Raw genomic sequence first — 110050 nt, forward strand, 5'->3', positions numbered from 1 at the left:
CATGTCACACCGACCTGACCGCCCCTTGCACGAACCGCCTGAGGCCCTGCCGGCGCAAGCGGGCCCGAGCGTGTACCTGTGCCACATCCTGTTTGCCCAGGCCCCCGGGCAGGATGCCCATGCCCTGCGCCTGCAGGCCGAACGGGTCTTGCTGGCCCTCACCAGCGCCCAGGCCGAGCCAGACCAGTTCGCCCGCCTGGCACGCCAATGGTCCGCCTGCCCATCGGCGCACAGAGGCGGTGAATTGGGCTGGGTGCGCCCGCAGGACTGCGCCCCCGAGATGCTCAATGAGTTGTTCGAAATGCGCGAACCTGCCTGGGGCATGGGCGTGCATCCCCGCCTGGTTCATACGGATCAAGGCGTCCACATCGTCCAGGTGCTGGGCCGCCGTCGCACAGACCGCCGCCCTTCACGGACCGAGCTTCCGCTTTCGTTGTAAAGGAGTGCCCATGGCACCGTCAGTCTCTTCCACCCCGACCTTCGAGTCCGGGATTTCTTCGCTGCCCGAGGGCGACTGCCCCAGTCAGTCAATGCAGGCCTTGTGCCATCAAAACAATTTGCGGCCCTGGTCACTCAAGGGGCGCAGCCTGCTGCCCGTGGTACAGGGGGGCATGGGCGTGGGGGTGTCGGCCGGGGGCCTCGCGGGGGCCGTGGCCCGCTTGGGCGCAATGGGCACGATTTCATCGGTCGATCTGCGGCGCAAACATGCCGATCTGTTTGAGCAGACCCGGCATCTTGAACACGAACCCGATGCCAAGCAACGCATCGATGCCGCCAACCTGGAGGCGCTGGCGCGCGAAATCCGCCGGGCCCGCGAAGTGGCCGGGGGTCAGGGCGTGATTGCCGTCAATGTCATGAAGGCCCTCAGCGAATACGAGGCCTACGTCCGCCAGGCGCTGGCCTGCGGGGTGGATGCCCTGGTGGTGGGCGCCGGGCTGCCGCTCGACCTGCCCGACCTGGCGCGCGAGCACCCGCAGACCGCCCTGATCCCCATCCTGTCGGACGCCCGGGGCGTGCAGTTGCTGGTGCGCAAATGGGACAAAAAGGGCCGCCTGCCTGACGCCATCATCATCGAGCACCCCCGGCTGGCCGGCGGGCACCTGGGCGCGGCCCGAGTGGCCGACCTGCAAGACGCCCGCTTTGACTTCGACGTGGTGCTGCCCCAGGTGCAGGCCTTTTTCCAGAGTGCCGGCCTGGAGCGCGACATTCCCCTGATCGTGGCCGGGGGCATCGGCAGTCAGGAGGAACTGCGTCGCTGGCAATCCATGGGCGCCGCCGCAGTGCAAATGGGCACCGCCTTTGCCGTGACCGAAGAGTGCGATGCGGATCTCGCGTTCAAGCACATCCTGGCTCAGGCCCGGCCCGAAGACCTGGTGGAGTTCACCAGCGTGGCCGGCCTGCCCGCCCGCGCCGTGCGCACGCCCTGGCTCGACAAGTACCTGCGCCTCGAACCCCGCCTGAAGGCGGCGGCCCATCCCAAGCCACGCTGCACCCTGGCCTTTGACTGCCTGGCCCACTGTGGCCTGCGCGACGGCGACGCCAACGTGGGCCAGTTCTGCATCGACCGGGCCCTGGGTCATGCCTTGCGCGGGGACCCGGGCAAGGGCTTGTTTTTCAGAGGTGCCGGACGCCTGCCGTTTGGCTCGCACATCCGCCCGGTGCAGGATCTGATGCGTTGGATGTTGGGCGCCCTTCGCCCCGCCAACCTGGTGGCGTGATACCCCAGGCCCCGGGGCGCAGTGGTCCAGACCATCCTCCTTCCGGGTAATGGCGCGCAGCCCCCGTCATGCCTACAGTCAAGCACCATGTCTGATCCCCTCCTGCCGGCCCTGGTCGATACCTTCGGGCGGCGCATCGATTATTTGCGCGTCTCCATCACCGACCGGTGCGATCTGCGCTGCACCTATTGCCTGCCCAAAGGCTTCAATGGCTACGAAGAGCCGGCCCACTGGCTGCGCCCGCCCGAGCTGCTGCGCCTGCTGGGCCTGTTTGTGCGCAGCGGCGTGTCCAAGGTGCGACTCACCGGCGGTGAGCCGCTGCTGCGGGGCGGCCTGACCGGGCTGGTGCGCGGCATCGCGGCCTTGCCGGGCCTGCGCGATCTGTCCTTGTCCAGCAACGGCACCCAACTGGCCCGGCTGGCCCGCGAATTGCGCGAAGCCGGCCTGCAGCGCCTCAACATCAGCCTGGACACCCTGGACCGGGGCTGTTTTGCCCGCATCACCGGACGTGACGCGCTGGGCAGCGTGCTGGAGGGCCTGCAGGCGGCCCAGGCCGCAGGCTTCAGCCCCATCAAACTCAACATGGTGGTGCAACCGGGCGTGAACCTCGACGAGGTGGAGAGCGTGCTGGCCTTCGCCATGGCCCATGGCCATGTGTTGCGGCTGATCGAGCCCATGCCCATGGGCACCACCGGCCAGGCTGTGGCGCCGCCCGACCTCAGTGCCCTGGGCCAAAGCCTGGCGCAACAGCACGGCCTGCTGCCTTGCGTGATGGGCCAGGGCGGGGGCCCCGCACGCTACTGGGCCAGCCCGGACGGTCGCGCCAGCCTGGGCGTGATCACGCCCCTGTCGCAGCACTTCTGCGCCACCTGCAACCGCGTGCGCCTGGGGGTGGACGGCACCCTTTACCTTTGCCTGGGGCAGAACGACCGGGTGCCGCTGGGCCCGATGCTGCGGGCCGGTGCCAGCGACGCCGAGTTGTTGAAGGCGCTTCATGCGGGCATCGCGGCAAAGCCCGAGCGCCATGTGTTTCAAGAGCAACCCCAGCATGTGATGCGATTCATGGCGCAAACCGGCGGATGAAGGACATCACCAAATCACCCAAGCGCACAATTCATGCTGCAAACGATTGGAGAATGGATTGAGCCTGCCGCCGGAGCCCTTGGAGCCAGAACCGATGCCAGCCTCAGACCCGGCACGGGTCCGGCTGCGCGCCCGCCTCTCGGGCCTGGGCCTGGCTTCCAAGCTGATGGGCATCGGCGGGCTGTGCCTGGTGCTGGCGCTGGCCTCGGTCGGGCTCACGCTGTGGGTGACCTGGCAATTGGAGGGCGGTGCCGCCGCCGTCAACGAAGCCGGGCGCATGCGCATGCAAAGCTACCGGCTGGCCCTGCGCCTGCAGACCCCGGTGCCCGACACGGGCCGGGCCGAGCTGAATCAGCAGGTGCAAGGCCAACTGCAGGACTTTGACGCCAGCCTGAGCCTGCTGCGCGACGGTGACCCCGCCCGCCCCCTGGCCGTGCCCTGGGACCAGGACACAAGGGCCCATTTCGAGCTGGTGCAGCGGCGCTGGCAACCCCTGCGCGAGCTGGCCGGTGAACTGGCCGTCCAGCGACCTGGCCCCGGGCTGAGCCTGCAGGTGGACGACTTTGTGCATGAGGTGGACAGCTTTGTCTCGGCCATCGAGCTGCACCTGGCGCAATGGACCACCCTGCTGCGCACGCTGCAGCTGGTGATGATGTCGCTGGCCCTGCTCAGTGCCCTGGTGCTGTTGTACGTGGGCCATGTGCTGGTGCTGGACCCGGTGCGCCGACTGCAGCGCAGCCTGGGCCGCATCGAGCAGGGCGACTTCGGCACCCGCGTCCAGGTGGCCAGCCACGACGAACTGGGCGCCCTGGCCGAAGGCTTCAACCGCATGGCTGAGCGCCTGCAAGACCTTTACAGCGGGCTGGAAGGCAAGGTACGAGAGAAGACGGCCCGCCTGCAACTGGAGCAGCAACGCCTGCGCACCCTGTACGAGACCGCCACCTTTGTGGCCCAGGCGGACACCTTGCAAGCCCTGGCCCAGGGGTTTTCACGCCAGTTGCGCAGCATTGCGGAGGCCGACGCGGTGGCCATTCGCTGGTCAGACGAGGCCAACCAGCGCTATGTGCTGCTGGCCAGCGATTGCCTGCCCAAGGTGATGGTGGAAGAAGAGCACTGCGTGCTCACCGGGGACTGCCTGTGTGGCGCATCGTCCGAACGCGCAATGGCCCAGCCACTGAAGGTGATCCCCATCCTGGATGCGGCGCGGCTGACCCCACCCGACGGTGCCAGCCAGCGGGTGCAGCAGCATTGCGAGCGCGCCGGCTTCAGAACCCTGGTGACGGTCAGCCTGACCTGGCACCAGCGGGTGCTGGGCGAGATTGAACTCTTCTACCGCCACGACACGGTGCTGGGCCCTGAGGAGCGCAGCCTGTTCGAAGCCCTTGCCAGCCACCTGGCAGGGGCCATGGAAAACCTGCGCAGCGCCGCACTGGCGCGCGAATCAGCCGTGGCCGACGAGCGCCAGATGCTGGCACGCGAGCTTCACGACTCCATCGCCCAGTCACTGGCCTTTCTGAAGATCCAGATGCAGTTGCTGCGCAGCGCCATGAACGACTCGCGCCCGGCGGCCGTCGAGGCCACCCTCGATGAGCTGGACGCCGGCATCCGCGAAAGCTACAGCGATGTGCGCGAACTGCTGCTGCACTTTCGCACCAACACCCATGCCGAGGACATGGAGCCCGCACTGCGCGAGACCCTCTCCAAGTTCGAGCTGCAGGCCGGCATCCGGCCCAGCCTGTCCATCCACGGCGAAGGCCTGCCGATTGCGCCCGATGTACAGGTGCAGGTGCTGCACATCGTGCAGGAGGCGTTGTCCAACATCCGCAAGCATGCCCACGCCCGCCAGGTCGAGGTGTGTGTCGACACCCACCCGCAATGGCGAGTCGCCATCCGCGACGATGGCCTGGGCTTTGACGCCCGGGGCGGCCCGCCCGATGGCACCCATGTGGGACTGCGCATCATGCGCGAGCGTGCCGAACGCATCGGCGCGCAACTGACCCTCGAATCGGGCCACCAGGGCACCTGCGTGACCTTGCGCCTGCCTCAGAATCCGCAGCCTGCTGCGGCCCAGACCCACGAAGCCCCTGTGACATGACCCTGCCTCCTCCGATCCGACTGCTGGTGGTCGACGACCACAAACTGTTCCGTCGCGGCCTGGTGGCCTTGCTGTCTCAGCAGCCCAGCCTGCAGGTGGTGGCCGAAGCCACCGATGCGGGCGAAGCCCTGAAGCTGGCCGCCCAGCACGCGCCCGAGGTGGTGCTGCTGGACAACCACCTGCCCGGCGTGCACGGGGTCGATGTGCTGCCCCAGTTGATGGCGCTGTCGCCCACGCCCCAGGTCATCATGCTCACGGTGAGCGAGGATGCCGAAGACCTGTCGCAGGCCCTGGCGCGTGGCGCCAGCGGCTACCTGCTCAAGACGGTGGATGGCGACGAGTTGGTGGCCTCGATCCGCCGGGTGCGCGAGGGCCAGTCGGTGGTCTCGCCCGAGATGACGGGCAAATTGTTTGCCGCCTACCGGCAGGCCGTGGCGGCAGCCCCGGCGCCAGACTTCAACGCTGAACCTGCTGAGGCCCCCCCCCCTGAGCCGCAGGTGCGCCCGTCCGAATCGGCGCTGGCAGCGTCCAAGCTGTCGCCCCGCGAGCGCGAGATTCTGCGCGAGATCGCGCGTGGCGCCAGCAACAAAGAGATTGCTCGCACCCTCAAGATCGCCGAGACCACGGTCAAGATCCACGTGCAACACATCTTCCGCAAGCTCAACCTGAGCTCACGGGTGCAGGCCGCGGTGTACGCCGTGACTGATCCAGATCAAAGCTGACGCTCGGGCTACTCCTTTCGGAGGATGGTGCCTGCCCGGATGCAGGATGTTCACGGCGCACTGATTTTTTGACACTGGGGACCACTCAAAAGGAGGTTCCCCCATGTCTTCACGCGGCAAAGCGCTTTCGGTACTGACCGTCAGCACGCTCGCCTTCACGGTGTGCTTCATGGTCTGGATGATGTTCGGCGTCATCGGCATCCCGATCCGCAAGACCCTGGGCCTCAACGCCACCGAATTCGGCCTGTTGACGGCCATGCCGGTGCTCACGGGTTCGCTGGTTCGTGTGCCCCTGGGGGTGTGGACCGACCGCTTTGGCGGGCGCATCGTGATGATGGGCACCCTCCTGGCCTGCGTGCTGCCGATCTGGCTCATGAGCTACGCCACCCAGTACTGGCAGTTCCTGGTGCTGGGCCTGTTCGTGGGCCTGGCCGGTGGCGTGTTCTCGGTGGGCACCCCTTACGTGGCGCGCTGGTTCCCCAAGCACCAGCAGGGCTTTGCCATGGGCGTGTTCGGCGCCGGCAACTCGGGTGCCGCCGTCAACAAGTTTGTGGCCCCGGCCCTGATCGTGGCCTTTGGCTGGGCGGTGGTGCCGCAGGTGTATGCCGCCATCATGCTTGGCGTGGCCGTGCTGTTCTGGTTCGGCAGCGCCAGCGACCCCAGCCACCTGGTGGCCAGCAAGACCAGCTGGGGCGAACAGCTCAAGACGCTGAAGGACCCGCGCGTGCTCAAGTACTGCCAGTACTACAGCATCGTGTTCGGCGGCTATGTGGGCCTGAGCCTGTGGATGGTGCAGTACTACGTGGGCGAGTATGGCCTGGACATCCGCTGGGCCGCCCTGCTGGCCGCCTGCTTCTCGCTGCCCGGGGGCGTGCTGCGCGCCATCGGTGGCTACCTGTCTGACAAGCACGGCGCGCACCAGATCACCTGGTGGGTGCTGTGGGTGAGCTGGATCTGCCTGTTCCTGCTGAGCTACCCGCAGACCGACTTCAGCATCACCACCGTCAACGGGGTGCGCAGCTTCCACATCGGGCTCAACGTCTACAGCTTCACGGCCCTGATGTTCACCCTGGGCATTGCGTTTGCCTTCGGCAAGGCCAGCGTGTTCAAGTACATCAGCGATGACTACCCCGGCAACATCGGCGCCATCTCGGGCGTGGTGGGCCTCGCCGGTGGCCTGGGCGGCTTTGTGCTGCCGATCCTGTTCGGCGTGCTGCTCGACCTCACGGGCGTGCGCTCCAGCGCTTTCATGCTGCTCTACGGCGTGGTCTGGGTCTCGCTGATCTGGATGTACTTCACCGAAGTGCGCAGCCGCGACGTGCTGCGCGGCAACCCGGCCTGAGCAGCCCCCCCCCGACAACCCCTTCAAAAGGAATCCCCATGTCAAGCAAGACCGTGGCGCCCCAGCGCGCCCGCCCCGGCAAGACCCTGGCGGTCTGGACCCCGGAAGACAAGGCCTTCTGGGCCTCGCAGGGCCAGGCCATCGCCAAGCTCAATCTGTGGCTGTCGGTGCCGGCCCTGTTCCTGGCCTTTGCCATCTGGCAGCTGTGGAGCGTGGTGGCCGTGAACCTGCCCCTGATGGGCTTCAAGTACTCCACCAACCAGTTGTTCTGGCTGGCCTCGGCACCGGCCCTGTCGGGCGCCACGCTGCGCATCTTCTACTCGTTCATGGTGCCCCTGGTGGGCGGGCGGCGCTGGACAGCGATCTCCACCGCCTCGCTGCTGTTGCCCGCCATCGGCATCGGCATCGCGGTGCAAGACCCCAACACGCCCTACCCCACCATGCTGATGCTGGCCCTGCTGTGCGGCCTGGGCGGCGGCAATTTCTCGTCGTCGATGGCCAACATCAGTTTCTTTTTCCCGAAAGAGCGCAAGGGCTCGGCGCTGGGCGTGAACGCCGGCCTGGGCAACCTGGGGGTGTCGGTGGTGCAGTTTCTCAGTCCCATCATCATCTCGGTGGGCGTGTTCGGTGTGCTCGGCGGCGAGCCCCAACACATCAGCAAGGCGGGCCAGGTGGTCGACGTGTGGGCGCAGAATGCCGCCTTCGTGTGGGTGCCGTGGATTGCGCTGACCGCCGTGGCCGCCTGGTTCTTCATGAACGACATCGCCGACGCCAAGGCCTCTTTCGCGGCACAGGCGGCCATCTTCCGCAACCGGCACAACTGGGTGATGTGCCTGCTGTACCTGGGCACCTTCGGCTCGTTCATCGGCTATGCCGCCGGCTTTCCGCTGCTCATCAAGTCGCAGTTCAAGGACGTGAACCCGCTGGCCTACGCCTGGATGGGACCGCTGGTGGGGGCCCTGATCCGCCCCGTGGGCGGCTGGCTGGCCGACAAACTGGGCGGCGCCCGCGTCACGCTGTGGAACTTCGTGGTGATGGCCCTGGCCGTGGTCGGGGTGCTGTTCTTCCTGCCCAAGGGCACGGGCAGCAGCCTGGCCCTGCCCTGGGGCCCGGCCGAGGGCAGCTTCACGGGCTTTTTCCTGATGTTCCTGGTGCTGTTCTTCACCACTGGGGTCGGCAATGGCTCCACCTTCCGCATGATCCCGGTGATCTTCATCGACCTGAAGACCCGCCGCGCACCGCGCAACGACGAACTGGCCCAGGCCCAGGCCGTCAAGGAAGGCAACACCGAATCGGCCGCCGTGCTGGGCTTCAGCGCCGCCGTGGCGGCCTATGGCGGCTTTTTCATTCCCAAGAGCTATGGCTCGTCGATCGCCAGCACCGGCGGCCCTGAGCTGGCGCTGCTGACCTTCATCGTCTTTTACCTGCTGTGCATCGTGGCCACCTGGTGGTTCTACGCCCGCCGCGATGCCGATGTGCCCTGCTGAGCACGCCCCCCGAACCGACCCCAACGGAGCCATTCCATGAGTCATTTTCTGGACCGACTGAGCTTTTTTGCCCAGGCCCGCGAACCCTTTTCCAACGGCCACGGCGTCACCACCGGTGAAGACCGCACCTGGGAGGACGCCTACCGCAACCGCTGGCAACACGACAAGATCGTGCGCTCGACCCACGGCGTGAACTGCACGGGCTCATGCTCGTGGAAGATCTATGTCAAAGGCGGCATCGTGACCTGGGAGACCCAGCAGACCGACTACCCGCGCACCCGCCCCGACCTGCCCAACCACGAGCCGCGCGGCTGCGCCCGCGGCGCCAGCTATTCGTGGTACCTGTACAGCGCCAACCGCGTCAAGCACCCCATGGTGCGGGGCGAGTTGCTCAAGCATTGGCGTGCCGCCCGCACCGTGGCCAAGAGCCCGGTGGACGCCTGGGCCACCCTGATGGCCAATGACGAGGTGCGCCGCAGTTGGCAGACCCAGCGCGGCCTGGGTGGTTTTGTGCGCAGCAGCTGGGACGAGGTCAACGAGATCATTGCCTCAGCCAACGTGTACACCATCAAGGCCCACGGCCCTGACCGCATCATCGGCTTCTCGCCGATCCCGGCCATGTCGATGGTGTCGTATGCCGCCGGCAGCCGCTACCTGAGCCTGATCGGGGGCGTGTGCATGAGCTTCTACGACTGGTACTGCGACCTGCCGCCCGCCAGCCCGCAGGTCTGGGGCGAGCAGACCGACGTGCCCGAATCGGCCGACTGGTACAACTCGACCTTCATCATCGCCTGGGGCTCCAATGTGCCGCAGACGCGCACCCCCGACGCGCACTTCTTCACCGAGGTGCGCTACAAGGGCGCCAAGACCGTGGCCGTGACGCCCGACTACGCCGAGATCTCCAAGCTCGCCGATCTGTGGATGCACCCCAAGCAGGGCACCGATGCCGCTGTGGCCATGGCCATGGGCCATGTGATCCTGAAAGAGTTCTACTTCGACAAGCGCAGCGCCTACTTTGACGACTACGCGCGCCGCTACACCGATCTGCCCATGCTGGTGATGCTGCAGGAGCAGGACACCCCGGCCGGTCGCGCCCTGGTGCCGGGCCGTTACCTGCGCGCCAGCGACCTCAGCGCCAGTGCCGCCACGGCCAACGCCGACTGGAAGACCCTGGCCTGGGACGATGAAGGCCAGGTGGTGCAGCCGCAGGGTTCGATCGGCTTCCGCTGGGGCGCCGAAGGCCGACCCGACCAGGGCCGCTGGAACCTGGAGAGCCGCGAAGGCACCGAGGGCCGGCCGGTGCAGCTCAAGCTCTCGGTGCTGGAAGGGGCCGGTGGCAGCACCCCAGCCACGAGCAGCGTGAACAAGGTGGCCTTCCCCTACTTTGGCGGCATCGAGTCGCCCCAGTTCACCGCCAACAAACAAGGTGACGTGCTGCTGCGCAACGTGCCCATGCAACGCGTGCTGGTGCAGCAAGACGGTGTGCCACGCGAAGTCTGGGTGGCCACGGTGTTCGACCTGCAGGTGGCCAGCTACGGCGTGCACCGGGGCCTGCGCAATGCGGCCGGCGACCTGGTGGACGACGGCGCTGCCTCGTACGACGACAACCTGCCCTACACCCCGGCGTGGCAGGAGCAGATCACCGGCGTGCCGCGCCACCAGGTGCTGACCGTGGCGCGCCAGTTTGCCGACAACGCCGACAAGACCCGGGGCAAGTCCATGGTCATCATCGGCGCGGCCATGAACCACTGGTACCACAGCGACATGAACTACCGCGGCATCATCAACATGCTGATGATGTGCGGCTGCATCGGCCAATCCGGGGGAGGCTGGGCCCACTATGTGGGGCAGGAAAAGCTGCGCCCGCAGACCGGCTGGACGGCGCTGGCCTTCGCACTGGACTGGTCACGCCCGCCGCGGCAGCAAAACTCGACCAGCTTCTTCTACGCGCACACCGACCAGTGGCGCTACGAAAAGCTGGGGGTGGAAGAGGTGCTGTCGCCGCTGGCCGACAAGAGCCAGTTCGGCGGCAGCATGATCGACTACAACGTGCGCGCCGAACGCATGGGCTGGCTGCCCAGCGCACCCCAACTCAAGACCAACCCACTGCAGGTGTGCCGGGATGCCAGCGCCCAGGGGCTGGACGCCAAGGACCATGTGGTCGACGCGCTGAAGAACGGCGCGTTGCAGATGTCTTGCGAAGACCCGGACGACCCGGCCAACTGGCCGCGCAACATGTTTGTGTGGCGCTCCAACATCCTGGGTTCGAGCGGCAAAGGGCATGAGTATTTCCTCAAGCACCTGCTGGGCACCACCCACGGCGTGCAGGGCAAAGCTTTGGGCAGCGATGAAGCGCGGCCGCAAGAGGTGCGCTGGCACGCCGAGGCTCCCCAGGGCAAGCTCGACCTGCTGGTGACGCTGGACTTCCGCATGAGCACCACCTGCCTGTACTCGGACATCGTGCTGCCCACGGCCACCTGGTACGAGAAGAACGACCTCAACACCAGCGACATGCACCCCTTCATCCACCCGCTGTCCACCGCCGTGGACCCGGCCTGGGAGGCGCGTTCGGACTGGGACATCTACAAGGGCTTTGCCAAGAAGTTCTCCGAAGTGTGCGTGGGCCACCTGGGGGTGGAAAAAGAAGTGGTGCTGACACCCATCATGCACGACACCCCGGGCGAGATGGCCCAAGCCTTCGATGTGCGCGACTGGAAGCGCGGCGAGGTGGACCTGATCCCCGGCAAGACCGCCCCGCAGATCACGGTGGTCGAACGGGACTACCCCAACACCTACCGCCGCTTCACCGCCCTGGGCCCGCTGATGGACAAGCTGGGCAATGGCGGCAAGGGCATCGGCTGGAACACCCAGGACGAGGTGCGCCAGTTGGGCGAGCTCAACGGCACGGTGCGTGAAGCCGGCGTGAGTCAGGGCCGACCCTCGATCGACACCGACATCGACGCGGCCGAGGTAGTGATGATGCTGGCCCCCGAGACCAACGGCCATGTGGCCGTGAAGGCCTGGGAGGCCCTGTCAAAACAGACCGGGCGTGAACACGCCCACCTGGCCCTGCACCGCGAGGACGAGAAGATCCGCTTCCGCGACATCCAGGCCCAACCGCGCAAGATCATCTCCTCGCCCACCTGGTCGGGACTGGAGAGCGAGAAGGTCAGCTACAACGCCGGCTACACCAATGTGCATGAACTGATCCCATGGCGCACCCTGACCGGTCGCCAGCAGTTCTACCAGGATCACCCCTGGATGCGGGCCTTCGGGGAAGGTTTTGTCAGCTACCGGCCGCCGGTGGACCTGAAGACCCTGGCCGAAGTGCAGGGCCTGAAGCCCAACGGGCACCGCGAGATCGCGCTGAACTTCATCACGCCGCACCAGAAGTGGGGCATCCACTCGACCTACACGGACAACCTGCTGATGCTCACGCTGAACCGTGGCGGGCCAGTGGTCTGGCTCAGTGAGGACGACGCCAGGAGCGCCGGCATCGTGGACAACGACTGGGTCGAGCTGTTCAACGCCAACGGTGCCATCGCGGCCCGCGCGGTGGTCAGCCAGCGGGTGAAGAACGGCATGGTGATGATGTACCACGCCCAGGAAAAGATCATCAACACCCCGGGCTCGGAGATCACGGGCACGCGCGGCGGCATCCACAACTCGGTGACCCGCATCGTGCTCAAGCCCACCCACATGATCGGTGGCTACGCCCAGCTCAGCTACGGCTTCAACTACTACGGAACGATAGGCACCAACCGCGACGAGTTCGTGGTGGTGCGCAAGATGGCCCGGGTCGATTGGCTCGACGGCGAAACCACCCAAGGAGCACACGCATGAAGATCCGAGCCCAAATCGGCATGGTCCTGAACCTGGACAAATGCATCGGTTGCCACACCTGTTCGGTGACCTGCAAGAACGTCTGGACCAACCGCCCCGGCGTGGAATACGCCTGGTTCAACAACGTCGAGACCAAGCCTGGCATCGGCTACCCCAAGGAATGGGAAAACCAGGACAAATGGAACGGTGGCTGGGTGCGCAAGGCCGACGGCCGCATCGAGCCCCGCCAGGGCGGCAAGCTCAAGCTGTTGATGCGCCTGTTTGCCAACCCCAACCTGCCCGAGATCGACGACTACTACGAGCCTTTCACCTTCGACTACGAACACCTGCAAAGCGCGCCCAAGTCCAAGGCACCGCCCACGGCGCGCCCGCGCAGCCTGATCACCGGGCAGCGCATGGAGAAGATCGAATGGGGCCCGAACTGGGAGGAGATCCTGGGCGGCGAATTCAACAAGCGCAGCAAGGACAAGAACTTCGACGCGATCCAGAAGGACATCTACGGGCAGTTCGAGAACACCTTCATGATGTACCTGCCGCGCCTGTGCGAGCACTGCCTGAACCCGACCTGCGTGGCCAGCTGCCCCTCGGGCTCAATCTACAAGCGCGAGGAAGACGGCATCGTGCTGATCGACCAGGACAAGTGCCGCGGCTGGCGCATGTGCGTGTCGGGCTGCCCGTACAAAAAGATCTATTACAACTGGCAAAGCGGCAAGGCCGAAAAGTGCATTTTCTGCTACCCCCGCATCGAAGCCGGTCAACCCACCGTGTGCTCCGAGACCTGCGTGGGCCGCATCCGCTACCTGGGCGTGCTGCTGTATGACGCCGACCGCATCGAGCAGGCGGCCCAGACCGAACACGACCGCGACCTGTACCAGGCCCAGCTCGACGTGTTCCTCGACCCGCACGATCCGGCCGTGATCGAGCAGGCCCGCCGTGACGGCGTGCCCGAAGCCTGGCTGACCGCGGCGCGCAACAGCCCGGTCTACAAGATGGCCGTCGACTGGAAGGTGGCCCTGCCTCTGCACCCCGAATACCGCACCCTGCCCATGGTCTGGTATGTGCCCCCGCTGTCGCCCATCCAGGCCGCCGCCAACTCGGGCGATCTGGGTGTGAACGGCGAGATCCCGGATGTGAACCAGCTGCGCATCCCCGTTCAATACCTGGCCAACCTGCTGACCGCAGGCGACACCGGCCCCGTGATGCGGGCGCTGGAACGCATGCTGGCCATGCGGGCCTACATGCGCTCGCGCCATGTGGACCAGGTGGAGAACACCGCGGTGCTGAACCAGGTCGGCCTGGACGCCGCCACGGTGCAGGACATGTACGACATCATGGCCATCGCCAACTACGAAGACCGCTTTGTCATCCCCAGCACCCACCGCGAGTACGCCGAGAACACCTTCGATGTGCGCGGCGGCTGCGGCTTCTCGTTCGGCAACGGCTGCTCGGACGGCGCCAGCGACACCAGCCTGTTCGGTGGCAAAAAGAAGCGCACCATCCCGATCAAGGCAGAGGAATGAGCATGAACACGCCCCACCATCCAGCGCCCCCTGCGACCCCGGCGTCCAACCCCCGGGCCCGCAGCCTGCGCGCCCTGGCTCATCTGCTGACCTACCCCGACGCCACCTTGCGGCAGGTGTTGCCAGAGATCGAGGCCGCGCTGCAAACTGATGCGGCGCTGTCGACCGAGCGCCGAGCCGGGCTGCTGGCCCTGACCCAGGCCCTGCTGCAAAACCACCCGCTGGAGGTTGAAGGCGACTATGTCGACCTGTTCGACCGTGGGCGGGCCACCTCGCTGCACCTGTTTGAGCACGTGCACGGTGACTCGCGCGACCGGGGCCCGGCCATGATCGACCTGCTGCAGACCTACGAGCAAGGCGGCCTTTACCTGGACCCGGCCCGCAGTGACGGCGAGCTGCCTGACTACCTGCCGGTGGTCCTGGAGTTCGCCTCCACCCTGCCACCAGAGGCCTGCTGCGACTTCATTGGCGAGTTTGCCCACATCCTCAACAGCGTGCACGACGCCCTGGAGGGCCGCCAGAGCGCCTATGCCCAGGCTGTGGCCGCTGTGCTGGAGCTGGGAGGGCAAGCCCTGGTGGCGCGCCCCCTGGTGGCCGAACCCGCCATGGACGACAGCTGGGCCGAGCCCGAAGCCTTTGCCGGCTGCAGCAGCCCGGGCCAGCAAAAGCCTGGCGACAGCCAGCCCATCCATTTCATGCCCCGCACCGGGGCTGCCCCCACACGAGGAGCCTTGTCATGAGCCTCAGCCATCAATTCGTCTTCGGCATCTACCCCTACCTCTGTGGCGTGATCTTTCTGCTGGGCAGCCTGATCCGCTTCGACCGCGAGCAGTACAGCTGGCGCAGTGAATCCAGCCAGATGCTGGCCTCAGGCAGCCTGCGCTGGGGCTCCAACCTGTTCCACGTGGGGGTGATCGGCCTGTTCTTCGGTCACCTGTTCGGCATGCTGACGCCGCCCGAGATCGTGCACGCCCTGGGCGTGAGCCCGGCGCAGAAGCAGCTGTTGGCCGTGGTGGCCGGGGGCACCCTCGGTAGCCTGGGTCTGGTGGGCCTGCTGCTGCTGATCCGCCGCCGCCTGGGCAACACCCGGGTGCGCGCCACCTCGCGCAAGCGCGACTTCGTGGTGCTGTTCTGGCTGCTGGCCACCCTGTTGCTGGGCCTGTCCACCGTGCCGCTGTCGCTGCAGCACAGCGATGGCGCCACCATGCTGCTGCTGATGGCCTGGGCACGGCACATCGTCACCTTCCAGGGCGATGCAGCCAGCCTGATCGCGGGCGTATCGCCGGTGTTCAAGCTGCACATGTTCATGGGCATGAGCCTGTTCGCCCTCTTCCCGTTCACCCGCCTGGTGCATGTGTGGAGCGGCTTTGCCTCGGCCGGCTATGTGGCCCGCCCCTGGCAGATCGTGCGCAGCCGCAAGATCGGCCTTTGAGCCGGCGAGCTTTTGATCAAGGAACGCCCCATGACACCCACCACCCCACAGCCCCTCCCCCTGAGCGTGGCCGGCCAGCGCCTGGACCAGGACCGCAACGACCTCAGCGAGGCCGAACGGCACCAGCGTGCCCGCGTGGCCCTGCTGCGCCTCGCGGCCATGGCCGACGGCCTGTTGCCCGACAGCGACCCGGCCCCCCATGACGGCGTGCTCAGCGAGGCCGCGGCCGATGCCATCGACCAGTGGCTGGAGCAGAACCTTCAAGTACCCGACCCCGACGAAGCGGCCTGCCGCCGCTACCATGCCGCACACCGCGCCCGCTATGCCGTGGGCGAGCGGGTGCAGGCCCGCCACATCCTGTTTGCGGTCACCCCGGGCACCGATGTCAAGGCGCTGCGCGGTCGCGCCGAGCAGGCCTTGCTGAGCCTGCGCGCAGAGCCGCAACACTTTGCCGAGCAGGCCGCCGCCCTGTCGAATTGCCCCAGCGGACAGCATGGGGGCGAATTGGGTTGGCTGAGCGAAGCCGATTGCGCCCCCGAACTGGCCCGGGAACTGCTGGGCCAGGACGCCGACCGGGCCCACGTGGGGGTGCTGCCACGCCTGGTGCATTCGCGCTTCGGCCTGCATGTGGTGGAGGTCTTGGCCCGAGAGCCCGGCCAGCACCCCGAGTTCGAACAGGTGCGCGACGCCGTGGCCCAGGCCATGCGGCAAAGCGCCTGGATCACAGCGCTGCGCCAGCAATTGCTGGTGCTGGCCGCCCGCTGGCCGGTGCAGGGCGTGGCGCTGGAGCAGGCGGGGTCAGCGCTGATGCAGTGAGGGCGCGCTCACGCGCCACGCAACCGTGTCATCACGGCGTCGGCCTGGGCCTGTGCTTCGGCGTTGTCGCCAGCCCAGGCCACAAAGGCATCGGGACGCACCAGGATCAGGGGCGCCTCGTAGCGGATCAGCTCCTGCTCTCGCGGGGCTGCGATCAGCGTCAGGGGCAGGCCTGCACGGGTGGCCGCGTCTTGCAGTGCCTGCACGGCTTCGGTGGCGGCCCCCAAGGCCAGCAAGGTGTAGCCGCTGCCCAGGGCCTCGAACACATTGCGCCCATCGGGCAGCGCAGCGGGTGCCAGATGATGCCCTGCACGGGCCTTGAATTGATGCGAGCCCTTGGCGCTGCAGGCGGCCGCGCTCGGCCCGCCCGTGATGAGCGGGGAGCCTTCGTAATGAGGCTCAAAGGCATGGACCTCGCCCACCGCCCCTTGTGCGCGGGCCTGCCAAGCCTGCTCGAAGGCAGCCCGGTCCTGTTGAGGATCGAATGCGGCCAGAAAGTCGCGGTCGGTGGCAATGGAGCGGGCAATGAAGTCTTCGATCGTGGAGGCGAACACGGGGCGACGCTCCGCGTCGTAGGACGCCAGCAGGGCCTCGCCGCCCCAGCCTTGCCGATGCGCGGCCAGCTTCCAGCCCAGATTGCGGGCGTCTTCCAGACCTGAATTGATGCCATACCCCCCATACGGCGGATGGCTGTGCGCAGCATCACCGGCCACGAAAACGCGCCCCTGGCGGTACTGGTCGGCCAGCATGAATCGAAGATCCCAGAAGCCGATGTGATCGAAATCGACATCGAAGGACTCGCCCACGGCCTCCTGAAGATAGGCCTTGAAATCAAAGTTGTCCGCCGTGGTGCCGGCCGGCACAGGGGCATGGAAGAACCATTGACCTTGCAAGTCGACACGCCCGAAGAACTTCCAGTAGCCCTTCAACTGAGGATGCAGCACGTTGAAATAGGACTTGCCAGGGTAGCGCTCCAGCATGCGCTGATTGAGCTGGGCCGAGCGAAAGACGAGCAGCACCATGAGGCTGTCGTGGTCGGTGCGGGTCTGGTGGATACCCACCTGCTCCCGAACCCGGGATCGGGCACCATCGCAGGCCACGAGATAAGGGGTACGAAGTTGCTGACTGGCGCCCCCATCGCGGGGCCGCACGATGACACTGACGCCATCCGCATCTTGCAGCACGCTGTCGGCGTCCCAGCCATACAGGGTCCGGATGCCCGGGATCTCGGCCACCCTGCTGCGCATGACCGCCTCAGTGGCGTATTGCGGCAGCCGTTCGTTGGCCGTGAAGTAGAAAGGCTTGACCAGATCGCGTTGCAGCCAGTCATAGGCATAGGGCCCGAGCAGGGTGCCATAGGCCGTCAACCCTCCGATGCCATAGGTGGGCGGGATGGTTCGCGCAGCCCGCAGGGCCGGCTCGGCGCCCCAGGCATGGAAGTGCTCCAGGGTGCGCTGGGTCAGGTTCTGCCCTTTGGGGATGGGCTGAGGTTGCAGGTGGCGCTCCACCACGGTGCAGGCCACGCCGCGCTGTCCCAGCTCGATGGCCAGGCCCATGCCGACGGGCCCTCCCCCCACGATGATGATGTCGGTGTCCATGTTCTTGTCCTTGTTCTCGATTGGCGTTTTTCTGTGGGTCAGCGCTGGGTAGGCCAGGCTGTTGCGGGTCGATGCCAGCTCAGTCGGCGGTGATGCCCTGCTCACGGATCAGGTCGCCCCAGCGCCGGGCGTCGGCTTGCATGATCTGCTGCAGGGATTGGGGGCTGCTGGATTCAGGGGTCATGCCCTGGCTTTCGAAGGCCGTGCTGACATCGGGCTGCGCCAGGATGGCCTTGACCTCCTGGTTGACACGCTGGATGAAGGCCGGAGGGGTGGCGGCCGGCCCGAGCAACCCATACCACATGTCCACGTTCAAGTCGCCGAGGTTGAGGCTGCGCAGGGGCGGCACCTCGGGCAGCAACCGTGAGGATTGGTCAGAGCTGATGGCCAAAGCGCGCAACTTGCCGCTCTTGACATGCTGCAGGGCCACATGAATGGGCAGGAACATCAGGTCGATCTGCCCCCCCAGCAGTTCGGTGAGGGCAGGCGCTGTGCCGCGGTAGCTCACATGGGTCAGCGCGATCTTCGTCCGGGCCTTGAGCAGTTCCATGGCCAGGTGATGGGGCGTGCCGGCACCTGGTGAGCCGTAGTTGAGCTCGCCTGGATGGCTTTTGGCGTAGCTGATCAGGCCGGCCAAAGAGTCCACCTTCTTGCTGCTTCCCACCACCAACAGCAGTTGACCACGGCTGGTCAGGGTGATCGGCGCCAGATCCTGCAAGGGGTTGAAGCCGAGTTTCGGGTAAAGCGAGGGGTTGATCACCAGGGTGTTGACGGTCACCAGAAGGGTGCTGCCGTCGGGTGTGGCCCGGATCACCTCCTGGGTGCCAATGTTGCCCGAGGCACCAGGCTTGTTGTCGACGTAGACCTGGCACTTGAGCCGGGCCGACAAGGGCGCGGCCAGTTGGCGGGCGATCAGGTCGATGCCCGTGCCGGGGGTGAAAGGCACCACCAACCGAATCGTGGACGGGCCAGGGGCTTCGGCTGCAGCGGCCACCCGGGGCAGGAACAGGGCGGAGGCCCCGGCCAGCAGGGCCTGACGACGAGACAGTTCGCCAAATACAACGGGGCTTGAGGACATGGTGTGACAAAGGTTGACGACGGGATGGATTCCAAACGCTTTTTTGATATAAATCAAACGAAATATTCTGCTTAATTCTTCAAAAATTTTGATCAATGTCGACAGCCGCCAGCTCATGGCGTTTTTGGAAATCACCCGCCATCAGAACTTTGCCAAGGCAGCCCACAGCGTGCACTTGTCACCGTCTGGGGTGAGCATGCTCGTCAAGGAGCTGGAGCGCCAGGTTGGGGCCCAGCTCTTTGAGCGCACCACGCGTTCGGTGGCATTGACCGAGGCCGGTCTGCGCCTGGTGCCGGTGGCCGAACGCATTCTTGAGGAATTGCATGGCCTGGGTGAGGCCGTGCGCGGCACCGAGGAGGCCTTGCGTTCACGCCTGGACATCGCGGCCACCCCCATCGTCGCCGCGAGTCTGTTGCCCCAGGTCCTTGGTGAATTCAGCCGCGACCACCCTGGCGTGAGGATGCGTTTGGCCGATCTTCCCGTGGGGGCGGTCCATGACGCGGTCATCCAGGGGGAGGCCGACCTGGGTCTGGGCTTTTTCGTCAAGGCCGCCCCCAGCCTTCTGCGCGAGCCATTGTGCCGTTTCCGGCTGGTCTGCATCAGCCCACCGGGGGTGGGATCTGCCAGCCAACGAGGTCGCCGGACCTGGCGCAGCCTGGCCGACGTGAACTTGCTGAGCCTGCCTGCCGACAACCCGATCCAGGCGGTGATCGAAAGCCACCTGCCGCGCCGTCTGGCCCGCACGGGGGAGCGCATGACGATGAACTTTCTGGGTTCTTTGATCGCCATGGTCGAAGCCGGCATGGGGCACGCCGTCGTGCCCTCCATCGTGATGGCCGAGTGTCTGCGGCATGGCCTGACTGTCGAGTTGCTGGAAGAGCCAGCCGTGCACCTTGAGCTCTTCGTTGTGACTCGCCGTGGCGCAGCGGTCAAAGCACAGGCCCAGACCTTCGAGAGTGTTCTGAGAGCCGCTGCACAGCGGCTTGAGAAGGCGGGAACATGGGCGCCCGCATGAATCGCGTCGGGCCGATTCGGCCAACGACTTGACTCAGCGCAACGCCAGGGGACGCCCGCGATGAGAGGCACGCCCTACCACCCAGCGGATTGAGCCCCCAGCTCGTTCTGCACGGCTCACGCCTTCACGCCCCCGGCTTTTTCCGCACAAACGCCCGCGCCTCTTTGTCAGAACGCCGGATGTGCAGCGACAGCCAATCGCGCAGCACACTGGACAGCTGCGACGCCACGGTGATGCTGCCGGCCTCGTACTGCCGCTTCAATGCCTCGAGCTGGCCGATGAAATGGGCGTGACCGATCTGGTGCTGCTCCAGGTGCGGAAACCCCACGCTGCGCATCAGGGCCTCTTCACGGTTCAAGTGGTCTCGGGTGTAGGCCAGCAATGCATCAAGCACCCCTTGCACTACCTCACGCCCCCGCCCCTGGCTGGTGGCGGTGTGCAACTGATTGACCAGATCGACCAGATGCCGGTGGTCGCGGTCGATGGGGCCGTGGTCGATCACCAGATCGTCGGCCCATTCAAAGTAAGCCATTCAGGATCTCCTGGGTTGAAGCGGGCCGGACGGTGTCATGCCCTCAGGCGAGCTTGAAAAACCGCACCGTGCCATCAAGGGACTGGGCCTGCTGCTCCAGCGCCTGGGTTGCCGCGGCCGCTTCTTCGACCAGGGCGGCGTTCTGCTGGGTGACCTGGTCCATCTGGCCCACCGCCTGGCAGACCTGGTCGATACCGGTGCTCTGTTCGCGGCTGGCCAGCGAGATTTCACGCATCAAGTCCGCCACCCGGCGCACGCTGACCACGGTTTCGTCCAGCGTGCTGCCGGCGCGTTCAACCTGGGCACAGCCCGCGCCCACATGGACCACCGAGGTGTCGATCAGGTGCCGGATCTCGCGCGCCGCATCCGCTGCCCGGCCAGCCAGTTGCCGCACTTCGCTGGCCACCACGGCAAAGCCACGCCCTTGCTCACCGGCACGGGCTGCCTCGACCGCCGCATTGAGTGCCAGCAGATTGGTCTGGAAGGCGATGCCATCGACCACGCCGATGATGTCGGCAATGCGCTTGGATGAGCTGTCGATGGCCTCCATGGTCTGAATCACCTCGGCCACCACCTTGCCGCCCTGCACCGCCACCTTGGCAGCCGACTCGGCCAGGCGGTGGGCACGCAAACCGCTGTCGTCGTTCTGCCGCACGGCGGCAGCCAACTGTTCCATGGAGGCCGCGGTCTGCTCCAGGGCGCTGGCCTGCTCTTCGGTGCGCGACGACAGGTCCAGGTTGCCGGCGGCAATCTGGCGCGTGGCTGTGGCCATGGCCTCGGTGCCACCGCGGACCTGACTGACCACGTGATGCAGGCTGCGGCTCATCTCGTGCAGTGCCGCCTGCAACTGGCCGATCTCGTCACGGCGGGTCGTTTCGATGCGGCGGCTCAGGTCACCCTGAGCCACATGCCGGGCCAGCAGCAGGGCCTGTCCCATCGGAACGGTGATGTCACGCGTCAGCCAAGCCGACAGACCGACGCCGCAGAACAAGCCCAGACCGCCCAGCACAGCCATCAGCAGGCGAGACTCGTTGCTGGCTTCCAGTACCTCCTGCGCGCTGAGGTCAGCCAATGACTTCTGCAGCCGATTGAGGTGGTTGATGGGGGCTTGCAGGGCATCAAGGGCCGGCAGCGTCTCGTGTTGCAGCAAGGTGGCGGCCTGTTCGCGCTGGCCACTTTCGACCAATTGCATCACGCGCGAAAACGAAGCCACATAGCGCTCGCGGGCCTGCTGCAACGCCTGCATCAGGGCCCGACCTTCAGCCCGGTAGATCAGGCGATCCAGGGCTCCCAAGGCTTCGGTGATGTCGCGCTTGGTGTGCTCGATCCGCTCACGGAGGATGTCGCGCTGAGGCCCCTCGACCCCAAGCACCAGTTCCATGGTGCGTCGCGCGTTGGCCCGGGTGCCCACGTCCACCGCATGGATGGCCTCGACCTTGGCCCAGTCTTTGTCGACCAGGCGTTGATTGATGTCACGCACCTGCGTGAAACGCCATCCGCTGATCAGGGCCATGCCCATCATCATCACCATGAGCAGGCCAAAGCCCAGGCTCAGGCGAACCCCGATCTTCATGTCACTGAATTTGCGCATGCCGTCCCCCTGTCAGAGCCGATGCGGAACACCCCGCATACATGCAACGGATGGTAGGCAAGACCGGGCGATTTGCCCCTCCTCCATTGGAACTACGGCGAGCCCTGTCGGCCCTGAATTTGATGTAAATCAAATTTCAGGACATCCAGCCATCAAGCGCTCAGGCCTGTGCAAGACAGCAGGCATGAGGCCTCAGCCCACGCCAAGCTGGCTCTGCGCCAATTCTTGCGTGATGCGCAAGAACGCATCCACCTCCGCAGGGCTGTTGCAATGCAAAGGCGAGACCCGCACCGCGCCCTGCAGGCCGAGGGATTGCAGCATGCGGCGCGAATACAGGCTGGCCACACTGCGTTCGTAGACGGTCACGCCACGCAAGCCGTATTCGTGCACGGCACGAGTGCAGTCCAGGCCGTTCACACCCAACGCAATGATGAGGTCGCGGCGGGTCAGGTCGTCATGGTCCAGGTAAACCTGCACGCCCGCCATGGCCCGCAAACCGGGCTGCGCCTGGCTGCCCAGCAGCAGTCGGGCCAGCAGGGCCCGCTCGTGCAACGCAATGCGCTCCATGCCGGCCTCGAACAGCGCGCGACGCGACAGCGTCGCCTCTGCCGCAGGCCGCCACTCGGGCAGTTCCTGTGCGGCCTGTTCGCCCAGCCAGCACACGTAGTCGGCCACTTCCTTCAGCACGGCAAACTGCCAGGGCGAAGAGCTGCCCAGGTCCCAGAAGTTGGCGCTCTTGCCTGCCAGCTTGTGGTGGGGCAGCAAGGCGGCGCGATCAGACAACCAGGCCAGGCCCGAGCCGCGGCAGCCAAAAAACTTGTAAGGAGCCAGGTTGATGCCATCCACCGGGGTTTTGCGCAAATCGATGAGCCCATGGGGCGCATGCTGCACGGCATCGACCACGATGTAGAGCTCGGGCTTGATGGCCCGCGCCCGGGCCACGATCTGCTCAAGATCGAGCTTGGCCCCCGAAATGTTGGAGGCATAGATCACGTTGAGCAACACCGTGTCGGTGTCCACCAGGCCCACGATGGCGTCGACATCCACCCCGCCAGTCAGCGGGTTGCTGGGCGCCACCCGCAGTTCGCGCCCGGTGTCTCGGGCATAGCGTTCCATGGCGTCGTAGGAGGATGGATGCTCCAGCACCGTGGTCACCAGATTGCCGCCGGGCACGTTCTGCACAATGGCCCGAACCATGTCGAACATGGCAGCCGATGCCGTCAACGCGGCGAAGACGGTGCCGCCTTCGGCCTGTAGCATCATGCGGAAGTCATCCGTGCCCGCGGCCTGAATGGCCTGCAGCTCACGCGCCACCGGGTGGATGCGCTCGGTGTTGTCGGGCACGGCATCGATCAGCGCAAAGCGCTCGACGGCCGCCTTGAGCCGGAACGAGCCGCCGGCGTTGTCAAAGTACAGGCGCGGGCGGCCCAGGTGATCGTGCTCAATCTGCAGAAAGCGCTCGCGCACCGCCTGCATCAGCGCGGGCGGGAACAGCAGCCCCCGAGGGTACGCGGCGGCCGTGCTTGTCATGTTCAGACCCCCTTCTTGCTGGGGTTGCGATAGGCCTCGCGGATGGCCTCGGTCATCGGGAAGTTCAGATTGATGTTGCTGGGCGGGATCGGCTGGGTAAACCAGCGGGCGTACAGGCGCTCGATCTCGCCCGATTTCATCAACTGGGTGACGGTATCGTCGACCACCGCCTGGAATTGCGGGTCGTTCTTGCGGTACATGATGCCGTAGGGCTCCTGGCGCAACACCACGTCGTGCAGCATGCGGAAGTCGCCCGGCCGCGGTGCGGTGGCGATCAGGCCGGCCAGCTGCACGTCGTCCAGCACATATGCGACGGCACGTCCGCTGGCCAGCAGCAGGAAGGCGTCGGCCGTGTCCTTGCCAGTGATCTCTTGCACTTCGACGTTCTCGGCCCGTTTGTAGGCCCGCAACAGCTGGATCGAGGTGCTGCCAGCCACGGTGGCCACCGTCTTGCCCGCCAGATCGGCCAGGCTGTTGATGCCCGAGTCTTTTTTGACTGCCACGGTGATGCCCGCGACGAAGTGGCTGGGCGCAAAGGCCACCAGCTGCTGGCGCGCCACCGAGTTGGTGGTGGTGGCACAGTCCAGATCCACCGTGCCGTTCTGCATCAGGGGCATGCGGTTGAGCGAAGTCAGGGTGGTGTACTCAACCCGCAGCGCGGGCAACCCGAGCCTGGCTTTCACCGCATCGACGATTTTCAGACAGATGTCATTGGAAAAGCCGATCGGATCGCTGCCACCCTTGGCCACATAGGAAAACGGAATGGAGCTGTCGCGGCTGCCGATGCGGATGACCCCGCTGTCCTTGATCTTGCGCAGCGTGTCAATGTCCTGCGCCGAAGCGGCCTGAGACGCAAGCAGGGACACAAAGGCTGCGCCGAGCAGCAGGGCCCGTGGCAATTTGGCAAGGCGGTTCATGGTGCTGAGACTCCATTCGAGGGAACTGGCGGGGTGGTTGATTCGGTCTCCGCCAACGGTGACGACGGCGGTTGAGTGAATTCTGGTGCGCCCCTCAATTCAAAAAAAGCGATTTTTTGTTCTGCTTTAACATTCCATAAAGAGATTTGAATACGCGCCCGCACCATGATGACCTTCAAGCAACTCGAAGCCCTGTATTGGATCGTTCAGCTGGGGGGCTTTGCCCAGGCCGCCCAGAAGCTGCACACCACGCAGTCGGCCGTGTCCAAACGGGTGCATGAGCTGGAGCAGGTGTTCGACACCCCCCTGTTCGACCGCAGCCAGCGTGCGGCCCGCCTGACCGAGAAAGGTGAAGAAATGTTTTTGCTGGCGCGCAAGCTGCTGAGGGAGCGAGACCTGGCGGTGGAGCAGTTTGCCAAGCCCGAAGTGATTGAGCGGCGGCTGCGCATCGGCGTGACCGAGCTCACCGCCATGACCTGGCTACCCCGCCTGGTGGCCCTGGTGCAAGAGCACTACCCCAAAGTGAAGCTGGAGCCCGATGTCGACGGCAGCCTGCCGCTGCGCGACAAGCTGCTGGCCGATGAGCTTGACCTGATCCTGGTGCCCGATGCGTTTGCCGACACCCGCCTGCGCTCCAAGGTGGTGGGACACGTCGACAGCGCCTGGATGGCCAAGCCTGGCCTGGTCCCCGCTGACACAAGCCGCCTGCACCAACTGGCACAAGTGCCTTTGCTGGTGCAGGGCGACAGCTCGGGCACCGGCCGCCTTTATGACACCTGGCTGCGTGATCAGGGCATCGAAACCACCGACGCGATCGTGGTCAGCAACCTGATCGCGCTCACCAGCCTGACCCTGTCGGGTTTTGGCGCCAGCTACCTGCCGCGTCAATGCATGGCCCCGCTGGTAGAGCTGGGCATGCTGTCGGTCATCGAGGTGGAGCCCGCCCTGCCCCCTGTGCCCTACGTCGCCATGTACAAGGGCGAGGTGCGCAGCACGCTCACATCGGCCTTGATCATGCTGGCCCAGTCGTGCTGCGACTTTTCACGGGCTTTCCAGGCCGTGCCGGCCTGAAGGCCCGGCACCTGTCCACCGAGCAGACCGGACACACCAGACATGACACCCTGGATTCAGGAGCCTGGGTGCTGCGCCCCATCATCCAGGTGTGCCAGGCTGGCCTCGTATAGCGCGGCCACCAGGTCGCTCTGCGTGACCATGCCCACCAGGCGGTTCTCGGCGTTCACCACCGGGACCTGGTGCAGCCCCTGATCCGACATCAGCGGGACCAGCTCGACCATGGGCTGCGTGTCCAGCACGGTCCGAACCTGGGGGCTCATGATCTGCCCAACCACCTCAGCCTTGGTGCTGTGGCTGAAGGGCGAAGCCTGCAGCAGGCGTTGCAGGCGCCGGCTCAGACCCGGGTAGCGCCGGGCCTGGGCATGGGCCAGAAAGTCGGCTCGGGTGACGATGCCCTGCACCCGCCGCACCCGGTCGAGCACCGGCAATGCCGGCAAGGCGTGGCGCTCCATCAGGCGCCAGGCCTGGCTCAACTCGGTGGCAAACACCACCGACACCACGTCGCGCGACATGATCTGCCCGCAAGTCACCGAGCCGAAGCGACGGCGAAAGGCTTTCATCTCGGTCTGCAGGAACAGCGCCTCCAGGTCATCGCGGCTGATGTCGAGCACCTGGTTGTAGTCCTGCATCACACGGGCCAGGTCATCGGGCCGGAACCCCAGCCGGGCTGAGGGGCGCAGGTCCTCCGTGTGGTGCACGCTGCGGGCATCCGGCAAGGCGGTGTGGGGGTAACGACGGCCCACCGCCTTGTTGTAGAGCACGGCGATGAGCAGTAGCAAAGCCGTGTTCAAGCCCACGGGGGTGAGCACGAAGCCATAGCCAGCCTGATGCACCGGCGCACCGCCCAGCACCGCCGTGAGCGCCACCGCCCCCGATGGCGGATGGATGCAGCGCAGCGCAAACATGGCCGCAATGGCCAGGGCAATGGCCAGCGCCGCCGCCAGCACCGGGGCATCGACGAAGCGCGCACAACTCACCCCGACCAAGGCCCCCACCAGGTTACCGCCCACGATGGACCAGGGCTGTGCCAAGGGGCTGGAGGGCACCGCGAACAGCAGCACGGCCGAGGCCCCCATGGGCGCGGCCAACCACAAGGCGCCCATGTTGGTGCCCAGGGCCCAGGCGCTGATCAGGCCCGTGAGCAGGATTCCGATCAGGGCACCAGCACTGGCGCGCAGGCGTTCCATGGGGTCGACAGGGGATGCGGCAGGCCACTGGCGCTGCAGCCAGCTGAAGAGAGACGTGTTCATGGTGCGGAAAGTAGGCCGACCGTGGGTCGGCAAGTGATTCAAGCCCCGGGCGTGCTTCGACAAGCCCAGCGCCGGGCGACGGATTACATCACAGCGCGATATATAATTTCAAGCCGATTGAAAAGCCCTGAGAAGCCTTGAAAAGCCCCATGACTGCACCACCCGCCCCTGAGCCACTGCACAAGCGCGACTACGAAGCACTGTCCGAATTTCGCTATCAGCTCAGGCGCTTTCTGCGCTTCAGCGAAGACGCCGCCCAATCCGAAGGGCTCACGCCCCAGCAATACCTGCTGATGCTGCACGTGAAAGGCACACCCGGCCGCCACTGGGCCAGCGTGGGTGAACTGGCCGAACGCCTGCAGACCGTGCACCACGCGGTGGTCGCCCTGGTGTCGCGCTGCGAGACCGCTGGCCTGGTGGAGCGCCAACCCAGCGCCACCGACCGGCGCCAGGTGCAGGTGCACTTGAGCGAGGCGGGCGAGCAATGCCTGGAGCGCCTGGCGGGTCGCCATCGGGCCGAGTTGCAATCGCTGTCAGGGGTGTTCCAGGTGGCCCATATTTCAGCCTTCAATGACCACCAGGGCGGCTGAGGTCGACCCTTTTTTTGCCTTTTAAGTTGCATAAAAGATGCATTTGAATTTCACAACCGATCAGGTGCCCAGATGACAAGCCCCCGTGTGATCCCCATCCAGCCAGACACGGCCCAAGACCCAGAGCCGGAAATGGTCTCGCTCTATGCCAGCCAGGCGAAGGTCTACCCGCGCTCCGTCAGCGGACGCTTTGCTCGCTGGCGCTGGGTGATGGTGTGGCTGACCCAGTTGTTCTTCTATGGCCTGCCCTGGCTGAACTGGAATGGGCGCCAGGCCGTGCTGTTCGATCTGGGGGAGCGGCGCTTCTACATCCTGGGGCTGGTGATGCAGCCGCAAGACTTCATCTACCTGGCCGCCTTGCTGGTGATCGCGGCGCTTTCGCTGTTCTTCTTCACGGCGGTGGCTGGGCGGCTGTGGTGCGGCTACGCCTGCCCGCAAACGGTGTACACCGAGATCTTTCTGTGGATTGAGCGCCGGGTGGAGGGTGACCGCCAGGCCCGCATGCGCCTGGACGCCGCACCGTGGTCGGCCCACAAGCTCGGCCGCAAGGCGCTCAAGCAGGCCTTGTGGGTGGGCGTGGCGCTGTTCACGGGCTTCAGCTTTGTGGGCTACTTCACGCCGGTCCGTGTGTTGAGCAGCGAGCTCGCGCTGGGTGCGTTCTCGCCCTGGGAATGGTTCTGGGTGCTGTTCTATGGCCTGGCCACCTACGGCAACGCGGGCTATATGCGTGAGCAGATCTGCAAGTACATGTGCCCCTACGCCCGGTTCCAGAGCGCGCTGATCGACATGGATTCACTGGTGATCGCCTATGACACCCGGCGCGGCGAACCCCGTGGCTCACGCCCACGCAAGGCCGACCCGGCCAGCCTGGGGTTGGGCAGCTGCATCGACTGCACCCTGTGCGTGCAGGTCTGCCCCACGGGCATCGACATCCGCCAGGGCCTGCAAAACGAGTGCATCGCCTGTGCCGCCTGCATCGACGTGTGCGACGACGTGATGGGCAAGATGGGCTACCAGCCCGGGCTGATCCGCTACAGCTCGGGCCACGCCATGGAGCAGCAACTGCCCCGCTCGGCCCTGTTGCGGCGGGTGTTGCGCCCCCGCGTGCTGATCTACGCCGGACTGCTGTCGCTGACCTGCCTGGGCTTTGCGCTGAGCCTGGTGCAGCGGCACGACTTTGCGGTGAACGTGATCAAGGACCGCGGCACACTGGCCCGCCAGGTGGGGCGCGGTGGCATCGAGAACGTGTACCGGCTGCAGGTGATCAACAGCACCGAGCAAGCCCATGAATTCAAGGTGGAGGTGCTGGGCCAGCCCGGGCTGACGCTGGCCAGCGAGCCCGGGCTCAGCGTGCCGGCCACCGGCATCGGCACCCTGGCGCTGCGCCTCAACCTGGAGGCCGGTGAAGCCGAAAGCCATCGGGGACAGGTGCTGCCGCTGCAATTGCGCATCACCCGTGAAAGTGGCCAGAACGGGCCCGCCACGAGCATCACGGAGAAGACCACCTTCGTGGTGCCCCGCTGACCCGGACGGCCCCGGGGCCGCTTTCGCCCTTCAGGGGCGGCGCGGCGCCTTCATGGGGGCGCCGGGGCCTGGGCCCACACGAAAGCCGCCCCCAGGTTCATGCCCCAGCGGCCCCCCCATGCCGTGAGGACCGGGGCCATGCGGGCCGGGCTGCGTCAACAGATCGAAAATGGTTTTCTGCTTTGCGTCCAGCGTGTCATAGAAGGCCTGGGTGCGCACCTGGCCGGCTTCGAGTTGTTGCAAATGCTGATCCAGCAGGTATTTGTGGTCGCGCAGTTGCGAAATGGCCCGGGCCATGCGCTCCGGTGCGCTCAGCTCGACAGGGGGCTGGCCCTGCGGCACGTGGGCGGCCTGCCAGGCCTGGTGTTGCTCCATGCCTTGCTTCAAGGCCTGCAGCTCAGCCGCAGACCAGGTGTCCCATGCACTCTTCTGCTCGGGGGACAGGCTCAGCTTGCGCTGCAACTCGCTCAAGCGGAACTGCGCATGCTGCAGCTCATCATGGCGATGGGGCTGCAGGGCCGGTGTCGGGCCCAAGGTGGGCCCCACTGCGGGAGCAGGAGCCGTCTGGGCCTGGGCCAGCGTGAGGTTCATCAGCAGGGCGGTGCCCAGGGCCAGCAGCGAGGGGCTGGATTTTCGAATCGACAACATCTTCAAACTCCCTGAAAAGGTACTGGGTTCAAAGCTTAATGGCCGCGTGTTACCTGGGCGTTAACACTTGCACAAGCTCAGGTATCGATCTCGCAAGGCCGCAGAAACAGGGCCCGGAGGCACTCAACCGCGCAGCGCAAAGCGGATCGGAAACTCAACCCAGCTGGCGATCGCCTGATCGCCGCTTCGGGCCGGTACAAAGCGCCAATCCCTGACGGCCCGCATGGCCGCATCGTCGAGCAAGCGGTAGCCGCTGCCTCGGGCCAGGCGGACCTCACCGGGGCGGCCCTCGCCATCCACCCAGACACGCAACCAGACCACGCCAGCGATCCCCTGCTCGCGCATCGCCAGCGGGTAATCGGGCGGCGGGTTGTAGGCATAGTCGGGACGAGCGCCCACATGAGGCTCGGTGGTCTGAACGGCCGCGGGGGCGGTGGCGACGGTGGGGGCGATGCGGGGTGCCGGCGCCGACGCGGCCGGCGTGCCCTGCCCCGCCGAGACCAGGGGGCCGGAGGGCGGGCCTTCGGGCATGGCCTGGCTCTGCGGACCCGGGGCAGGCTCCACCTGCCAGGGCGCCTCACTGTTCGCCTGGCGCCAGAATGGCCGCTGCGGAGCACTGGAGGGCCGGGCGGGACGGGTCGCTGGCCTGGGTGGGCTGGACACGGGATTCAAGGCAGCGTGGTTGACCTGGGCCGGTGGGGGCGCCACCCAGACCAGCGCCAAGGGCGCCGATCCCCGTGCGCGATCGACCGGCGCCAATCGGCCCCCAAGCTGAAGCAGGCCCAGCAGCGCCAGCCCATGCATCAGCAGAGCCATGCCCGCCGCCACCCACTCGCGACGCCGTTGCCTCGGCGTCATGCCCGAACCTCTCTGGCCGGTCCTTGCGCTGGCCGCTTGCTCCGGGGTTGGCGCAAGGGCGCCACCACCAGTGCCCCATGGCGATCGGTGAAGCAACTCAGGCTGACGCCGTACAGCGCCTCCAGCGCCGGCAGCGCCGGTGCTGTGGCGGGCAGATCGGCCACCAGGCGGCCCTGGCGGATCAGCAGCAGACGGTCAAAGCCTGCCAGGGCCTGATTGATGTCGTGAAGAATGGCCACCAGGGCGTGCTGTCGTGCGCTGGCGTAGCGGTCCAGGCTGTCAAGCAGCTCACACTGCAGGCCCGGGTCCAGCGCCGCCAGGGGCTCATCCACCAGCACCAGGCCCTGCTGGCGGTCCCACAACTGGGCAAAGATGCGCGCCAGTTGAACCCGCGCCTGCTCGCCCCCTGACAAGGTATCGAAACGCCGCCCCAGCAGGTGGCCGGCGTGGGCCAGCCTGGCCGCATCCTCCACGATGCGGGCCCGCTGCGGGTCGTGCGTGCGAGCCACCCGCCCCAGGCCGATCACCAGTTCGGTCTGCAGGCCGAAGGCCACGTCGCCCGCCTGGGGCAGCACGGCCCGGTGCTGGCTCAGCTCGGCCAATGGCCAATCGGCCGTGGCTCGGCCCAGGAACAGCACCTGCCCACCGGCTGGCCGACGCTCGCCCGAAAGGAGCTTGAGAAAGGTGGATTTGCCCGCCCCGCTGGGCCCCAGCACGGCGATGCGTTCGCCCGCAGCCACTTGCAGCGAAAAAGGCCCGAAGCGCTGCTCGCCCACGACGAAGGTGGCGGCCTCCAGGGTCAACAGCCGGCTCATGCCATCCGCCCGCGCGCCCCGCGCAGCAAAAACAGAAAGAACGGGCTGCCCAGCAAGGCCGTGAAGATGCCCACCGGGACCTCTGCCGGGATGACCACGGTGCGCGCCAGCGTGTCGGCCACCAGCAGCAGCAGGCCCCCCATCAGCAAAGACAGCGGCAAGACCCGGTGCTGATCGCCCCCCACCCAGACCCGGACCAGGTGCGGGGCGATCAGGCCGATGAAACCGATCATGCCGCACCAGGCTACCGAGAACCCGGCCAGCACGGCCACCAGCACAATGACCCGGCTGCGCAGACGCTGCACATCCACCCCGACATGGGCCGCAGCGGCTTCGCCCAGGGCCAGGGCATTCAGGGCGCGAACGATCTGTCGCAAAGGCCAGGCGGCGGCCAACAACAAGGCCCCCATCAGCAGCACCAGCCCCCACTGGGCCCCGGCCAGTGAGCCCAGAGTCCAGAACGACAGGCTGCGAAGTTGCTCGTCCGTGGCCAGATAGGTGCACAGGCCGATGATGGCGGCAGCCAGGGCATTCAGGGCCACGCCGGTCAGCAGCAGGCCCGAGATGGACCCTGGCGTGATCCAGCGAGCCACACGGTCCAACGTGAAACACACCCCCAGCGCACCCGCAAAGGCTGCCGCCGGCAGGCACCAGACACGCCACGCCAGCGGCAATGCCAGCACCGGGCCCGAGACCAGCACGATGGTGAGGGCCGCTGCGCAGGCGGCCCCTGCACTCACGCCCAGCAAACCGGGATCGGCCAAGGGGTTGCGGAACAGGCCCTGGGTCAAAGCCCCAGCCAGCCCCATGCTGGCGCCCACCAACAGGGCAAACACCGCCCTGGGCAGGCGGATGTGCCACAGCACATAGGCCCCACCGCCCAAACGGGGCGGCGCGTAGGTGCCTGCGCCTGCGGGCGCCAGCAGAGCCCACCAGTCATGCCCACTCACAGGCACGGCGCCGGCTTGGGCGGCCAGTACCCCAGCCAGCAGCAAGGCGGCCCCCAGCACCCGTGCAGGCGACGCCCGCCAGCGCGCTCCGCCCCTTGCCGTCCAAGTGACTGGCGCACTCATGTCTTCATCGCCCGGCCGATGGCCTTGTCCAGCGCCGCCACGGCGGCAGGCAGACGGGGCCCAAAGCCCAGCAGAAACATGGCTTCCAGGGCCAGCACCCGCCGCTGCTGCCCTGCCGGGGTCTGTGCCAGACCGGGCAGCCGAAGAATGCCGTCCACCCCGCCTGCGGTGCTCAGGCCCTGGTCGGTCAGCAGCACGAGGTCTGGCTGGGCCGCAATGACGGCTTCGGGCGTCAGGGGCTTGTAGCCGCTGACGCCGGTGATGGCGTTGCGGGCCCCCACGTAGTCGAGCATGGCCTGGGCACTGGTGTCGGCACCAGCCACCAGGATCTGGTTGGGCGCATGGGCCAGCACAAACAAGACGCGGGGTGGCTTGCCAGCCCGCTCAGCGATCTGTGCCTGGACCCGGGTCCACTGCTGAACCAGCGCTTGCTGCAGCGCCCGGGCTTCGGCCACCCGGCCGGTCAGCTCGCCCAGACGCTGAACTCGCTCACACAGGCCCTCGAAGCGGTGCCTCGCCGGCAGCACCGAAACCTCGACACCGGCGCTCGTCAATTGCCGGATCACGCCCGGGGGACCTGCATCCTCGGTGGCGATGACCCGCGTCGGCGCCAGCGCCAGCACCCCTTCGGCCGACAACGTGCGGGCGTAGCCCACACTGGGCAGCTTCTGGGCCGCCTCCGGAAACAACGAGGTGGTATCCACCCCCACCAGCTCGGCCTGGGCCTGCAGGGCAAACACGATCTCGGTCAGCGCCCCGCCCACACTGACAATGCGCTGCCTGGCCGGCGCGGCACGGGCCGATGATGTGAACCATGCGGCAGCCAGCAAACCACCTTGCAGACAATGGCGGCGTCGGGGGAGTAACCCACCGAGGCCTGTGATCGGGGACATCACACCAGGCATGGGCGGCGCTCCTCGGTCAGGGTGTCGAGCAGGGCCCGCCACTCGCAACGCTCGGCCTGCCCGGGTTGGCGGGCGCCAAACAGCATGGCGATGCTGTCGCCCTGGCTGTCGAACAGCTCCAGCGAGCTGACCAAACCGTCCAACGTGGGCTTTCTGACCACCCAGGCGCTGGCAATGTGGTCCTCGCGCAGGTGCAGGTTGAAGCCCGGGTCCAGCACATTGAGCCAGGGGCCCATCAGCACCACCTGACGCACCGGGCCGGTGTGGATCTGGAGGGCGCCGGGATTGCCCACGAAGACCATGATAGGTAAGCCCTGCGCGGCAGCGGCCTGCAACAGACCTTGAGCATCTTCGGGCTGCACGGCCTGGGCAAACCGGGGGTCAGCCAGGCGCAGGGCCTGGGTGCGCGTGGTGCCAAAAGCCCTCAGCAGGCCCACGAAATCATGGGTGTCGCGCAAGCGGCCCCAGGCCTGACGCAGGCCGGCCACATCGATGTCTGCGTCAGACCGCTCAGGCTCGCATGGGGGCGGCGCCTGCATGCCCAGGCGGGCAGTCTGGTCGGGATCGGCCAGCCCCTGCACCAGGCGGGTGTAGGCTGGCAGATCGCTGGCGGAGCGCAGAAATACCTTGTGCAAGGCCATGCCCGCGGCATCGAAGAACTGCAGGCTGCGCTGCACGCCCTGAGGGGTCTGCTCCTGGACCGCGAAACCATGGGCCCAGGCCTGGTAGTACAAGCGCAGGTCGATGTCGGGGCCCAGCACCAGGCCGACCTGTTCGTGCAGGGAGGGGGGCTGGTAAGTGCCCGTTTTCTCGTGCACACAGGAGGCATTGCGGGTCAGGGCCATCACCTCGCCCAGGGTGGGCAAGGCCTCGACGATGGCCGGCCACTGGGGGCGCAGGCGGGTGGCGCTCAACCAGGCTTGCGGATCGGCGTGCGGCAGGCCAGTGTGCGCCGCGATCAACTCGCACTCGGACACACACAGTTGCTGGGCGATGTCTCGGTGGCGGGCCTTGCCGTCGTGCCGCAGCAGGCGAAAGGCGTCGCGGAGGGTCTGGGGGGAAGCGTTCATGAGTGCTCCTGATTGAGGGGGGCAAGGTGCCGAGTCGGTGGCTGGCGTCAGTGCGCCGAGGCGCCCAAGGCCGTGGCCGTGGCCTGATCGGGGCTGCGGTGGCCTTGTTCGCGCCGATGCCGGATCTCGCCCAAGCCAACGCCCGCCAGGGTGTAGGCCTGGGCAAAGCCCGCCACATAGGCGCCACTGAGGGGGCGCAGGCGATACAGGTGAAAGTCGGTCAGCTTGCGCAGCATCGCCATGAAGGCACCGAACTGCTCGACAAACTGATCCAGCGTCCGGTCAAACTCGGCGCTGCCGCGGGGGCACTCGGTGGCAGCACACTGCAGGGTCAGGCGACGCCGCGCAAACAGGTGCCGGGCCTGGTCCTCGCTCTCGATGAACATCACCGAGCAGCGGCCGCTGGCCGCCAGGTTGGCGGTGTGGGCAGACAACTCGCTGGTGTAGACGTAGTAGCTACCCTGGTGCTCGACGTAAGCCGCATAACTGGCCTCAGGCTCGGCGTCGGCATTGCAGGTGGCCAGATGCAGGCTCTGGAACAGTCCTGGGAACTGCCGGCATTCATCCAGTACGGCCACGAGGTCGGGGAGGTGGGACATGGCGGATCCTTTCTTCAGAAGTCGTAACGAACAGAGACCTGGGCGTTGCGCCCCGGTGCGGTATAGGCCTCGGCCACCGTGCTGCTGGCGGCCAGGCCGCTGACATCAGACCAACGCCAATACTTGGCGTTGAAGACGTTGTTCAGGTTGGCATTCAGGGTCACCTGGGGTCGCACTTTCCAGTGCCATCCCAGGTCCAGCACGTTGTAGGCGGGTGGGGCAAACTGGGCCGCACCGGTCGAGATGTCGCTGCGGGCCTTGCCGGCGCTGTGAGTCAAATGCGCGCGGGCACCCCAGGTGGCCTGCTCGTGGCGCAGGCCCAGGACCAGCTTGAAGGGCTGCACCGTGTCCAGCGGGGTTTTCACACCGTTGGCTTCGCTGTGACCCTTGGCATAGGCCAGGCCGGCGGTGCCCGTCCAGCTTCGGCTCAGCGTCCACTCCGAGCGCGCCTCCAGGCCATGGATGCGGGCGTTGGCGAGGTTGATGTACTGAAACACCGTGGGGTTGGCCGCTGTGCCGGCGCCACTCACAGCCTGTTGGCTGATGAAGTCGCGGTAACGGTTGTCATAGGCCGCCACCGAATAGCGCACCCGATCCAGCCGGCCGCGAAAGCCCAACTCGAGGCTGTCGGCGTGCTCGGCCTTCAGTTGGGCATTGCCGACGGTGGTGTAGCCCGAGGCCAGGTTGCTGAAGCCGTTGTTGACCTGGTCTGGCGTGGGGGCCCGAAAGCCCTTGGCCCACTGGCCATAGGGCGCAAAGGCAGGTGCCCATGGCCACACCACCCCCAAGCGCGGTGTGACAGCTTGGCCAGACAGGCTGACAGCCGTGCCGCTGTAGCCCGCGGTGGACGGTGAAAGCTTGTAGTGATCGAAGCGCAGGCCAGGGATGATGCTGAACGCCCCAGCCTGGATCTCGCTTTGCACAAAGGCGCCAGCCAGCACGTGGTCGGTGTCCGGGAAAGGCTTGGTCGGAAAGCTTTCACCGTAGGGTGGCACCGTGCCGTCGCGCACCCCGCTGATCTTGCTGCGGCTCCAATCCGCGCCGTAGGTCAGGCGCTGGTTAAGCCAGCCCGTCAGATTGCTTTCGGCCAGGGTCGAGAAACCGGCCACCTTGCTGCGGTAGGTGGTATCGCGGGTTCGATCCGCTGCGGTGTAGCGGTCTTCAGCGCCGTATTGGCTGACCTTGGCGTCCTGCCAGTAGACGCGGGTTTCGGCGCGCTGAATGGCCAAGGCATTGAGGTCGTTGAAGCGATGCTCCAGTGAGACTCGGTTGCGTTCGATGCGGTCGCGCGCATCCAGATCGATGACACTGGTCGAACTCAGTGGCGCCACGCCCCGGGCCGAGTAGACCTCGGTGTCCTGCTGGCGCTTCTGGGTTTCGAAGGTAAAGCCCAGTTGCTGGGTCGGGTCGATTTTCAAAAACGCCTTGCCCAGCAGGTAGCGGTTGTTGTAATCCACCGGGTTGGGGGTGGTGCGGTTGGCATTCAAGACATCGTTGCTGCCCTGGTTGCCCACCTCGTGGCCCTGGCGGTAACTGCCCAGCAGCATGCCTTGCCAACGCTCATTGGCGCCGGCCACCCCCAGGGTGTTGGACCAGGACCGGTCGATCGACGCATAGCTGGAGCGCGCAAAGCCCCCCACGGTCTGTCCCGGCTTGAGCAGGTCACCCGGGTCGAGGGTACGAAAGCTGACTGCGCCGGCCAGCCCATCGCTGCCGAACTGGGTGGACGCAGGGCCCCGCAGCACTTCGACGGTCTTGATGCCATCGACGTCGAGGTAGTCACCCCGACCGGAGGCAAACGAGCCGAACGAGAAACTGTTGGGCACGCGGATGCCATCGACCAGCATCAGCACCTGATTGCCTTCGAGGCCGCGGATGTTGATGCCCTCGTTGCCAGCCCGACCCGTGGAAGCCCCCGCAGCGGTGAAGCGGGTGGGCGCGGCCCGCACGGACACGTCGAGTTCGTCACGGAACACATCCTTGAGGTCGCGGGCGCCGCCTTGTTCTATTTGGGCGGCCGGGGTGACGGTCACGGTGGCGGGCACCTTGTCCACCCGCCGCTCCGAACGGGTGGCACTGACCGTGATCTCATCGAGGCGGGTGGCCTCGGCCGGTGTCGGTGGTGCGGTCTGGGCCAGCAGCAGGGTCGGGGCCGTGCCCCAGACCATGCCCAGCGCCAACGCGAGCTTCTTCTTGCGCAGCATGGTGGTTCCTAAAACGAAGTTCAGGCACTGGCTGGCAAGCGCTTGCTGGTGCAGAGAGTGAGACGATTCGCAGCTTCGCCGACGGGTCTGGCCCCGGAGGGCAAGGGAGACGAAGACTGGACGCCGGGCGATTCTTCCGGCGTTGCTTGCATTCTAGATGAGATTCATTCTTATTTGCGACACATTTGAAGTCGACAATCTTTCTCCACGGAATCTTCTCAAATGACAATGGTTATCATTCAGAATCTGATAACCCCCTTGACCACTCCACGCCGCACCGGCCTGCCCCTCCCGAATGCCATGAAAACGCCAGCCGCCAGCGCCCCCCTTTTGTCGACAGACGCCGCCCGGGCCAAACGCCGCCACCAGACCTATTCGCGTTTTGTCCACTGGGTGCGCAAGACCCATGGCTGGATCGGGCTGTGGGGCGCCTTGCTGGGCCTGGTCTTCGGCTTGAGCGGCATCTGGCTGAACCACCGGACCGTGCTCAAGCTGCCCTTGAACCAGCAGAAAAGCCATGCTCAGATGGCCTTGGCCGATCCGCCGCCCAGTACCCCCGAGGCCATGGGCCAGTGGCTGGCCCCCGCCCTGGGCCTGTCCGGGCCGCCGAACAGCGTGCGCATCGACCCAGCCAAAGCCTTGCCCTGGGCCGAAAAGAACAGCGATGCCCCGCGTCAACCGGAGCGTTGGGTGTTCAACTTCGGTGGCCCGAGCGAAACCGTGCAGGTGGAGTACTGGAAAGGCAATCGATCGGTCGGTATCAACACCACGCAGCACGGCTTCATCGCCGCTCTGACCAACCTGCACAAGGGCACAGGCATGACCGTGCCCTGGATCCTGCTGGTGGACACGATTGCGGGCAGCATGGTTTTTTTGTCCATCTCAGGCGTGATCCTGTGGGTGCAGATGAACCGCCGAAGAGCCCTGGGGGTGGGCATCTTCAGCGCCTCGGTGCTGACCGCACTGGGCATGGTCCTGACACGGCTGTAGGCCAGCCCGCAAGCAGACCCATCGGATCTGTTGGACCCGTTGGACCCATTTCAGGGGCCTGCCTCGCTCCATGCCCGAAGGCCTGTTCTTTCAGTTTCTTGAAGGCCGACAGACATGAACCCACCCCGGCGAGGCAGGCCTGTTTTTGCCAACTCGTGAGGCGCTCTTCACACTGAGTGCAAGCCTCGGCGTCGCATCATGTCCCGGCTCATGTCGGCGTTTGACGCCTCGTTGCCCAGTTGGCACGCCGCAGGGTAGGCCACTTCGTCTTCCGCCTGCAGGTGGGCCCGGTACAGGCTCACAAAGGCCTGCAACTCCAATGCCCTGCCCTGGCCAGCGGCCACCTGTTCCAACTGTTGCCGCAGCCCCGCCCAGGCCGGCACCATGTCACGGTGCTCCTGTTGCAAACGCCCTGCCAACGCCACCCAGGCCGGATCTTCGCTATGCAGCAGCAGCGGAAACACATGACGCTCCTCGTCCTCATGATGCAAAGGTGCGGCCAGGTCAAAGTAGCGCATCACGTCGCGAGCGGCCTGCGCCGCCTGGCCGTCGGGCCCGTGCTCACGCAGGTGGGCCTGCAAGCGCTCCAGCAGGTCGAGCATGCGCTGCACCTTGTCATGGCAGGCCCCCAGCATCTCGTAAGGGGCGGCAAAGCCGGCCTCGGGCGCGGGGCGGCCGGGCAGCAAAGAAGCGTTGGCAATACGGACGGTGGGGGTCATGGCAGGCATGGCAGGTGGCTGGAAAGTCGATCATGCGGCAAACCGTGGCCGCATGAGCCCTCTCATGCGCAGGAACAGGCCCCTTCGCATGCAGCGACCACCGGCGCGGCGGCCGGCTCAAACTGCGGAAACAGCACGTTGTTTTCGAGGTGAATGTGCTGGATCAGGTCGTCATGAAACTGCTGCAAGCCGGCATACAGTGCTTGCCAGGTGTTGCAGGCGCCAGCCGGCGGCACCATGTCATGGGCCAGCGCCAGCATGCGTGCCAGCTCGGCGCCATGGGACACATGCTCGTGGCGCATCATGGCGATCGGTTGCGGCACAAAGGGATTGCCACCGGCCTTGAGCATCGGAAACAGCACGTTCTCTTCCTTGGCCATGTGGTCCAGCAGCTCCTGTTCCATGTGCTCCAAGTGATCGGCCAGGCCGGCCGGGGCCTCGGGGTGATCGCGGTGCACGGCCTCGACCCGCCGCGCCATGCGGATCAGTTCGGGCAACTGTTGACGGTGCACCGCATGAAAGCGCTCCAGGATGTGGTCGACGAGGGCAGGTGCGGGTTGCGGGGCTGCCGGCTGGTCTTCGCGCTGCAGGCTCTCCAGTTCGCGCAAAAGGGCCGTCAGGTCCAGGCTCTTGTCCTGTGCCGCCTGGCGCAGGCTGATCTGGCCCCCGCAGCAGAAATCAAGCTTCAGACGCCGAAAGACAGCCGTTGCGCCGGGCAGTTGCACGGCGATACGGCCCAAGGCCTGTTCGGCCAGCCCATTGACGCTGGCCTGGTTGGCAGAGGGTTCGAGCGTGGCGGTGTTCATGCAAAGGTCCTTTTTAAAATGCATTATTTGCACATCTTAAAAAATATAAACATGCATGTCTAATGTATTTTTAAAACCCTGTCTGGATCGGGGCCTCGGGGCGCGCCGCGCCACGGGCCCGATCAGACCTCAGTCCCTGCTCACGCGGCGCCTGCGCGCCACGCGTGGGCTTGCCAGAGCCGCCATGCCCGTCATCAGCAGGAGCATGGCCCAGGTCGACAAGGTGGGCACCGACGCGGGCGATCCACCGTTCACCACGGCCTGCGGATCCAGCGGGATGTTGTTGTTGGTGACATCCGTGGTGGGCTTGGGGCCAGACAGGTAATAGGTTGTCGCCTGCCCGCCTGACGGCGCTCCACTCACCCCCGTGACCGCCCCGTCCCCCGCCGACCAACTGCCCGAGGACGGAATCGCCGTGCTGGGCGAGGTGTAGCCCGCCTTGCTGACCGTGAGTGTGTAATTGCAGCCTGAAGGTGCCGCAGGCAACAGGAAGAAGGCGTAGGCACCGTCTGCCCCGGTGGTCACGGTGCTGTTCCCCGCCAGCCAGCTGGCATCGACGGCGCCACAGGCATAGCCCAAGGTCACGGTGGCGCCACTGATGGGCTGCCGCGTATTGCTGTCGTACACCGTTCCGGAGGGATCGATCGGCAGGCTCTGCTCGGTGACCACGTCGCCACCGATCTTGAGCCTGAAATTGCGCGTGCCCACATTGGCAATGACGATGTTGTCCAGGATGGACTGACCAGGGATACCGCCACCGATGACAGCGTTGCCGCTCTCCCCGCTGACGGGCGTGGTACCGTTGCCCATCCAGGGCATGAATCGAACCGCGTACACCCCGTCGGCCAGACCAGTGAAGCTGTACTGCCCATTGGCATCGGTGCTGGTGCGGGCGATGGGGCTGCCACCTTGGAGCAGGTCCACACTCCAGTTGGCGCGCCCGACCTCACCATTGTCGTAACGCCGATTGCGGTTGGCGTCGTACCACACCCGGCCCGAGATCGTGCCCGTGGGCTGCAGGGTGGGCACCGACAAGCTGCCGGTGGCACTGTTGTTGCTGGCATTGGACTCGGCGGTGCTGGTGCTCACCGTGGAGGTCACTGTCACCGCAGCCGGGGCAGCCGGAGCCGTGAAGCTCAGCACCAAGTTCACCACCTGACCGACGGCCAAGGTGGTGGGCAGATTGCAGCCAGTGATGCTACCGCCGCTGTAGGTGCACAGCACACCGTTGTTGGTGATCTGAGCCGAGCCCGCCCCTGCGCTCAGGTTCAAGGTATAGCCCACACCCGCGGCTGCCGCGGGCCCCAGGTTCTGGAAGCTGACCGGAACCAGCACCGTGCTGCCCCCATTGGCCTGGCTGGGCACTGATACGGTGGTGGTCACATCGGCCTGCGGCGTGACTGGCTGGGTCACCACGGTGGTGGTGGCGGTCGCAACGTTGTTGCCATTGTTGGCATCTGCCGAGGTCGAACTGACCGTCGAGGTCAGCGTGACCGAGCCCGATGCAGGCGCGGTGTAGCTGGCCCGCAGGGCAATTGTCTGCCCCACCGGAAGGGTGTTGGGCAGGCCGCAGCCGGTCGCGGCACCGCTGGCCAGGTTCCAGCTGCAGGCGATGCCGTTGTAGCTGAGGGCCGGCGTGCCGGTGTTGGGGAAGCCGGTGACGGCATAACCCAACCCTGCGGCGTTGTCAGCCCCCAGGTTGGTAAAGCTCACATCCACCGCCACCGTGGTGGCCGGGTAGGCTGTGGCCGGTGCCCGGATCGCGGTGGTGGGGTCGGCCTGGGTCGAAGCACGCGAGACCGACACGGTGGTCTGCATGCCGGCCTGGTTGTTGGCCGTGGGGGTTTCTCCGGGGCTGCTGGTGCCGATCAGCAATAGCGCATCCACCGCCGTGCTGCCGGCCCGATAACTCACGTTGACGGACAACTGCTGCCCCGGCACCAACGTGGTCGGCAGGGCGGTGATGGTCAACACCCCGGTCGCAACATTGAACGAACAGGTGGCGCCACCGCAACTCACCCCGCTCACCGTAGTGGACAGGGTCAGCTGGTAGGTGACCCCTTGTGCCGCCACCGACCCCTGGTTGCCAAAGCCAAGCACCAGATTGGCAATTGCACCATTGGTGACAGAACCCGGCCCGCTGATGGTGGTGTAGACATCCGGCGCGTTCACCATGGTGCTGGCGCTGGCGCAGGCCGTGGTGGGCGTGCAGGTGGTGGTCGGGTCGGTGGGCGGGCTGCTGCCCCCAGTCGGGTCCACCCCGATGTAGTTGGTGATCGAGCCCGCCGTGTTCGGTGCCGTGGCGGTGTAGCTGAAGCTGGCCGTGCCATTGACCGCCAGGCCCGCACTCAACGTGACGGTGCAACTGAAGGGCGAGGTGTAGTTGGCACAGTTCACCGTGCTGACACCACTGCCGGCTGTCACGCCGGTCACGCTCACGCCGGTCGGCAGGGCATCCTTCACCGTGGCACTGGTGCCGCTGGTGCTGCCTCCGATGTTGGTCAGCGTGATCGTGTAGGTGATGGTCCCGCCGGTCAGCACGCTGGCCGTGGCCGCTTTGTCGATCTTGAAGGCCGACGGCTGCACGATGGTGGTCGAATCGGTGGCCGTGGCACTGCTGGCCACGCCGCCCCCCGACACCGTGGTCGAATTCACCAGCGGGGTGCTGGCGTTCGAGGCAATCGACACCGACACCGTGATCGCTTCGTAGCTTGCGTTCGCTGCCAGTGCATCACTGCGCGTGCAAGTGCTGCTCACGCAAGTCCAGTTGGTGCCACTCATGCCCGTGACGGTCATGCCCGTGGGCGGCGAGTCCGTCACCGTCACCGTGCTGGCCGCGGTGCTGCTGCCACCGCTGTTCGTCACCGTGATCGTGTAGCTGCCCGTGCCGCCCGCAGTCATGCTGCCGCTGTGCGCCTTGGTGATCGACCAGGCTGCCGGCAAGGCCGCTGCCGTCACATTGGTGCTGGCGCTGGCGCAGGCGGTGGTGGGTGTGCAGGTGGTCGTCGGGTCGGCGGGCGGATTGCTGCCCCCGGTCGGATCGACGCCAATGTAGTTGGTGATCGAGCCCGCCGTGTTCGGTGCCGTGGCCGTGTAGCTGAAGCTGGCCGTGCCATTGACCGCCAGGCCCGCACTCAACGTGACGGTGCAACTGAAGGGCGAGGTGTAGTTGGCACAGTTCACCGTGCTGACACCGTTGCCAGGTGTCACGCCGGTCACACTCACGCCGGTCGGCAGGGCATCCTTCACCGTGGCACTGGTGCCGCTGGTGCTGCCTCCGATGTTGGTCAACGTGACGGTGTAGGTGATGCTGCCGCCGGTCAACACGCTGGCTGTGGCCGATTTGTCGACCTTGAAGGCCGGCGGCTGCACGATGGTGGTCGAGTCGGTGGCCGTGGCGCTGCTGGCCACACCGCCACCCGACACCGCGGTGGAGTTCACCAGCGGGGTGCTGGCGTTCGAAGCAATCGACACCGACACCGTGATCGCTGGGTAGCTGGCTGCCGCGGCCAAAGTATCGCTGCGCGTGCAGGACCAGCCGCTGTTGTTGGCGCAGGTCCAGTTGCTGCCACTCATGCCCGTGACCGTCATGCCCGCAGGCGGCGTGTCCGTCACCGTCACCGTGCTGGCCGCCGTGCTGCTGCCACCGCTGTTCGTCACCGTGATCGTGTAGCTGCCCGTGCCGCCCGCGGTCATGCTGCCGCTGTGGGTCTTGGTGATCGACCAGGCCGAGGGATGCGTGATGGTAATGGTGCCAGTCGCTGCTGCCGAATCCACGCCGTTGCTGTCTTGAACGGTATAGGTCATGGTGGTGACGCCGACCGCGTTGGAAACTGGCATGAAAGTCAGTTGGGATGCGCCACAAACCAAAGGCACTGAGGTCACTGCCACGGCATTGCAATACAGGGTGCCGTAAGTTCCAAGGGGCACCGACCGAATGGTGTAGTTGCCAAGCGTGGCTGGCGAGCTGGCGCTACCACTCATGGGCCCAATCACCTGCGCGCTCGCCACGGTGTTGCTCATCGTCGCACTGAAATTGTTGGCCACCGGCGGCGTGGTGTTGGTGACGGTCAACATCACCGAAGAGGCCAATTGCGAATTGCCTGCCGATGTCTGAAGTGCTCCAGCAGGAATCGAGATGCTGTAGCTACCCAAAGGAGTCGCCGTGAGATTGACGCTGATCGTGCAGCCCCCAGCAGGAACGGACGCGCCGTTGGCATAGGTCAATGCACCAGATCCAGCGGTCGCAGTGACAGTTCCGGCGCAGGTTTTGGACAAGCCGGGTGTGGCCGCAATGACCAAATTGCCCGGCAGCGTGGGCAGGCTGATGGTCAGCGCTGAACTGAGGGTGACGGCCGAGGCATTGCTGTTGCCCAAACTGACGGTCCAGATAGTGGTGCCACCCGGGCTGATCGCAGACAAGGACAAGGTCTGAGAGACGGTAGGCAATTGAAGCACGGTCAGGGTTGCCGATGCTGCTGCCGTGTTCGTGAGCCCCAGCGTACTGGCAACAGCACCAATGGGTACGGTGTCGACATAGGTGGCGGGTGTGTTGCTTGTCACATTGGCCACAAACGTACAACTGGCGCCAGCAGCCAGGGAGGCACCCGAAATCGCAATACTGGCACCAGAGGCAACCGCAGTGATCGCAGCACCCGAGCAGGTTGTACTGGAGTTGGGCGTCAATCCGACCGTCAACCCTGTTGGCAAGCTGTTGGTCAAAGAAACCCCAGACAGCGCTTGTGCGCTGGTATTGGTCACAGTCGTGGTCAGGGTCGTGGTGCTGCCGGATTGAATCGCCGCCGTGCCGTAGGCCACGGATACGGTCGGCGCACTGGCCACGGTCAAGGTGGCCGAGGCCGCCGTCTGGTTGGCATAGCCTTCGTAAGAACTCACCCCGCTGACAGGGATCGTGTTCACGTAGGTGCCCACACTGGCGGCCGTCACATTCACAGAAAACGTGCAATTGGCCTGAGCAGCAAGCGCGACCCCACTGATGCTGACACTGGAGCCCCCTGGCGTGGCGGTGGGCGACGTGTTGCAAGTGGTGGCCAGGTTGGGGGTCGCAGCGATCACCACGCCCACTGGAAGGCTGTCGGTGACCGACACGTTGGACAACGACAAGGTATTCAAGGTACTGACCAGCTTGACCGTTAGACGCGAGGTCTGTCCAGGCGATACCGCGGTTGGCAAAAAGCCTTTCTGCACTCCGACCCCTTGCAGGGTAGACAGGCTGGCAGAGGTTGCCGCCGAATTGCTAAGACCTTGGCTGGAGCTCACAGCCCCCGCGGCGATCGTATTGGTCAAGTTCAATGGCTTGACAGAAGTCACATTGACCGCAACGTAGCAGCTTGAGCCTGCAGTCATGTCGATGCTGGAAATGCCGAGTTGGGTGGCATCAGTGGGTGCTGAAATCACCGCGTTGGTGCAGTTTGTGGTAACGCCAGGCACAGAGTGCACCAACATCCCTGTCGGGAACACATCCGTCAAGGCGACGCCGTTAACCGTGAAGGCATTGGAATTGGTCAGATCAATGCGCAGCACCGAAGGGTTGCCACCCACGATGCTGACAGGATTGAAGGACTTGTTGATGCTCAGCGCGGTGCCAGTCAACTTGCTCAGGCTGGCCGTGGTGGAGCCCGAGTTGGTGGCCAGTTCGGCTGTGGTGATCGCGCCACTTGCCAAGGTGTAGGTCCAGGGCCCACCGGCTGTGGTGATCACATCAAATGACAGCACGCAACTGGCCCCAGCCGCCAGCGTAGCGCCTGACATCGAAAGCGACGTGCTTGCACCTGTGGCCGTGATCGTGGGGTTGCCTGCACAGGTGCTGCTTGCGCGTGGCGCACTGGCCAGCACAAACGCATTGGCGCCGGTTTGCATGGCTGGGCTCAATGACAGGTTGGTGAAAGGCACGGAGCCTGCATTGGTCACGGTAATCGACAATCGTGACGTGCCCCCCAGCGACGTACTGCTGGGGCTGAAAGCCGCGGCCGCAGTGAGCGAGTTAGAAGCCGATGCGGTCACGGTAGTGGTGTTGTAAGCCCCTTCAGCGGAGGTGATGCCCCCACTGGTGTTGCTGCCCGCGATGGTGTTGGTCCAACTGGAGCCACTGGTCATGCGCACATCAAAAGACAACGTGCAACTGCCTGCGGCCGCCAGCACGCCACCGGACATGCTGACCGATGTCCCGCCCGCGGGTGCGGTCACGCTGGCGCCAGCGCCACAGGTGCTGCTCACGTTGGGTGAGTTGGAGACCACAAAGGCATTCGCCCCCGTCTGCATGGGATCCGTCAGCGACAGGTTGGTCAGCGCCATGGTGCTGCCATTGGTGATGGTGATAGTGACCCGGCTGATGCCGTTCACACCGACCGAGCTCGGACTGAACTGTTTGGACGCACTGATGGCACTGTTGACCCTGACACCCGTGGATGCAACCACTACGGCACTGTTGGACAGCCCCTGGTCGTTGGTCACGTTGTTGGCCGCAATGGTGGCGTTCAGCCGCGACACCATACTGATCACCGACGATGTCACAGTGATCTGAACATAACAGGTGTTGCTGCTGTTGGCGGGCACAGTGAGACCAGACACAGAAAAGCTGCTTGCCCCAGCCACGGCGGTCAGCACAGGTGTCGATCCTGTGCACCCGGTGCTGGTGATGGAGAGCGGCGAGGCGATACTGAGGTTGGCGTCCAACACATCGGTGAAGGCCGTGTTGGTGATGGCACTGGCGGTCGGATTGTTGAAGGCCACCTTGAGCGTGGTTGTGCCACCTTGCGTGATGTTGGTGGGCGAGAAAGACTGGGACACCGTCATCGATGCCTTGGCCGTGGCCACCGCCGAGGCCGAACTGGGGTTGGTCAGTGAATTGGAATTGCTGTCGGTGGCGGTGACTGCGGTACTGGCTGGCAAGGTGTTGGTAAAAACATCCCCACATTGGCCGCGGCGGGCATGGTGGCATTCAGGGTGATTGTGCAGGTACCCGCCGAAGTGCCACTGCCTGCGGCCACAGATCCCCCAGTCCACGTAGCCCCTGATGCACCTGATGCCGCTGAAAAAGTGCCCCCGGAACATCCCGCACCCAATGCACTGCCTGACGACAACACCATTTGGTTCGCCGTGACGGCTGGAAGGTTGTCGGTCAAATTGACATTGCTCAACGCCCCGCCTGACCAATTGGTGATGGTGATGGTGTACGAGATCGCCTGACCGGCATAAGGATTGCTCGAAGAAACCGACTTGGAGACCGTGAGGCCCGAGGCGGCGGTCAAACTTGTGGAGGATGAGGGAACCTTGAGGTTTGTCGGGCTGACGGCCGCATTGCTCATCAGGGTGCTGGGCGTGGCGGTGGCAGAGGTACTGGACAGAGTACCGGCTGCATTCATCGAAACCCCTGCAGTGATCGTGCAATGCCCGCTGGGCCCGGCAACCGCATTGGCCAAAGTCAGAACGCTGGCCCCTGCCGTCGCAGTCAATGTTCCGTTGCTGGCCCCGGCGCCTGTGCAACTCACGTTGGGCGCAATGCCGGCATTGAACACGAGCCCTGCGGCCAGGTTGTCAGTGAAGTTGGTGATATTGAGCGCATTGGCGCTCGAACCATTGGTGATGGTCAGCGTCAATGTCACTGCCTGCCCAGCCCGCACCGTGCCACCAGCATTGTTGGACTGCGAAACTGACACCGGATCGTTGAGATTCAACGTACTACTGAAAGCGTTGCTACCGAGGCCTCGTGCATTGCCAATGCCGTTGGATGCGACCGAACCGGTCACTGACCCGCCGCCCGACGTCACTGGCGCCTTCAGACCCACGCTGAAACTGCAGCTCCCACCTCCCGCGATGGTTCCGCCTGTCAATGTGATGCTGGTGTCACCCGCCACGACAGATGAGCCAGCGCCACCGGGCGAGCTCAAGGTGGCCCCAGAGCACGTGGTTGAAGCCGATGGCGTCGCTGCGATTGCCATACCTGCTGGCAATGTATGGGTCAGGCTTGTCAGTGGCAAGCTGACACTGGCATTGGGATTGTTCAACGTGATGGTGAGTGTGGTTCCTTCACCGACATAAACCGTTGAGGGCGAGTAGGCCAACGTGCCGGTCGGATTCGTCAATGTACTGACGGCGAGCGTCGCGCTTGCGGCGGTGGCATTGGTCACCGTGCTGCCGTTGTCCGAAGCCGAAAAGCCTGGCGTGTTTCCACCTGCAGTGAAGCCATTGCTCGGCCCGTTGGCGGGAATGGTGGAGGTGTGATTGCCGGTGCTCACCGAGTTCACCGCCACAGCGAACGTACACGATCCGTCAGGCCCCCCAGAGGTTGCCATGGGCACCGTGCCACCAGACAAGATCACAGCCGTCCCATTGGCTGGCGCACTGACCGCTGTAAAACCACACCCATTGTTCGCATTGGGGACGGAGGCGATGGTGACCCCAGAGGCCAGGTTGAGGGTGACCGCGGCGCTGTTCAACGAGTTCAAGGAACTGTTGAACAACGTGACCGCCATGGTCGAGGGGTCCCCGGGGTTGATCGTCGCCGGGCTGAAAGAAAGATTGATCGTCGCAGTTGCAAAGCTCAAAGACGGAAGGCAAGCCAACAGCGCGAACCAGATCCGCCATCCCCAACGATTACTCTTCATGAACTTCAACCTTGATGACATGCCATTTTTATCATCCACCTTTGACAAAGATGGAGAATCATAAATATCAATTAAGTGATAATAATCACTTCAGACATGTTGAATCAACAAATATTTACAATATTGACTCAGATCAATGATTTTCAGATCGAAAACACGATGGTGAATCCTTGTTTTTTGATATTTTTGATACCAATTCGATCTACTTGAATCAACTGACTTGCTTGGTCACAGCAACCTGCGATATCAATACCGTGAGCGAGAACTGGCCACAGGCCAATCAGCGGGCCCAACACGCTGTGAACCCAAAAGTGGCCCTGCACCAGCAATCGGCATGCAGGACTTCCAATGCTCCCCTCTCACCTGCAGCGGCACAAAGCAGAACATTGACGCGCAAACAGACGACGGCTCGGGGCTCACCCCATGACGCGCTGACCGGCGTGTTCAATGCCCGGGCGTACCAGGCCCAAAGCCAGGCCCTGATCCAGACCGGCGCCGACGCTGGACGAGGCTACTCCGTGCTGTTCGTGGACCTGGACCACTTCAAGCGCGTCAACGACCAACACGGCCACGCGGCAGGCGACAAAGTGCTTCAGGTCGCCGCCAGGGCATTGCAAAAAGGGGTTCGACACAATGATGTCGTGGGCCGCATCGGCGGCGAGGAGTTCGGGGTGCTGCTGCCGCAGACCGACCTGAGCCAGGCCCTGCGGGTGGCCGAGCACCTGCGGCTCAGCATCGAGCAGTTGGCGATCGACGTGGGCGGGCATTCGCTGCAGATCACAGCCAGCATTGGCGTGGCGCACAGCCCGGATGGCCGCCTCGACTTGCCAAGCCTGCAGCAGCGCGCCGACAGCGCCATGTACCAGGCCAAGGCCGCCGGTCGAAACCGGGTCACCTGCCTGCCCTGAGGCAAGCACCCGAGGCGCCACAACGTCATTCGGATTTCCGAACGCCTGCGGGCCAACAGGTTCGGGAAACCGACCATAGCCGCCATGCCGGCTTGAAATTCTCCTTTCAAATCAAGCCTCTCCGCTCAGGCAAAGACTGGCACGCTCCGTGCAAAACAGAAGGCGGCTGCGCCTGGCGTGGCCCTGGATTTCCTGGAGACAAGAACTGATCCGACTCGCGCCAAGCCCCTGCAGAGGGGCTGGCGTGGGCTGGGTGGGGCCCGGTCGCCAGGGATTTCTACCCCTCCGGACGACAGATCGCATCCATCGGAAAACAACATGAAACTCAATCGCTTGACCACCCTGGTCATCCTGGCCATGGTCCTGGGCGTGCTGGTCGGCTACGCCTGCCATGAATTCGCTCCCAGCCCCGAAGCCGCGAAAGACATCGCGGGCTACTTCAGCATCCTGACCGACATCTTTCTGCGCATGATCAAGATGATCATTGCGCCACTGGTCTTTGCCACGCTGGCTGCCGGGTTGGCCAACATGGGCGACTCCAAAGCCGTGGGCCGCATTGGCACCCGCGCTGTGGGTTGGTTCCTGGGGGCCTCGCTGATGTCCCTGCTGCTGGGTCTGGTGATCGCCAACCTGCTCCAGCCCGGGGCTGCCTTGAGCGTGCCGCTGCCCGACGTGGGCACCAGCACCCAGCTCAAGACCGGGTCGCTCAACCTGAAAGAGTTCATCACCCAGGTGTTCCCCAAGAGCATCGTCGAATCGATGGCCAGCAACTCGATCTTGCAGATCCTGGTGTTCTCGCTGTTCTTCGGCCTGGCACTGGGCCACCTGCACAACCAGGCCGCCCGCTCGCTGGTGGCCACCCTCGATGAGGTGGTGCATGTGATGCTCAAGGTCACGGACTATGTGATGCGTTTCGCCCCCGTGGGCGTGTTCGGTGCCGTGGCCGGGGCCATCACCACCCAGGGCATCGGCATGCTGAGCGTGTTCGGCCGTTTCATGCTGAGCTTCTACCTGGCTCTGGGTTGCCTGTGGCTGGTGCTGATCGGCGCCGGCTTCCTGGTGCTGGGCCGCGATGTGTTCCGCCTGGTCAAGCTGGTGCGCACACCGATGCTGATCGGCTTCTCGACCGCCAGCAGCGAATCGGTCTACCCCAAGTTGATGGAGCAGCTCGAGAAGTTTGGCGTGAGCCCGCGCGTGACCGGCTTTGTGCTGCCGCTGGGCTATTCGTTCAACCTCGACGGCTCGATGATCTACACCACCTTTGCGGCGATTTTCATCTCCCAGGCCTACGGCATCGACATGCCGCTGAGCGCTCAGATCACCATGCTGCTGGTGCTGATGGTGTCGAGCAAGGGCATTGCCGGTGTGCCGCGGGCCTCGCTCGTGGTGGTGGCGGCCGTGCTGCCGATGTTCAAGCTGCCTGAGGCAGGTGTGCTGCTAATTCTGGGCATCGACCACTTTCTGGACATGGGCCGCACCATGACCAACGTGCTGGGCAATGCCATTGCGACGGCTGTGGTGGCCAAATGGGAAGGCGCCATCTCGCCCGTCGATCCGGCCCTGGCCGAGGCTGAAGAAGCCCTGCCGGTGGAAGGCGACGACAGCGCCGTGGCCGCCCGAGCCTGAGGACCCCCCAGCCCCCTGGGGGCTGGCGGCGCTGCTACCATCCCCGTCTGCCGCCCATGCCTCCACGCCTGTCCCCACGTCTTTCAAAGCGCCTCGTCAGCCCACCCCTCACACGCCACCTGCCGCGTGTACTGCGCTTCGCCCCCATTGTCTTGCTGCTGTTGGCCCTGATGGGCCTGAGCAGCCTGGGCGCGTATCAGATGGCGCAACGCCTGGGCCTGGCCGAGATGCAGACCACCGGGCTGCACCGGCTCGATCTGTATGCCGCCAGTCTGGAGCGCGAGATCGGCAAATACGCTTTCCTTCCGGGCACCCTGGAGCTGCAAGCCGACGTGCTGGACTTGCTGGCCCATCCCGCCGGTCAGAAATCGCCAGGCCGGGTCAATGCCTACCTGGAGCAGCTCAACGACCGCGCAGGCACCCTGGCCATCTACGTGATCAACCCCCAGGGCCAGGTGCTGGCCACCAGCAACTGGCGCCGTGCCGACAGCTACCTGGGCGAAAACCTGTCGTTCCGCCCGTATTTCCGCGATGCGGTGGCCAACGGCAGCGGCCGTTTCTTCGGCATCGGCACCACCCGCGGTGAGCCCGGCTACTACCTGGCCTCCACCCTGGTGGACCCGCGTGGCACCCAGGGCGTTGCCGTGATCAAGGTCAGCCTGGACCAGTTGGAGCAGTCCTGGACCACGGTGGAGGCGCCAGTCATGGTCAGCGACGAGAACGGCGTCGTCATCCTGGGCTCGGTGCCCGACTGGAAGTTCACCACCCTGCGTCCGCTCGACGAAGCCACGGCCAAAGCCTTCGATCAGACCCAGCAGTACAACCGTCGCGCCCTGAAGCCCCTGGGCCTGCGTGAACTGCGCGAGCTGGAACACGGCGCCCGCCTGGTCAGCATCGCCAAGGAGCGCCCCGAGATGGTCTCGGTCTACCCCGTGGCGGGGCGCTTTCTGGCGCAGTCCAGGGCCCTGCCCGGCACGCCCTGGACCTTGACCGTGCTGTCGCACCTGGAGCAGGTGGATGAGATTGCCCAAAGCCGTGCCCTGATCGCCTTGATCGGTGCGGCCCTGTTGTTTGTGCTGGGCCTGATGCTCAATGAGCGCCGCCGCCACCTGAAAGACCGGCTGGCCGCGCGCGAGGCCTTGCAGGCCGCCCACGACGAGCTAGAGCGCAAGGTAGACCAGCGCACCGCCGACCTGTGGGCCAGCAACCACCGGTTGCAGGCTGAGGTGACCGAGCGCACCCGCACCGAAGCCAACCTGCGCGCCGCCCAGGACGAACTGGTGCAGGCCGGCAAGCTGGCCGCGATCGGTCAGTTGTCCACCGGGATCGCGCACGAGCTGAACCAGCCCCTGACCGCCCTGCGCACCCTCTCGGGCAACAGCCTGCGATTTCTGGAGCGGGGCGACCTGGCCACCACCCGAACCAATCTCGAACGCATGGCCCAGTTGGCCGACCGCATGGGCCGCATCACCGGACAACTGCGCTCGTTTGCCCACAAGTCGCCTGCGACCAGCCGCCCCGTGCCGCTGGATCAGGCGCTGGACAATGCCCTGGCCGTGCTGGAGGGCCGGATCACCGAAAGCCGCGCCGACATCGTGCGCGCGGCCAACAGCCCCTGCCCTGTGGCGCTGTGCGACGGCAACCGGCTGGAGCAGGTGCTGATCAACCTGATCGGCAATGCGCTGGACGCGGTGCATCCGCCCCAGCGCCCCCGCATCGAGATCGCCTGCAGCCAGGAGGCCGACCGGGTGCGCGTGCGTGTACGCGACCACGGCCCCGGGCTGGCCGACGCCGCGCAGGCCCACCTGTTCGAGCCCTTCTTCACCACCAAAGAGGCCGGCGTCGGTCTGGGACTGGGCCTGGCCCTGTCGGCCGGCATCGTGCGCGAGTTCCAGGGAAGCCTCAGCGGCGCCAACCACCCCGACGGCGGCGCCCTGTTCACGCTGGAGCTTCCAAGAGCCCTCGACGTGCCAACCGACCCACCGAGCCCACCCCATGACTGACGCCCTCAAAGTTCTGATCATTGAAGACGACCCCGACATCGTGCTGGGCTGCGAGCAGGCGCTGCAACTCGAAGGCATCGCCTGCGACAGCGTGGGCAGTGCCGAGGCGGCACGCAAGCGTCTGGGGGCCGACTTTGCGGGCATCGTGGTCAGCGACATCCGCCTGCCACGCTGCGACGGGCTCACCTTCATGCGCGAGCTGATGGCCCTGGACCCCGAATTGCCCGTGGTGCTGATCACCGGCCATGGCGACATCGCCATGGCGGTGCAGGCCATGAAGGACGGCGCCCACGACTTCATCCAGAAGCCCTTCGCCCCCGAGTACCTGGTGGGTGCCGTGCGCCGTGCCCTGGAGAAACGCCGCCTGGTGCTGGAGGTGCGCGAGTTGCGGCGCCAACTGGCCCAGCGCGACACCATCGAAGGCCAGTTGCTGGGCCAGGCGCCCGGCATGCAGCGCGTGCGCCAGCGGTTGGCGGGCCTGGCCAGCAGCGCGGCCGATGTGCTGATCCAGGGCGAGACCGGCACCGGCAAAGAGCTGGTGGCGCGCTGCCTGCACGAGGCCAGCGCGCGCCGGCAGGGCCACTTTGTGGCCATCAACTGCGGCGGCCTGCCCGACACCCTGTTTGACAGCGAAATGTTCGGCCACGAGGCAGGTGCCTACACCGGCGCTGCCAAGAAACGCATCGGCAAGATCGAACACGCCAACGGCGGCACCTTGTTCCTCGACGAGATCGAGAGCATGCCCCTGGGCATGCAGATCAAGCTGCTGCGCGTGCTGCAGGAGCGCACCCTGGAGCGCCTGGGCTCCAACACCCTGATCCCGATCGACTGCCGCGTGATCGCCGCCACCAAGACCGACCTGCTGGCCCTGTCGGACCAAGGCGGCTTTCGGGCCGACCTGTACTACCGCCTGAGCGTGGCCACCCTGCCGCTGCCGCCGCTGCGTGAACGGCGCGAAGACATCCCCTTGTTGTTCGAGCACTTTGCGCTGCAGGGCGCCGCCCGCCACCAGCGCACCGCCCCCGAGACCAGCGCCGAGCGCATGCGCCAGCTCATGGCCTACCACTGGCCCGGCAATGTGCGTGAACTGCGCAACGTGGCCGAGCGCTGCGTACTGGGCATCGAAGGGGGGTCGCCCCCGTTTTCAGAGGCAACCGGCCCCGCCCCCGCGCAAGCGCTGGCCAGCACGGTCGAGGCCTTTGAACGCGCCCTCATTGCCGATGCCCTGCGCCGCCATGGCGGCAGCCTCGCGCGCAGCGCCGAGGCCCTGGGCGTGGCCAAGACCACGCTGCACGACAAAATCCGCAAGCACGGGCTGGATCAGGGCAGCACCTGAGCCTTTGCGGACCAGGTTGAGGGTGGGCCACCGGGCTGGGCCCGGTGGTACCAAGCCGCGCTTGCGTCTTGGATCAGAAAGATTCCCAGTCTTCGTTGCCACCCGCCGCCGACTTGGCCGAGCTGGTCAAGGCCGGACTGGCCGACTTGCCCAGGGTGGGCCGACTCGGTGCAGCGGCCTTGGTCAGGGGCGCCATTGCCGGCGCCTTGCCGAACTGGCGCGAAGGCAGTGGCGCCGGGTTGGCCTGCCCCAGGCGGGCGGGCTGCCCAGTGATCTTGAACACCGACACCAGTTCGGCCAGTCGCTGCGACTGGTTCTTCAGGCTGTCGGCAGCGGCCGCACTTTCTTCGACCAGGGCCGCGTTCTGCTGCGTCACCTGATCGAGCTGGTTCACCGCATCGCCAATCTGGCTGATGCCACTGCTTTGCTCCATCGAGGCGCTGGAGATCTCGCTGATCAACGCGCTCACGCGCTTCACCTGGGTCACGATGCCCTCCATGCTTTGGCCGGCCTCGTCTACCAGCGTGGTGCCGGCCTCCACCTTTTCGACACTGGCGCCGATCAGGGTCTTGATCTCTTTGGCTGCCTCGGCCGAACGCCCGGCCAGGCTGCGCACCTCGCTGGCCACCACGGCAAAGCCGCGGCCTTGCTCTCCGGCCCGGGCCGCTTCCACCGCCGCGTTCAGCGCCAGGATGTTGGTCTGAAAGGCAATCCCGTCGATCACACCGATGATGTCCGAGATCTTCTTCGAGGATGCCGAGATGTCCTGCATGGTCGCTACCACCCGGCCCACCACGGCACCCCCCTGTTCCGCGGCTTGGGTGGCTTCCGACGCCAGCCGGTTGGCCTGCTGGGCTGTGTCGGCATTGGTCTTGACCGTGCTGTTGAGCTCCTCCATCGAGGCCGCCGTCTCTTCGAGGTTGCTGGCCTGCTGCTCGGTGCGCTGGCTGAGGTCGGCATTGCCGGTGGCGATTTCTGCCGAACCGGTGGCGATGCTGTCGCTGCTCAGGCGCACTTGGCCCACGATGTCTGCCAGGCGTTCATTCATGTGCTGCAGGGCCCGCAGCAGATCAGCCGCCTCGTCGCGGCCCTGGATTTCGAAGTTGGAGGTCAGGTCACCATCGGCGACGGCTTCAGCCACAGCCACCCCGGCACTCAAGGGAACCGTGATCGATCGAGTGACCAGCAGCGCCAACACCACCCCCAGAACCAGCGCACCGACGATCACCGTCGCGGACAGGTACAGGGATTGCGCATAACTGGCCGCCGCAGCAGCATTGGCATCGCGCCCACCGGCCACGTTCAGCTCGAGCAGCCGCTCCATGGCCGCCTGTGCGTCGTTGAACGTGGTCGACACCAGGCCCCCAGCCAGCACACGTGTCGCGGCCAGTGTGGCTTCGCCTCCGTCAGAAGATTCGAGCATGTTGTCTTCAGCACTGCGGTAGCGGGCCCATTTGGCACGCATGTCTTCGTATAGTGACTTTTCTTCGGGCGAGGCAATCAGCGCCTCGTATTGGGTGAAAAGCTTTGGCAACGTGACATTGATCGTCTCCTGATGACGCTTGCGCAAGGCCTTTTTTTCGTCTGCGGCCTCTGCGATCACATGGCGCAGGGCCACGCGGCGGACTGCGTCCAAGCTTGAGCGCACCTCACCCAGCACCCTGACACTGGGCAGCCAGTTGGTACCCAGGTCATTGGCATAAAAGTTCGCCCGGTTCATCTGGTAGACACCAAAGGCGCCGAGCAAGGTCAGCAGCAACAGCACCGCGGCAAATGCCAAGCCCAGGCGGGCACCGATCTTCAATTGTCTCAACGCATTCATGCTGGCCTCCGTCATGCCAATGGATTGTTTAAAAAATCATTTGTCATCATAGCCACAAAACAATGATTGGCAAGCATTGTTATCATTTAATTTGATTTAAACGACATTTAAATCTCAAATTCGTCGCAAAACAAGGGGCGACTTCAAAGATTCATTGCTTTAAATGCTTTATTTGCTGTATTTGTTCTTTTATAGAACATGCACCTTGTCACTCATGGATCTTGAACGCTTGACGATCAGCAAGGCTCAGGGCGAGCGACGATCAACACCTCAGGCACTTGTGGCACCCTAGCGCCCATGACATCCCCCGCCCACCTCTACCTCGCCGGTTTCGACGTATTCCGTCCTGACGCAGCTCGGCACGGGATCGCCCTGCAGCAGCAGTGCCGTCAGCACGGCTTTGTGGGGCACTACCCGACAGACCCAAGCCCGCCCGCCGACCTGGCGGGCGCGGCCCTCGCCCACTGGATCCTGCAAAGCAACTTGGCCGCGATCCGGCAAGCTGACGCCGTGATGGCCAACCTCAACCCTTTCCGCGGCCTGGAGCCCGACTCGGGCACGGTGTTCGAAGTGGGCTATGCCCACGCGCTGGGCAAGCCCGTGTGGGCCTATGTGGACGATGACCGCCCCTTGCCGCAGCGTGTCCCCCATGAGCTGAGACAAGACGGGCGTCGGTTCGACACACAGGGCTACCAGGTGGAAGATTTCGGCCTGCCCCTCAACCTGATGCTGGCCTGCAGCGTGCGACTGGTGCGGGGCAATGCAGCCACCTGCCTGCAGGCCATGGCCGCGGACTGGGGCAACCGGCCCGGTTGAAGCCACCGCAATGAAAATGGGGCCTGCGCTCATCGCGCTTTGCCGCAGGACGGGTTCAAGCCACGCCATCGAAGGGCCTGCGCTGAGCAGCGCCCCGAGGCTGCGGGCGATTTCGGGCCACCTCGGGCAACCACGGGCATGTGCGCATCGACAGTGGGCGCAGCCCGGGCTAGGCTGGCGGCCGCCTTCAACACCCTCACTCGACGCCCTCAGTTAGTGACTCACAGCCCTCGCACCGATTGCCATGAAACGCCAACCCCAACCCTCAGCCGACACGGTCCACCACACCGCCCTGAACCAGGCCCTGCACCGCGCCGAAACCCTGGCCAGCCAGTTCGCCACCACCGCGGCCGCACGCGATCAGGCCGGAGGCACCCCCAAGGCCGAGCGCGATGCACTGCGCGCCAGCGGTCTGCTCGCCCTGTCGGTGGCCCCCGAACTCGGCGGCCTGGGCGCCGACTGGCGCACCACGCTGGGTGTGGTGCGACGGCTGGCCCAGGTCGACAGCTCGCTGGCCCACGTGTTCGGCTTTCACCACCTGATGCTGGCCACCGTGCGCCTGTTCGCCGAGCCCGCCCAATGGCAGCCCTGGTTGACCGATACCGTGCAACATCGCTGGTTCTGGGGCAATGCCTTGAACCCGCTGGACAAACGCACCACGGTACAGCACCACGACGGCTGGCATGTGTTCTCAGGGCGCAAGAGCTTTTGCTCGGGCTCGGCCGACTCTGACATGCTGATCGCCTCGGCCCTGGACGAGGCCACCGGCAAGCTGTTGATCGCCGCCGTGCCCACCACGCGCCCCGGCATCACCCTGCATGGCGACTGGGACAACATGGGCCAGCGTCAGACCGACAGCGGCAGCGTCACCTTCGACCAGGTCCGGGTGGAAGAGCGCGAGTTGCTGCTCAAGCCTGGCCCGCTCAGCACCCCCCAGGCCTGCCTGCGCCCCCTGCTGGCGCAGCTGATCTTCAGCCACATGTTCCTCGGAGTGGCCGAGGGGGCATTTGAGGAAGCACGCCGCTTCACCCGCACCGAGTCGAGGCCCTGGTTCAAGTCGGGGGTCAGCGAGGCCGGCCAGGACCCTTATGTGCTGGCCCATTACGGCGAGTTCTGGGTCGGCCTGGAAAGCAGCCGCCTGCTGGTCGAACGGGCCGCCGCTCTGTTCGATGCGGCCTGGCAGCAGGGCGACCAGCTCACGGCCGAGCAGCGTGGCCAGGTGGCCGTGGCCGTATCCACCGCCAAGGTAGCCAGCAGCCGCTACGGCCTGGACCTGAGCAGCCGCCTGTTCGAGGTGACAGGCGCCCGCGCCACCCACGGCGCCCTGCGCCTGGACCGCTTCTGGCGCAACCTGCGCACCCAGAGCCTGCACGACCCGATCGACTACAAGCTCAATGAGCTGGGCCAGTGGGCCCTCCATGAGCAAGCGCCGGCGCCCAGCTTCTATTCCTGAGGCCATCCAAGATGGCGGTCCGCTCAGCGTGTTGCGCCAGCGGACCGGTTGGGCTCCCGCGGAACTCTCCTGGGCTCGACACCGCCCCCCTGTGCGCTGCGATGAAGACCTTGCCCCACCCGGGTGACCTATTGCGGCCGCCACCGAAGGCCGCAGATGCCATCAGGGGTACAAGACGCGGTGCCACAACGACCTTCTGCCCAGGCAGACTCGGCTGCTGAATGAGGTCGTCGGTCTTGGAACACCGTTGGGATCCGGGTGGCCTTGGTTCCGGCACCGTCACGGACACTGGGCCCTACAGTTCACGCTGCGCCTACTTCGGACCCCTGCCATGCCCCAACGAATTGACCTGCGCAACGACATTGCAGCCATCACGGACTCACCCCTGGCACGTTTCAGCGATCTGCAACCTTGGGAACTGACGGCCGCAGCAGCACCCATCGTCGCGAATCTGCTGGTGGCGCTGCCAGCCGACGACTACCTGATTCAGGGGCAGATCGCCATCCACCGCAGCGCTACCATTGAGCCAGGCGCCACGCTCAAGGGTCCCCTGATTGTGGGGGCCCGCTGCTTCGTGGCCTCAGGGGCCTATTTGCGAGGGGGCAACTGGCTGGACCGAGACTGTTGCATCGGCCCTGGCGCCGAGTTGAAGTCTTCGTTCATCTTTGCGCATACCCACCTGGCGCACTTCAATTTTGTGGGCGACTCCGTGCTGGGATCGGGTGTGAACCTGGAGGCCGGCAGCATCATCTGCAACCACCGCAACGAACGGCCCGGGCGTGAACTGCGAGTGCGGCTGGGCTCAACATTGCACTTGCTGCCGCAAAGCAAATTCGGTGCCCTGGTGGGCGATGGCGCCCAGATCGGTGCCAACTCAGTGCTCGCGCCCGGCACACTGCTCGGACCTGGCGCCGTGATACAGCGAGGCGCCCTGTGCGATCAGGAACTGACAGAACCACACTGACCAACGGGCACCATTCGGAGCGCTTGTAAGCCGCGACTCAGAGACAGACCCCGAGCCGCGTGCAAAGCCATTGGAAGGTATCCCCTTCCAGCATGGCGAACCGGAACACCCGGTGCTCACCCGGCATAACCTGCTGGGCGATGGGTTCAGCCAGCGCCAGTCCGTTCTCGCTGTTGGTCAGCATCACAAAGCCGTCACCGCTTGCGGGGCGGGCCATCACAAAAGCCCGGTAGCCTGGGTTGTTGCCCCAATGCCAAAGCGTGAACCCCTCCGCCGAGCGCTCCAGGCCCCAGCCCAGACCCCAGGCCAGGTTCAGGTGGCGGTCCACCTCGACGGGCGAGGCAAGCGAGGTGACGAGCAGGGGTTGATCGTTGAGCAGTGCCACGAGAAATCGAGCGTAGTCTGCCGCACTGGTGTAAAGCGTGAACGCCGCAAACGGCGTGGTCAGCTTCAAGGTTTTGCGGGGCGAACCGTTGGCCTTGGTGCCGGGCAGGAAGTCGGGGGCCATCGCCTCATCCCAGGCATAGGCACTGTGCTGCATGCCCAACGGCACAAACACCTGCTCGTTCATGAAGAGGTCCAGGGCTTGGCCGGTGATGGCTTCGACCGCCCGCTGTAACAGCACAAAGCCCTCACCTGAGTAAGACCAGCGCGCGCCCGGCTCGGCCTCGAAACGCAGCGGCCCGGAGGCCCAGTTGGGCAAGCCCGTGGTGTGTTGGAGTGCCTGGCGCGCCGTGAGCCCCTGAATGCGCACATCGGTGACCCATTCCGAGGGCTCCGCCTTCAGCGGCTGATATCGGTGGCGGTAGCCCTGCGGCAGGTAACGCATGAGGGGAGCATCCAAATCCAGCCGCCCCTGTTGCACCAGCTTCAGCACTGCATAGGCAAACACAGGTTTGCCCAGCGAAGCAGCCTGAAAGAGGGTGTCAGCCCGCACGCCCTGTGAGGCGTCGCAGGTGCTGGCCGTGTCCACGCGATCAAGCTGCCGGTTCCGGATCTGCGCCAGCGCGACTGCGCACACGTGGCTGCGAGCGGCCCATTCATTCAAGTGCCCCGACAGGGACTGAACCTGCGACGCATCTGGGCCCGGGGCAGCGCATCCTGCCAGGGTCAACGCAATGGCCCCTGCCAGACCTGCCGGGCAGCGCCGCCCGAACCGCAAGGCTGAAGCCCATGACAGAGTGAGGGTTGACGGCACAGGATTCCTTTTTGAGCACAACAGTGGCAACCGGTCAGTCTTCCAGGGCCCGCAGCACCCGCCCCAGCACATCGGTAAAGCGGTCTGGCCGCTCTGCCAGCCAGTCGTGCAGGCGATGGCCCGCGCCCTGCAAGCGCATCAACTCGACACTTTGAGCCTGGTCGGCCCGGCTGAGGTACTGCTGCTGAACCGCCTCGGGGATTACGTCGTCCTCGGTGCCAAATACCAGCAACAAACGCCCGGTAAACCGCCCCAGGGCCTCGTAGGCAGGCGACGAATCAAACGATGTCGTGGCGCGCAGGGCGCCCTGGAAAGCAGGCCCAAAAGGCAGGCGCTGAGCCACCGCCGCGTAGGCCGCCGGGCAGAACAGCACCAGGGCCCGAGGTGCCAGGGCGTCGATCAATGTGCAGGCCACATGGCCCCCCATGCTGCTGCCCAGCAGCGCCACCGGAGGCTGCAGGCCCAGGTGGCCGGCCACCGCCAGTGCCTGCTCGGCGCGGTGTGCCAGGCAGGAGCCGACGAGCTGCCCGCCGCTTTCGCCGTGGCCGGCAAAGTCGAACGCCGCGCAGGTGTGGCCGTGGGCGGCCAGCGCAGACAGCAACGGCCGAAAGCCCCGGCGCGACGACGTTCCGCCCCCATGCAGGGCCAGGATGCGCGGCGCCTTGGCCGCCTGGCCAGGATGATGCACGCTGCCGCGCAGCTCGGTGCCATGCAGCGCCAGTTCGAATTGGGTGGTGTGGACCATGTCAGGTGGCTTGATCGTCAGCAAGGCCGGACAGCGCGGCCGCCACCGACTCTAACCGCGTCCGCTGAGCCACCCCGCTCTGAAGCCCCGCACGCGATACGCCCCCATGGATAATCGGCTGGAGCCCCTCGGCCCGAAGGTTGCGTCGCCCCCAATCCCATCCACCCGCTAACGCCCACAGCAAGCCCCATCACCATGCCGCCCAAGTCCACACCTCTTCGCTACCTGAGCGCCCTGGCGCTGATTGCAGCCGGCTGCGCCTTCGGTCCTGCCCGGGCCGACAGCCTGGCCTCGTCGGCCTCCAGCGCCGGCTCTTCGGCCAGTGGCAGCGTGTCGGATTCGTTGCATGGCTCCAGCAACAGCTCGGCCGACAGTTCACGCGATGGCCGGCAGGTGGCCAATGGCGACTACCGCATCCTGGCGCTGGCCCCGGTGCCGGAGCGCCCCGGCAAGCTGCGCCTGACGCTGCAATGGCAGCCTGCCTTGCCGACAGCCCAGGTCACGGCGGCGGCCGACCCGACCCTGCTGATGCTGGACTTGCCGGCCGACGTGGTGCGCCAGCAAGACCTGGGCGCGGGCGGCACCGTGCATGCCGAGCAGCGCGTCTATGGCATTGAGTTCAGCCGTACCGAAACCCGGCAAGCCTTCTTTCTGGTGCTGGCCGACGACTGGCACGACGACCTGGCCGCCCGCCCTGTCATCGGGCTGTGAAGCCGCGGGTGATCCGGGGCCTGCTGGCGGGCCTGGCACTCGCCGGCGCCTGGGCCACGGCACAGGCTGCCGGATGGGCGTCGTCGTCATTTTGTGAGCGCAACCCCACGCTGAGCGCTGGCGAGCAGGACACCCTGCTGCGTTTTGCAGGTGTGTTGCGGGCCGAACTCGACGCCACCGGCGAAGACACGGTGCTGATCAGCCGCTCGGGCCTGGATCTGTCCGAGTTCGGGCTGCGCTACTCGCACGCCGGGGTGGCCTTGCGTGACCGCGACACCGGCGTGTGGCGCGTGCGCCAGCTCTACTACGCCTGCGACGAACAGGCCCCACGCCTGTACGACCAAGGGCTGGCAGGTTTTGTGATGGGATCCGAGCGGCCGCAGCGGGGCTATCTGTCCATCGTGCGCCTGCCACCTGATGCCGCCCGGGCCTTGCGCGCGGCCGCCCTCGACACGCCTGCAGCCCTGCAACTGCTGGCCGGCCGCTACAGCGCCAATGCCTATGCCTGGAGCCTGCGCTACCAAAACTGCAACCAATGGGTCCTGGAGCTGATGGCCCTGGCCTGGGGTGCCCTGCCCCCTGGCCCCGATCTGCGCGCCCAGGCTCAGCAATGGCTGCGCCAGGCCGGCTACGCCCCCGCCCCCGTGCCCGTGCCCTCGCATTGGCTGATGTTTGCCGCCAGCTTTGTGCCGCTGGTGCACCTGGACGACCACCCCGAAGACGACCGCTACGCCTTGCGACTGAAGGTCAGCGTCCCGGCCACCTTGGAGGCCTTTGTCCGGGCCCGGTGGCCCGACAGCCAGCGCCTGGAGCTGTGCCATGACAGCCAGCAGGCCGTGGTGCACGGGGGCTGGGCCCTGGTGGACGAAGCCTGCCGTGCCGGACCGGCAGATCGCCAGCAAGCGCTGCAGTGAAGGCCTGTGCTGGCCGAGTCCGGTCAGGGGGCATGGCGCAGGCGCCAACGCCCCAGGCTCAAAGTTGCTATAAACCGCCAGGCCACCAGCCCTGTTGAGGCGCAAAGACTGCGCCCGACAGGGTTGCCCCCACTGGCCTTGGCCCTGCAACCCACCTGGACCCCCATGACAACAAAGCACCCCATCCCCTCGGCCCTGATGATGGCCGTTCTGCTGGCCAGCACAGCGGCATCGGCTGCTCCCCCCACTGCCGACGAGGTGGTCAGCACGATGGAGAAGCTCAATGGCGTCACGCCGGGCGCCCGGCGCAATCACATTCAGGGCCTTTGTGCCACGGGCAGCTTTGTGGGTGCACCGGCGGTGCAGGCCTACTCGCGCTCGGCGCTGTTCAGCGGCCAGCCCGTGCCCGTGGTGGCCCGCTTCTCGCTCGCAGGTGGCAACCCCAACACCCCCGACTCGGCGAAATCACCGCGAGGGCTGGCCGTCGAGTTTCGCCTGCCGGGCGGCAGCCTGCAGCACTTCACCATGCTCAACGTGCCGGTCTTCAGCGCGGCCACGCCACAGACCTTCCAGGATGCCCTGTTGGCCAACCTGCCCGACCCGGCGACCGGCAAGCCCGACCCCGCCAAGCAGCAGGCCTTTCGTGACAACCACCCTGACGCCAAGCCCCTGGCCGCCTTCATGGCCAGCCACAACCCGCCTGTGAGCTACGCCCAGAGTGACTTCTACAGCGTGCACACTTTCAAGTTTGTGAGCGCCAAAGACCAGACCACCCTGGTGCGCTGGCGCTTTGACCCCGAAGCCGGTGTCAGCCGCTGGAGCGACGAAGCCCTGAAGACGGCTCCGGCCCGCTTCCTGGATGAAGACCTGCTGAGCCGCGTGAAGGCCGGGCCCCTGCGCTGGAACATGGTGGTGACGCTGGGCGAGGCCGGCGACGAGCAGAACAACCCCACCGTGTATTGGCCCGCCGAACGCCGCCAGATGCAGGCGGGCGTGCTGACCCTGACGGCCGCCACGCCACAAGCCGGGGCCGAATGCGAAAAGATCAACTTCGACCCCCTGGTCATCGCCGAGGGCATGGCCCCCACTGAAGACCCGGTGCTGCTGTTTCGCTCGCCGGCCTATGCCGCCTCGTTCGTCAAGCGGTTGACCGGACGCTGAGCCCGCGGCTCACACCGCGTCTGGCTTGCCAATGGCTTTCAGCACGGCCGGGCCAATGATGCGGTGCATGGGGGTGACCGGAAGCATGTAAAGCTTGCCCAGCAGGTTGTGCACATGCACCACGGTGGTCACGGTGACGGTGCTCGGCCCTCCGGCCGGGTCGGCGGCCCGATGCACCGACAGGGTCACGTCCAGATGCTTGTCCTGGTCACCCAGCAGCACCTCGTCGGGGGTGTTGCGGATCAGGGTGAATATGCCGACACGCTCACCCACGGCATACGCTGATCCGGGCTTGGCGGGGTCCAGTCGCGACAAGGCGCCCAGGTCTTTCAGGCCCAGCAGGGCCACCACCCGGTTGCGCAGCACCATCAGGGTGTCAACCCAGCGCGGTGTGTGCCGCAAAGCCTGCAGAAAATGGTCCAGCGCGGTGGCCTGGCTGGGCCCCACGGCAATGGCGTTGGCATCGTGAAAATAGGCCCCGGGCAGCAAGGGGCTGATCAGGCTACCAGCGGGCGCTTCGCAGGTGTAGGGGCGTGAGGGCATGGGGGTCATCGGGTGAGGGCTGATCGGCTGGGCCAAGCAAGGCGCTCAGGGCTTGTCGCTGAGCATCTGCAATTTGGCGAGCAGTTCGGTCACGCTGAAGGGCTTGGCGATGTACTCGTCGGCTCCCGCCATGAGCCCATCAAACTGATCCATCAACTGGGCCTTGGCGCTCAACATGAGAATCTTGCAGCTGTGGCTGGTGTCAGCCCGGATCACCTTGCAGACCTCCAGGCCGTCCAGCCCACCGGGCATCATCACGTCGAGCAACACCACATCGGGTTTGTGCTCGTGGTATTGATCCAGGCCACTGCGTCCGTTCACAGCCTCGATCACCTCGCAGTCCATGAAATCGAGCGCCATCACGATCAGCTGCCTGACAGAGGGGTTGTCTTCGATGATCAGGATTTTCATGCGCCTGCCTTGCCTGAGATGAATGTCTAGGGACGTCAGCTTATCAGCCAAACCGGGGCCTTCAGCAAAGCCCGGCCAAGTCAGGCCGCGGTCAGACGCAACAGGCTAAGGTCACGCCACTTCATGAAGGACCGCCGATCGTGCCCACAGAACCTCGATACGACGCAAGGCCTGGCCTGCAGGCCGAGCGCCCCTGGCACCCCCTGCCCGGGGCCACCAGCGATCCCGGCGAATCGCTTTGCTGGGTTTGGCTGAAAGTGCTGGCCGTGGGCTTTCTGCTGGCCACGGCCGTGGGGCTGATCGGGCTGACGCTCGACATCCTCTGTGTCTGAAGCGCTCCCCAAAGGGCGCTCAGACCAATGAGCGTTCCTTCAGGTGACGTCAGCGGCACACCGGCAGCATCAGGCCCCCCATCGAGCAGGCGCATCGAACAAGCCCAGCCGACCAAGAGGCCGCCCGACCGGCGGCTGTTCGAGGCCATCAAGGGCCGTGCCCAGGCGATGACCGGGGCGCGGCCCACTGACAGATCCTGACCCAGTTCGGTCAGAGGCCGGGGCGCAAGCCTTGGTCGCGGAACTTTGTAAAGATGAACTCGTCTACCTTGAGCGGTGCCGAGATCGGCCCGCCCTGCGGCCCCTCAGCCTCAGGTGATGAAGACCTCTCAGGGAGAAAATACAAAGTGAAGCACTTCAACAACTTTCGTCGGCCCCTGCTGACCCTTTCCATCGTGGCCCTTCTTGGATTGTCAGCCTGTGGCGGCGGTGGGCTGGATGCCCTGGTCGGCGGCACGATGTCGGGACTGCCAACGGGCCAGCAGCTCGTGCTGCAAAACAATGGTGCCGACGACCTGACGCTGACCCAGAACGGCGACTTCCGCTTTGCCACGGAGCTCAAGGCCAACGCCAGCTACAGCGTCACCATCAAGACCGCCCCCACCGGCGTGAGGTGCCAAGTCACCAATGGCAGCGGCAAGATCAACAACGTGGGCTCTTCGGTCCAGAACATCAAGGTCAGTTGCGACACCGGCCCCTCCATCGGCGGCACCCTGACCGGGCTGCAAAGCGGCTACAGCGTGATCTTGAGCACCAACGGCATGTCGGTGGTACTGGCACAGAACGGCGACTTCAGGTTCGCCAATTCGCTGCCCAACGGCACCAACTACAACGTGGTGGTGGCACAGCAACCCCTGGTGGGCAACTGCCTGGTCAGCAACCCGACGGGCGTCACCGCCACCAACAAGCTTTCGCTGGTCAGCGTGAGCTGCCAGTGAGCATGGCCACCCCGGTGCGGTTCAGGTAGACAAGATCCCACTCGGACTCTTCCACCAGCTCAAAGCCATGCCGCTGGTAGAAGTGGTTCGAGCGGCTGCCTCGCAACGCCGTCACCTTGACCGGCAGGCCCTGGGCCGCAGCCTGCCTCAACACATCGACCACCACTGCGGCCCCCAGGCCCCGACCTTGGTGATCGGGGTGCACGTACAGGTGATCGAGCAGCAGGTGCTGCGGTTCAAGCCGCAGCACCACCACACCGACCCTGCGCCCCCCCACCATCAGGTGACGAGTGCACTCAGGCGAAAAATGCTCAAGAAAGCGGGCCCGGGCCCGCACGGGGTCAAACCGACCCAAGGCCTCCAGGCTGGCTTGCATGGCCGCGATGCGCAGGGCGACCAGTTCCTCGGCATCGCCGAGGCGGGCGGGTTCGTAGTGAAGTGTCATGGCAGGCCTGGAGCATACGGCCCCGGGCTTGGCTGGGGGCAAGCCCTTGCACAGCTGGCGTAAGACCGCCTACCGCGACGGGTCACGCGCCGTCAGGGAGCGCACCCAAGGAACGGGTCAACCGGGCCCGTCACGGGGCGCGTCAAAGGCAGATCAAGGGCTTCAGATAGGCGTCCCGACGACCCTTGAAGCCTGCGGCCTGCTCCATCAACCACCCCTGCACCAGCGCCACCGCAGGCGGCGGGCTGGCCGAACAGATGAGGTGGTAAGCCGCCCGGGATGTGACGTAGCCCTGAAACGGCAGCACCAGCCGGCCCGCCAGCAGCTCGTCGAGCACCATGCTCAGGCGCCCCATGGCCACCCCCTGATGCGCCATCGCCGCACCCACGGCCAGCAGTGACAGATTGAACACCCGCCCTTGCGGCAAGCGGTTGGCCGGCCAGGCCACACCGGCCTGCGTCAGCCAGTGCAGCCATTCTTCGCCGGGCCGGGCGCCGGCCCAAGGGGACTCATCGTGCAGCAACCAGGCCCCATCGAGATCGGTGGGCGAGCGGATCTCGGGGTGCTCGGCCATGAAGACCGGGCTGGCCACTGGCAACAAGACCTCGTCGAGCACCTGCTGGGCCTTCAGGTCGGGATAGTGCCCCAGGTCGTACCGCAACGCCGCAGCCAAGCCCTCGGCCCGCATGCGCTGGGCATCGAGCGGATGGAACTCGGCCATGACCTTGAGCCCCACCTCTGGCAGACGGCGGTAGAAATCACCCAGCCGGGGCGTGAGCCAGCTCATGGCCAATGTGGGGGAGCAACTCAGCAGCAGGGCTTCTTGTGCGTCGGGGGTGCGAATCTGTGCCAGTCCTTGTTCGATGGCTTGCAAGGAGGGGGTAAGCGCCGAGGCCAGGCGCTGGCCCTCGGTGGTGGGCGAGAGCGTGCGGTGATGGCGCACCAGCAAGGGCTTGCCTGCCCATTCTTCGAGTTGGCGCACCTGCTGGCTGACCGCCCCCTGGGTGATGCAGAGGTCTTGCGCCGCCTTGGTGAAGCTCTGGCAACGCACCACGGCCTCGAAGGTGCGGGCCCAGACCAGCAAAGACGGCGAAAGGTGGACCAGGCTCACAAGTTCACATTGGTTTGACTAATGAATCGCATCAGTATAGGCCGCTTCTCTGTTGGCATGGCTGGATGAACAATGCAGCCATCCATTAGCGAAAGCAGCCCATGCGCTCCCCCAACACCGACTCCCACACCGACTTCAAGATCGACTTTGACATGCCAGGCCTGTTGGCCGGCCGACCGGTGCTCTGGACCCAAACCCAAGGCCATCCCAACCCCGTGCAGGATGAGGGCACCCTGGCCTTGTCACCGGCCGCCATCGAATCGGCCCGCCTGCGCCTGAAACGCTTCGAACCGCTGCTGGCCGAGCTTTTTGATGGGCTGCAAGCCTGCGGCGGGCAGATCGAGTCGCCTTTGATGAACGTGCCAGATCTGCAAACAGCCCTGGGCCTGCCGCCCAGCCGGGGCAGCCTGTGGGTGAAGGCCGACCACCTGCTGCCCGTGGCCGGCTCGGTCAAAGCGCGTGGCGGCACCCACGAGGTGATCGAATTTGCCGAAACACTGGCCCTGCAGCACGGTCTGATCGACCCAAGCGGGGACTACCGCCGACTGGCCAGCCCCGAGGCCAGGGCCCTGTTTGGCCAGTACACGGTGGCCGTGGGCTCGACCGGCAACCTGGGGCTGGCCATCGGCACCATGGCCGCCGCGCTGGGTTTGCGGGCCGTGGTACACATGTCAGCCGACGCCAAGGCCTGGAAGAAAGCACGGCTGCGCAGCCGCGGCGTGAGTGTGATCGAACACGCAGGCGACTATGCCGACGCGGTGGCAGCCGGGCGGGCCGGGGCGGCGGCCGATCCGCATTGCCATTTTGTGGATGACGAACGCTCCAGCTCGCTGTTCTTGGGCTATGCCACGGCTGCCGCGCACCTGGCGGCCCAGCTGGCAGAGGCGGGGCGGCCTGTCGATGCCCGGCACCCGCTGTTCGTCTACCTGCCCTGCGGTGTGGGGGGCGCCCCCGGCGGGGTGGCGTACGGTCTGCAGCAGCTGTTCGGGCACCATGTGCATTGCCTGTTTGCCGAGCCCACGGCATCGCCCTGTTTTCTGGTGCAGCGGCTGGCGGGCTGGCCGGGCCTGCCCGCCACCGGACCACACCCCAGCGTATATGACATCGGTCTGAACAACCTCACCGAAGCCGACGGGCTGGCCGTGCCCCGAGCCTCCACCCTGGCGGCCGCCGCCGTGGGCGCCCAGATCGCGGGCATCTACACCGTGCAGGACGACACCTTGATGCGCCACCTGTGGGAGGCCCAGGCCAGCCAGGGCCTGCGCATCGAGCCTTCGGCCGCTGCCGGCCTGTCAGGCCCGGCCATGCTGCTCAACACCCCCCAAGGGCAGGCCTATCTGCAACAGAGGGGCCTGGACAGCCAGATGGCGCAGGCGACCCATGTGGCCTGGCTGACCGGGGGCATGCTGATGCCCGAGGAGGACTATCAGGGCTTTGTGCTGCGGGGCCAAGCCCGCGATCAAGCGCAGGCCTGAAACCGGGAAGGTGGGAACCTGGGTGCGCTCAGGCGGCCCGGCGCACCCACATCAGACTGGCGCCCATGGCCATCAACACGCCGCCAAACAGGCGGTTCTGCGCCCGTTGCGCCCGGGCGCTGCGCAGCAGGCTGGCCAAGCGTGCGCCGGTGAACGCATAACCATGCATGACCACCAGGTCTACCGCCACGGTGGTGAGCATCAGCACCCCGATCTGGGGCAGCAGGGGGCGGCTGGCGACGATGAACTGGGGCAGCACAGCCACCATGAAGACGATGCCCTTGGGGTTGGTCAGGTTGGTGAACAAGCCCGTCAAGAAACGCTGCCGGGCCGACATCATCGGCACTGCGCCAGCGTTCGCCCCGGGGCTGTCGGTCGCCTCATCCAGCAAACCGTGGCCTGCGTGTACCGGCGCGCGCCATTGCTTCCAGCCCAGCCACAGCAGGTACAGAGCCCCCAGCACCTTGACCACGGTGAACGCCATGGCCGAAGCCACCAGCAGCGAGCCCACCCCCACCCCGGCAATCAGGGTGATGCCCATGAGACCGGCCTGCAGGCCCAGGATGGTGACGCTGGCGCCTTGCACGCCATAACGCAGCCCATGCCCCACCGACAGCACAGCCCCGGAACCTGGCGACAGGGCAATCAGCCAGGCCGCCGCGAAATATGACCACCAAATACTTGTATCCATGCCTCAAATGGTAAGGGGCAATGCGCCTGCCCCGGCACAGGTGGGCTTGAAAACCGCCTTGGCCGCCAGGCCACAGGGCGATTGAAGCGAGGGCTCAGTTCAGGGGCGCCTGAAAGAGCAGGCCAGCGGCGGGCAGGGGCAGCCCCACAGGCGCCAGCCCAGAGGTAGCTGTGGGCGGCTCTGCCAGCAAGGGCGGCACGGCATTGGCACCGACACGGTTGCGCAAGGCCGCCGCAGGTTCTCGGTAGACGTGCTGGCCAATGAACAGGCGCATGCGCAAAGAGGCCAGCACCTTGAGGAACAGGTCCATGCTGATGTGTGCAGGGTCGGACTCGATGTGGGCGATGCGCGATTGGGTGACCCCCACCATCTGCCCGAACCGGGCCTGGGTCAGGCCAGTGGCACGGCGGGCCTCGATCAGCATCGGGCGCAAGGTCGCCAGATCGGGAAACGGATGCACCTCGGCGCCCAGGGCGGTCATCAACAGGTAGAACTGGTGCAGCTTGATGGCCAGCGGATTGCGCTCGATGCCCCACACGCGCGAACTGCTGATCTGCATGTAGTCTGCCACCTCGGCCACCGATACCTGCTGGGCCAGGCGCAGGGCCTTGAGCTGCGCACCGAGCTGGGTGGGGATGACGGCGTATTGCATGGTGCTGGGGACTCCGGTGGGGGCTGCTGCGATTGTGCCAAATCCGGCCGGTGCCGCCAGGGCTTTCCGAGTGGAACGCAGGGTCAGCAGTCGTTGGCAGCCGCATCGACCCGGCACTTATGGCGCTCCGTCCAAATCCGGCAACGCTGGGTCAGCCACCCTGATATCCCGGGGTTTGCCGCGCTGCGCCCTCCTGGCCGCGCGTGACAGCATCGATCCCATGTTCAAGCTCGAAAGGCGTTGATGACGCAGGCCCGACGCCCCTCTGAAAGTGAGGTATTGCCGTCGATTCGGGCCCAGACCAGTTCCTTCTTTCTCTTTGACGACCAAGCCGGATATCGCTCTACACCCTCATTTTCGCAACGGCTTTCCGTCAGCAACAACAGGTGTAGAAAAAGTCACCTGGCCCATACAGTTGTATCGAACCGACCCAATGTGGGTTACCCGACCTTTCAAGGGCCTACAGGCAGCAGGTGAAACTGAGCAATCATCGACATTGATCGCAATATCTGCCATGCGTATTCTTGATGACAGTTGCCAGAATTGTGACCCTGTTGAACATTTCTGATGCCACGATGAAAGAGGTCGTCATCCGACCCTCACGTGGCCGGACTGGTCCCCCGTGAAACGGTCCGAATGCCCGGCTTTTTTTTGAAATCTGTCACACCGGGATCACATCAGTGATGCCCCGCATTCACACGGCGTGGGTGGGTTGTCCTCTTCAGTTGCGATTCAAATCTTTCCGATCTCTTATGACTTGAATCAAATCTTGACCAAAGCATCAACTTATGATGAAGATCGCACATCACAAATTAATGATTTTGTCATTTATTTTTATCATTTTATGATCGAGCCTCATACCGAGACCTGGAGCCAGCGTGCGTCTTGACGAGCCATTTGATTTAGGTTCGATTCTGTTACCTGGCTCAGCAGGGATTCAGACTTACCCACTGCCAGGCAATGTGGGTTCCAGCTTTATTTCGCACTGGTCTGGGCCCGCACACCAATCGTCCAGTGTGGGGACCCCTTATCTCAGCGTGGCTTTGTTTCCTCATGCCGAAAAAAAGCATGCGATGTTCAACTTTGGCAACGGTTGGAATGATCGCTTCTGCGACGACCCCCACGCGATCTATGTCACGCCGCCAAACACAGCACATGAATGGAAAATAGACGGCGCACTCATGGTGGTCATGCTGTCCATCTCCATGTCACAGATCAGCGCAGTGATCGAGGAATTAGAAATCAATGACGATGCCATCGAACTGGTCAAGCCCCTGGCCGAAAAGGGCTACTCAGATCCTTTGGTGCATGACCTTATCCTTCGCCTTTGGACTTTTGCCCGCTCGGGTACCAGCTGCAATCCGTTGTTCTTTCAAAGCAGCCTTGTCTGCATTTTGCACAGCATCGCGTCCAAGATCACGCAACGCGCCGGCATGCCGCCCCAGCAATTGAATGGTCGGAATCTGCAAAAGCTCTTGGACATGATTGAGGATCGCATCAGTGAGAACCTGACTTTGAGTGACCTGGCCACGTTTTCCAAAACCAGCAAGTTCCACTTTATTCGTTTGTTCAGTGAAGCGACCGGACGAACGCCTTACCAGTACATTCAGCACCGACGAATCGAGAGGGCGCGCCTGTTGCTGATGACAACAGAGCAGACCGTGGCAGACATTGGCACCCTGGTCGGGTTTGGCGATGCCCCCAACTTCTCCCGCACCTTCTCACGGCATGTGGGTCTGAGTCCGACCCAATTCCGCCAGCAAGCCTGCTGACCCCTTTTCGCAGGCCGGGGCCCAGGCGAGCTCCTGTTTGCTGGCCCACTGCCTCTCAGGTGTGCAACGCCCGATTGGCGTTCACACTCGGACGCCTGAAGACATCCACGACATTGACTCATTGATTGGCTTGATGGCGCAGTGCCGTGAGGCTGATGCGCTGTCTCTGACCAAAGCCACATTTTGGCGCGCGTTCTGTTCCAGCGACTTGGTTGCCTCGCCCACTTGGGCAATCCCTTGGGTCTGTTCACGGCTGGCAACCCAGATCTGGGCCATGAGGTCGGTGAGGCTCCGATTCTCCCGAACCACATCGTTCATGGTCTGCCCAGCCTGGTTGACCAAGGCGGTGCCCGCTTCAACGCACCCACGCCCTCGTTTGATGGCCAGCGTCGACGCCAGCCCTCCGCCTTCACATCAGGTGTCAAAAGGTTTCCCAGGCGTCATCGGTACCCGTGCGCCCGGCCGTCGGGACTGACCGGCCCAAGGCCGATGGTGAACCTGCCTTGGTGAGCAGAATGCCCCCCTGGGGACCCAAGCTGGGCCGTATCGGGTTACCTGCCACCACGCTCAAATTCCGGGCATGGACCTGCGGCTGATTGGTGGCGTTGCTGCGCTTCACTGGCAATTGGCTATTGGCCAGCTTGAACACCGACACTGCCGCCACCAGTTCACGCGCCTGCTGGTCCAAACTTTGCGCAGCCGCCGCACTCTCCTCCACCAGCGCGGCATTTTGCTGGGTCGTCTGGTCCAACTGGTTCACCGCCTGGCCAATCTGGCTGACTCCGGTGTTCTGCTCCGTACTGGCTGAACTGATCTCACCCACCACTTCACTCACCCGCTTGATCGACAGCACCACATCCTCCATTGTCCGACCCGCCTCGTCCACCAACAGCGTGCCTTGTTCCACCTGGACCACGCTGGCACCGATCAACGACTTGATCTCCTTGGCCGCGTCCGCCGAACGGCCCGCCAGGCTGCGCACCTCGCTGGCCACCACCGCAAATCCCCTGCCCTGCTCGCCCGCACGCGCTGCTTCCACTGCCGCGTTCAATGCAAGGATGTTGGTTTGAAATGCAATCCCGTCGATCACACCAATGATCTCCGCGATCCGCTTGGAGCTTTCGTCAATGCCCTTCATGGTGTGCACGACTTGCTTGACCGCCTCGCCCCCCTTGAAGGCCACCTGCGAGGCGCTTGCTGCCAACTGATTGGCCAACCTGGCGTTGTCGGCGTTGGTACTCACCGTGGTGCCGAACTGATCCATCGTCGCTGCCGTCTGCTGCAGCGCACTGGCCTGCTCTTCGGTGCGCTGGCTCAGGTCGGTGTTACCCATCGAGATCTGCGTGGAGGCCGTGGCCACACCTTCCGCATTCATGCGCACGTTGGAGATGACCGATGCCAGGTTTTGCTGCATGGACTGCATGGCTGCCATGATGCTGCCCGTGTCACCGGGCTTCACATCGATAGCTGTCGTGAGGTCGCCGCCAGCCACCTTCTGGGCCACACCCACCGCGGCATCGGGCTCACCGCCGAGTTGCTTCGTCAGGCTGCGCGTGATCACCAGGCCCAGGCCCACACCGATGGCCAGTGAGGCAACCGTCAACACGATCAACAGGGTGCTGGTGTCATGGTAGGCGATCAGATTGGCTTCAACAGACTTTTTGGCGTTTCCTTCCTTCAAAACCACAAGCTCTTGCATGGCTTGATCCAGTTCGTTGACCTTGACGCTGAATGGGCCAAACAGGTAGGCGCTGGATTCATGCGAACTTCCTATTCCTTCGCGTTTTGCGATGGACACAATTCGACTGACTTCTTCCTGGTAGCCCGGCATCAACTCATTCAGCTTCTTCAGAAGCTCAACCCCCCGTGCCGAATACACCATGGAGTCGACATCACGCAGGTTGGACTTCAGTAACTCAATATTTTTATCAATGGTTTCGAATGATTTCAACCGACGCTCTTCGCTAGGGGCAAGCATAACGTTACGCACGGCACGCCCCACATACAGCATATTGATGGTGCATTGTTTCAACAGCGATATCCCTCTCAACTCTTTTTCATAGAGCATTTGATCACGCTCATTGATTTGAGACATGCCCCAGATACCAACGCTGCTGACAGCGAAACCAATCACTCCAACCAAGACAAATGAACCGATAAGTCTATGCGCCAACTTCATATTTATATCCCTACGGAAATTTCAGACAACAGCACGCGCTGTTAAAAAACAAACGGAATCAAGCAGCCTGTCAGACTCAAGAAGCACCAATTGTTTTGCAGCCCCGAGAACAGCATTTGACGCAGATCAAACCTCAATAATCCCCCTCAAAAAACAAGAGAAAACCAATAAATGATGAACAGCACCGTTTTTCGAATGACTCCTGATTCTAAAATACATAATCTACGAACGGCAAATTCAGACAAGCAGAGCAACACAAGACAATGATTCCATTGTATTTCTGATAGAAAAACGACAGAGAATTCCCATTCAGATTTCGAAATGATTAATGCCAACAGACTCATTTCACGGCCATGACTCCAGCGCAGCACTTTCAACAAGGCTGAATGCTTATTCAGTTGAAGCAACTTTCTCCAATTGGCAACATACTCAAATCATGATTGGTATCTAATACTCTCGATCGGTTCCATTTTCAAAATGACAATGGCAGCCATGGGCTATTGCTTGACCAGCAATCAACTGCGAGAGATTGAATGTTCTCAGAGTACACATACCCTGCGCTGACATACCTGGGAACCTTGTCCACATTTTTCGTCTTGGCGTTGCTGATTCGCTCTATTTTTAGAATTTACTCAATCCTCAATAAGATGAGCGTTGAAAATAAAAATCGTTCACGGGCTATCCTCACAGACAGTGCAGCAGGTTTGATCAATGAGCTCGGCCTAAAAACAAGCTTGGCAAACAAGCGAAAACCTGCAGATCGAGGGGACCCCTCCATTTGCGTTGTCTGCCTGCAGTGCGGTGATGGCTCACTCCAATCCCGTAACGCTTGTTGCGGGTCCGATGAAGACGGCTGCCGCCAAGGGCGAGATAAACGTGTTCAGACACGGCCCTCAAGCGTGGAAAGCCGGCAGCCTGAAACTGTGCGAACTCATTCTTCTCACTTGCAGTGACTCGTCGGTTGCCACTGACCTCGGAAACAAGCAGCTATCGGGGCTGGAAGCGCCATTGACCCGCCATCATGATTCGGTGCACGTGAAATGCTCGAAGGGGGCCGCAATCTGAGCAGCCCCCGACCACAATCGATCAAATGGTGCTCGACTGAAACCTGCCAAGGTGCTGATGGTCGCATTGAGCCAATGCCTGCAAGGTTTGCAGCTGCCAGCCGACCTCCGGCTCGAAGGCCTCTCGTTCAGCCACCGCGACGTAGCCACCCGAGCCGTAGACGGCAGCGTAGGCACAGTACTGGGCCGCCTCGATGGCCTTGCCTGCCACGGCCTTGGCCACACCGTAACTGGCCGACACGGCCGCATGGCCACAGCCATCCAGCGACCGCGATCCCCGGTGTCGATTCGCCAGGGTGGCGGCCTGGTCGGCGGCGGTCTGCAGCGCTGCCTCATCCGCTTGGCCATCGACATACCGGGCCAGGACCTGGAGGCAGGCGATGACCTCGGGTTCCTCCAGCAGGTGTTCGACCCGGCGGGCGCAGGCCAGGCAGAAGGCCAGTGCCAAGGGTCTGTTTTCGGGAGCGTCCAGCCGCAGTTGGCTGGCAAGACAAGTCAATGCTTCGTTCATCGAGGGTCTCCGACAGGCCGTTGTAGACCCGACCCCACTTTACCCGCCCGGCGCCACCGCGCACAGAACATGCCGAGTGCCACGGCAATCCCTGGGCGGCCAGCCCCGCGAAACTTGGCAAACGCCGGGGCCGACAAAGTGCTTGGCTTGCTCAAGCTCGCATGCGGCTAGGTGGCCAACGCCAAACCCGCGCCAAAGCCAGAGGCTGCTCAACAGCCTGACTGCGGCGCCTGCACAGACAATGGAAGCCTGCTGGTCGGCGGGGCCGTCAGCCCTTGCCCCTCTGGAGACCGTCATGAAACACATGCGCCTTGCCCTGATCACCACGAGCAGCTTGCTGCTGACCGCCTGCGGTGACACCGCCTTGCTCACGGTGGCTGAAGGAACCGGGCCACATCCACGCTGGGTAGCGCCCCACCCCACGCTGATCCCGACCGTGAACATCGCGCCCGCCCGAAGCTGGCCTGCGGGCAAGACGCCAACGCCGGCCGAGGGCACGCGCGTGGCGGCTTTTGCCGATGGCCTGGACCACCCCCGCTGGCTGCTGGTTCTGCCCAACGGTGATGTGCTGGTGGCCGAAACCAACGCACCGCAACGGCCCGATGACAGCCGTGGCCTCAAAGGGATCGCGGCCCGCCTGGTGATGAAGCGGGCCGGGGCCGCAGCGCCCAGCGCCAACCGCATCACCCTGCTTCGCGACAGCCAGGGCAAAGGCGTGGCCGACGAGCGCCATGCCTTGTTGACGGGCCTCAACTCGCCCTTCGGGATGGTGCTGCTGGGCCAGCACCTTTATGTGGCCAACACCGACGCTGTTCTGCGCTTTCCGTACACGCCCGGGGACACCCAGATCAGCGCCCCAGGCGAGGTGGTGGCCAGACTGCCCGCGGGCCCCATCAACCACCATTGGACCAAGAACCTGCTGGCCAGCGCCGATGGCCGCAAGCTCTACGTGACCGTGGGCTCCAACAGCAATGTGGCCGAGCTGGGCATGGACGCAGAAGCTGAACGTGCCGCGATCTGGGAACTGGACCTGGCCAGGGGCACGCACCGCGTCTTCGCCAGCGGCCTGCGCAACCCCAATGGCATGGCATGGGCCAGCGATGGCGGGTTGTGGACCGTGGTCAATGAGCGCGACGAGATCGGCAGCGACCTGGTGCCCGACTACCTGAGCTCGGTGCAGGACGGCGGCTTTTACGGCTGGCCCTACAGCTACTTTGGGCCCCACCTGGACGAGCGCGTGCAGCCTCAGAACCCTGAGCGGGTAGCCAGCGCCCTGGTGCCGGACTACGCGCTGGGGCCGCACACCGCCTCGTTGGGACTTGTATCGGCCCAGGGCAATCGCCTGCCAGGCCGGTTTGCTCAGGGCATGTTCGTCGGGCAGCACGGCTCATGGAATCGACGTCCGCACAGCGGCTACCAGGTGATCTTTGTGCCGTTCGAAGGCCCCCACCCCTCGGGCGCAGCGCCGCTGGAGGTGCTGACCGGATTTCTCGATGGCGAGGGCGGCGCTTATGGGCGCCCGGTGGGCGTGGCCATCGACCGCCAAGGTGGGCTGCTGGTCGCCGACGACGTGGGCAACGTCGTCTGGCGGGTCAGTGCGACAGAGGGCCGCGCAACAGGTCGTTGAACGGCTGCTGGTACCCGGCCGTGAGGCCCTGCCCAACCCGTGACGTCGCCATCACTGACTGTGGACACTGTGCTCCTGCACCCATTTGACAGCGATGGGCACATTTTTACGTGCCAGCTTGTCGATGCCCGCCAAGTCCTTGGAGCGTTCTGCACTGCCCTCAGGCGCGGTCTCGTAGTGGGCAATCAATTTGTTGGCCTCCGCTTCGCGATCCCTTTTGACGGCCAGTTCATGACCCACGAAACACCCGGCCGCGGCCCCCATGACCGCGTGGCCGCCAGCGACATGCCCTGCCACGGCGCCAGCCGTGGCGCCACTGATGCAGCCCAGCGCATAGGCCGGTGAAGCAGAAAACCCCAGGCCAGCCAGACAGCTGGCAACCAGGACGGCAGATCGAACAACGTACGTCATTGAATACCTCATCTCATGAATGTTGGTGGTCGCCTGAGCGGCGATCGCGGAACCTACGCCCTGAGGCGTCTGCGAGAGGCGCCATGCCAAGCGCCAAGGGCGCCGTGAACCTGGGTCGCCCCAACGCAGCTTGCGCTTGCCATCAGGCTTCAAACCTGTTTGGCGCAGGCCTTGCCGTGATCGGCGTGGTTGCCCTTGGCCTTGGCATCGGCCTCGTTCATGTACTCGCCGGATTTGGTCTTGCCATAGGACTTGCTGCCTTCGCAGTGGTACACATGCGACTTGGTGTTGACCCAAACCTGGCCACTGCCACCCCCCGGTGCGGCAGGGGCCGCAGAGGGCGATTTGGCGGGCGAATGGGCTGGCGTGGCGCTCGCTGCGGCTGCCGGTGTCGGCATGGCAACAGGGGCAGCGGCCGGCGCCGTCGCGGCGGGGGCAGCCGCAGGGGCTGCGGCTGTTGCCGTTTGTGCAAAGCCCGAAGCGGCGCAGAGCAGCCCGGCGGCGAGTGTCAAAGCGAAAACGGATGTCTTCATGGAAGTCCTTTGCGGTGATCCAGGTTGGGGCAACAAACCTTTTGAAGCCTCGCTTACACAACGTACCTGACGCGCGCGCCGATGACCCGCATCAAGCTGCACCACACCGTCAAAGCAGGCAATAAGTCACACGACACCGCCACTTGCCCACTTGTTTGGGCTTGGCGAGGTCGGCCTGGCCGCGAAAGCCGCCAGGCTTCGGGTTCGCCGCCACCGCCCACGGCCTCCACGGGGGGCTCAACTGCGTCGCCATCCATGAACCCGGCGGGCCACCTGCGCAATCACCGCCTCCCGCGCTTCCAGCTTGGCCTTGGATTCCGTCAGGAACACGGCCACCACGATGGGCCCCCCCTCTTGCGGCCAATAGACACCCACATCGTTGGTGCTGCCATGTGCCCCCGTGCCGGTCTTGCTGCCCACGCGCCATGCCTCAGGCAGGCCTGCAGCCAGTCGTTTGGCATTGGTCCGGGTGTCTTGCAACCATTGCGCCAGTTGTTGCCGGCTGCCGTTCGACAAGGCGGGGCCCAGCACTGCCTGCCTGAGCAAGTTCACCATGGCCCGGGGGCTGCTGGTATCGCGCGCATCACCGGGGGTGGATTCATTGAGCTCGGGCTCCCAGCGGTCCAGCCGGGTGACCGGATCACCCAGTTGCTGGGCAAACCGGGTCAGGCCCTCGGGCCCGCCGAGCGAGCGCAGCAGCAGGTTTGCCGCCGCGTTGTCACTGACGGTGATGGCGGCATGACACAGCTCGCCCACGGTCATGCCCGAGCCATCTGCGTGTTTTTCGGTCACGGGCGACCAGGGCAGCAACGCCTCGCGGCCAAACGGGATTCGCCGGTCCAGGTGCTCCAGGCCTTGGTCTACCCGGCGCAGCACCTGGGCGGCGGCCAGCCACTTGAAGGTGCTGCACATGGGAAAGCGCTCGTCGAGCCGGTGACCCGTCCACAGCCCGGTTTGGGTGTCGCACACCGCCACCCCCAGGCGGCCCTGGGCTTCACGCTCCAGAGCCACCCCCTGGGCCGCATTTTCTGGGGGATGGGCCATGGCTTCGGTCTGGGCACGGGCCACTGTACAAGCCAGGCTTGTCGCCGAGACAAGGGCAAACCGGTTGAAGCTTCTTCGTTGCATGGAATTCAATTGCAAGTTGGGTGATCAAGAGCCGGCATGCTAGTGAAGTCGATGGCGCAGGACAAACGATGATTTCGGGTGCGAAGCCATAGAAAATCTGGGGCATGAACCTTCCTTTGAATGCCCTGCGCGCCTTCGAGGCATCCGCACGCCACCTGAGCTTCACACTGGCTGCGCGCGAGTTGAACGTGACCCAGTCCGCCATCAGTGCCCAGGTCAAGAACCTGGAGCAGCATCTGGGCTCGCCCTTGTTCCGCCGCCTGCCCCGTGGCCTGGTTCTGACCGATGAGGGCCAAGCCTTGCTGCCGATGCTCAGCGACTCGTTCAAACGCATGGCGGCGGTGCTGGGGCAGTTCGAGCGGGGGCGCCTGCGCGAGCCCCTGACGGTGGCGACCGTGGGCACCTATGCGGTGGGCTGGCTGATGCCTAGGCTGGAACGCTTCACGCTCGACCACCCGTTTGTCGACCTGCGCCTGCTGACCCACAACAACCAGGTCAATCTGGCCGGCGAAGGGCTGGATTTCGCCATCCGCTTCGGTGACGGCTCCTGGCACGGCACCTGGGCCGACGCATTGCAGCAGGCCCCCCTGAGCCCGGTGTGCTCGCCCGAGCTCGCTGCTCGGCTGGGCTCACCCGACGACCTTTGCCGGCACTCCCTGCTGCGCTCCTATCGCAGTGATGAATGGCCCGCGTGGTTTGAGGCTGCCGGCATCACACCGCCCGTGCTGCGCGGCCCGGTGTTCGACACCTCCCTGGCCATGGCCTCGGCCGCCGTGCAAGGCTTCGGCGTTGCCTTGCTGCCGCCTTCGATGTTCACACTCGACCTTCGCCAGGGCCGGCTTGTGCAGCCCTTCGACCTCCAGATCACCCAGGGGCGTTACTGGCTGACGCGCCTCAAATCGCGGGCCCCGAGCACGGCGATGAGCGAGTTCCGGGACTGGTTGCTCCAAGAGGTGGGCGCCGAACCCGCGCGCTGACGGGCCTCGGCCTGCAGGCCCAGCCCAGCCCGGCTTGGGGCTATTCCGGGCTCGCCCCCTGGGCCGGCCTGGGCCCGCTAGAGTGCGGCCCATGTCTGCGCAACCGCTACCCTCGTCCCGTGCCCTGGTGTGGTTCAAACGCGATTTGCGGGTGGCCGACCACGCCCCCCTGGTGGCGGCACAGGCCCATGGTGATGCCGCAGGGCTGTTCATCATCGAGCCGGAATGGCTGGCCAGCCCGGAGTGCTCGCCCAGCCACGTGGCCTTCACCTTGGGCTGCCTGGCCGAACTTCGAGCCAGCCTGGCCCGCCACGGGCTGCCCCTGCTGGTGCGGGTGGGATCGGCCAACGAGGTGTTGGCCAACCTGCGCCAGGGCTTGGGCTTCACCCACCTGCTGAGCCACGAAGAGACCGGCCCAGGCTGGTCGTACACACGAGACCTGGCAGTGGCCCGCTGGTGCCGCGAGCAAGGGGTGAGCTGGCAGGAGTTCAGCCAGACCGGCGTGGTGCGTGGGCTGCGCCAGCGCGCTGGCTGGGCCCAACGCTGGCAGGCCCGCATGGACGCACCTCGCCTCCAACTGACGGGCCGATTCCAGGCCGCCACCGACTTGAGTCAACCCGATTGGCCCACCCTGGCCGAACTGGGCCTGCCATCGCCGGTCCAAACGCTGCAAGCGCCCGGCGAACAGGCCGCCCTGCAAACCCTGCGCAGCTTCCTGGCCGGGCGCGGCCACGACTACCGGCGCACGATCTCCAGCCCGCTCACCGCCGAACAGGGCTGCAGCCGGCTGAGCCCGCACCTGGCCTTCGGCACGGTGTCGATGCGCACGGTGCACCAGGCCACCGAACAGGCCATCCTGCACGCGCCCGACCGCAAGATGGCCTCGGCGCTGCGCGCCTTCGGCGGCCGCCTGCGCTGGCACTGCCATTTCATGCAAAAGCTGGAGAGCGAGCCCCAGATCGAGTGGCGCAACATGGCCAGGGCGTACGACGGCTTGCGCGAAGACGACTGGAACCCGACACGCTTCGACGCCTGGTGCCAGGGCCGCACCGGCTACCCCATGGTGGACGCCTGCATGCGATCGCTCCAGGCCACGGGTTGGCTCAATTTTCGCATGCGGGCCATGCTGGTGAGCTTTGCCAGCTACCACCTTTGGCTGCATTGGCGCGAGACCGGGCTGTTCCTGGCGCGGCAGTTCCTCGACTTCGAGCCCGGCATCCACTGGTGCCAGATGCAGATGCAGAGCGGCACCACCGGCATCAACACCCTGCGCATCTACTCGCCCGTGAAGCAGGCGCTGGACCACGACCCCGAAGGCCTGTTCATCCGCCGCTGGGTGCCTGAACTGGCTGCGGTGCCCCTGCCCTACCTGGCCCAGCCCTGGACCATGCCAGCCCCCGTGCAAGCGTTGGCCCGCTGCCACATCGGCCACGACTACCCGGCCCCAGTGGTGGACGACAAGGTGGCCGTGAAGGCCGCCAAAGACCGCCTCTATGGCCTGCGCCAGACCGAGGCCGCCCGCGCCGAGGCCGATGCCGTGCAGGCGCGGCACGGCTCCCGCCGAAGCGGGCTGCCCCCCAGCGGCAAACCCGCTGCCGGCAGGCGCCGCGCCCCCAGCGCTCCCAGCGCTCCCAGCGCTCCCAGCGCCCCAACCCCCGCGCCCAACCAGGGCACCCTGTTTTGAAAGGTGCCCATGTGCCCCCCCGATTTCAAAGGCAACAAAAGCCACCTGCCCAGCAAGCCCTGCGCGGTCTGCGGTCGCCCCATGAGCTGGCGCAAGGCCTGGGCCAAGAATTGGGAATCGGTGCTGTACTGCAGCGAAGCCTGCCGACGCCACAAAACGCCACCGGACCGGAGCGAGCCCGGCGGCCACTGAAGCCGGTGCAACCGGCATTCAAAGCGGGGGCATGTGCAGCGTTTGCCCGTGCTGCAACAGGCGCAACGCCGACACGGGCAGCCCGGCCCGCGCCAGGGCTGCGGGCACCTCGGCCAGCGGCGCATCCAGGGGCTCGTCACTGAGTGCAAAGGTGCCCCAATGGATGGCCACCGATTGAAGGGCCCCGACGTCCTGATGGACCTTGACGGCTTCCTCGGGGTTCACATGCTGCGCCCTCATGAAGGCCCTCGGCTCATAGGCCCCCACGGGCAGCAGGGCCAATTCCACCGGCCCCACCCGCTCCCGGAGGGTCTTGAAGTCGTCTGAATAGCCGGTGTCACCCGCAAAGTAGACAGAACGCCCACCGGACTTCAACACCCAGCCGGCCCAATGGGTCTGGTGGCGGTCGCTGATGCCACGCGCGCTCCAATGGTGTGCCGGCACGGCCTGCGCCTGCACAGAGCCCACAGCCTGGGTTTGCCACCACGCCAGGGCCTGCACATGCTGGACGCCACGCTCCTCGAACCAGCGCTCCAAGCCCTGCGGAACCAGAAACAAGGGGCTGCCGCCGGACTGACTCGCCAGCGTCAGGACGCTGGCCTCATCCAGGTGGTCGTAGTGGTTGTGCGAAATCAGCACCAGATCGATGTGCCCCAACTCCTCCGGCCGGTAGGGCGGCGGCACACTGCGTGCAGTGCCCATCCAGCCGAAGGGCGAGGCACGGTGAGAGAAATGGGGATCGGTCAACACCCGCAAGCCGCCGATGCGAACCAGGGTGCTGGCGTGCCCCAGCCAAGTCACCGCCACCTGGTTTGGCGCCAGGGCCAGCCCTACCTCGGGATCGTGGACTACCGCGAAACGCCCACCTGGCAGGTAGCGCCCGGGCGGCGGAGGCAGGCCATGCCACCAGGAGGTCAACATCCAGGTCAGCACCTCGCCCAGGGGTTTGTCGATGACCTGCCCATCGCTGTTGCGGTAGGTCGGCGAGACACCGGCGCAGCCCGCCAGGGCCAACGTCACCAACAACAGAATCGCCCACGCTGCCCGGCGCGCGCGCCAACGCGCCTTGGCGCTCATCGGGCGGCTCCGACCGGGTGGGGCCCACCCGCGCGAGCGTGCAGCATCCAGGCGTTGACCAGACCGCCCAGCAAGGGTTGTTGGGTGATCGTGAAACCCGGCACGGCCAGATCGGCAGCCTGAACCAGCCGCGAGGGCTGGCGAGTACGGGCCCAAAGCCGCAGGACCCACGCGTCGCGCAAGCCCCTGTGCTCGGCCAGAAAACGGCGCACCGCCTCGGGATTCATCAGCACCGAGGGCTCGATCAACAACAGGGTGCCGCCTGGGCGCAGCAGGGCCAGGAGCGCACGCAGTGCGGCCGGACGATCTGATAGCACGGCCAGCAGCGAAGCCGCCGAGACCACGTCAGCCGTTGCCGCCATCGGATCACCAAGCCGCCCCACTTCGAACGCCGGATGATCACCGGACAGGGTAGTGGCCATGCGTTGGGCCAAACGCACCATGGCCGGGTCGGCATCGACCCCCTTGACGCGGTAACCCCGTCGCCAGGCGAGGCGACTCAACAACCCTGGCCCACAGCCCATGTCGAGCCATAGCTTGCCTTGGCCAGTTGGCAACAGAGCTACAGCCTCTTCATGCAAGGCCTTGTAAAAGGGGGCGGCCTGCACCCGCGCGAAGAACCACGCGCTCAGGCACGACATGGGCGGCTCCCGGTATCAAGGCGATGGCGTTGCCGTTCGGAACGGAACTCGCACGGCAGCGGCGCAGGGCACGTGGTGGTGGACGGCTTGAGGCTGTCACGGTATCGGGACATTGAATATCTTTCCTGTTGACGCAGTGAAGCGATGCTAGGGTCCTAGCTATCTTTTGGGAAGTAGTTACCATTTGGAAACCATGAAACTCGCCCCACTCGCCACCCTGCGCCAAGGCCCCTGCCTTAACGCATGCCCGGTCAGCAAGACGGCCCGTCTGATCGACGGCCGCTGGACCACCTTGATCATCCGCGACCTGCTGGGTGGCACCCGGCGGTATTCAGAGTTACTGTCTTCGCTGGAGGGCATCAGCCCCAAGGTGCTGGCGGCACGCTTGCGCTTTCTGGAGCAGCAGGGGCTGATTTCCAAAAAGATCTACCCGGTGGTGCCGCCGCGCACCGAGTACAGCCTGACGCCCGTGGGTTCGGGTCTGAGCGGTGTGATTCAGGCCATGGCAAGCTTCGGCGCTACGCTTGACCAACCGACTCCGGATCAGAATCCGTCCGAGGGCTGAAGCTCACCCCCTTTCAAGGCTTGCGCACCACCTGCTGCGACAAGGGATAGCCGCCCATGGTGCCGACCGTGCCATAGACCGCCGCAGCTGTGCCCGTCATGCAACTGGCACCCATCATCCCCAGGGCCGTGCAGTCGGCATAGGCCGTCTGCTGCAGCTGGGCAGTGGTCGGGGCAGCGCTGGGATCGTCGGTATTGACGAAGACCAGGGCATAGGCGTTGCCCACTCCACCGGCTGAAGGATTGGCGGCCGCCGGGTAGCCGTCATAGCGCGCATCGCTGGCCACGCCGGGTCGCCAGCCTTCATTGCCATGCGCCACCACGAAGGTGTTGTTGGTGGCCAGGTAGAAGGCCCCCACCATCACGCCGGTACCGGTGCTGTCGGCATAGTGCACGCCCTGGCGGCTCAAGGGCACGGTGCTCATGGGCGAATCCGTCATCGACTGGGTCAGCACCCCATTGAGCCCCGACACACTCCGCGTGGTCGAATTGAAGCTGAAGCTGCCCGTGAAGATGCTGTTGTTGGGCTGGGTCTGCGGCTCGTAGAACGTGGCGGTGATCTGGTAGTCGGTAATCACCTGGACCGCCTCCGAGGCCGGGCCGGTGCCCAGTGCATTGACCGCATTCACCACCCAGGCGTAGCCAGCGCAAGACGTGCCGCAGGCCACCTGAATCGGCGACGCACTGGCGCTGGCGCTCAGCCCCGCCGGCACCGAGCTGACTCGGTAGCCGGTGAGCGGCGAGCCACCGCTGTCGGTGGCGCCGATGCTGATCACGACCGTGTGCGCATCCGTGCCCAGGCGGGCCTGGAGCCCGGTGGGGGCTTCAGGCACGCCCACCGAGGTGGCCGGGCTCACGGTCAGGGTCTGGGCCACCTGCGGCGCGGCGGCGTACAGGCTGTTGCCGTCCTGGTCGGCGGAGAGCGTACAAGTGCCCAGGGCCAGGCCCTGCACCAGGCCGCTGACAGCCTGCACGGTGCAGACCTGGGGCGTCAGGGTGCCGTAACGCACGGCCAGGCCCGAGCTGGCCAACGCCGTGACCGTGGCACTGCCCCCCAGCGTGAGCGCTGGGGCAATGCCGAAGCGAATGGTTTGTGCAGCCAACCCCTGGGTCTGCACCACCAGGCTTTGGGTGGTCTGGGGTGCTGGCTGGTAGTCAGCGTTGCCAGCCTGGTTGGCCGCCACCACGCAGGTCCCGGTGGTCAGGGCCGTGACCTGCCCCGCGTCCAGCACCTGGCACACGGCCGGCGTGAGGCTGCTGAAGCTGGCACTCAGGCCAGAACTGGACGTGGCGCTGACCTGGGCGCTCAGACCCAGGACCAGGGCAGGCGCCGCCCCAAACTGCAGGGTCTGCGCCTTGGCCAGGGTGGCGGGAGCCAGGCCGCCGCCACAGGCGCTCAGCAGCCCTGCCAAGCCCGAAGCAACAACCGCAGCCAGGGCACATGCCCCAGCCCTGGGCTGCCGATGCAACAAAGAGATGTTTGCGAACATGGTGAAGAGTCCTCAGAAATCAAGGCGCAGGGCCAGTTGGATCGAGCGGCCCTTGCCGGGCACGGGCACGCCCCATGCGATGCCGTTGATGGCCATCGATGAGCCCTGACCCAGGTAGGCCCCGCCCAGGGGTGCGCTGTAGAAGCGGTTGAACAGGTTGTCGACACCCAGGTCGAAACGGGCCTTCTGGAACTGGTAGCTGGCGCGCCAGTTCAGCAAGGCATACCCTGGGGTCGGCATCTCGTTGCGCACCTGCGAGACCCGGGTCTTGGCACTGACGGCCAGCCACTCCAGGCTTTGGGTCCAGGCGCCCCGCTGCTGCTCCAGTGACCAGCGCAGGTTCAGCGGCATCTGGTTGTAAAGGCCGTCGCCCGTGACCCGGTTCGTGCCCTGCACCCAGTTGAGCACGGCACGGGTCTGCAGCGTGCCCAGGCGGGCACTGCGCCCCAGCACCGCCTGCCCGGACAGGTCCAGCCCCTGTAGCCGGGCCTGCTGGTTTTGGTATTGCAAGAGCACGAAGCTTTGCGTGTCGGTCTGATTGGCGGCAGCGCACTGGCCCATGGCGCAACGCTGGGCGTCGATGTAGTTCTCGATCTGCGTCAGGTAGACCGTGCCGCGCACCTGCCAGTCGGGCTGGCTGCCCGGGGCGGCACCGGGGGGCTGCACGGCCTGCCAGTCGGCCGTAGCGCTGAGGGTGTGGGCCACCTCGGGGCGCAGGTTCTGGTTGCCGATGTAGCCGTTGCCGTCGCCGGCAAAGTTGTTCATCAAGGCGGCCATGGCCTGGGTGGACCAGGGGTAGCGCTGGTACAGGCTGGGTGCGCGTGATTTGCGGGCATAACCCAGTTCGTAGGTCTGGCCGGCGACAGGCGTGTGACGCACCAGGGCGGTCAGGTCCCAGTTCAGATCGGAGCGACGGTGCCCTTGGGCATTGAAGCTGGCAGCATCGTTGCCCCACAGGCTGGCCAGGTTGTTGTTGTAACCCTGGACCGGCGCTGCGTCCGAGCTGACCGAGCTCAGGCGCAGGCCCAGCAAGCTGCTCCACTGCGGCTGCCATTGGGCCTCCCACTCGGCAAAGGCGTCGTGGCGTTGGCGCCGTCCATAGTTCAGGTTCCAGAACGCGTTCGGACCCATGGTGCCGCCCACCGGAGGCCACCAGTCATTCAGACTGTAGTGCTGGGCCTCCAGGCCCAGGCGCAGCAGGTCTTGCTGCGTCCAGTTGATGTTGGCCTTGAGCAAGGCCCCCAGGGTGCGGGCCTCGGTGCTCATCGGCATGCCGGTGCCATAACTGTCCCGATCGGCCCCCATGTCCATGCGGTGGTGGGTGCGCTGGCTGTAGGCCTGGGCCAACAACTCGCCCCATTCATATTGCCCCTGGTAACGGGCATTGAGCTGGGTGTTGCGGTTGCCCGTCATGTCCATGCGCTGGTTGGGGTAGCCCTCAAAGGGGATGTCCTGCTGGCTGGCACTGAGCTGCAACCAATGCGTGTCGTGCCGCAGCGCCAGGGCCAGGCTCTGGTTGCGCGCGCGGAAGCCGGATGAGCCCACCTCGTCGCCCGCCAGCGCGCCGCCCGAGGTGGCCGCAGCCGACTTGAACGCGGCTGCAGCGCGGTAGTTGTCTGATTGGGCGCTGGAGCCGGTATAGCTCAGGCTCAGTCCCTCATTGGCCACCACCAGCGCGGCATCGGCGCCTCGGCCACGGCCATTGCTTCGGTAGAACGAACCGACATGCCCTTCTGTCAGCAGGCCTTGACCGACCGCCGCGAACTTCGGTGCCGCCGACTCGACCTGGATGCTGCCGCCCAGGCTGTCGCCCCCCACGCTGACCGGCGTGATGCCGGCAAACACGCGCACCCGAGCCACGTTCGAGGCATCGATGTAGGACAGCGGCGAGTTCATGTGGTTGGGGCAGGCCGCCATCAGGTCCATGCCGTCCACCTGGATGCGCAGGCGTTCGTCCGCCAGGCCATGGATGACGGGCAGCGACGACACGCCGCCCGCACCATACAGGCTGAGCCCGGGCAGCCCGTCCAGCAACTCGGCGGCATCGCTGCTGCCCAGGCGGCGCGGGGTCAGGGCCGCGCCTTCAAGGCGCAGGCGCCCCGGCAGGCTGCGGCTCTCGTTGCCGGGTGCGGTGTCGGTCACGGTGACGGCGGTGAGGGTGCCCGCGACTGGCACGGGCGTCTTGCCTTCGATGTTTGAATCCCCGGTGACAGGGGTCTGAGCCATCAGCAGGCCACTGGCTGAACTGGCCAACAGGGCGATCACGCCCAAGTGGCGGGTCGGGTGTCGTTTCATGGCGTTTTCCTTGGGGTCTTGCCAGAGCCCCGGAACGGATCGGCGTGGCGCGGGTTGTGCAGGAATCGGTGGTCCGTCAAGGTCTTGAGAAAAGCCAGCAGGTCAACCTGGTCCTGGCGACTCAGGGCACGCGGGTGGATCAGAGGGCTCTTGAGCGGGCTGGCTCGCCCGTCGCCCGCGTCAGGGCCTTGGGCCACGAAGCGCCCACCATCGGCGTACAGGGCCACCACCTCTGCCAGCGTGGCCACCGAGCCGTCATGCATGTAGGGCGCAGTGACCTCGATGTTGCGCAGCGTGGGTGCACGGTAGTGCCCCATGTCGGCCGCCTTGCCCGTGATCTCGATCAGGCCGGGGCTGGCCGCCGGGTAGGCACCGCGCCCATCCAAGTTGTACAAGCCCTTGTTGTAGAAGCTCACATCGACCTCGCGGGTGGCCACCGTCAGGAACTGGTTGCTGAAGTTCGGCTCCCGATGGCATTGGATGCACTCGGCCTGGCGGAACACCTTCAGGCCGCGCGCCTCAGGGGCGCTGAAGCGGGCTTTGCCTTGCTTCACCCGGTCGTACTTGCTGTCGAAGCTGAGCAGCGAACGCTCAAAGGCCGAGACGGCCTTGATCACATGGTCCCAGCTGATGGTCGCTTGCGGGTCTTCCGGGAAGGCCGCGGCAAAGCGCCGCGGGTAGCCAGGCACGGCCTGCAGGCGTTGCAGCACCTGCTGGACGTTGTTGTCGTTCACCCCCATTTCGACCGGTGTCTCGCCAAAAACGGGATTGGTCATCTGGCGCTCCAGCGTGATCAGCGCCGGGTTGGCCCAGGTGTAGGTGGCATTGAACGCCACATTGGCCAGCGACATCGGGCTGCGCGGATGGGCCTCCCCGGTGGAGCCCAGCCCGTGGGCACGGCCATCGGTGAAGGCCAGCCGCTGAAAGTGGCACGAGCCGCAAGACTGTGTGCCATTGCCCGACAGGCGCTTGTCATAAAACAGAAAGCGCCCCAGCTCGACCTTGGCGGGTGACATGGGGTTGTCGGCTGGCACGCGCGGCGGCGGCACATCGGCGGGCAACTGCCAACGCCAGTCAGAGGATCCCGCGGCAGCGCTGCCAAGGGACGCCGCAGGGGTGTTGGAGGCAGCGGCACCGGCAGCCCGGGGGCTGTCTTTGGAGGCGAGGGCCTGTTGGCTGGCGCACGAGGCCACCACCAACAGACCCACCCCCAGAAAGACCCCTGGCCACCGGGCACCCCAGATATCAAGCAGAGGGGTGCCCATGGATCACAAGCCCACAGCCTTGAAGGCGCCCTGGGTCTGGCCTGCGATCGCTTGCCCTGTGCCCGTACCGTCGCTGTTGAAGTTCAAGGCCAGCACGCCGAAGGGCCCCACGCACTTGGCGTCGGTGGGGCTGGACATGCAGCTGTTGGCCGCACTGAAATCGGCGCTGGCGAACAAGGTCTTCACGTCCAGCGCAATCGCCTGGGTGTTGGGGTTGAAGCTCGAAAAGGTCAGCGGCACGCGGTTCGGCGCAGTGCAGCCGCTGATGGCCACCCCATTGGCCGGATCGCCGACGCAGCCGGTGGAACCAAGGTGCAGCAAGGTGATGGGGTTGCCAGCATCAGCGCTTTGCAGCTCCACTTTGGTGAACTTGCGGCCACCGCGCCAGTTCCAGGACATGCCAGGGTTCACGTCGGAACGCAAGACCGCCGGTGTGGCCGGGTCGGTCGAATTGAGGTGATTGAGCGAGAACGGCACGCCCAAGGTCATGCTCACCCCCACGTACTGCCCGGCCGGCACCGTCCCCTGGATCAGCTTGTTCAGCGAGGCGCCCGCCGTACAACTGCCCACACCGGTCTGAGACAAGGTGATCAGGCTCACGCTGTCGGTGCCCTGGTAGTTGTTGTTGTCGGTGGTCGAGAGGGTCAGCGCCACCGTGCTGCCATCGGCCTTCAGCAATTTGACGTTCGAGATGTAAAAGCGCAGGTCCTGGATCTGGGCAGCGCTGCTCTTGCTGCCCAGCGCCGGCACAGCGGTGCCGCACTGGATCGGGGCGCTGCCGGCATAGGCCGCGAACTGCAGCTTGACTGCGCCACTTGAATCAACCGACCAGCCGTTGCCGCTGTCGCCGCCGCCGCCACAGGCACTCAGAAGTACCGACAGCGCCAGGGCACAACTGCCCGCGCCGAGAGAGGATTTGAAAAACCGGGTCGTAGAAATGCCAGCCATGAAAAGCTCCTGCATCGAATGATTGAAATGAAAAGGGTGCAATCGGTCACCAGCACCCCGTGCACCGGGCGCAGGTCTGGTGTTGCGATCAGAAATGAAAGTGAAGCGACACGGCACGGCCCACCCCAAGGGGGTGACCAGGAACGTGTTCACTCCGGGTGCACGAGGCCCCAGGGGCCCGCGGCACCCAGTGGCGCGAGAAGGTGTTGAAAAGAGGCCGGGCGTGGCTGCACGCGCTCATACCAAGCGGTACAAGACGCAACAGAGCAGCTTGAACAGCAGCCTCAGGCCAGCGGAGGCGCGCGTGGATGCGCCAGACGCAGGTCAGGGCGCAGATCGGGAACCGATGGGGTCGGCAGCCGCCACCTGGGCTGCTCGGGCGCCAGCATCGGCAGGACCAGGCTGGGTGCCGGGCCCAGGCGATCCAGCATGAGCACGCAGTAGGCGCAGTCATCGATGCTGACAGCAGCGGTATCGGACAGATCCGCCAGCGCTGCCTTGGCCAGCGATGGGCTGGCGGGCTTGCTGGCCGAACACACATCAGCCCAGATCAGGGCCGAGGGCTGCTGCGCCGCCAGTGCCCGTGACACCGTGGGCATGAGCGAGGCCAGCACCATGGCCGCCACCATCCACCAGCTGGCAAGCCGGCGGCAGGAGACACTGCGGAAAGAGTTGCTCAAGTGGCGCATGGACAGCCGAAGATTATGCCGCCATGGGTTCACAAAAAACTGACATCAGATCAATGAAACTTCACAGAGCAAGCCGGCCACGCGCCCCGCCTCGAAGGCCACGTCGGCCCGCGGTCGGGCCCGTCAACGCTGCGCCTGAGGACCGAAGCGCGAGGGGCTGAATGCCGAAAGATCCTGCTGCACCGATTGACCCGCCGCCAGTGCGGCCGCCCACTGCCCCGTGCGTGCTGAAGCGCCCAGGCCCACGTGACCATGGCCAAAGGCCAGCACGACATCGGGCGAAGCACGCGAAGATCCGATGCAGGGCAGGCCATCGGGCAGGCTGGGGCGGTGCCCAAGCCAGCGTTGAACGACGTCGGTCTCAAGGTGGGGGCCCATGCCTTCGAACATGCTGCGCAGGTGCTGGTAAAGGATGTCGGCACGGCGCCAGTCCGGGGCCGCGTGCAGCCCCGCGATTTCAACCTGGCCGGCGGCGCGCAGGCCGCCCGCCATCCAGTGGACGATGAGCTTGCCGTCGGCGGCCATCATGGGTAAACGGGGACCACGGGTGGCTTGCGCGACCTGCACGTGGTAGCCGCGCTCGGACTCCAGCGGCACCGGTGTGGCGGCCGCTGCAGCCAGCGCACCCGAACGGGCACCGGCGCAGATGACTGCCGCGTCGCACGGCAACTCACCGCGCTCTGTCACAACCGAACGCAAGTGCCCGCCCTCCAGGCGGAAGCCAGTGGCGCGGGCCTGCCACGACACGGCGCCCAGCGACTGGGCGTGGCGAGCCAGGGCGGCCACATAGCCGCCCGGATCGCGACACTGCCCCGCCTCGGGCACATGAACCGCAAAGCGGTAGCGGGGATCCAGATCGGGCTCGCGCTCGCGCAGGGTGGCTTCGTCCCACTCGACCCACTGCACGCCGGTGCGTGCCCTTACCCGCCAGGCCAGCGCCTCGCCCTCGAACGCTTCGCGCGAGCCATACACATGCAGCAGGCCCTGCTGCTCGATCAGTTGGAGCACACCGGCCTCGCGGGCCAAGCGCTGGTGGAGCGCCGGGGCGTCGACCAACAAGGCCCGCAGCGCGTGGGCCGTGCGCTGCACCCGCGCCTCGGTCCAGCCCGCGGCCAGGTAACGCAGCAACCAGGGCAGCGCCTGGGGCAGGTAGCGCCAACGCACCGCCAAGGGGCCCAGGGGGTCGGCCAGCCAGCCGGGCACGCGGCGCCAGGCGCCCGGCAACGCCGGTGGGATCACCGAATGCGATGACAGCCAGCCTGCGTTGCCGTAGCTGGTGGCGTGCTGGCCGCCAGCCACCTCGGGCTCGACCATCGTCACACGCAATCCCAGGCGCAGTGCCTCGATGGCGGTGGCGCAACCGACGGCGCCTGTGCCGATGATGGCCACATGGCGGCGAGCGGCGGATGGATCAGCGGTGTTCAGTGGGGTGTTCACGGGGTTGCCCTTCGATGGCGCAGTCAGTGTCATGGTGGCACCGATCTGATGCGGCTGATGCGGCCGCTCGGATGCCCTGGCCTGCAAGCAAAAAGCCCGCCCGGGCTTGTGGCCGGGGCGGGCGTCGGTTCACGTCAGGGCCTGGCGGGGGTGTCCCGCCCCGAGGCGCCTCAGGTGATCGCTGGATCGATCGGGGTTCGACGGATCAGTATTCCCAGAAGATGCGTTGCAGTTCCTTGCTGTCGTTGGTCTTGGTCAGAGCAACCATGGCCAGGATGCGGGCCTTTTGCGGGCGCAGGTCGTGCGCCACGACCCAGTCGTACTTGTCGTCGGGTTGCTCGGCGTTGCGCAGCACAAAACCGTCAGGCACACGGGCCGAGCGGATGATCTGCACGCCCTGGGCGCGCAGGCCCTGCAAAGCCGCCACGGCCTGGGCAGCCACCGAGCCATTGCCGGTGCCGGCGTGGATCAGGGCCTTGACGCCGGCCTTGCCGTAAGCGTCGATGCCGGTGGTGTTCATGTTGCCGTAGCCATAAACGATGTCCACGGCGGGCAGGGTCTTGATGTCATCGATGTTGAACTCGGACGCATTGGTGTGGCGCTTGACCGGTGCACGGAACCAGTAGTTGCGGCCTTCCACCACCATGCCCAGGGGTCCCCATTGGCTCTTGAAGGCCTCGGTCTTGATGTTGATGGTCTTGCTGACGTCGCGACCGCTCTGGATCTCGTCGTTCATGGTGACCAGCACACCCTTGCCGCCGGCGTCCTTGCTGGCGGCCACGCTGACCGCGTCGTACAGGTTCAGCGTGCCGTCGGCCGACAGGGCGGTACCGGGGCGCATCGAGCCCACCACCACGATGGGCTTGGCAGTGTGCACGACCAGGTTCAGGAAGTAGGCGGTTTCTTCGAGCGTGTCGGTGCCATGGGTGATGACGATGCCGTCCACATCGGCCTGCTTGCTCAGGGCCGAGACCCGGCGCGCCAGGGTCAGCAGGTGCTCGTTGGTGAAGCTCTCGGAAGCGATCTGGAAGACCTGCTCGCCGGTGACCTGCGCCACGTTGGCCAGTTCGGGCAGGCCCGCCAGCAGCTTGTCGACCGGCACCTTGGCCGCGGCGTAGGTGGCGCTGTTGGCGGCCGAGGCGCCAGCACCAGCGATGGTGCCGCCGGTGGCCAGCACCACCACGTGCGGCTTGGCCGCCTGGGCCAGTGCGGCGGCAGACAGGGCGCTCAGCGCGACGGCGGCCAGCCATTGTTTCAGCGATTGACGGGTGGACATCAGCATGAAGGAAAACTCCTGAATTCGGGTCTTGAGGGGGAGCACGCAGCCCTCGGGTGGGGCCTTGAACTCATCCCGCAGGGTCGCCGCGGGATGGCTGATGCTAGGGGCGCCACCAGGCCGCCAATGCGGAATAATCGACCGCAGGGTGTGAAATCCGCTCATATCCGCATTAACCCTGATTCATCGCTGGGCCCCCATGAACCTGAGGCAACTCGAAGTCTTCCAGGCCGTGCTGCAGACCGGCAGCATGAGCGCCGCCGCACGCCTGCTGTGCGTCACGCCCTCGGCCGTCAGCAAGGCGGTGGCCCACACCGAGCTGCAACTGGGTTATGCCCTGTTCACGCGCAGCCCGGCAGGGCTGACGCCCACCCCCGAGGCCCAGGTGCTGGCCGCCGAATCGGCCGGCATCCACCGCCAACTGGAGGGCCTGCGCCAGACTGCGCGCAACCTGGCCCGCGGCGAGGGTGGGCAGATCCGCCTGGCGGCCATTCCCTCGATCAGCCACAACTTTCTGCCCAGCCTGCTGCAGGCCCATGCAGGCCGGCACCCCCAGGTGGGCATAGAGGTGCGCACCCTGAACCAGGATCAGATGGCGCCGGCATTGCTGACGCACAGCGTGGATTTCTGCCTGGGCTTCTACCCGCACCCGCACCCGCAGTTGCAAAGCGATCTGCTGGTGAGCGGGCGCCTGTTCCTGGCGGTCACACGCGAGCTGTGGACCTGGTCGCTGCGCGGCAGCCCCCCGCTGGCCTACGGGCGGCTGGCCCAGGTGCCGGTGATCCGCCTGGTGGGCAACGACCCGATGCGGCAGGCGATTGACGAACTGGCTCAACGCCTGGGTGTGCCGGAGGCTGGCGGCGGCATTCAAGTGCAGACATCGCAGCTGGCACTGGAGCTGGTGCGCCGCGGCATGGGCTGGACTGTGGTGGACTTTCTGACCGCCCAGCACCTGGACCCGCGGACCATGGTGGCCATCGAATTGCACGAACTCCCGCCCATGTCGCTGTACAGCTACCACAGCCCGAATCACCCACCGGGCCAGGCCGTGCAACGCCTGCTCGCCATGCTGCCCGGATTGCTGCAGCAAACGCTGTCGGCCCCCGCGGTCGGCGCCCTGGCACCGCAGCGGGCGGGCGGTTCCTGAGGCACACTGTTTCCGCGCCCCGGGCCGCGTTGCGGCCTGGCTCGCAATCCACACCCCAACCGGAGACCTGACCCATGCGACTCAAGACTGCCGCCCCCATCGCTCTGGCCTTTGCCGCCGGCCTGCTGGCCGGGCCCTGGGCCACCGACCTGCTGCGCGATGCGCACGCCCAGGCGGTCCCCCTGGCGCCGGTCGCCATCGACATTGCTGCACTCACCGATGCTGACCTGTCCGCCACCCCCAACCCCGACTTGCGCAGCAAGACCCTGGTGGTGACCGACCAGGCCACCCTGGCCGTGCAGACCGGCAATGTGGCCAAGCACTACCACGCCAAATCGGATGAGATCCAGTACATCGTCGAGGGCACGGGCACTGCCTGGCTGGGCGACCGGCTGGTGGACATCAAGCCCGGCATGCTGTTGGTCATCCCCAAGGGCACCGCCCATGCCGGCACCGTGCCCAGCAGCGGGCGCTTCAAGGCGATCGCCATCAAGGTCCCGCCACAGGCCAACGGGGACACGGTGCTGTTGGAATGAGGCGGTAAGGCCTCAGCGAGATCGGCCCTTGCTTGACTCCAGCCGATCGAGCAATGAATACCAGGCCACGCCCGCGGCGATGTAGAAGCGCTGCAGGCCGTGCAAGGGGATGCGACGCATGCGGGTGATGGGGTACGGAAAAGGCGCCCCTCCTGCAAGCTCGCCGGCCGTCAGGCGCTGGGCAATCTGCTGGCCCAGGCTGGTACACAACGCAATGCCACGCCCATTGCAACCCAGCGCCATGGTGACGCCGGGAGCAGGCTCGTGCACGTGGGGCATGAAGTCGCGCGTGATGGCGATGCGACCGGCCCAGCGGTATTCATACTGCAAGGGCCCCAAGCCTGGAAACAGCAAGGCCAGCGAGCGTTCGAGGTGGGCAAAATCCTGAGCGCCGACCGGGTCGCTGAAATGGCCGCGCCCCCCCATCAGCAGCCGTCCCTGGGCGTCTTTGCGGAAATACAGCAACAGCCGTTGCGAGGTGGAAGCGGTCTCACCCGCCGGCAGGATGGCCGCTGACTGCTCGCCCTGCAGCGGGCGCGTCGCCACCATGAAGCTGTTGGCGGCCAGCACCGTCTGACGCAAGCCAGACCACAGACCGTCGGTGTAGCCATTGGTGGCAATCACCACGCGGTCGGCCCGCACCGTGGCGCCGCCTCGGCAAGTGGCAAGCCACTGCCGGCCCACCCGCTGCAAGGCTGTCACCGGGCTGTGCCCGTGCACTTGAACACCTTGCCTCTGAGCGGCTTGCAACAGGCCCCGGGCATAGGACAGCGGTTGTACCCCACCAGCACGGCCATCGAGCCAGCCGCCGGCGAAAGCCTCCGTGCCCACGCGGCGCATCACCGCTGCGCGGTCAAGCCACTCGACTGCCACGCCTCGGGCCGCCCATTGGCGCGAACGCGCCTGCAGACTCGCCAACAGCTTCTCGTCGTAGGAAAGCTGCAGCCAACCGGCTCGCACCGGATCGCAGGCGATGCCATGGCGGCGGATCAGTTCGAACACCAGGTCGGCCGACCCGGACACCACCTCGATCAAGGCCTCGGCACGCTCAGGGCCCAGCAGGGCCCTGAGATCGTCGGGATCGTGCTTGAGCGTGGGGTTGACCTGCCCACCATTGCGCCCTGAGGCCCCCCAGCCCGGCTCACGGGCCTCCAGCACGGTCACGCGGGTGCCCGCCTGGGCCAGGTGCAAGGCAGTGGACAGACCCGTGTAGCCCGCGCCGATCACCAGCACATCGGTGCGGGTCGATTCGGACAGCGCCGGCGTGGCGGTGGCGGGCAGCGCTGTGGCCGCCCACAGCGAAGGGGGCATGGCTTCGGAATAGGGCAGGCTCATGGCGTGCGCTCCAATACCGCCTGGGCCGGCTGATGCAGCACCCGCCGCAGGAAATCCTGCGTGCGCGCGTGGCGCGGTGCCCCCAGCACCTGGTCGGAGCTGCCCTCTTCGACAATGGTGCCGCTGTGCAGAAAACAGACCCGGTCGGCCACCTCGCGGGCAAAACCCATTTCGTGGGTGACCACGATCATGGTCATGCCTTCGCGGGCCAGGGCACGCATCACCTCCAGCACATCGCCCACCAACTCAGGGTCCAGTGCCGATGTGGGCTCGTCGAACAACATGGCCTCGGGTTTCATGGCCAGCGCGCGGGCAATCGCCACCCGCTGCTGCTGACCGCCCGAAAGCTGGGCCGGGTAGGCCTGAGCCTTGTCCACCAGGCCCACCTTGTCGAGCAGATCCAGGGCCAGGGCCCTTGCCGGACCGCGGGCCTGGCCCTGCACATGCACCGGGCCTTCCATCACGTTGTCCAGCACGCTGCGGTGGGCAAACAGGTTGAAGCGCTGGAACACCATGCCCATGCGACAGCGCAGTTGCCGGATCGATGCACTGCGCACATCCACGGGCTGGCCAAAGGCGCGGATTTCACCGCCCTCGTAGGTTTCCAGCCCGTTGATGCAGCGCAGCACCGTGGATTTGCCTGAGCCGGACGGCCCGATCAGGCACACCACCTGGCCGGCTTCCACGTTCAGGCTGACGCCCTTGAGCACTTCGTGTGCTCCGTAGCGTTTGTGCAAATCGCGAATTTCGATCATGGCCTGCGGGCCCCCTTGCCAAAGTGGCGTTCAAGTTTCTTCAGGCCCGCCACGAGAGGCAGGCTCAACACCAGGTAAAGCAAGGCCACCAGGGTGTAGACCGTCATGTTCTGGAAGGTGGACGAGGCAATCAGTTGCCCGGCCCGGGTCATCTCTGCCACGGTGATGGTGGACACCAGCGACGAATCCTTGAGCATCATCACCAGCGTGTTGCCATAGGGCGGCAGCGCGATGCGGAAGGCCTGGGGCAGGATCACCCGGCGCATGATCAGCACCGGCCCCATGCCCATGGCCAAGGCAGCCTCGCGCTGGCCCGGGTCGACCGCCTCGATGCCGGCCCGGAAGTTCTCGGCCTGGTAGGGCGAATAGGCGATGCCCAGGCCGATCACGCCAGCCTGGAAAGCCGTGAGCTGGATGCCGACGTCGGGCAACACAAAATAGATGTAGAACAACTGCACGATGATGGGCAGGCCGCGGATCAGGTTGATCAACGCGCCCCCGGCCCAGGCCAGGGCCCGCACCGGGGACAGTCGGACCCATGCCAGCACCAGGCCGAGCACGGTGCTGAAGACAAAGGACAACAGCGTGACCTCGACGGTGACCACCGCCCCCTGCAGCAGGATGGGCAGGAACTCACGCGCATGGTCGATGAACTGGGACGCAATCATGAAGCGCTCTCAGACCTGGGGCGCGCGGGCCTCAGATGCCCCACTTCTGCACGATCTTGGCCAGGGTTCCGTCCGCCTTGATCGCAGCAATCGCCTTGTTGAGGCGCGTCAGGGTCTCGGTGTCACCCTTGCGCACCACCAGGCAAACATCGCCCACGTTGAGCGGTTTGTAGCTGTCGACGAGGCGCACCCCCTGGAAGGTGTTCTGGCGGATCTGATAAGCCATGATGGGCTGATCAGCCAATGCGGCCTTGATGCGACCGAGGGCCAGATCACGCGCCAGGTCGGCCACCGAGTCGTAGCTGCGCACCTCCTTGAAAATGCCCTTCTTGTTGAGCATGTCGAGGAACACCGTACCCACCTGGGCCCCAACGACTTCGCCCTTGAGTTCATCGAGCGTGGTGTAGGGCTTGGCATCGTCGGCCTTGACCAGCAGCCCCTCGCCATAGGAATAGACCGGGTCACTGAAGTCGACCACCTGCTGGCGCGCCGCCGTCTTGAGCATCGCGGCCGAGATGATGTCGATCTTGCTCGAGGTGAGCGACGGAATCAGGGCCGAAAAAACGGTCTGCTGCACATTGACACTGAATCCACCGGCCTTGCCCACCGCCGTGACGGTGTCCACCATCATGCCCTGGATGGAGTTGCTCTTGACGTCCAGGAAGGTGAATGGGATGCCCGTGGCCGTAGCCCCCACGTTGTAGCTGGACGCACCGCCCTGGGCCCATGCACCCGAAGTGACACAGGCCGCGCACAAGATCAGGGCGGCACGGCGAAGGGATGAGGCAAGTGACATGGAAAGCTCCTATACAGGCAAGGCCAGAGGGTGGATGAATGGGTGAAGTTGCATCGCTTGATGCAACGACCATGCCAATAATCGATTTATAAAACTCTTATTGCAATTAATACAAACCACTATTCGACGATATAGAATCGAATATCGATTTTTAAGGCCGACATGATCCCCACCCAAGACACCTTGAAGACAGGTGCTGCCGACGCGCCGGCAGCCGGCGGCAACAGCTTGCTGTTCAACCAGTCGCTTGAGAAAGGACTGGGCGTGCTGCGCGCCTTCAATGGCCAGCGCCGCACCATGACGATCGCCGAGGTGGGCGAGGCAGTGGGGATCAACAAAAGCTCGGCCCAACGCATGGTCTATACGCTGGAACAGCTGGGCTACCTGCGCAAACACCCGCAGACCCGGCGCTACCAACTCGCTCCGCGGGTGATGGAGATCGGATTCAACTACCTGTCGGCCAATCCGATGATCGAGATTGCCAACCCCTTCCTGTCCGAGTTGTCGAACGTCACGACCGAAACCTCGTGCCTGACCGAGGGCGATGGTGACGAAATGGTCTATGTGGCCCGCTTTGTGAGCGCCCAGTTCGTGCCGGTGCACATGCCCATCGGCAGCCGCATCCCCATGTACTGCACCGGCTCAGGCCGGGCCTACCTGAGTGCACTGCCCGAGGCCGAAGCCCAGGCCCTGATTGAGGCGGCACACCGGGTGGCCCATACACAGCACACCCTGACGACCGTGGAGGCCATCCTGGAGGCACTGCGCCAGACGCGCCAGCGCGGTTACGCCATCAACCGCGAGGAGCTCTTTCTGGGCGACATGACACTGGCCGCACCCGTACTTGGCGCCAGTGGCCGCCCGCTGGGCGCCATCCACGTGGTGGCCCCCACCAGCCGATGGACCCTGGAGGAGGCCGAGCGCAGGCTGGCCCCACCGCTGCTGCAGTGCGCCAGGGCGGTGAGCAGTTCGGTGCGCACCATGGGCTGATGGCGCTCGGGCTGGGTTAGAGTTCCGCCACCCACATCGCCCCCCTGGCCCGACCACCATGAACCGACTGCAATCCGAGCTGTGCCGCCTGTACCTCCCCACGGGCGCCCCGCCGCCTGAAGGCGATGTGGCCGAGTTGGCACTGACCGGCCCCGACGGTGCGTTGCGAGGCGCCGTGCTGGAACTGGCCCGCCCGGCCGACTGGCCGGCGCTGTCGGCCCTCTGGCAAGGGGTGCAGGCCGACCTGGGCCTGCCAGCGCCGGCCATCGCCGTGAATGGGCTGGACGGCTACCAGCTGTGGTTTTCGTGGGCCCAAGCGATGCCACTGGCCCAAGCCCAGGCCTTTTTGCAGGCCCTTTGCGCGCGCTACCTGCCCGGTGTGCCGGCGCGGCGCCTGCGGCTGCTGCCCCAGCCTGGCCAGGGCGTGCCCCAGGTGCCAGCGCTGCGGCCCGACACCGGGCTGTGGTCGGCCTTTGTGGCGCCTGACCTGGCCGCCGTGTTTGCCGACGAACCCGCCATCGACCTGCCCCCCGGCCCCGAGGCCCAGGCCGATCTGCTGGCCCGGCTGACCAGCATGCGCCCTGGCGACATGCTGCAGGCCTGGGAGCGCTTGCAACCCGCGCCAGCGCCCCAAGCCCACAAGGCACAGGCGGCGGCGCCTGCGCCGATGGGCCCACCAGCCCCCCCCCACACCAGCGCCGGGCCTGGTCCTGGCTTGAGCCCGCAGGCCTTCTTGCGTGCTGTGATGGACGACCCCGGCGTAGCCCTGGCCCTGCGCATCGAAGCGGCCAAGGCCCTGCTGCCTGCGAGCCCCGCCAACGCGGGCTGAACACCATGCAGCCGCCGCCCCGCCCTGCCAGCCCGCAATAGGCCGGACTGGCCGGACTGGCCACGCTGCGCGGGCTGTGCACCCTGCTGCTGGTGATGCACCATGCCGCCATCAGTGAGCGCCTGTTGACGATCTCGCACGGGCCGCGTTGGAGCGCAATCGGGATGAGTGGGTGGCCCGGATGCGCCGCATGGGCTTGTGCCCATGCAAGCGGGCGGGGCGCCACACATCCGGGTTCGTGCCCGATTTCGCGCCAACCCTTCGGGCCGTGGCCTTTTCAGGCGGTCTGCGGCATTGCGGCACTTGTCGATAGCCGGGCTATCGACAGCGCACCGCGCCTTGCATCCGATTCCAAAAAGACCGCTGCGCGGCCCGCCACATTCTTTTGACCGCTCAGGCCCGCCGTTTTGAAATTTCAAAAATATAAGTACATACCTGCTGGCGAATGAGCCGTCGCCAAGTTCATCAGTGTCTTCAAATGACGCCCCATCCATGCACAGACGCCAAATGCGCCAAATGCGCCAAATGCGCCATAGCGAGATCATCTCTGCCATGGGAAGCCCAAGCCATGCCCCAGGGTTTATACGGTTTCATCGATCAATTTAGTTCATTAATGTAAGCATATTGAAAATGACAACGTTATCTTCAATCTCAAACTCACCACACCATCTGCAACGCCATGTTCACGAAGCCAACGCCTTTGCCCCCCCCGTTTTCAGCGCCCACCGCCATGTACCGACTGAGTTCGCTCGGCATGGCGTGCCTCGCTTTCTCGCTCTCCGCCTGCGGCGGCGGTGACTCCGGGCCCAGGGCGGCGGTCGGTGCCATTCCGGCCGCCAGTTGCAGCGCGGCCACTTTTTCGTACAGCAACCTGACCGTCACATCCGTCAAGCTGGTGGCAGCCGGCTCCAATGAGGCGGCTGGCAGCAGCGGCGTGACCATCACCAACCCCGAGTACTGCGACGTGGTGGGCACCCTGAACCCCCGCACGGGTGCCCTGGATGGACGCCCCTATGGCATCGGCTTCGAGATGCGTCTGCCCACCCAATGGAACGGCCGCTTTTTCTACCAGCCCAACGGCGGTCTGGATGGCTCGGTGGTGGCGGCCGTGGGCGACATCCTCGGCGGCGGGCAAGCCTCCACAGGACTGACCAAAGGCTTTGCCACCCTGAGCACCGATGCAGGCCACCAGCCCGACACCACGGTGAACGCCAACATCAATGGGGGCGTGTTCGGCATCGACCCGCAAGCGCGCCTGGATTACGGCTACAACGCAGTAGGCAGCCTGACCCCGATGGCCAAGACCTTGATCAAGCAATACTTCGGCAAGCAGCCTGACCGCTCCTACATCGTGGGGACATCGAACGGGGGGCGCCACGCCATGGTGGCGGCCTCGCGCTTTGGCGACCAGTTCGACGGCTTTGTGGCCGGCTCGCCGGGTTTCAACCTGCCCAAGGCGGCTGTGGCCCAGCTCTGGGGCGCCAACCAGCTGGCCACCATCTCCAGCAAGTTCAGCAGCGGCGCCAAGGCTGGCCTGCCCGATGTGTCGACCAGCTTCAACGTCAGCCGCGACCTGAAACTGGTCTCCAACGCCATCATTGCCAAGTGCGACAGCCTCGATGGCGTGGCCGATCAGTCGGTCAACGACATCCAGGCCTGTCAGACAGCCTTCAACATCAGTACCGATGTGTCCACCTGCACCGGCACGCCCGATGGCACCTGCCTGAGCGCCGGCCAGAAAACGGTATTGGCCAACATGCACGCGGGGGCCAAGAACTCGGCCGGCCAGTTGCTCTACACCCAGTTCCTCTGGGATGCCGGCATCTACAATAGCTCCTCCTCAGGCTGGTTCACCTGGAAGACCGCCAACGCCACCGGACCACGCGATCCGCTGTCGGTGGGCTTTGTGTTCACGACCCCACCCACCTTGCCCAGCGTGATGACCGGCGTCGACCCAAGCATCCTGAACTTCGTGCTCGGCTTCAATTTCGACACCGATGCGCCAAAGATCTTCGCCACCAACGCCACCTACACCCAGTCGGCCATGGCCTTCATGACCCCACCTGACCTGCTGATGAGCAAGATGGTTGGCAACGGGGGCAAGATGATTCTGGTGCAAGGCTCGGCCGACCCGGTGTTCTCGGTCCAGGACACGATCAATTGGTACAGCAACTTCCAGGCCGCCTGGAATGACAAGGCCCAGGTGGCGGCACGGCTGTTCGTTGTTCCGGGCATGGGCCACTCGCGAGGCGGGCCCGCCACCGACAACTACGACATGGTGGACGCCATCGTGAACTGGGTGGAGTACGGCAAGGCCCCGGACAGCGTGCTGGCCTCCGCTCGGGGCGTTGGTGGCTCGATTGCCTCAACCAACGCCGACGTGCCCACCAGTTGGTCACCCAACCGTACCCGCCCACTGTGCCCCTACCCGAAGGTGGCCCGATACAACGGTTCGGGCAATGTGGAGTCGGCCGCCAGCTTCAGCTGCCGATGAGGAGCAAGCGCCATGACGGCAGATGTCTCTGAAACCGGCCAGAAGGGCACGCCTTCGATGCCACGACGCCGTTGGCTGGGGGCCGGCCTGCTGGCCGGTACCAGCCTGATGGCCACGCCCGCCCGGGCCGCACCGGGGCCCAGCACCGCCACCACCGACCGGGTACCCATGGCCTTGCCACGCACCGAATTCGTCTACGAAGCGGTCTGCGATCTGGAGCCCACGCTGGACCTGGGCCAGTCACCCTGGGGCGAGCGTCGCATGGTGCCGATTGCCGGCGGCACGTTTGAAGGCCCGGGCCTGAGGGGCAAGGTGCTACCGGGTGGGGCCGACCGCCAACTGATCCGACGCGATGGTGCCCGCTCGCTGGACGCGGTGTACGAGTTGCAGACGCATGACGGCGTGATCATCTCGGTGCGCAACAAGGTGCTGGTGCGGCCGCCCAAGGACGGGGGCGCCCGCTACGCGTTCTCAACCCTGGAGATCGTGGCCCCCGAGGGCCGTTATGGCTGGCTGAACGACCATGTGCACGTGGGCACGCTCGACAGCCTGCGCCCGGAGCGCGCGGCTGTGGTGATCCGGGTGTTCCGCCTGATCTGAAGCCGCGCAGCATCACAGAAGCGGGTAACTCTGCAGTAAGTCAGGCCGGATGACCATGCGTCATCTCCAGGCCTGTTTTTCGTCCTCAAGTCCTTTTGAGGAGCGGGCCTGGACCTGATGCACGGAGGTTCAGACCATGAAGGCTGTCCGCCCCCACTTGCCCTGGCCCCTCCCCGCCACCCGCCAGCGGGGCGCGACAACGCCCGCCGGAGGTGCCCGGCAAAGCTTGTCGCGGGGCCGCAGAGCGCTATTGATCATGCTCATGGGTGCGTGCCTCGGCCCATCCTGGGCCCAGGGCTCGCCAATGCCGCCGGTCGAGGCGGCCGTCGCCCGGCTGCAGCGAGACTGGGAAGCCATCCGCTACCAGAAGGCCGCCAGTGAGCGTGAAAAGTGGTTCGAAGGCCTGGCCACCAAGGCCCACGTGGTCAGCGAGACTTACGAAGGCCGAGCCGAACCCCTGATCTGGGAGGGGATCGTGCTCGGCTCGCTGGCCCAGGAAAGGGGCGGCCTGAGCGCCCTGCCGCTGCTCAAGCAGGCGCGCAGCCGGTTCGAGCAGGCCTTGCGGATCAATGACCAGGCGCTGGAGGGGACGGCCTACACCGGCCTCGGGGTGCTTTACTACAAAGCACCGGGCTGGCCGCTGAGCTTCGGCGACAAGGCCCAGGCGCGCGCGCTGTTGACCCGGGCTCTGCGACTTGATCCGCAGGGCCTGGACCCGAACTACTTCTATGCCGAGTACCTGGTCGAATCCCGCCTGCCAGACCAGGCCCTGCCCTACCTCGAGAAAGCCCTGGCCGCACCGGATCGCCCGGGCCGACCGCTGACCGAAGCAGGCCTCCGTCAAGACGCCAGGGCCCTGCTGGCCAGGATCCAGCAGACGCACTGAACCTTCCAGCGCCGCCCTTCCACCTGCGCAGCCCCCATGCCGACTTCAGTGCTTGCTTCAGGCCGGGCATCGCAGCACGCCTTGTCAACACCAACAGCCTCAGATTCACCCTCCCCCCAACAAACAAAGGAGTGACACCATGCGTGATGACCCAATGCCTCTACCCCCTCAGGAAATGTGGCGCAACGACCTCGCGTCGCAAGGTCCCGTCCCGGAATCTGGCGGCCTGGACCGAGCCCTGCCCCGGCTTCTGACACGGCTGTTCTTCCGCCAAGCGGTCATCACCGCGCACCAGGCATTGGCGCCGGGCCTGTTCATGATTTCTGTGCAGGGACAGGCACTGAAGGGACTGACCTGGTCACCTGGGGACAAACTGCAGATCAAGGTAGGCCCCGGCATGACGAACCGCACCTACACCCCCATCGACTGGAATCCGGAGACCGGCGAGACCCGCTTTGTGGCCCACGCCTTGGCACACGGCCCGGGCAGCGAATGGGTGCGCCACGCCCGGGTGGGGCAGGCCGTGGCCTTGATGGGGCCGCGCCGGTCGCTGGACCTGTCGGCCTGGCCTGCCGCCACCGGCATGCTGGTCGGGGATGAGAGCAGCATCAGCCTGGCAGCCGCATGGCGGCCGGCCCGCATCGTCCTGGAGGTCGACCAGCCCGAGCGCATCCACGCCCTGCTGCAGACCTGGCAGTTGCAGGCCGAACTGGTGGCCCGCCAAAGCGACGACGCGCACCTACCCGCCCTGTCAGCGCTGGTGCTGGCCGGCGCCGAGGCGGCTTCGCGCTACGTCCTGACCGGGCGGGCACGCACCATCCAGAGCCTGCTGCCGGCCCTGCGGGCGCAAGGCGTGTCCCGCCATCGCTTGCTGAGCAAGGCCTATTGGGCAGCCGGCAAGACCGGCTTGGACTGAGTCAGAGCAGCCCATCGGGCAGGCGCACCTAGCGCCCGCCGCCCTGCGCATCGCACGACTTGAGTTCGAGGCCCGGCCCGGGTGTCTGGCCAGTTGGCGAAGCAGCCTTGGGGGACTCCCAGGCCTCACCCGCCTCGATGCGACGCGCCATGTCGTCGAGCTGCCGCGCCTGTTCAGACGCCACGGGGTTCATCCAGGCCAGTGCGTAGCAGATCACCAACAGCGTCAACACCAATCCGGCCACGCTGCGGGCGGCAGGTGCCTTCAGGTGGCGCCGCAGGGTGGCCGCCTGGGTGTACAGATGCACACCCACGGCAGCCACCAACACAATGCCGAACAACTTGTGCACCGGGTGCATGCGCAGCGTGAACGAGGGTTGGTCCACGATCAGCATCATCAGCCCTGAACTGGCCATGCCCAGAAAGGCCACCAGCAGCACAGGGGTCGTCAGGCGGCGGATCATGACGCGCCTCCCGGCGAGGCGACGGGCAGCAGGTTCAGACTGAATTCGGCCCCAGGTTCAGCATTGCGCGCCTTCAGATGCCAGCCATGGGCCTGCGCCACTTCGAGGCAGATCGCCAGTCCCAGGCCGGCCCCCACATCACGCCGCCCGGGGCCGCGCCAGAAGCGGTCGTAGAGGTGGGCGAAATCGGCCGGATCGATGCCCGCACCGACATCGCGCACCACGATGGCCTGTGCCTGCAACCGCAAGCTGACCATGGAGCCTTCAGGCGCGAAGCCGATGGCGTTCTCGACCAGGTTCTTGAGCAGCACGAACGATGCTGAGTGGTCGCCCCGCACGCCCCGGGGCACCGATTCGATGTCGGGCACCAGGCCAACACCGGCGCGCTGGGCCAGGGGAGCCAGAAAGTGGCACACCTCCCAGACGATGGCCTCCCAATCCAACTCCGCATGGCGGTAGCTGCGGGGTTCGGTCACCTCGGCCAGCACCAGCATCTGCTGGACCTGGCGCGAGAGCTGATCGACATCCTGAATCAAGGCCCGGGCATCGGTTTCGCCCAGCTCCATCTGCCCCTTGAGCAGCGCCAACGGTGTCTTCAATTCATGGGCGGCGTCCGCCAGGAATTTCAGCTGCCGGGCAAAAGCGTCCTCCAGCCGCTGCAGGCTCTCGTTGAACGACAGCACCAGGGGTTTGAGCTCTCGAAACACCCCTTCGGTGCCCAGACGCAAGCCGGGGCGACTGAGTTGGATGCGGCCCGCCTCCTCGGACAGCCGCGTCACGGGGGCCAGCAGACGACGGAACAGAAAGAACTGAACCCCGCCCAGCAGCAGCACCGAGAGCACCGCCATGAGCAGCATCATCCCCCCCAGCCGTGCCCCGTTGCCGGCATGGAACAGGACCACCAGCCGCTCGCTGAGTCCGACCTGCAACCACAGATGGTCCGTCCCCTGACTTGGCGAGGGCAAGGCGACGGTGCGCACACGCAGCGGCAACCCCTCGACCCAGACCCGCCCATGGGTCTCGTGCGGTTCAGCGGCCGGTGCGGCGCCGGGCCAGACCTGCCGGGCCCGCTCAGAAGACCACAGCAGTTCATGGCCCTGATCGTCGAAGACGCGATAGACCAGATCCAGCGGCGCCAGATCGGACAGCCATCGCACCTCTTGCGGAATGAGCACCTGGGTCGGCAGGCCCTGCGCGTCGAACTGCACGCGCTCCGCCAGTTCAGTGGCCACGGCCAGGGTGGAGTGGTCCACCCAGTGCAGCGGATCGCCGCGCAGAAACCAGACGATGGCCAGGGCGATCAGCGACAGCGTGACCAACCAGGCCACGAGGTAGGTCCACATCAGCCGGGCACTGAGGCTGAGGTCGGCCCATCTACAGGTCTTCAAGCGCATAGCCGACCCCCCTCAGGTTCTGGATCTTCACAGTCGAGCCCAGCGCCAGGATCTTCTTGCGCAGGCGATGCAAGGCCACATCGAGCGCATTCGGCGTGACCGCCTCCTGCAAGCCCCAGGCCGCCGCCTCCAGGGCGCTGCGCCGTATCGGGTCGCCCCCGCCCTTGATCAGGGTCAGCATGATCTGCAGTTCGGTGCGCGGCAGTTGCACCGATTGCTGAGCACACACCAACAAGGCCTTATGGGGTTGCACCTGCAAGTCTGCGAAACGGGGCTCAAGCGAGGTCTGCTCCGGTGCGCGGCGCAACAGGGCCCGGGTGCGGGCCACCAGCTCTTCCAGCGGGAAGGGCTTGGTGAGGTAGTCATCGGCGCCGCCCTCCAACCCGGCAACCCGGTCGTGCAAGGCGTCGCGCGCGGTCAGGATCAGGCAAGGCAGTTGCTTGCCACTGTCACGCCAGCGCCGGATCAGCGACAGGCCATCGCCGTCCGGCAAGCCGCGATCGACCAGCGCCGCTGAGTAGGCCTGGCTTTCAAGTGCCGCCCAGCCCTGGTCGATGCGCTCCAGCACATCGCATTCGACACCGGCCTGGGCCAGGGCTCTTTTGATCAGGCTGGCCAGCCTGGGGTGATCCTCGATCAGCAGGACACGTTGCACAAAGCGACTCCCTCTCAGAACCGATAAAGATAGCCGATGCGCAGCATGGGCAGCGTCGAGCGGTCCACCAACGGGCTGCTCTTGATCGACGAGCCCAGGCGGGTCACGCCCAGGTCCAAAAAGGTGGTCTGATTGGGCGCCAGCCGGTAGTCCAGGCGCACCGCCAATTCGGTGTTCAGGGCCCCGCTGGCCTGGTAGGCCGCACGGCCGGCTCGGGCTTCGGCCTGTTCCACGCCGTAGTAGTACTGCACGTACTTCTGGTCCTGCCAGCTCAATTGGGCCCGCGGGGCAAGGCCGAAGCCACCCAGGTCAAAGCGGCGTTCCACCCCGACCTTGATCTTCTGCCCCTTGCTGTAGCCGGAGGCGTCGCCCGCCAACTCGGCCGACAGGTTGGCCAGCTCGGTGCGCCAGGCCACCCGCGTGCCCACCCAGAAGCTGGACTTGCGATCAGCCATGCCGGCCAGGGTGGGCGAATCCTTGGCCTGGTAACCCTCATCGGCCCCGTAGCCAAGCGTGAGCCCGAAGGCCACCGGCCCGGCCTGACCGAGCTTGAACTCCAGGCCCGGGCCGAACACCCGGACCCAGGCGTTCTCGTACGTCACCATGGGGAAGATTTCGGTCTTGTGCCTGAAGTCCTTGTAAGCCCGGACCCGGGGGAACACCACACCGCCGACACCCCAGCCGTAGGGGGGATCGGCATCGCCTGGTGCACCGTCGGCCCGTGCACTCTGGGCACAAGCCAGGCACATGGCCAGGGCCGCCAAAGGCACGGCCCGTGCCATCTGTGGGATGAATGCGTTCATGAGGTTCTTTCAAAACAGAGAAGACGCCCCATGGTCGCCCGCGTCGACTTACCGCATCGTTACTGAGAGCCCCTCCTGCCCGAAATGGCCCCTGCCACACGGCACAGCCTTTGAATGCGGCAGCACGCCAGCAAGACGAGCGCCATCAGTCCTGACTGCGGCCCACCGTGCCGAATGAAATCCACTCGCTTTCCAGGTCTTCTTCGATCCGGCTGAAGGCCTGGCTGGCCTCGACGGTGCCCATCGATTCGTAGCGGATCTTGCGCACCAGCGAATCCAGCGCCTTGGTCTTCTTCCAGAACCAGGCGGACTTCTGCTCAAACCGGAACACGGTGCTGGCCGTCAGCATGACGGCGGGCAGGGCCGCCAATGAGGCCGTGAACCACTTGGGAATCTCGGCAATGGCCACGGTGATGCCGGAGCCAATGCTGGCCAGCACGATGACACCCGACACCGCATAGGCCAGAAAGTAGTTGCGGATCGCGAAGCGCCGTGCCGCTATCGCGGCTGCAGCGATCTCCTCGTGGATCGCGCGTGCCAATTCGTCATCGGAAGGATTCATGGTGGGCTCCAGACGTCGGGTTGCAGCGGCCTCCCAAACGAAGGCCGTGCAACGCCTGGGGATTCTGCAACCGGGTGGGTGGGGCAGCAAGCGCCAGCCACCCGACCACCTTCAGTCCCAGGGGGGCCTCAAAAG

At 65.5% G+C, this 110050-nt stretch carries 96 protein-coding genes and 1 pseudogene; 44 read left to right on the forward strand and 53 right to left on the reverse strand.

Annotation, left to right across the window (positions count from 1 at the left end; all coding sequences use genetic code 11):
• The first annotated feature begins 1 nt into the window (after window position 1).
• The 12 genes from AC3WUT_RS04935 (at window position 2) to AC3WUT_RS04990 (ending at window position 16058) form a co-directional block, all read left to right on the forward strand.
• Entirely contained in the window at window positions 2-439 is a 438-nt protein-coding gene (locus tag AC3WUT_RS04935) for a peptidylprolyl isomerase (RefSeq protein WP_492345956.1), read from the forward strand.
• 91 nt (window positions 440-530) lie between these two features.
• Window positions 531-1718, forward strand: coding sequence for an NAD(P)H-dependent flavin oxidoreductase (locus tag AC3WUT_RS04940; protein ID WP_492346165.1), 1188 nt, complete (start codon window positions 531-533; stop codon window positions 1716-1718).
• An 87-nt stretch (window positions 1719-1805) separates the two neighbouring features.
• Window positions 1806-2801: a GTP 3',8-cyclase MoaA gene (gene moaA / locus AC3WUT_RS04945; protein ID WP_492345957.1), complete on the forward strand. Its 996-nt coding sequence runs from the start codon at window positions 1806-1808 to the stop codon at window positions 2799-2801.
• A gap of 94 nt (window positions 2802-2895) precedes the next feature.
• Complete coding sequence (locus tag AC3WUT_RS04950) at window positions 2896-4896, forward strand: type IV pili methyl-accepting chemotaxis transducer N-terminal domain-containing protein (protein WP_492345958.1); 2001 nt, start codon at window positions 2896-2898, stop codon at window positions 4894-4896.
• Window positions 4893-5618, forward strand: a complete 726-nt coding sequence (locus AC3WUT_RS04955) for a response regulator (protein ID WP_492345959.1) — start codon at window positions 4893-4895, stop codon at window positions 5616-5618. Before AC3WUT_RS04950 ends, AC3WUT_RS04955 begins: the two co-directional genes overlap by 4 nt.
• A gap of 103 nt (window positions 5619-5721) precedes the next feature.
• A complete protein-coding gene (locus tag AC3WUT_RS04960) occupies window positions 5722-6960 on the forward strand; it encodes an MFS transporter (RefSeq protein ID WP_492345960.1) in 1239 nt (412 codons plus the stop codon).
• A 38-nt stretch (window positions 6961-6998) separates the two neighbouring features.
• Window positions 6999-8447, forward strand: a complete 1449-nt coding sequence (locus AC3WUT_RS04965; RefSeq protein WP_492345961.1) for a NarK family nitrate/nitrite MFS transporter — start codon at window positions 6999-7001, stop codon at window positions 8445-8447.
• 36 nt (window positions 8448-8483) lie between these two features.
• The gene (locus AC3WUT_RS04970) at window positions 8484-12290 is read left to right on the forward strand and encodes a nitrate reductase subunit alpha (protein WP_492345962.1); all 3807 of its coding nucleotides are present in this window, start codon (window positions 8484-8486) and stop codon (window positions 12288-12290) included.
• Entirely contained in the window at window positions 12287-13810 is a 1524-nt protein-coding gene (narH, locus tag AC3WUT_RS04975; protein ID WP_492345963.1) for a nitrate reductase subunit beta, read from the forward strand. Before AC3WUT_RS04970 ends, narH begins: the two co-directional genes overlap by 4 nt.
• Before the next feature lie 2 nt (window positions 13811-13812).
• Window positions 13813-14550 (forward strand): nitrate reductase molybdenum cofactor assembly chaperone, encoded by a 738-nt coding sequence (narJ, locus tag AC3WUT_RS04980; protein WP_492345964.1) that lies wholly within the window; start codon window positions 13813-13815, stop codon window positions 14548-14550.
• The gene (gene narI, locus AC3WUT_RS04985; protein ID WP_492345965.1) at window positions 14547-15242 is read left to right on the forward strand and encodes a respiratory nitrate reductase subunit gamma; all 696 of its coding nucleotides are present in this window, start codon (window positions 14547-14549) and stop codon (window positions 15240-15242) included. The genes narJ and narI overlap by 4 nt, the downstream gene beginning before the upstream one ends.
• 30 nt (window positions 15243-15272) lie before the next feature.
• Window positions 15273-16058 (forward strand): peptidylprolyl isomerase, encoded by a 786-nt coding sequence (locus AC3WUT_RS04990; RefSeq protein ID WP_492345966.1) that lies wholly within the window; start codon window positions 15273-15275, stop codon window positions 16056-16058.
• 8 nt (window positions 16059-16066) lie between these two features.
• Here AC3WUT_RS04990 and AC3WUT_RS04995 read toward each other — a convergent pair whose 3' ends face one another.
• Both AC3WUT_RS04995 and AC3WUT_RS05000 read right to left on the reverse strand, forming a co-directional pair.
• Complete coding sequence (locus tag AC3WUT_RS04995) at window positions 16067-17656, reverse strand: FAD-dependent monooxygenase (RefSeq protein WP_492345967.1); 1590 nt, start codon at window positions 17654-17656, stop codon at window positions 16067-16069.
• A gap of 79 nt (window positions 17657-17735) precedes the next feature.
• Window positions 17736-18734: a Bug family tripartite tricarboxylate transporter substrate binding protein gene (locus AC3WUT_RS05000; protein ID WP_492345968.1), complete on the reverse strand. Its 999-nt coding sequence runs from the start codon at window positions 18732-18734 to the stop codon at window positions 17736-17738.
• A gap of 115 nt (window positions 18735-18849) precedes the next feature.
• Between AC3WUT_RS05000 and AC3WUT_RS05005 the strand changes: the two genes are divergently transcribed.
• Window positions 18850-19749: a LysR family transcriptional regulator gene (locus tag AC3WUT_RS05005; protein ID WP_492345969.1), complete on the forward strand. Its 900-nt coding sequence runs from the start codon at window positions 18850-18852 to the stop codon at window positions 19747-19749.
• 124 nt (window positions 19750-19873) lie between these two features.
• Here AC3WUT_RS05005 and AC3WUT_RS05010 read toward each other — a convergent pair whose 3' ends face one another.
• The 4 genes from AC3WUT_RS05010 to AC3WUT_RS05025 form a co-directional block, all read right to left on the reverse strand.
• Entirely contained in the window at window positions 19874-20281 is a 408-nt protein-coding gene (locus tag AC3WUT_RS05010) for a bacteriohemerythrin (protein WP_492345970.1), read from the reverse strand.
• Between the two features lie 43 nt (window positions 20282-20324).
• The gene (locus AC3WUT_RS05015; protein ID WP_492345971.1) at window positions 20325-21872 is read right to left on the reverse strand and encodes a methyl-accepting chemotaxis protein; all 1548 of its coding nucleotides are present in this window, start codon (window positions 21870-21872) and stop codon (window positions 20325-20327) included.
• Window positions 21873-22064: 192 nt separating this feature from the next.
• Complete coding sequence (locus AC3WUT_RS05020; protein WP_492345972.1) at window positions 22065-23402, reverse strand: aminotransferase class V-fold PLP-dependent enzyme; 1338 nt, start codon at window positions 23400-23402, stop codon at window positions 22065-22067.
• A gap of 2 nt (window positions 23403-23404) precedes the next feature.
• Window positions 23405-24319 carry an amino acid ABC transporter substrate-binding protein gene (locus tag AC3WUT_RS05025; protein WP_492345973.1) on the reverse strand — a complete coding sequence of 305 codons (915 nt, stop codon included), beginning with the start codon at window positions 24317-24319 and terminating at the stop codon, window positions 23405-23407.
• A 165-nt stretch (window positions 24320-24484) separates the two neighbouring features.
• Between AC3WUT_RS05025 and AC3WUT_RS05030 the strand changes: the two genes are divergently transcribed.
• Window positions 24485-25390 carry a LysR family transcriptional regulator gene (locus tag AC3WUT_RS05030; RefSeq protein ID WP_492345974.1) on the forward strand — a complete coding sequence of 302 codons (906 nt, stop codon included), beginning with the start codon at window positions 24485-24487 and terminating at the stop codon, window positions 25388-25390.
• A gap of 56 nt (window positions 25391-25446) precedes the next feature.
• On the opposite strand, the gene AC3WUT_RS05035 is transcribed toward AC3WUT_RS05030, so the two are convergent.
• Window positions 25447-26643, reverse strand: coding sequence for an HPP family protein (locus tag AC3WUT_RS05035; protein ID WP_492345975.1), 1197 nt, complete (start codon window positions 26641-26643; stop codon window positions 25447-25449).
• A gap of 149 nt (window positions 26644-26792) precedes the next feature.
• Here AC3WUT_RS05035 and AC3WUT_RS05040 point away from each other — a divergent pair, with 149 nt between their 5' ends.
• Window positions 26793-27233 (forward strand): MarR family winged helix-turn-helix transcriptional regulator, encoded by a 441-nt coding sequence (locus AC3WUT_RS05040; RefSeq protein WP_492345976.1) that lies wholly within the window; start codon window positions 26793-26795, stop codon window positions 27231-27233.
• Window positions 27234-27305: 72 nt separating this feature from the next.
• A complete protein-coding gene (gene ccoG, locus AC3WUT_RS05045) occupies window positions 27306-28757 on the forward strand; it encodes a cytochrome c oxidase accessory protein CcoG (protein WP_492345977.1) in 1452 nt (483 codons plus the stop codon).
• A gap of 30 nt (window positions 28758-28787) precedes the next feature.
• On the opposite strand, the gene AC3WUT_RS05050 is transcribed toward ccoG, so the two are convergent.
• From AC3WUT_RS05050 to AC3WUT_RS05085, 8 genes are all read right to left on the reverse strand, one after another.
• Window positions 28788-29405 (reverse strand): hypothetical protein, encoded by a 618-nt coding sequence (locus AC3WUT_RS05050; protein WP_492345978.1) that lies wholly within the window; start codon window positions 29403-29405, stop codon window positions 28788-28790.
• Window positions 29406-29528: 123 nt separating this feature from the next.
• Window positions 29529-30263 (reverse strand): energy transducer TonB, encoded by a 735-nt coding sequence (locus AC3WUT_RS05055; protein ID WP_492345979.1) that lies wholly within the window; start codon window positions 30261-30263, stop codon window positions 29529-29531.
• Window positions 30260-31078, reverse strand: coding sequence for an ATP-binding cassette domain-containing protein (locus AC3WUT_RS05060; RefSeq protein ID WP_492345980.1), 819 nt, complete (start codon window positions 31076-31078; stop codon window positions 30260-30262). Before AC3WUT_RS05060 ends, AC3WUT_RS05055 begins: the two co-directional genes overlap by 4 nt.
• Window positions 31075-32151, reverse strand: a complete 1077-nt coding sequence (locus tag AC3WUT_RS05065; protein WP_492345981.1) for a FecCD family ABC transporter permease — start codon at window positions 32149-32151, stop codon at window positions 31075-31077. Before AC3WUT_RS05065 ends, AC3WUT_RS05060 begins: the two co-directional genes overlap by 4 nt.
• Window positions 32148-32981 carry a heme/hemin ABC transporter substrate-binding protein gene (locus AC3WUT_RS05070; RefSeq protein ID WP_492345982.1) on the reverse strand — a complete coding sequence of 278 codons (834 nt, stop codon included), beginning with the start codon at window positions 32979-32981 and terminating at the stop codon, window positions 32148-32150. The genes AC3WUT_RS05065 and AC3WUT_RS05070 overlap by 4 nt, the downstream gene beginning before the upstream one ends.
• Window positions 32982-33043: 62 nt before the next feature.
• Window positions 33044-34126 (reverse strand): hemin-degrading factor, encoded by a 1083-nt coding sequence (locus AC3WUT_RS05075; RefSeq protein ID WP_492345983.1) that lies wholly within the window; start codon window positions 34124-34126, stop codon window positions 33044-33046.
• A gap of 47 nt (window positions 34127-34173) precedes the next feature.
• Window positions 34174-34725 (reverse strand): HugZ family pyridoxamine 5'-phosphate oxidase, encoded by a 552-nt coding sequence (locus AC3WUT_RS05080; RefSeq protein ID WP_492345984.1) that lies wholly within the window; start codon window positions 34723-34725, stop codon window positions 34174-34176.
• A 14-nt stretch (window positions 34726-34739) separates the two neighbouring features.
• The gene (locus AC3WUT_RS05085) at window positions 34740-36929 is read right to left on the reverse strand and encodes a TonB-dependent hemoglobin/transferrin/lactoferrin family receptor (protein WP_492345985.1); all 2190 of its coding nucleotides are present in this window, start codon (window positions 36927-36929) and stop codon (window positions 34740-34742) included.
• 300 nt (window positions 36930-37229) lie between these two features.
• Between AC3WUT_RS05085 and AC3WUT_RS05090 the strand changes: the two genes are divergently transcribed.
• Entirely contained in the window at window positions 37230-37919 is a 690-nt protein-coding gene (locus AC3WUT_RS05090) for a PepSY-associated TM helix domain-containing protein (RefSeq protein ID WP_492346166.1), read from the forward strand.
• 167 nt (window positions 37920-38086) lie between these two features.
• Here the strand turns inward: AC3WUT_RS05090 and AC3WUT_RS05095 are convergent, their stop codons facing one another.
• From AC3WUT_RS05095 to AC3WUT_RS05115, 5 genes and pseudogenes are all read right to left on the reverse strand, one after another.
• Complete coding sequence (locus AC3WUT_RS05095; protein ID WP_492345986.1) at window positions 38087-38638, reverse strand: hemerythrin domain-containing protein; 552 nt, start codon at window positions 38636-38638, stop codon at window positions 38087-38089.
• Between the two features lie 62 nt (window positions 38639-38700).
• Window positions 38701-39444, reverse strand: coding sequence for an iron-sulfur cluster repair protein YtfE (gene ytfE, locus AC3WUT_RS05100; protein WP_492345987.1), 744 nt, complete (start codon window positions 39442-39444; stop codon window positions 38701-38703).
• A gap of 129 nt (window positions 39445-39573) precedes the next feature.
• Complete coding sequence (locus tag AC3WUT_RS05105; protein ID WP_492345988.1) at window positions 39574-46356, reverse strand: DUF7933 domain-containing protein; 6783 nt, start codon at window positions 46354-46356, stop codon at window positions 39574-39576.
• Window positions 46305-47702, reverse strand: coding sequence for a beta strand repeat-containing protein (locus AC3WUT_RS05110; RefSeq protein ID WP_492346167.1), 1398 nt, complete (start codon window positions 47700-47702; stop codon window positions 46305-46307). The genes AC3WUT_RS05105 and AC3WUT_RS05110 overlap by 52 nt, the downstream gene beginning before the upstream one ends.
• A 30-nt stretch (window positions 47703-47732) precedes the next feature.
• A pseudogene (locus AC3WUT_RS05115) lies at window positions 47733-48092 on the reverse strand (DUF7933 domain-containing protein); the annotation flags it as partial.
• Window positions 48093-48457: 365 nt separating this feature from the next.
• Here AC3WUT_RS05115 and AC3WUT_RS05120 point away from each other — a divergent pair.
• The 4 genes from AC3WUT_RS05120 to AC3WUT_RS05135 all read left to right on the forward strand — a co-directional run bounded on the left by AC3WUT_RS05120 (window position 48458) and on the right by AC3WUT_RS05135 (window position 53944).
• On the forward strand, window positions 48458-48979 hold the full coding sequence (locus tag AC3WUT_RS05120) for a GGDEF domain-containing protein (protein ID WP_492345989.1): 522 nt from the start codon (window positions 48458-48460) through the stop codon (window positions 48977-48979).
• Between the two features lie 318 nt (window positions 48980-49297).
• Window positions 49298-50605, forward strand: a complete 1308-nt coding sequence (locus AC3WUT_RS05125) for a dicarboxylate/amino acid:cation symporter (RefSeq protein WP_492345990.1) — start codon at window positions 49298-49300, stop codon at window positions 50603-50605.
• A gap of 170 nt (window positions 50606-50775) precedes the next feature.
• Window positions 50776-52608 carry a sensor histidine kinase gene (locus AC3WUT_RS05130; RefSeq protein WP_492346168.1) on the forward strand — a complete coding sequence of 611 codons (1833 nt, stop codon included), beginning with the start codon at window positions 50776-50778 and terminating at the stop codon, window positions 52606-52608.
• On the forward strand, window positions 52601-53944 hold the full coding sequence (locus AC3WUT_RS05135; RefSeq protein ID WP_492345991.1) for a sigma-54-dependent transcriptional regulator: 1344 nt from the start codon (window positions 52601-52603) through the stop codon (window positions 53942-53944). The genes AC3WUT_RS05130 and AC3WUT_RS05135 overlap by 8 nt, the downstream gene beginning before the upstream one ends.
• Before the next feature lie 73 nt (window positions 53945-54017).
• On the opposite strand, the gene AC3WUT_RS05140 is transcribed toward AC3WUT_RS05135, so the two are convergent.
• Entirely contained in the window at window positions 54018-55766 is a 1749-nt protein-coding gene (locus AC3WUT_RS05140; RefSeq protein WP_492345992.1) for a methyl-accepting chemotaxis protein, read from the reverse strand.
• Window positions 55767-56063: 297 nt separating this feature from the next.
• Between AC3WUT_RS05140 and AC3WUT_RS05145 the strand changes: the two genes are divergently transcribed.
• From AC3WUT_RS05145 to AC3WUT_RS05155, 3 genes are all read left to right on the forward strand, one after another.
• Window positions 56064-56582: a nucleoside 2-deoxyribosyltransferase gene (locus AC3WUT_RS05145; RefSeq protein WP_492345993.1), complete on the forward strand. Its 519-nt coding sequence runs from the start codon at window positions 56064-56066 to the stop codon at window positions 56580-56582.
• Window positions 56583-56826: 244 nt separating this feature from the next.
• A complete protein-coding gene (locus tag AC3WUT_RS05150) occupies window positions 56827-58035 on the forward strand; it encodes an acyl-CoA dehydrogenase family protein (RefSeq protein WP_492345994.1) in 1209 nt (402 codons plus the stop codon).
• Window positions 58036-58366: 331 nt separating this feature from the next.
• Complete coding sequence (locus tag AC3WUT_RS05155; RefSeq protein ID WP_492345995.1) at window positions 58367-58999, forward strand: LbetaH domain-containing protein; 633 nt, start codon at window positions 58367-58369, stop codon at window positions 58997-58999.
• A gap of 37 nt (window positions 59000-59036) precedes the next feature.
• On the opposite strand, the gene AC3WUT_RS05160 is transcribed toward AC3WUT_RS05155, so the two are convergent.
• Window positions 59037-59972: a serine hydrolase domain-containing protein gene (locus AC3WUT_RS05160; RefSeq protein WP_492345996.1), complete on the reverse strand. Its 936-nt coding sequence runs from the start codon at window positions 59970-59972 to the stop codon at window positions 59037-59039.
• Between the two features lie 259 nt (window positions 59973-60231).
• Window positions 60232-60942 carry an alpha/beta fold hydrolase gene (locus AC3WUT_RS05165; protein WP_492345997.1) on the reverse strand — a complete coding sequence of 237 codons (711 nt, stop codon included), beginning with the start codon at window positions 60940-60942 and terminating at the stop codon, window positions 60232-60234.
• Between the two features lie 195 nt (window positions 60943-61137).
• On the opposite strand from AC3WUT_RS05165, the gene AC3WUT_RS05170 reads away from it, so the two are divergent.
• The 3 genes from AC3WUT_RS05170 (at window position 61138) to AC3WUT_RS05180 (ending at window position 63728) form a co-directional block, all read left to right on the forward strand.
• Window positions 61138-61653, forward strand: a complete 516-nt coding sequence (locus tag AC3WUT_RS05170) for a hypothetical protein (RefSeq protein WP_492345998.1) — start codon at window positions 61138-61140, stop codon at window positions 61651-61653.
• Window positions 61654-61661: 8 nt separating this feature from the next.
• Window positions 61662-62567: a DUF2145 domain-containing protein gene (locus AC3WUT_RS05175; RefSeq protein ID WP_492345999.1), complete on the forward strand. Its 906-nt coding sequence runs from the start codon at window positions 61662-61664 to the stop codon at window positions 62565-62567.
• A 165-nt stretch (window positions 62568-62732) separates the two neighbouring features.
• Window positions 62733-63728, forward strand: a complete 996-nt coding sequence (locus AC3WUT_RS05180) for a catalase family peroxidase (RefSeq protein ID WP_492346000.1) — start codon at window positions 62733-62735, stop codon at window positions 63726-63728.
• Between the two features lie 9 nt (window positions 63729-63737).
• Here the strand turns inward: AC3WUT_RS05180 and AC3WUT_RS05185 are convergent, their stop codons facing one another.
• Both AC3WUT_RS05185 and AC3WUT_RS05190 read right to left on the reverse strand, forming a co-directional pair.
• Complete coding sequence (locus tag AC3WUT_RS05185; protein WP_492346001.1) at window positions 63738-64271, reverse strand: DUF2867 domain-containing protein; 534 nt, start codon at window positions 64269-64271, stop codon at window positions 63738-63740.
• Between the two features lie 45 nt (window positions 64272-64316).
• Window positions 64317-64682, reverse strand: coding sequence for a response regulator transcription factor (locus tag AC3WUT_RS05190; protein WP_492346002.1), 366 nt, complete (start codon window positions 64680-64682; stop codon window positions 64317-64319).
• A 140-nt stretch (window positions 64683-64822) separates the two neighbouring features.
• Between AC3WUT_RS05190 and AC3WUT_RS05195 the strand changes: the two genes are divergently transcribed.
• Together AC3WUT_RS05195 and AC3WUT_RS05200 are read left to right on the forward strand one after the other, a co-directional pair.
• On the forward strand, window positions 64823-65014 hold the full coding sequence (locus AC3WUT_RS05195; protein ID WP_492346003.1) for a hypothetical protein: 192 nt from the start codon (window positions 64823-64825) through the stop codon (window positions 65012-65014).
• Between the two features lie 254 nt (window positions 65015-65268).
• Window positions 65269-65952 (forward strand): hypothetical protein, encoded by a 684-nt coding sequence (locus tag AC3WUT_RS05200; RefSeq protein ID WP_492346004.1) that lies wholly within the window; start codon window positions 65269-65271, stop codon window positions 65950-65952.
• Here the strand turns inward: AC3WUT_RS05200 and AC3WUT_RS05205 are convergent.
• Both AC3WUT_RS05205 and AC3WUT_RS05210 read right to left on the reverse strand, forming a co-directional pair.
• Window positions 65933-66397: a GNAT family N-acetyltransferase gene (locus AC3WUT_RS05205; protein ID WP_492346005.1), complete on the reverse strand. Its 465-nt coding sequence runs from the start codon at window positions 66395-66397 to the stop codon at window positions 65933-65935. The genes AC3WUT_RS05200 and AC3WUT_RS05205 overlap by 20 nt on opposite strands.
• 142 nt (window positions 66398-66539) lie before the next feature.
• Window positions 66540-67508: a LysR family transcriptional regulator gene (locus AC3WUT_RS05210; protein ID WP_492346006.1), complete on the reverse strand. Its 969-nt coding sequence runs from the start codon at window positions 67506-67508 to the stop codon at window positions 66540-66542.
• Window positions 67509-67609: 101 nt separating this feature from the next.
• Here AC3WUT_RS05210 and dsdA point away from each other — a divergent pair, with 101 nt between their 5' ends.
• A complete protein-coding gene (gene dsdA / locus AC3WUT_RS05215; RefSeq protein ID WP_492346007.1) occupies window positions 67610-68983 on the forward strand; it encodes a D-serine ammonia-lyase in 1374 nt (457 codons plus the stop codon).
• 28 nt (window positions 68984-69011) lie between these two features.
• Here dsdA and AC3WUT_RS05220 read toward each other — a convergent pair whose 3' ends face one another.
• Entirely contained in the window at window positions 69012-69674 is a 663-nt protein-coding gene (locus AC3WUT_RS05220; RefSeq protein WP_492346008.1) for a LysE family transporter, read from the reverse strand.
• 94 nt (window positions 69675-69768) lie between these two features.
• Complete coding sequence (locus tag AC3WUT_RS05225) at window positions 69769-70326, reverse strand: helix-turn-helix domain-containing protein (protein ID WP_492346009.1); 558 nt, start codon at window positions 70324-70326, stop codon at window positions 69769-69771.
• A gap of 878 nt (window positions 70327-71204) precedes the next feature.
• On the opposite strand from AC3WUT_RS05225, the gene AC3WUT_RS05230 reads away from it, so the two are divergent.
• Window positions 71205-72098 carry an AraC family transcriptional regulator gene (locus tag AC3WUT_RS05230; protein ID WP_492346010.1) on the forward strand — a complete coding sequence of 298 codons (894 nt, stop codon included), beginning with the start codon at window positions 71205-71207 and terminating at the stop codon, window positions 72096-72098.
• An 81-nt stretch (window positions 72099-72179) separates the two neighbouring features.
• On the opposite strand, the gene AC3WUT_RS05235 is transcribed toward AC3WUT_RS05230, so the two are convergent.
• The 3 genes from AC3WUT_RS05235 to AC3WUT_RS05245 all read right to left on the reverse strand — a co-directional run bounded on the left by AC3WUT_RS05235 (window position 72180) and on the right by AC3WUT_RS05245 (window position 75852).
• Complete coding sequence (locus AC3WUT_RS05235) at window positions 72180-72416, reverse strand: hypothetical protein (protein ID WP_492346011.1); 237 nt, start codon at window positions 72414-72416, stop codon at window positions 72180-72182.
• Between the two features lie 103 nt (window positions 72417-72519).
• Window positions 72520-74277, reverse strand: a complete 1758-nt coding sequence (locus AC3WUT_RS05240) for a methyl-accepting chemotaxis protein (protein WP_492346012.1) — start codon at window positions 74275-74277, stop codon at window positions 72520-72522.
• Between the two features lie 1086 nt (window positions 74278-75363).
• Window positions 75364-75852: a hypothetical protein gene (locus tag AC3WUT_RS05245; protein WP_492346013.1), complete on the reverse strand. Its 489-nt coding sequence runs from the start codon at window positions 75850-75852 to the stop codon at window positions 75364-75366.
• A 295-nt stretch (window positions 75853-76147) separates the two neighbouring features.
• Between AC3WUT_RS05245 and AC3WUT_RS05250 the strand changes: the two genes are divergently transcribed.
• Window positions 76148-77479, forward strand: coding sequence for a PQQ-dependent sugar dehydrogenase (locus AC3WUT_RS05250; RefSeq protein WP_492346014.1), 1332 nt, complete (start codon window positions 76148-76150; stop codon window positions 77477-77479).
• A 51-nt stretch (window positions 77480-77530) separates the two neighbouring features.
• Here the strand turns inward: AC3WUT_RS05250 and AC3WUT_RS05255 are convergent, their stop codons facing one another.
• From AC3WUT_RS05255 to bla, 3 genes are all read right to left on the reverse strand, one after another.
• Entirely contained in the window at window positions 77531-77890 is a 360-nt protein-coding gene (locus AC3WUT_RS05255) for a hypothetical protein (protein ID WP_492346015.1), read from the reverse strand.
• A 149-nt stretch (window positions 77891-78039) separates the two neighbouring features.
• Window positions 78040-78423 carry a hypothetical protein gene (locus AC3WUT_RS05260; RefSeq protein WP_492346016.1) on the reverse strand — a complete coding sequence of 128 codons (384 nt, stop codon included), beginning with the start codon at window positions 78421-78423 and terminating at the stop codon, window positions 78040-78042.
• Between the two features lie 237 nt (window positions 78424-78660).
• Complete coding sequence (gene bla, locus AC3WUT_RS05265) at window positions 78661-79551, reverse strand: class A beta-lactamase (RefSeq protein WP_492346017.1); 891 nt, start codon at window positions 79549-79551, stop codon at window positions 78661-78663.
• A gap of 104 nt (window positions 79552-79655) precedes the next feature.
• On the opposite strand from bla, the gene AC3WUT_RS05270 reads away from it, so the two are divergent.
• The 3 genes from AC3WUT_RS05270 (at window position 79656) to AC3WUT_RS05280 (ending at window position 82404) form a co-directional block, all read left to right on the forward strand.
• Window positions 79656-80528 (forward strand): LysR substrate-binding domain-containing protein, encoded by an 873-nt coding sequence (locus AC3WUT_RS05270; RefSeq protein ID WP_492346018.1) that lies wholly within the window; start codon window positions 79656-79658, stop codon window positions 80526-80528.
• Window positions 80529-80619: 91 nt separating this feature from the next.
• The gene (locus tag AC3WUT_RS05275; RefSeq protein WP_492346019.1) at window positions 80620-82212 is read left to right on the forward strand and encodes an FAD-binding domain-containing protein; all 1593 of its coding nucleotides are present in this window, start codon (window positions 80620-80622) and stop codon (window positions 82210-82212) included.
• 9 nt (window positions 82213-82221) lie between these two features.
• Window positions 82222-82404, forward strand: coding sequence for a DUF2256 domain-containing protein (locus AC3WUT_RS05280; RefSeq protein ID WP_492346020.1), 183 nt, complete (start codon window positions 82222-82224; stop codon window positions 82402-82404).
• A gap of 18 nt (window positions 82405-82422) precedes the next feature.
• On the opposite strand, the gene AC3WUT_RS05285 is transcribed toward AC3WUT_RS05280, so the two are convergent.
• Both AC3WUT_RS05285 and AC3WUT_RS05290 read right to left on the reverse strand, forming a co-directional pair.
• Window positions 82423-83481, reverse strand: coding sequence for an MBL fold metallo-hydrolase (locus AC3WUT_RS05285; RefSeq protein WP_492346021.1), 1059 nt, complete (start codon window positions 83479-83481; stop codon window positions 82423-82425).
• Window positions 83478-84122, reverse strand: coding sequence for a class I SAM-dependent methyltransferase (locus tag AC3WUT_RS05290; protein ID WP_492346022.1), 645 nt, complete (start codon window positions 84120-84122; stop codon window positions 83478-83480). Before AC3WUT_RS05290 ends, AC3WUT_RS05285 begins: the two co-directional genes overlap by 4 nt.
• Before the next feature lie 193 nt (window positions 84123-84315).
• Here AC3WUT_RS05290 and AC3WUT_RS05295 point away from each other — a divergent pair, with 193 nt between their 5' ends.
• Window positions 84316-84687 (forward strand): winged helix-turn-helix transcriptional regulator, encoded by a 372-nt coding sequence (locus AC3WUT_RS05295; protein WP_492346023.1) that lies wholly within the window; start codon window positions 84316-84318, stop codon window positions 84685-84687.
• Between the two features lie 13 nt (window positions 84688-84700).
• Here the strand turns inward: AC3WUT_RS05295 and AC3WUT_RS05300 are convergent, their stop codons facing one another.
• The 7 genes from AC3WUT_RS05300 to AC3WUT_RS05330 form a co-directional block, all read right to left on the reverse strand.
• A complete protein-coding gene (locus AC3WUT_RS05300) occupies window positions 84701-86176 on the reverse strand; it encodes a hypothetical protein (protein ID WP_492346024.1) in 1476 nt (491 codons plus the stop codon).
• Between the two features lie 12 nt (window positions 86177-86188).
• On the reverse strand, window positions 86189-88471 hold the full coding sequence (locus AC3WUT_RS05305; RefSeq protein WP_492346025.1) for a TonB-dependent receptor plug domain-containing protein: 2283 nt from the start codon (window positions 88469-88471) through the stop codon (window positions 86189-86191).
• Window positions 88468-89736, reverse strand: a complete 1269-nt coding sequence (locus AC3WUT_RS05310; RefSeq protein WP_492346026.1) for an MbnH family di-heme enzyme — start codon at window positions 89734-89736, stop codon at window positions 88468-88470. Before AC3WUT_RS05310 ends, AC3WUT_RS05305 begins: the two co-directional genes overlap by 4 nt.
• A 3-nt stretch (window positions 89737-89739) precedes the next feature.
• Window positions 89740-90684, reverse strand: a complete 945-nt coding sequence (locus AC3WUT_RS05315; RefSeq protein ID WP_492346027.1) for an MbnP family copper-binding protein — start codon at window positions 90682-90684, stop codon at window positions 89740-89742.
• 284 nt (window positions 90685-90968) lie between these two features.
• Window positions 90969-91364: a DUF2946 domain-containing protein gene (locus AC3WUT_RS05320; RefSeq protein WP_492346028.1), complete on the reverse strand. Its 396-nt coding sequence runs from the start codon at window positions 91362-91364 to the stop codon at window positions 90969-90971.
• A 132-nt stretch (window positions 91365-91496) separates the two neighbouring features.
• Window positions 91497-92810 (reverse strand): NAD(P)/FAD-dependent oxidoreductase, encoded by a 1314-nt coding sequence (locus AC3WUT_RS05325; protein WP_492346029.1) that lies wholly within the window; start codon window positions 92808-92810, stop codon window positions 91497-91499.
• A 205-nt stretch (window positions 92811-93015) separates the two neighbouring features.
• Entirely contained in the window at window positions 93016-94086 is a 1071-nt protein-coding gene (locus AC3WUT_RS05330) for an asparaginase (protein WP_492346169.1), read from the reverse strand.
• A gap of 199 nt (window positions 94087-94285) precedes the next feature.
• Between AC3WUT_RS05330 and AC3WUT_RS05335 the strand changes: the two genes are divergently transcribed.
• Window positions 94286-95233 (forward strand): LysR family transcriptional regulator, encoded by a 948-nt coding sequence (locus AC3WUT_RS05335; protein ID WP_492346030.1) that lies wholly within the window; start codon window positions 94286-94288, stop codon window positions 95231-95233.
• A 74-nt stretch (window positions 95234-95307) separates the two neighbouring features.
• Window positions 95308-95769 (forward strand): cupin domain-containing protein, encoded by a 462-nt coding sequence (locus AC3WUT_RS05340; protein ID WP_492346031.1) that lies wholly within the window; start codon window positions 95308-95310, stop codon window positions 95767-95769.
• A 12-nt stretch (window positions 95770-95781) separates the two neighbouring features.
• Here AC3WUT_RS05340 and AC3WUT_RS05345 read toward each other — a convergent pair whose 3' ends face one another.
• The 4 genes from AC3WUT_RS05345 to AC3WUT_RS05360 are packed head-to-tail and all read right to left on the reverse strand — an operon-like array spanning window position 95782 to window position 99323.
• Window positions 95782-97104, reverse strand: a complete 1323-nt coding sequence (locus tag AC3WUT_RS05345; RefSeq protein ID WP_492346032.1) for an NAD(P)/FAD-dependent oxidoreductase — start codon at window positions 97102-97104, stop codon at window positions 95782-95784.
• Window positions 97101-97859, reverse strand: coding sequence for an amino acid ABC transporter ATP-binding protein (locus AC3WUT_RS05350; RefSeq protein WP_492346033.1), 759 nt, complete (start codon window positions 97857-97859; stop codon window positions 97101-97103). Before AC3WUT_RS05350 ends, AC3WUT_RS05345 begins: the two co-directional genes overlap by 4 nt.
• Entirely contained in the window at window positions 97856-98527 is a 672-nt protein-coding gene (gene ehuD, locus AC3WUT_RS05355; protein WP_492346034.1) for an ectoine/hydroxyectoine ABC transporter permease subunit EhuD, read from the reverse strand. The genes AC3WUT_RS05350 and ehuD overlap by 4 nt, the downstream gene beginning before the upstream one ends.
• Before the next feature lie 31 nt (window positions 98528-98558).
• Complete coding sequence (locus tag AC3WUT_RS05360; RefSeq protein WP_492346035.1) at window positions 98559-99323, reverse strand: ABC transporter substrate-binding protein; 765 nt, start codon at window positions 99321-99323, stop codon at window positions 98559-98561.
• A 162-nt stretch (window positions 99324-99485) separates the two neighbouring features.
• Between AC3WUT_RS05360 and AC3WUT_RS05365 the strand changes: the two genes are divergently transcribed.
• From AC3WUT_RS05365 to AC3WUT_RS05390, 6 genes are all read left to right on the forward strand, one after another.
• The gene (locus AC3WUT_RS05365) at window positions 99486-100313 is read left to right on the forward strand and encodes an IclR family transcriptional regulator (RefSeq protein WP_492346036.1); all 828 of its coding nucleotides are present in this window, start codon (window positions 99486-99488) and stop codon (window positions 100311-100313) included.
• Between the two features lie 58 nt (window positions 100314-100371).
• Window positions 100372-101142, forward strand: a complete 771-nt coding sequence (locus AC3WUT_RS05370; RefSeq protein ID WP_492346037.1) for a hypothetical protein — start codon at window positions 100372-100374, stop codon at window positions 101140-101142.
• A 754-nt stretch (window positions 101143-101896) separates the two neighbouring features.
• Window positions 101897-103636 (forward strand): tannase/feruloyl esterase family alpha/beta hydrolase, encoded by a 1740-nt coding sequence (locus AC3WUT_RS05375; RefSeq protein ID WP_492346038.1) that lies wholly within the window; start codon window positions 101897-101899, stop codon window positions 103634-103636.
• 12 nt (window positions 103637-103648) lie between these two features.
• Window positions 103649-104236: a DUF3237 domain-containing protein gene (locus AC3WUT_RS05380; protein WP_492346039.1), complete on the forward strand. Its 588-nt coding sequence runs from the start codon at window positions 103649-103651 to the stop codon at window positions 104234-104236.
• Window positions 104237-104498: 262 nt separating this feature from the next.
• The gene (locus AC3WUT_RS05385) at window positions 104499-105122 is read left to right on the forward strand and encodes a hypothetical protein (protein ID WP_492346040.1); all 624 of its coding nucleotides are present in this window, start codon (window positions 104499-104501) and stop codon (window positions 105120-105122) included.
• Window positions 105123-105261: 139 nt separating this feature from the next.
• Complete coding sequence (locus AC3WUT_RS05390; protein WP_492346041.1) at window positions 105262-106038, forward strand: siderophore-interacting protein; 777 nt, start codon at window positions 105262-105264, stop codon at window positions 106036-106038.
• 28 nt (window positions 106039-106066) lie between these two features.
• Here the strand turns inward: AC3WUT_RS05390 and AC3WUT_RS05395 are convergent, their stop codons facing one another.
• From AC3WUT_RS05395 to AC3WUT_RS05415, 5 genes are all read right to left on the reverse strand, one after another.
• Window positions 106067-106501, reverse strand: a complete 435-nt coding sequence (locus AC3WUT_RS05395) for a DUF4405 domain-containing protein (protein ID WP_492346042.1) — start codon at window positions 106499-106501, stop codon at window positions 106067-106069.
• Window positions 106498-107889: a sensor histidine kinase gene (locus AC3WUT_RS05400; protein WP_492346043.1), complete on the reverse strand. Its 1392-nt coding sequence runs from the start codon at window positions 107887-107889 to the stop codon at window positions 106498-106500. Before AC3WUT_RS05400 ends, AC3WUT_RS05395 begins: the two co-directional genes overlap by 4 nt.
• Window positions 107876-108550, reverse strand: a complete 675-nt coding sequence (locus AC3WUT_RS05405; protein ID WP_492346044.1) for a response regulator transcription factor — start codon at window positions 108548-108550, stop codon at window positions 107876-107878. The genes AC3WUT_RS05400 and AC3WUT_RS05405 overlap by 14 nt, the downstream gene beginning before the upstream one ends.
• Window positions 108551-108564: 14 nt before the next feature.
• Window positions 108565-109353: a MipA/OmpV family protein gene (locus tag AC3WUT_RS05410; RefSeq protein ID WP_492346045.1), complete on the reverse strand. Its 789-nt coding sequence runs from the start codon at window positions 109351-109353 to the stop codon at window positions 108565-108567.
• Between the two features lie 145 nt (window positions 109354-109498).
• A complete protein-coding gene (locus AC3WUT_RS05415; RefSeq protein ID WP_492346046.1) occupies window positions 109499-109915 on the reverse strand; it encodes a hypothetical protein in 417 nt (138 codons plus the stop codon).
• Window positions 109916-110050: the final 135 nt, after the last annotated feature.

The organism is Curvibacter sp. EU05-FHT14A10, assembly GCF_058791075.1.

What these genes read in the sequence shown, in the direction of transcription:
- AC3WUT_RS04935 (WP_492345956.1), top strand. Translation starts at nt 2, where the DNA reads ATGTCACACCGACCTGACCGCCCCTTGCACGAACCGCCTGAGGCCCTG.
- AC3WUT_RS04940 (WP_492346165.1), top strand. Translation starts at nt 531, where the DNA reads ATGCAGGCCTTGTGCCATCAAAACAATTTGCGGCCCTGGTCACTCAAG.
- moaA (WP_492345957.1), top strand. Translation starts at nt 1,806, where the DNA reads ATGTCTGATCCCCTCCTGCCGGCCCTGGTCGATACCTTCGGGCGGCGC.
- AC3WUT_RS04950 (WP_492345958.1), top strand. Translation starts at nt 2,896, where the DNA reads ATGCCAGCCTCAGACCCGGCACGGGTCCGGCTGCGCGCCCGCCTCTCG.
- AC3WUT_RS04955 (WP_492345959.1), top strand. Translation starts at nt 4,893, where the DNA reads ATGACCCTGCCTCCTCCGATCCGACTGCTGGTGGTCGACGACCACAAA.
- AC3WUT_RS04960 (WP_492345960.1), top strand. Translation starts at nt 5,722, where the DNA reads ATGTCTTCACGCGGCAAAGCGCTTTCGGTACTGACCGTCAGCACGCTC.
- AC3WUT_RS04965 (WP_492345961.1), top strand. Translation starts at nt 6,999, where the DNA reads ATGTCAAGCAAGACCGTGGCGCCCCAGCGCGCCCGCCCCGGCAAGACC.
- AC3WUT_RS04970 (WP_492345962.1), top strand. Translation starts at nt 8,484, where the DNA reads ATGAGTCATTTTCTGGACCGACTGAGCTTTTTTGCCCAGGCCCGCGAA.
- narH (WP_492345963.1), top strand. Translation starts at nt 12,287, where the DNA reads ATGAAGATCCGAGCCCAAATCGGCATGGTCCTGAACCTGGACAAATGC.
- narJ (WP_492345964.1), top strand. Translation starts at nt 13,813, where the DNA reads ATGAACACGCCCCACCATCCAGCGCCCCCTGCGACCCCGGCGTCCAAC.
- narI (WP_492345965.1), top strand. Translation starts at nt 14,547, where the DNA reads ATGAGCCTCAGCCATCAATTCGTCTTCGGCATCTACCCCTACCTCTGT.
- AC3WUT_RS04990 (WP_492345966.1), top strand. Translation starts at nt 15,273, where the DNA reads ATGACACCCACCACCCCACAGCCCCTCCCCCTGAGCGTGGCCGGCCAG.
- AC3WUT_RS04995 (WP_492345967.1), bottom strand. Translation starts at nt 17,656, where the DNA reads ATGGACACCGACATCATCATCGTGGGGGGAGGGCCCGTCGGCATGGGC.
- AC3WUT_RS05000 (WP_492345968.1), bottom strand. Translation starts at nt 18,734, where the DNA reads ATGTCCTCAAGCCCCGTTGTATTTGGCGAACTGTCTCGTCGTCAGGCC.
- AC3WUT_RS05005 (WP_492345969.1), top strand. Translation starts at nt 18,850, where the DNA reads ATGGCGTTTTTGGAAATCACCCGCCATCAGAACTTTGCCAAGGCAGCC.
- AC3WUT_RS05010 (WP_492345970.1), bottom strand. Translation starts at nt 20,281, where the DNA reads ATGGCTTACTTTGAATGGGCCGACGATCTGGTGATCGACCACGGCCCC.
- AC3WUT_RS05015 (WP_492345971.1), bottom strand. Translation starts at nt 21,872, where the DNA reads ATGCGCAAATTCAGTGACATGAAGATCGGGGTTCGCCTGAGCCTGGGC.
- AC3WUT_RS05020 (WP_492345972.1), bottom strand. Translation starts at nt 23,402, where the DNA reads ATGACAAGCACGGCCGCCGCGTACCCTCGGGGGCTGCTGTTCCCGCCC.
- AC3WUT_RS05025 (WP_492345973.1), bottom strand. Translation starts at nt 24,319, where the DNA reads ATGAACCGCCTTGCCAAATTGCCACGGGCCCTGCTGCTCGGCGCAGCC.
- AC3WUT_RS05030 (WP_492345974.1), top strand. Translation starts at nt 24,485, where the DNA reads ATGATGACCTTCAAGCAACTCGAAGCCCTGTATTGGATCGTTCAGCTG.
- AC3WUT_RS05035 (WP_492345975.1), bottom strand. Translation starts at nt 26,643, where the DNA reads ATGAACACGTCTCTCTTCAGCTGGCTGCAGCGCCAGTGGCCTGCCGCA.
- AC3WUT_RS05040 (WP_492345976.1), top strand. Translation starts at nt 26,793, where the DNA reads ATGACTGCACCACCCGCCCCTGAGCCACTGCACAAGCGCGACTACGAA.
- ccoG (WP_492345977.1), top strand. Translation starts at nt 27,306, where the DNA reads ATGACAAGCCCCCGTGTGATCCCCATCCAGCCAGACACGGCCCAAGAC.
- AC3WUT_RS05050 (WP_492345978.1), bottom strand. Translation starts at nt 29,405, where the DNA reads ATGTTGTCGATTCGAAAATCCAGCCCCTCGCTGCTGGCCCTGGGCACC.
- AC3WUT_RS05055 (WP_492345979.1), bottom strand. Translation starts at nt 30,263, where the DNA reads ATGACGCCGAGGCAACGGCGTCGCGAGTGGGTGGCGGCGGGCATGGCT.
- AC3WUT_RS05060 (WP_492345980.1), bottom strand. Translation starts at nt 31,078, where the DNA reads ATGAGCCGGCTGTTGACCCTGGAGGCCGCCACCTTCGTCGTGGGCGAG.
- AC3WUT_RS05065 (WP_492345981.1), bottom strand. Translation starts at nt 32,151, where the DNA reads ATGAGTGCGCCAGTCACTTGGACGGCAAGGGGCGGAGCGCGCTGGCGG.
- AC3WUT_RS05075 (WP_492345983.1), bottom strand. Translation starts at nt 34,126, where the DNA reads ATGAACGCTTCCCCCCAGACCCTCCGCGACGCCTTTCGCCTGCTGCGG.
- AC3WUT_RS05080 (WP_492345984.1), bottom strand. Translation starts at nt 34,725, where the DNA reads ATGTCCCACCTCCCCGACCTCGTGGCCGTACTGGATGAATGCCGGCAG.
- AC3WUT_RS05085 (WP_492345985.1), bottom strand. Translation starts at nt 36,929, where the DNA reads ATGCTGCGCAAGAAGAAGCTCGCGTTGGCGCTGGGCATGGTCTGGGGC.
- AC3WUT_RS05090 (WP_492346166.1), top strand. Translation starts at nt 37,230, where the DNA reads ATGAAAACGCCAGCCGCCAGCGCCCCCCTTTTGTCGACAGACGCCGCC.
- AC3WUT_RS05095 (WP_492345986.1), bottom strand. Translation starts at nt 38,638, where the DNA reads ATGACCCCCACCGTCCGTATTGCCAACGCTTCTTTGCTGCCCGGCCGC.
- ytfE (WP_492345987.1), bottom strand. Translation starts at nt 39,444, where the DNA reads ATGAACACCGCCACGCTCGAACCCTCTGCCAACCAGGCCAGCGTCAAT.
- AC3WUT_RS05125 (WP_492345990.1), top strand. Translation starts at nt 49,298, where the DNA reads ATGAAACTCAATCGCTTGACCACCCTGGTCATCCTGGCCATGGTCCTG.
- AC3WUT_RS05130 (WP_492346168.1), top strand. Translation starts at nt 50,776, where the DNA reads ATGGGCCTGAGCAGCCTGGGCGCGTATCAGATGGCGCAACGCCTGGGC.
- AC3WUT_RS05135 (WP_492345991.1), top strand. Translation starts at nt 52,601, where the DNA reads ATGACTGACGCCCTCAAAGTTCTGATCATTGAAGACGACCCCGACATC.
- AC3WUT_RS05140 (WP_492345992.1), bottom strand. Translation starts at nt 55,766, where the DNA reads ATGAATGCGTTGAGACAATTGAAGATCGGTGCCCGCCTGGGCTTGGCA.
- AC3WUT_RS05145 (WP_492345993.1), top strand. Translation starts at nt 56,064, where the DNA reads ATGACATCCCCCGCCCACCTCTACCTCGCCGGTTTCGACGTATTCCGT.
- AC3WUT_RS05150 (WP_492345994.1), top strand. Translation starts at nt 56,827, where the DNA reads ATGAAACGCCAACCCCAACCCTCAGCCGACACGGTCCACCACACCGCC.
- AC3WUT_RS05155 (WP_492345995.1), top strand. Translation starts at nt 58,367, where the DNA reads ATGCCCCAACGAATTGACCTGCGCAACGACATTGCAGCCATCACGGAC.
- AC3WUT_RS05165 (WP_492345997.1), bottom strand. Translation starts at nt 60,942, where the DNA reads ATGGTCCACACCACCCAATTCGAACTGGCGCTGCATGGCACCGAGCTG.
- AC3WUT_RS05170 (WP_492345998.1), top strand. Translation starts at nt 61,138, where the DNA reads ATGCCGCCCAAGTCCACACCTCTTCGCTACCTGAGCGCCCTGGCGCTG.
- AC3WUT_RS05180 (WP_492346000.1), top strand. Translation starts at nt 62,733, where the DNA reads ATGACAACAAAGCACCCCATCCCCTCGGCCCTGATGATGGCCGTTCTG.
- AC3WUT_RS05185 (WP_492346001.1), bottom strand. Translation starts at nt 64,271, where the DNA reads ATGCCCTCACGCCCCTACACCTGCGAAGCGCCCGCTGGTAGCCTGATC.
- AC3WUT_RS05190 (WP_492346002.1), bottom strand. Translation starts at nt 64,682, where the DNA reads ATGAAAATCCTGATCATCGAAGACAACCCCTCTGTCAGGCAGCTGATC.
- AC3WUT_RS05200 (WP_492346004.1), top strand. Translation starts at nt 65,269, where the DNA reads ATGAACTCGTCTACCTTGAGCGGTGCCGAGATCGGCCCGCCCTGCGGC.
- AC3WUT_RS05205 (WP_492346005.1), bottom strand. Translation starts at nt 66,397, where the DNA reads ATGACACTTCACTACGAACCCGCCCGCCTCGGCGATGCCGAGGAACTG.
- dsdA (WP_492346007.1), top strand. Translation starts at nt 67,610, where the DNA reads ATGCGCTCCCCCAACACCGACTCCCACACCGACTTCAAGATCGACTTT.
- AC3WUT_RS05220 (WP_492346008.1), bottom strand. Translation starts at nt 69,674, where the DNA reads ATGGATACAAGTATTTGGTGGTCATATTTCGCGGCGGCCTGGCTGATT.
- AC3WUT_RS05225 (WP_492346009.1), bottom strand. Translation starts at nt 70,326, where the DNA reads ATGCAATACGCCGTCATCCCCACCCAGCTCGGTGCGCAGCTCAAGGCC.
- AC3WUT_RS05235 (WP_492346011.1), bottom strand. Translation starts at nt 72,416, where the DNA reads ATGAACGATGTGGTTCGGGAGAATCGGAGCCTCACCGACCTCATGGCC.
- AC3WUT_RS05240 (WP_492346012.1), bottom strand. Translation starts at nt 74,277, where the DNA reads ATGAAGTTGGCGCATAGACTTATCGGTTCATTTGTCTTGGTTGGAGTG.
- AC3WUT_RS05245 (WP_492346013.1), bottom strand. Translation starts at nt 75,852, where the DNA reads ATGAACGAAGCATTGACTTGTCTTGCCAGCCAACTGCGGCTGGACGCT.
- AC3WUT_RS05250 (WP_492346014.1), top strand. Translation starts at nt 76,148, where the DNA reads ATGAAACACATGCGCCTTGCCCTGATCACCACGAGCAGCTTGCTGCTG.
- AC3WUT_RS05255 (WP_492346015.1), bottom strand. Translation starts at nt 77,890, where the DNA reads ATGACGTACGTTGTTCGATCTGCCGTCCTGGTTGCCAGCTGTCTGGCT.
- AC3WUT_RS05260 (WP_492346016.1), bottom strand. Translation starts at nt 78,423, where the DNA reads ATGAAGACATCCGTTTTCGCTTTGACACTCGCCGCCGGGCTGCTCTGC.
- bla (WP_492346017.1), bottom strand. Translation starts at nt 79,551, where the DNA reads ATGCAACGAAGAAGCTTCAACCGGTTTGCCCTTGTCTCGGCGACAAGC.
- AC3WUT_RS05270 (WP_492346018.1), top strand. Translation starts at nt 79,656, where the DNA reads ATGAACCTTCCTTTGAATGCCCTGCGCGCCTTCGAGGCATCCGCACGC.
- AC3WUT_RS05275 (WP_492346019.1), top strand. Translation starts at nt 80,620, where the DNA reads ATGTCTGCGCAACCGCTACCCTCGTCCCGTGCCCTGGTGTGGTTCAAA.
- AC3WUT_RS05280 (WP_492346020.1), top strand. Translation starts at nt 82,222, where the DNA reads ATGTGCCCCCCCGATTTCAAAGGCAACAAAAGCCACCTGCCCAGCAAG.
- AC3WUT_RS05285 (WP_492346021.1), bottom strand. Translation starts at nt 83,481, where the DNA reads ATGAGCGCCAAGGCGCGTTGGCGCGCGCGCCGGGCAGCGTGGGCGATT.
- AC3WUT_RS05290 (WP_492346022.1), bottom strand. Translation starts at nt 84,122, where the DNA reads ATGTCGTGCCTGAGCGCGTGGTTCTTCGCGCGGGTGCAGGCCGCCCCC.
- AC3WUT_RS05295 (WP_492346023.1), top strand. Translation starts at nt 84,316, where the DNA reads ATGAAACTCGCCCCACTCGCCACCCTGCGCCAAGGCCCCTGCCTTAAC.
- AC3WUT_RS05300 (WP_492346024.1), bottom strand. Translation starts at nt 86,176, where the DNA reads ATGTTCGCAAACATCTCTTTGTTGCATCGGCAGCCCAGGGCTGGGGCA.
- AC3WUT_RS05305 (WP_492346025.1), bottom strand. Translation starts at nt 88,471, where the DNA reads ATGAAACGACACCCGACCCGCCACTTGGGCGTGATCGCCCTGTTGGCC.
- AC3WUT_RS05310 (WP_492346026.1), bottom strand. Translation starts at nt 89,736, where the DNA reads ATGGGCACCCCTCTGCTTGATATCTGGGGTGCCCGGTGGCCAGGGGTC.
- AC3WUT_RS05315 (WP_492346027.1), bottom strand. Translation starts at nt 90,684, where the DNA reads ATGGCTGGCATTTCTACGACCCGGTTTTTCAAATCCTCTCTCGGCGCG.
- AC3WUT_RS05330 (WP_492346169.1), bottom strand. Translation starts at nt 94,086, where the DNA reads ATGTCCACCCGTCAATCGCTGAAACAATGGCTGGCCGCCGTCGCGCTG.
- AC3WUT_RS05335 (WP_492346030.1), top strand. Translation starts at nt 94,286, where the DNA reads ATGAACCTGAGGCAACTCGAAGTCTTCCAGGCCGTGCTGCAGACCGGC.
- AC3WUT_RS05340 (WP_492346031.1), top strand. Translation starts at nt 95,308, where the DNA reads ATGCGACTCAAGACTGCCGCCCCCATCGCTCTGGCCTTTGCCGCCGGC.
- AC3WUT_RS05345 (WP_492346032.1), bottom strand. Translation starts at nt 97,104, where the DNA reads ATGAGCCTGCCCTATTCCGAAGCCATGCCCCCTTCGCTGTGGGCGGCC.
- AC3WUT_RS05350 (WP_492346033.1), bottom strand. Translation starts at nt 97,859, where the DNA reads ATGATCGAAATTCGCGATTTGCACAAACGCTACGGAGCACACGAAGTG.
- ehuD (WP_492346034.1), bottom strand. Translation starts at nt 98,527, where the DNA reads ATGATTGCGTCCCAGTTCATCGACCATGCGCGTGAGTTCCTGCCCATC.
- AC3WUT_RS05360 (WP_492346035.1), bottom strand. Translation starts at nt 99,323, where the DNA reads ATGTCACTTGCCTCATCCCTTCGCCGTGCCGCCCTGATCTTGTGCGCG.
- AC3WUT_RS05365 (WP_492346036.1), top strand. Translation starts at nt 99,486, where the DNA reads ATGATCCCCACCCAAGACACCTTGAAGACAGGTGCTGCCGACGCGCCG.
- AC3WUT_RS05370 (WP_492346037.1), top strand. Translation starts at nt 100,372, where the DNA reads ATGAACCGACTGCAATCCGAGCTGTGCCGCCTGTACCTCCCCACGGGC.
- AC3WUT_RS05375 (WP_492346038.1), top strand. Translation starts at nt 101,897, where the DNA reads ATGGCGTGCCTCGCTTTCTCGCTCTCCGCCTGCGGCGGCGGTGACTCC.
- AC3WUT_RS05380 (WP_492346039.1), top strand. Translation starts at nt 103,649, where the DNA reads ATGACGGCAGATGTCTCTGAAACCGGCCAGAAGGGCACGCCTTCGATG.
- AC3WUT_RS05385 (WP_492346040.1), top strand. Translation starts at nt 104,499, where the DNA reads ATGGGTGCGTGCCTCGGCCCATCCTGGGCCCAGGGCTCGCCAATGCCG.
- AC3WUT_RS05390 (WP_492346041.1), top strand. Translation starts at nt 105,262, where the DNA reads ATGCGTGATGACCCAATGCCTCTACCCCCTCAGGAAATGTGGCGCAAC.
- AC3WUT_RS05395 (WP_492346042.1), bottom strand. Translation starts at nt 106,501, where the DNA reads ATGATCCGCCGCCTGACGACCCCTGTGCTGCTGGTGGCCTTTCTGGGC.
- AC3WUT_RS05410 (WP_492346045.1), bottom strand. Translation starts at nt 109,353, where the DNA reads ATGAACGCATTCATCCCACAGATGGCACGGGCCGTGCCTTTGGCGGCC.
- AC3WUT_RS05415 (WP_492346046.1), bottom strand. Translation starts at nt 109,915, where the DNA reads ATGAATCCTTCCGATGACGAATTGGCACGCGCGATCCACGAGGAGATC.